This window comes from Flavobacterium sp. C4GT6 (genome assembly GCF_036347315.1).
In the GTDB taxonomy this organism is placed as follows: domain Bacteria; phylum Bacteroidota; class Bacteroidia; order Flavobacteriales; family Flavobacteriaceae; genus Flavobacterium.
Map to the genome: position 1 here is coordinate 57,672 of NZ_JAZGZU010000002.1, position 115,343 is coordinate 173,014.

A 115,343-nucleotide genomic window follows, 5' to 3' on the forward strand; every position below is an offset into this window, starting at 1 on the left:
AAATTACATACTATAGAAACATGCGGTCTTTCGTTAACGCCGTTTTTAATGTATTGTGATTTAAACGATGTCATCCATGCTCCGTTACGTTTCCCTTTTCTCGGGAAAAAGTCGGCGTAAAAAATAGCTACAAGGTTACCCTTTGTATCTTTTACCTCATAGGTCCTTACATCCTTATGGTATTTGTCTATATCCTGAACTTCGGTAAACGAAATGCCGTATAATTTCCCTGCAATGGTAAAGGCTCCGTTAAGCACTTTGTCCAATTCAAAATAGGGTTTCAGTTTTTCGTCATCGAGATTGAATAGTTTCTGTTTTAGTTTTTCAGCATAATAAGCACCATCCCATTTTTCAAGATGATCCAGTCCGTCCAGTTCTTTAGCGAAAGCAGTAAGCTCAGCAAATTCTTTTTGTGCTGCCGGCTTGGCTTTTACCAATAGGTCGTTTAGGAAGGTGCGAACTTTTTCCGGGCTTTCTGCCATGCGTTCTTCCAGTACAAAGTCGGCGTGCGATTTATAGCCTAAAAGATTAGCGCGCTCGTGGCGAAGCTTAACTATCTGCAATACGGTTTCCTGATTGTCGAACTCATTATTCTGAAAACCTTTTGCTCCAAATGCCAACGCCATTTTTTTACGCAGTTCCCTGTTATCGGCATAAGTCATAAACGGCATATAGCTTGGGAAGTCAAGTGTGAAAACCCATCCGTCTTTCTCAAGGCTTTTGGCTACTTCATGTGCAGCTTCTATAGCTCCTTCCGGAAGTCCCGAAAGATCTTTCTCATCTGTTATATGCAGTTGGAAAGCATTGGTTTCTGCCAACACATTCTCACCGAACTTAAGGCTTAGTTGAGAAAGCTCTTTATCAATTTCACGAAGTCTTGACTTTTTGTCTTCCGGCAGGTTGGCACCATTACGGGCAAAGCTTTTGTATTTCTTTTCCAGTAATGTGCTTTGTTCAGGGGTTAGTGTAAGGCTGTCTCTTTTGTCATATACTGCCTTAACCCTTTCAAACAAATCTTTGTTTAAGCGGATATCATTGCTGAATTCCGAAAGCAGAGGCGAAACTTCCATGGCAATTTTCTGGATATCGTCATTGGTTTCTGCCGAATGCAGGTTGAAAAAGATGCCCGATGTTCTATCCAGCATGTCGCCACTAAAGGAAAGGGCTTCGATAGTGTTTTCAAAAGTAGCCTCTTCCGGGTTAGAGATAATTTCGTCAATCTCTTTTTTTGCCGCTGCAATCCCTTCGGTAAAAGCAGGAAGGAAATCTTCTGTTTTTATGGAGTTAAAGGGAGCTGTATCGTGTTTTGTATTAAATTTTTGGGTAAGTGAATTCATAGTCCTGTTTAAGATTTTTTAATCATAACTGTGTTGAAACGGTCAACAACTATACCAAAGGTATACTTTTTACCCGATGCGTAAAAGCCATAAAAAAAGCTGCCCAATTGGCAGCTTTTAATTATTTCTGTAAACCTTCGGCAGCTTTAAGTACAGCCTCCTTCAGTTTTAATTTGTAAGCGATAATCTTATCTAAAACAGCTTTGTCGTGGCTGCCTACAATTTGTGCTGCAAGTATGCCCGCATTTTTAGCACCGTTAAGGGCTACTGTTGCAACCGGAACTCCGCCCGGCATTTGCAGGATAGAAAGTACGCTATCCCAACCGTCAATAGAGTTACTTGATTTTACAGGTACACCAATTACAGGAAGCGGAGACATAGAGGCTACCATTCCCGGTAAGTGTGCTGCGCCACCGGCACCTGCAATAATTACAGATATACCATTGTTGTGTGCGTTAGAACTGAAATCTACCAGTTTCTCAGGGGTACGGTGCGCCGAAACAATATCTACGTGTGTTTCTATACCAAACTCTTTTAAAATGTCTATGGCATCCTGCATTACCGGCATATCCGATATGCTGCCCATTACTACTGCTACTTTCATACTTTATATTGTTTAGTACTTACTGGCTTATTACTTTAATTGTGTTTTTTACTTCTTCGGCAATTTTTCTGGCAACGGCAATGTCTTCGTTTACTATGGTAACGTGTCCCATTTTCCTGAAAGGTCTTGTTTGCTTTTTACCGTAAATGTGTGGTGTTACACCATCTTTATCTAAAATGGTTTCAATGTTTTGGTATAAAACGTTACCCGAGTGTCCTTCGGCTCCTACCAGGTTAACCATAATCCCGGCAACTTTACTGTCGGTATTACCTAAAGGCAGGTTTAATATGGCACGCAGGTGTTGTTCAAACTGAGAAGTGTAACTTGCCTCAATAGAGTAATGACCGCTGTTGTGTGGTCTTGGTGCTACTTCGTTTACAAGAATCTGGTCATCTTCTGTTTGGAACATTTCCACGGCAAGAAGCCCAACATGGTTAAACGATTCAGACACCTTTAAGGCAACTGCTCTTGCTTTTTCTGCCACAGCATCATCAATACGTGCAGGGCAAATAACATATTCTACCTGATTGGCTTCCGGGTGGAATTCCATTTCAACCACAGGGTATGTTTTTATCTGTCCGTCAGGGTTACGGGAAACTATAACTGCAAGCTCGTTTTTAAACGGAATCATAGTCTCAGCAATACACTGTACATTGGCAACGCCTTCAAAGCTTTCCAAGGTACGGATAACCTTTACGCCGTTTCCGTCATAACCACCTTCGGTACTTTTCCATACAAACGGAAGTGTTATCTCGTTGTTTTCTACCGCCGTTTTAAGATCGGTAAGGCTTTCAAACCTTTTATAATCTGCAGTTGGTATCCCGTTAGCAGTATAAAAGTCTTTTTGAGTACCTTTATTCTGTATCTGTTTTAAAGTTTTTGGAGAAGGGTAAACCTTAATGCCTTCGCTTTCCAGTTTTTCCAGCGCGGCTACGTTTACATGCTCAATCTCAAAAGTAAGCACGTCTACCTGTTTTCCAAAGTTGTATACGGTGTCAAAATCCATAAGGTCGCCCTTAAAGAATTTGTTGCTTCCTATTTTGCACGGAGCTTCATCACTTGGGTCAAGTACATACGTTTGTATGTCAAACTTCCTTGTGTCGTTAAGCATCATTTTGCCCAGCTGGCCTCCGCCTAAAATCCCTAATTTAAAATCAGAAGAAAAATAATTCATTTATCGTGTTTCTTTTTTGCTGTGCAAAGATACTTAAAGCGTTAAAATTATTAGTTACCAAAAAACACTTTTATATAAGAGAGCTTTTGGGATAAGGTTTTTCTGGTGTTTTTTGGTTAATTTTAGCAAATGGTCCTCAGTATCATCAAAATAATATTCGTAATTTAGAATTTGCTTTCCCCGAAAAAATTTGATTTATGAGATTGAAAATTGACAGAAAACCTGAAAAAGTACTTCCGGATACAAGACGTGTAATAGCCCGCTTTTTTTTTAATGGCGAAGAGAGGGCGGTAGCACTTATTAAAAGAATACTGGCTTTAGAGAAGGATGAGGTATTTGCCATTATTTCGCCTTTACTTCAGGATTTTTCTAAAAGGCATAGAAGTATTACCCAAAAACTGATGCGTCACTGCGAACGAGTAAGGCACTATATTGAACTGGCAGGGGCTAATTTCAATGAGCTTGATGAATACTGTAAACTGCTTATAGGTTCTTATTTTACACATGAATATTCTATTGAGTCGGCGGCATTTTTTAATCCGTCTATCGTACCCGATCCCGATCAGACCAACCTTGAGGAAGGTCAGCTTCGTGTTATTATCAGTTTTAGGGCTGTGGGAGAGGGGCATGTTTCATCGGTAGTTTTCAGGAGGGCAATTATAGACAGGGATGGTTCTATCTCTGTAATACGAGCCGGGAAATATATTGATGAGGCCGAAAAGATACACAACCTTGTTTACCATAAAAGACAGTTTTTAAGGAAAGCGATAGAGGCTGATATAAGTGAGTTTTTTATACAGGTAGTAGCCGATAAACTGGAAGACCGTTTTGATTACAACCAGTTAAAGGGACTGGTGTATGAAGCCCGGGATAAAACCAGCGACCCAAAAGAGATTGCCCAGTATAAAATGATACTTGCACTGAGTGACAGTTACAGGCGCATAACCTTCTCTAAGGATACCGATATTAGTGATAGGGTTATTTTTCCTATTTCTGATTTTGAAAGTAAAGGGATTGAAGATGCCCGTTTTGTAAAGTTTACTGATGATAACGGACGTACCATTTATTATGCTACCTACACGGCTTATGACGGAGTGCATATTATGCCGAAACTTTTAAAAACTACCGATTTTTATGAGTTCAGGACGAGCCCGTTGCATGGTAGCGGGGCGCGCAATAAAAACCTTGCACTGTTCCCAAGGAAGATAAACGGGAAGTATGTTATGCTGTCGCGAATTGACGGCTGGAATAATTACCTGATGTATTCCGACAATATAAATGAATGGGAAGACCCGGTTAAAATACAGGGGCCGGAGTATTCTTGGGAATTTGTACAAATGGGGAATTGTGGTTCGCCTATTGAAACCGAATGCGGATGGCTGGTTATTACCCACGCGGTTGGGCCTATGCGTCGTTATACTATTGGAGCTTCATTGCTGGATATAGATGATCCGTCAAAAGAGATAGGAAGGCTAAAAGATCCCCTTATTATGCCTAACCCGGATGAGCGTGAAGGCTATGTGCCAAATGTGGTATATTCCTGCGGATCGATAATACATAACGGCGAACTTATTATCCCATATGGACATTCTGATCATAGTTCGGGGTTTGCATCGGTAAATCTTAAAACCTTGCTGGACAGGTTGAAAAGCGGAGGTTAAATAATTGTGTAATTGCTAATCGCATAATGTACTGTTGTATATTTGCATGAAATTACGCATCTCAACTTTTTATGGAAAATAACAGTACCGGTAACGAATCCGGTTTCTTTAAGAAGAATCCAGTACTTAAAATAAAAGAATTCCGTTCGTTTTTATGCATCCGTTTCGGGCTAATTTTTGCCCTGAACATGCAAATTACCATTATCTTTTATTGGATATATCATCTTACCTCAAACAAACTTGCCCTTGGAGGGGTAGGACTATCAGAAGTTATACCCGCAATCACATTTTCTTTTTTTGCAGGACATTTTGTAGATCTTAACGAAAAAAGGAAAATGGTGCTGTTATGTCTTTCAGCCTATATACTGTTAGGGTTAAGCCTGTTTATGCTAACCACTCCCTATGCTTTGGAGCGACTGGGTATTCAATATACCCTGTATAGTGTATATGCACTTGTTTTTTGTGGTGGGGCTATCCGTTCTTTTATGGGACCTTCGGTGTTTTCACTTTTCGGGCTGGTGGTCCCGCGTAAAAACTATGCCAATGCAACAAGTTGGAGTAGTATGGCATGGCAAACAGGTTCGGTACTAGGGCCTCTTGCCGCAGGTATACTTATTGCTTTTAACGGTATTACTATGGGTATGGCAGCAGTGGTGTTTATAGAGTTGTTACTGCTTATCCCAATGCTGAGTATTGGGGTTAAACCAATACTTAAAAAAGAACGTGAACCCATACTGCAAAGTCTTACACAGGGTATCCGTTTTGTAGTGAAAACCCCAGAGCTTTTAGGAGCACAACTGCTTGATATGTTTTCGGTTTTATTTGGTGGTGCGGTTGCACTATTACCGGTTTACCAAAAGGAAATACTTATGGTAGATGAGGTGGGTTATGGTATACTGCGTGCAGCTCCCGGTATTGGAGCATTAATCACACTGGGTATACTGGCGTTTTTACCGCTGCGTACTAATCCCGGTAAAAAACTGTTTGTTGCCGTTGGTGGATTTGCCATTTCGATAATCATTTTCGGTATCTCAAAAAACTTTTACCTGTCATTTTTCATGCTGATGTTCTCGGGTATGTTTGATGCAGTGAGTGTGGTAATACGCAGTACGATATTACAACTTGTAACCCCCGATCATATGCGGGGAAGGGTAGCATCTGTAAATACTATGTTTGTGAGCTCTTCTAACGAATTAGGGGATTTTGAAAGTGGTGTTATGGCACACTGGCTGGGTACGGTTAGGGCTGTAGTTGTAGGCGGATGTCTTACACTGGGTGTGGTAGCTGTTACTTTTTTCTCAGCACCACAACTACGGAGGTTCGGTTTCCATGAGGAAGAAAAAACAGAATAGCGAAGTCTATCTCTTTTTTGCCTTTTCAATCTGCTTTAAAATATCTTTTGCTGCGGCTTTATAGGCTGCTGTATGTAGTGGGAATCCCTGTGGGAGTATATACTCCAGTTCAGGGTATATCCAGTCTTCTTTCTTTCCTATAAGGAAAAGGGTACGCATGGCATAGGCTTTATTGGCTACTTTGCCTTCGGGGTTTATAAGCCAGTCAAAACACGATTCGGTTATCTGTCTAATGTGTTTTCCGTTTAGGAAACCCGACTTGCTTTTTTGATGTTCCTGTACGGCAAACAAACATATTTTTGATATGGAACGTATGGCACTATCACTGGTGAAGTTTGGCAGGGTGTTGCAAAATACATTCAGGTACTCTTTTAGCCATTCAATTTTTTCCTCAAAAACAAGTTCGCTTATCCAGCAGGCTTTATGATGATTTTTGTCTGATATGTTAAGGGCTGTTGCTATGAGTTCCGGTAACAGGCTCGTGTCATTAAGTACCATGCTGCTAAGTTCGTCCCTTATGGCACGATGTGCAGTGCTTTTTTCTATTTTAAGGTAATAATCAGTGTTCAATGTGTTGCCGACTTAGTGGCGGGAAATTACAAAAAATACCCCTGCATAAAAAACGAAAGGCAAAACATTACGTTTTGCCTTTAGCGCACAAAATCAGGAAATATGGCTTATTTCCTAATGAACATATGGGCTGTTTGGCTGTTTCCTCCTGTTAGTTTTAAAATGTAAGTTCCGTTAGAAAGTGAGCTAACATCAATGCTGTTGCTGTTAGGGAACACACCTTTTAAAAGTGTTTTTCCGGTAACATCTAAAATCCAGTAGTCAGTAACTGTATTGTTATTCGGAAGTGTTATGTTAAGAATGTTTGATGTAGGGTTTGGATAAAGTGTAACCTGATTGTTTGCTATAGGGTCGTTAATGCCAAGTGAGCAATCAGGGTTCATGGCAACCACCACAGGAGTTCCAGATGTGTTTGAAACGGCATTAGAACAATATTCAGGAGCTGCTTCAACATAGTAACTTCCCGGTTCGGTAATTACATAGGTAATATCGTTGGCACCTTCAATCGCTACGCCGTCTTTGTACCATTGTATACTACTGTCATATGGACTGTTTAACTCACATGTAATTGTCGATTCATCACAAATCATCCATGTGAAATTTTCGTCGTTTGGTACTACATCATCACTAAAGGTCATACTAAAAGAAATGCCTGCCCAGTTGTAACTGTCAATTTGTATAGTGTTTGATTCATAAGTTTCTCCGTCAAGAGTTACTACAACTTTCAATAATGCCTGATCGTAAGTTAGCCAGTCGTAAGTAAATGTAGCTTCTGTAGCCCCGTCGATAGCAACAAACTCATCGTCTGTAAACCAGTACTTGTAGTGCCACTGGTAAGTGTCATATTCCATGTCGTTAGTAATTGTAGCTGTACCGTTTGTGTCTGGGCAAAGCATAATATCTCCGGCTATAACAGGGGTTGGGTTGGCAGTAGTACATTCAGGATTGTTCATTACCACTATAGGTAATGAAGGACTTGTGCTGTTAGGGCAAAATTCAGGAGCTGCGACAACGTAGTAAGTTCCAGCTTCTGTAATTGTGTAGCTCATATCGGTAGCGCCTTCAATTGCTACATCATTTTTATACCACTGTACAACAGTATATGGAGATTGAGTTGAGCTTGTAATGGTGCTCTCATCACAAATATAGTAAGCCTGATTCTCTGGGTTAAAAGTTACATCGTCACTGGTTTGTGTCGAAACAATAAGCCCTACCCATGCATAGCTGTCAATTTGTATAGTGTCAGATTCATAAGTTTCTCCGTCAAGAGTAACTACAACTTTCAATAATGCCTGATCGTAAGTTAGCCAGTCGTAAGTGAAAGATGCCTGTGTAGCACCATCTATGGCAACAAAATCATCGTTAAGAAACCAGTATTTATAATACCACTGGTAAGTGTCATACTCGGTGTCGTTGGTAATTGTAGCTGTCCCGTTAGTGTCTGGGCAAAGCATAGTGTTGCCTTCAATAGAGGGTGCTTGTGCAACCGATAAAAGCGGTATAAAACACAGGAAAAATAGTAATAGCTTTTTCATAGATACATTAGTTTTTAGTTTGAATAGTAAAATTACCTTTCAGTACTTATGTAGCTAGTGTTAAAGCCCGGACAAAGTGTGACACTTTTATTTATTAGTGTGACGTGTAAAGTTTATTGTTTTGATAATCAGTTTTTTTTAGTTTTTAACTAAATTTAAGAGAACCAAAAAACAGTTAAAATTTAAATATGCTTAAATTACTAATGCTACTATGTGTTACAGGGGCTTTTGCTCAGGAAGTACACAAAAATCAGCAGTTTTATGTAGGAGGTTGTTATGGTTTCGGTAATGAATTTGCCAACAGCAATTATACCCTTAGTAATAGCTATGTACAAATTCAGTTTTATTACTCTTTTAACCCCTCAAAAAAGTGGGAGTATCTTGTGGCTTTTCAGCCCGAACTCAATTTTGCCAAGCATCAGCTGCTTAATCCTTATTTTGTAACACCCGATGAACCGGATTATGAACAGAAACGAAGAGAGTTTACACAGTTGAAAGACTTAAATCAGTATGCTTTTAATGTGGCTTTTTTTGCGAAGTATAATTTTTCTAAAAGCATATCGGCTTATGCAATGTTAAATGTAGGGCCAACAATTAGTACTAAAGAGACCGAAAGGCTTACCAGCGGGTTTGCGTTTAATGATGTGTTTGGATTAGGAGTAGCTTATAATACGGGTAGTATAATATTTGATATAAGGCCTAATGTAAGGCATGTCTCAAACGCAGGACTAAACGATGCTAATGCAGGGTTTAATACTTTAAATATATCATTTGGGTTTATTGTCCCAATGGGATAAGGCGGAATTGAATTCCGCCTTATTTTTTCAGTTTTCTTACTTTTTAATAAACAGTTTGGAAATGTAGTTTCCGTTACCTGCAATTTTTATGATGTAAGTTCCGGGAGTCAGCTCTGTTGTGCTGATATTATTATTTTGTGAGAGCGTACCGTTAAGTAACGTTTTTCCGGTAAGGTCGGTAATAGAGTATTCATCCAGTCCGGAATCTTCAGGTAAATTTACATTTAAGTAATTTGTACTTGGGTTTGGGTAAACTTTAATTTCATTAGTGTTAATGTTTGAAGCGGTATTTTTAAGTTCAATTCCCGGTTTTCGGTCGCATTTTGTTAAGGTTACATTTACTCCGATACCTAGCGTTTCTATATGGTCAGGACACGGTGTTGGAGCACCCTGAACAGTGTAGGTTCCTGATTGTGTAACAGCGTATGACGGACTGTTAGCACCAAGAATGGGTTGTCCGTTTCTAAACCACTGAATGTTCTCGGTAAAAGGTGGGCTGTTTATTTCTAATACAAAACTGCTGCCGGCACATAAATAATAAGTGTCTTTACTACCGTCATAATAAACGTCTTTTGTAGGTTCGTAAGTTAAATACATAGGAGTCCACATATAGCTCGCAATAAAAAGGGTGTTTGACTCATAATGTACCCCGTTTACTTTTGCTTCCAGTTTAATTTCAGATAAGTCGTAATAATACCAGTCGTAAGTAAAAGACGCTTGCGTGGCTCCGGGAATGGCTTCAAAAGTGTCACTGTAGTACCCTTTTTTATACCATTGATAAGCATCAAAAACAGTAGAATTTGCTACCTGTGCAGTACCATCGGTGTTGGGGCATAACATAGTGTCACCTTCAATAGTGAGTTCTTGTCCTGATGCTAACCCGCATATCAGAAACAGTGAAAAAAGTAATAGTTTTTTCATAATGAATAATTGGTATTTAATTGGTTTGATTTTTAAGATAACAAAGCTATATGGGGTATCAGGTCGTTTTAAGATTTTTTTCACTAAAAAACTACGGGTTAATTAAATCTTAAATTTTTGATATTCAGTATATAGATTAAAAAAGAGTTTTAGTTATTGATTCCTTGAACTGAATCAGGAAACATTTGTATAATTTATTACAAAATAATACGGTATATAAATGAGGCAAATTCCTAATTAGTATATTTGCAAATTATATCAAACCTGTTAGTAAGCGTGATACAGCTTCATGATAAACAATTTGTACCCTTTATATCTGCTGCCGAAATTGATAAAACAATAGCCGGAATGGCGCAGCAAATAGAGGCTGATACCAATAATGAGGTTCCTGTTTTTGTAGGGGTGCTTAATGGCGCCTTTATGTTTTTAAGTGACCTTATGAAGCATTATAAAAAAACTTGTGAGGTGAGTTTTGTAAAACTGGCATCTTATGAGGGTACCCAGTCTACAAATACGGTTAAGCAACTTGTTGGGTTGGATAAAAATGTGGAAGGGCGTACGGTTATAATAGTGGAAGATATAGTAGATACAGGTAATACAGTAGTAGAACTTGTAAAAATGTTTGAAGGCAGGGGAGTAAAGCAATTAAAAATTGCCAGCCTGTTTTTTAAGCCTGAAGCTTATAAAAAAGATATAAAGCTGGATTATACAGGCTTTTCAATCCCTAATAGGTTTATTGTAGGCTATGGTCTTGATTATGACGGACAGGGGAGAAATATACCGGAAATTTATCAACTTAAATAAATATACTAATAACATACAATGGTTAATATCGTACTATTTGGAAAACCGGGTGCAGGTAAAGGTACTCAGGCAGAATTTTTAAAAGAAAAATACAACCTAACTCATATCTCTACCGGAGACGTTTTCCGTTACAATCTTAAAAACGGAACTGAGCTTGGAAAACAGGCGCAGGTTTTTATTGATAAAGGGGAGCTTGTTCCGGATGCATTAACAATCAAAATGCTTCAGGATGAGGTAGAGAAAAACCCTGATACTAAAGGTTTTCTTTTTGACGGTTTCCCAAGAACAGTTGCACAGGCTGATGCCTTAGATGAGTTTCTTAAAACAAAAGGATGGGAAGTGACTGCTACAGTTGCACTTGAGGCAGATGATGAAATACTTGTACAACGTTTGCTGGAGCGTGGTAAAACCAGCGGAAGGGCAGATGATCAGGATGAGAATCTTATAAGAAACCGTTACCAGGAGTACAACGAAAAAACGGCTCCGCTTATTGAGTACTACAAAGGTCAGGGTAAATTCTTTGCCGTAAACGGTATAGGTGAAATCTCTGAGGTTACTCAAAGGCTAAGCCTTATAATAGACAAGCTGTAACTAAAAGCCTAGCGATTGGAAATAGCCATAATATTATTTTTAATACTGCTTAACGGTGTTTTTTCCATGTCGGAAATTGCACTGATATCAGCACGTAAAAACCGACTGGAAACAGCGGCAAAAAAAGGTAACTCCAGTGCGCAAACCGCATTGGATCTTGCCAATTCGCCTAATAAGTTCCTTTCAACGGTACAAATAGGTATTACCCTTATTGGTATTCTTACCGGTATATACAGTGGTGATAAAGTTACCGATGATGTAGAAGCGTTTATTGTTAAGTTTGAAGCCCTTGCTCCTTATGCCGATAGTATAGCTGTTGGGGTAGTGGTAGTGATACTAACGTTTTTTTCGCTTATACTTGGAGAACTTTTGCCTAAAAGGATAGGGCTTACCTACCCTGAAAGTATAGCAAGAATGGTAGCCCTGCCTATGAAGTTTATCTCCATAATTACGGCTCCGTTTATATGGTTACTTACCTCTTCGACCGACTTTCTTATGAAAGTATTTAACATTCGCCCTACGGCAGATGGTAAAGTAACTGAGGAAGAGATTAAGGCAATTATTAAAGAAGGAACCGAAGGTGGTGAGGTGCAGGAAATAGAACAGGATATCATGGAACGTGTGTTTCATATTGGAGACAGAAAAGTAAACTCTCTTATGACGCACAGAAAATCGGTAGCTTACCTGTCTACCCAGTCCGATAAGGAAAGTATAAAAGGTATAATGCTGGAAGAACTGCACTCGGTATATCCGGTATGTGAAGATAATCTGGACGATGTGGTTGGTGTAGTATTACTAAAAGATATTTTTGCCAATTACGAAAACCCGCAGTTTAACCTTCAGGAAATAACCAAAGAGCCAGTATATTTAATAGAGCATACATCAGCTTATAAGGCACTTGAGATATTCAAGAAAACAAAAGTACACTATGCTTTGGTGACCGATGAGTATGGAGTATTTCAGGGGATAATAACCCTGAATGATATTTTGGAAGCGCTAGTAGGTGATGCATCCGACTTTTACCATGACGAGTTCCAGTTGGTTGAAAATGACGATGGAACCTGGACGGTTGACGGACATTATCCGTTGCATGACTTCCTTACTTATTTTGATCTTGACGAGCTTACTACCGATTATGAGGTAACAACCGTAAGCGGGCTTATAATGACTGAACTTTCGTATATCCCTAAACAGGGTGAGAAACTCGCTTGGAATCACTTTGAGCTGGAAGTGCTTAAAATGGATGGTGTTAAGATTGATAAGGTAAAAGTAAGGTCTATTAGCAAAGAAGAATAGTCTGCGTAAATTTGCAGGCAAACAAACAATAATTGGTGACGGATTGGGTACAGCCCAGCGCCTGAAACCTGAAACATAAAGAAATGACAGAAGGGAATTTTGTAGATTACGTAAAAATATATGTTGCCTCAGGTAAAGGAGGTAAAGGGTCTACTCACCTACACAGGGAAAAGTTTATTGAAAAAGGCGGACCCGATGGTGGAGATGGTGGTCGTGGCGGTCACGTTTATCTTGTAGGTAATAAAGGGCTGTGGACACTTTTTCACTTAAAGTTTGCAAGGCATATTAAAGCCGGTCACGGAGGGGATGGCGGTAGCGCCAGAAGTACCGGAGCCGATGGTGATGATAAGTTTATTGAAGTGCCTCTGGGTACGGTTATTCGTGATAAGGAAACTAATGAGATTTTATTTGAAATAACCGAACACGGAGAGAAAAAAATAATAGCAAAAGGAGGTAAGGGAGGTTTAGGTAACTGGCACTTCCGTAGCTCTACAAACCAAACACCGCGTTATTCACAACCCGGGTTGCCGGGGGAGGAGCTTGATGTTATCCTTGAGCTTAAAGTACTTGCCGATGTTGGTTTGGTAGGTTTCCCTAATGCAGGTAAGTCTACATTATTATCGGTACTTACATCTGCAAAACCAAAAATTGCTGATTATCCTTTTACCACATTAAAACCTAATTTAGGTATTGTGGCTTACAGGGATTATCAGTCGTTTGTAATTGCCGATATACCGGGGATTATAGAAGGTGCTGCTGAAGGTAAAGGTCTTGGACATTACTTTTTAAGGCATATTGAGCGTAACTCTACATTACTTTTCTTAGTTCCGGCTGATGCCGAAGATATAAAGAAGGAGTATAATATACTTGTAGATGAGCTTAGAAGGTATAACCCTGAAATGCTGGATAAAGACAGGCTGGTAGCCATTTCAAAATGCGATATGCTGGATGATGAACTTAAAACCGAACTGAAAGAACAGCTTGACGAAGAGCTTAAAGATATACCGTATATATTTATCTCGTCGGTAGCCCAACAGGGACTGGTCGAATTGAAAGATAAACTATGGCAAATGCTTAATGCATAAAGAAAGTTTTAATCCTTAATGATACATGAAAGAATCCTGAGCATCATGCTCAGGATTTTTTGTTTTTAAGCAGTAAAGAATCATGCGGTTTTTACGCCGTGTTTATTTTACGAAATTCTCAAAAAAGAGGTATATTCGCAGCACTAAAGCAATAAAGTTGATAATAACCGTGTAACAAAATATGTAATACGGCTACTTATTGGCTAAACTTTTTAATCGTATAAAAATCAGATGAAAAAACTTATTTTGTTCCTTACCATGTCACTCATGGTAATGCCTGTAAGGGCAGACGAAGGTATGTGGTTTTTAATGTTCATTGAACGTTTAAATCACAGGGATATGCAAAAAATGGGCTTACAGTTAACGGCTGAAGAAATTTACAGCATTAACAATCATAGCCTTAAAGACGCTATTGTGCAGTTTGATGGCGGATGTACTGCAGAGGTTATCTCTAAAGAAGGTTTGGTTTTAACAAACCACCACTGTGGTTATGAGGCTATTGCCGAGCTTTCAACTCCTGAGGCAAACTACCTGAGAGATGGTTACTGGGCACCAACAAGAGGCGATGAGCTTAAGCCAAAAAGTCTTTATGTTCGTTTCTTTGTAAGAATGGATGATGTTTCTAAAAGAATCCTTTCTAAAGTTAACGACAGTATGACTGAAGAAGAGAGACAAAAAGCGATTCAGCAGGAAAGTGCTCTAATTGAAAAAGAAAATAGCGAAGGTGGGAAATATGTTGTTTCTGTTCGTTCTTTCTTTGAAGGTAATGAGTACTACTATTTCGTTTACCAGGATTACAACGACGTTCGTCTTGTAGGTACTCCACCGGAGAGCATCGGTAAATTTGGTGGTGATACAGATAACTGGGAGTGGCCACGTCACACAGGTGATTTCTCTATGTTCCGTATTTATGCAGATGCAAACGGTAACCCGGCAGAATATTCTCCAAACAATGTTCCTTTAACACCTAAGCATTATTTACCTGTAAGCCTTAATGGTGTTCAGGAAGATGATTTTGCTATGATATTAGGTTACCCTGGTCGTACTAACCGTTGGATGCCGGCTGCCGGTATTGAGCAAAATGTAAAATATGCTTATCCTGCATGGGTAGAGTCGTCTAAACTGGGTATGGACAGAATGAAGGTGTATATGGATCAAAGCGATGCAGTTCGTCTTGACTATGCTTCAAAATATGCTCAGGTAGCAAACTACTGGAAAAACCGTCAGGGTATGATTGATGCCCTTACAAAACATAAAACCGCCGAAACTAAAGCTAAAGGTGAGGCTAAGTTCAATAAATGGGCTAACAAAAAAGCAAATAAAGATAAGTATGGTGATGTTATCGCTAACATAAACGCATACTATGCTAAGACTAACGAAAAAGCGCGTCAGGACAATTATCTTATAGGGCTTTTAAGAACAAGTACTTTTGCTGTATTGCCATACAGAGTAGGTGGTGCACTTATGCAGTATGCATCGGCAGGGGAAGCTCAAAGAGCTCAGGTACTTCCAAGAATAGAAGAGTTTGTTGCAGAAGAGTATAAAACATTATACATGCCTCTTGAAAAAGATGTGCTTGCTGCTCAGCTCCATTTATATGCTACAAAATCTACAGGATATGATATTGCTCCGCTTGTGGCTCAGTTAGGTAAAGAAAACAACTTTGATTATACTGCTTATGTAAACAATGCATTTGAGAACAGTATATTCAAATCTAAAGAAAGCGTTGAGGAGTTCCTTAAAAATCCAAATGCTGAGGCACTACAAAATGATCCTTTATTCTTACTTTCTAACGATATCCTAACTCAGTACAGAGCTGTACCGGATGATATTACTGCTCTTCAGGACAGTTATTCTAAATCTTTCCGTTTAATGGTACAGGGTATGAGAGAAGCAAACCCGAAAGTAAAATACTATCCGGATGCTAACAGTACACTACGTTTAACTTATGGTAAAGTAAGAACTCTTCCTAAAGACAGCCGTAATGATGCTGCTAAAAATTACTACACTACAATGAAAGGTGAAGTGGCTAAATACAAGCCAAACGATCCTGAATTTGACCTGCCTAAAAAACTTATTGAAATGTATGAGGCTAAAGACTTTGGTCGTTATGCAGATAAAGCAGGTTATATGCCGGTAAACTTCCTTACTGATAACGATATTACAGGTGGTAACTCTGGTTCTCCTGTATTAAACGGTAAAGGTGAGCTTATTGGTCTTGCTTTTGATGGTAACATTGAGGCAATGGCTGGTGACGTAATATTTGATAAAGAACTTCAAAGAACTATTAACGTAGATATTCGTTATGTGCTTTGGGTAATCGACAAGTTCTCTGGCGCTAAGCATATTGTAGACGAAATGACTATTGCAGAATAATTTAATTATTATTTGTTCAAATAGAAAACGCCTCCTTTTAACAGGAGGCGTTTTTGTTTGCCCTTATTTGTATCAAGGTTAAGGTGTGGTTTTTATTGTTATACCTTTTGTATGTCCTGAAAACTCTGGGGCATACATACTTTGTATGGTTGATATACCATTAGAGAATGTTCCGGCATTATTTACCCTTACATCATATTCCAATACATAAGTTCCTTTGTCCAGCCTGTCAAAAAAGAAGTTAGTCGCGGCATCTCTGGTTGTCATATAGTACCTCGTGTTTGCTGTATATTTATTACCCGAAAAAATATCTATAGGTTCAAAACCCGAAGCTCTCATGTCTTTAAGATGAACATACTCCATATCTTCAGTTATGTTCAATACAATCCTTACAGTAACAAGGTCGCCAATTTTTAAAGGTGAGTTGGCTGTAATTTTATTTAAGGATGCTTCATTTTCGTTTTTTACTTTCAGGTAAAGTTCCTTAGTAATGTTCATTAATCCTTTTTGGGTATCCTGTATTTTATCCAGATCTTCAAAGTACTGCCAGAATAACCCTCCATATCCCGGTACTTTACTTTTGTTTTCTATACTGAATTCTGATAGCTCTTTAGAAACTTCAGAGCCATCCCATTCCAGTTTTATATATCCGGTTTCAGCTTCTTTTTCTGTTTCAGCCAGTTTGTTGTTTAATGAAATGTTGTCTCCACATTTTATGGTAGTATTTTCCTTAACCGATAACCAGTCGCTTCCCTGCATTAATAAGGCATAAACGGCTTCGGTAGTAGCTTTGGTGGTTGACCAGTGTTTGTTTTGCTTGTTTTTAATAAGCCATACCTTCATTCCATCTGCCGACTCTACGTCGTTATCAATTTCAATTATTGCCTCAATTAAAAGCGCCTGTGTTTCAATAGGTGATTTGTACCAGTACCACCCAGCCTTGTTTTCTATCCAGTACATCCCCCATTCGGTATTATTGGAAGAGGTTTCCCTTAGGCTTTCGGTTATTTTTTTTGCAGTGATGGTGTCACCAAACCTGTTGAGGGTTAGGGCGGCCATTCCCTTTTCATATAAAGGGTAGTCAAGCCAGTTGGTTTTAATGATGTTTAAATATTTGTCTATTCTTGCTTTAAGACTGTCTTTTACGGGGTATTGTTCTGTATAAAAGCTTCTTGTGTATAAATAATGGAGTGATGAGCAGGGGGTGGTTAAAACTAATTTTTTATTCTTTTTTGTTCTTTCGTTATCTGTTTTTATAAAATGGTCGTCAATGTGCTCAACTCCTCTTTTGGTGATATGTTCAATGGAAAGGTTTGTAGTGTCGGTTATTTTTAATTTTAACAAATGACCCAATCCGGCAAGTATATGTCTGGTAATGTACTCGTCAGTTCTACCTCCAGTAAACCATGGGAAAGCACCGTTTTCCTGTCGGTCTTCCAGTATTGCAAGGTTGGCTTTTATACCATTTTCCATTTTATCAAATTCAAAAAGTAGAGCCAGTCGGTTTTTCTTTTCCTGTTCGGTTTGAGCATCCAGTAACCACGGAGTTTCTGTCAGTATAATTGATTTCAGCTCTTCGTTCTGTTCAAGCTTAGATGGTTTACCTTCTTTTTTCCAAGTGTCAAAAACCTCTTTAATTTTTGGGTTACTGTTCAATATCGAAGCTGCAATAGCATTAGCATATACCCTTGAGAAAAGCTGTTCAGAGCATTCGTGCTCAAACTCCATAAGGTATGGTAATGACTGTAGTGCTATCCATGCCGGGTTTGAAGTGTATTCAAAAACCACTTTATGATTTTTAAGTGTGGACGACGTGTTATTCTTTAAATTCTCTAATGTATACTCTTTTGTTTCATTCGGTTTAACCCATATAGGTATACTTTCGGTTACCAGTGTTCTATTAGTTAGAACAGGAAGTAAACTTTCAACACCATCAGTATAATTACCGGCTTTAGCAACCACTTTATATTGTATGCCTTCTATACCTCGTGGTACGGTAATTGTCCAGTTTACAACAGTATTATTCTTGCCTGCAATAGTGAAAGGCTTAGTGTTGTTACTGTTTGAGGCTATACTGTCTATAGGTTGCATGTTTACTGCATTATAGAGTATAAGTATGGCGTTTCCTGTTTTAGGTGCGGTGGTCATATTTGTTACCTTGGCACTAATTACAATGGTATCGGCTTCCCTCAGGAAGCGGGGCATATTAGGGACTATCATCAGGTCCTTTTGTGTAATTGCCAAATGTTCCAAATAACCCGAATCCAATTGCTTACTATGGGCAAAAAGGCGAAATCTCCACTCGGTTAATGCTTCAGGCGAAGAGAAGCTAAAGGTAAGGTCACCATTTTTGTTTGTTGTTAAATGAGGATAAAAGAAAGCTGTTTCATTTAGGTTTTTTCGGGTTTCTACCTTCTTCAGTTCTTCTTTTTGCTTTTCAATACCGTCATAGGTTGAAATAACTATTACTCCGTTAGCACCACGGTTTCCGTAAATTGAAGTTGCAGCGGCATCTTTTAATACTTGCACATTAGCTATTTGGTTTTGATTAATGCTTCTAAAACTATCTTCATCAACAGGTACACCGTCTATTATAAATAGAGGCGCGATATTACCGTCTATAGTGCCTACACCTCTAAGTATTATGGTGCTTTCAGACCCGGGCTCGCCGGAGGCTGTAGTTATTGATACCCCGGCAATTTGTCCCTGTAAGGACTGTAGTACAGATGCATTAGCCCTGTCTTCAATTGCTTCACTGGATATGTATGCAACAGCCATTGCCGATTTTTGTTTGGTTGTACTTCTGTAAACGTCTTTTACTACAGGGCTAAGAAACATTCCTTCTTTTAGAAGAATATTATATATGTACTGACTTCCTACAACAACTTCCTGACTTTCGTGTCCTACAAAGCTAAATTGGAGAACAGATCCTAAACCGGCTTCAATTGTAAACTCTCCGTCTAAATTAGTTTGTGTACTTATTTGGGTTCCTTTTACAAGTACATTTGCTGCAGGTAAAGGACCTGTTTCGTCACTAACAATTCCTGTTATTTTTATTGTTTTTTCAGTTGAATTTTTGTTTCCGTTAGTTTTAGCAGCATCTTTATAAATAAACCTACTGTTATTAATGTTAAATCCGTAACTGTTTATTTTGTCGGGAGATGTTGAAAAAGGTACTTCGACGTATGTGTAAGCCTCAAAACCACGTGATCTGGACCTGCCTCCTGTAGTGGTTTCTAAATAAGGTGTACGGTAGTAATTATAATTGTCTTCTTTTAAATAAGGCCAATCTGTCCATGAATCATAGGTGAATTGATCAAGTGAAGTGTCATACATTGATGCCAGTACTTCAAATTTCTCTTTTTCTGTTCCTTTTATACTAAACGACCATGTTTCGTTATTTCCCGGTATGAGGTTGCTGCGAAGGGTAGAAGACGTTATTTTAAGATATGAATTACTTGTTTTCCTGAAGTTATATTCTTCTTTTTCAGTAAAAAAATCATTTTGCCACACGTAATATAACTTTATTTCAATATTTTCAGCTTCAGGAGATAATGGTACTTTAATATTGGTTTTGTTGTTTTGCAAGTGAGTTATTTTATCATAACTGCGATTTCCGTTTTCATATGCTTCTACAGCTACATAAAGATTTTCAAGTTTAGAGGCCAGTTCCAGTTCTACATATCCGTCGGTCATGTAATTTTTGTTAAGCTCTTTATATCTGAATATGTATTCATTAGGCTGTTTCTCTTTATTTTCAAAAGTGAAAGTTTTTTTCTTTTCAATAATGTGGTTTGTTGTATCGGTAGCCGAGATAACAATTTCATATTTTCCTGTATCCCATTCTTTAAGGTTTGGGTTAAGCCTGAAGGAACCATCTTTCAGTTGTATTTTTTGAGATAATATTACTCTTTCCCTCTCCGGAGACTGAGACTCTTCTCTGCTTTTATATGGGGTGTAAGGGAAATTTTTTTCAAATTCTTCCTTGCTTATGCTTTGTATTTCCGGCTCATACCATGGTCTTTCCTTTTTTATTGATTGTCTGTCAGAAGATAATTTGTAGATTGTTATTTCGGCAACAGCAGGTATAGGATGATCATTAAGGTTATTCGATTTAACTAAAATTCCGTCTTTATGTTCTTCGGTAAGATCATAAGGTATATAAGAGCTTAATTCCAAATCATGATAACCGGTTTTTATGTGGAGTTGTTTTTCCTGAGTTTCACCATTAATATCCGTCACGTCAATATTTATCTCATAACTAAATACGGGTAGTTTGTTTTCATCCGACCCTTCTATAGCTTCGGGGGTAAAGGGTATTGAAAATTTTCCGTTTTTATCTGTAGTGGTTTCTCCTTTTATAGGAGTAAAAGAACCAAGTATTCCTGATTGTGAGCAGTATCTAGACCTGTCTATTACATACTTTACTCTTGCTTCAGTTAAATTTACTCCGCTTAATGATTTTGCCTTTCCGGTTACAATTGCCGGTTTATTTATAATAATAGATTCTTTAATTGTGTCAAACTCAATTTCAAAGGTTGGTCTTTTATATTCTTCAACCACAACCCTTTTTGAGAAATAATCAAAATATACATTTTCATTATCCCAAAAAGGATGTTCATCTTTTCTTTTATTGTATGCCTCATCGAGCTCATAATCTTCATCTTCATCAACTTCGATTTCAAACTCTCCGGTCATTACATTTTTTGGAATTTGAAATTCTCCTGAAAACGATCCGAATTCATTTGTTTTAAGGCGTAGTGTTTTTAGTTCGTTATAATCAGCATCAGAAATGTATACGCTAACATAAATGTTTGGGACTGCGCTGTAAATAGAATTGACCTCTTGGGTTATTATACCTTTAAAATATATGGTTTGCCCAGGCCTGTATATTGCTCTATCGGTAAATATTTTGCCTGATACATTTATTTCCGGTTTCTCTTCCTTTTTGTTTTTGTTTTTCTCTGAATAGTAATAATGAACTGAATTGTTACTGTTTAGGGTGTCTTGCCTGTTATATATGAGAGGGTTTTCGTATTTTTTGCGACTTTTTTGATTAGGTTTATATTTTGGGTTTTTTACAATTGCCACTCCCTCTTTATTAGTAACGTAATTTTTTTCGGCATATATAATTTTTACATTTTTAACAGGCTCGCCACTTTCCCTGTTAAGGATTCTGTAGTAAGTGTGATCTTTTTCATTTTGTTCTACAGAGGTGAGCTCTGTCACTATAATTTTTGCTGATTCAGAATAGTTTTCATTGGTTTCTGTAGGAGAAACTTCCATTAAGTAATGGCCTGGCTGTAAGGGGGGGAGTATAATTTCTGTGTCATATTCAAAATATGGTGCTCTTTTAGGCATGTCATATTTTAGTATGGTAGGGGTAATTTCTTTTGTAGTGTCTGTTTTAAAACCAGCATTTACTTTGTACAGTTTTACGTATAGAGAGTCAAAATTTCTAAAGCTTACTTTAGCTAAAAAAGGCTTATTAGGGATAATATATTTTTCTGTCTCAATACTGCAACTTTTACCGCTAATAGAGTTTTTAAGCAATGCCGCATCATCTGCAACATGGTTTATTCTGTAATTGTTTATTATTTCGTCACAAATTTCAATGGCTTTTTCACGGTATTCAGGATGATTATCTTTTTTTGCTATATTATGATATAGCTGTGCTGTTTTAAGTTTTGCTTCAAATAAAAAAGGTGACTGTTTCCAGCTGCTACATATTTCTAAGAGAGTGTTTAAGTAGGTTTCCTGTAGGTTTTCCGGGGTGTTATATGAATAATTTTTATTGAAAAAAGTAAGTCTTCTTAAAACGGCCCGTTGCAGGTTTAAGGTGTCATTTTTATCGTGATAGAATTTTTCAATATCCTGAAACAAAGCAAAAGCTTTGCTGTTTTTTGGGTAATCAGAGAAATCTGCATTTCGAAAAGTTTCACTGTTTTTAAGTACTAAGCCTGTGTTGTTTGAGTATCTGTCAATTTCGAGCTGTTTGATATATTGCTCAAAAAGAAAATCGTATAACGAACGGTTGGTTTTTGTTAGTATGGGGTTAAGTTGTATAATGGCATCATAGTTACTTAAAGGTACTTTATATAACGCCTCTCTGTTTTCAATACTTTTTTTATAGGCTTTTTCTATTTCTTCATTATAGTTTATGCTACTCCATTCCATTATGTTTTCGGGAGTAGCGTTTTCAAGATAAGTAGGGCTGTTTATTTCATGTTTAAATCGATTGTAATAATCGTTCAATGCGCTGGCATATAGGTATTCTATTAAAGCCTTGCCCGGTACGCTCACTTTTTCTTTTTCCTGTTTTAAAAGTTTGAAAATCTTCATTTGAGCATTTTCTTCCAGTTTTTGTATATATCTGGCTTTAAAAAAGAAGGCTTTAATTATTTGAGGTTCGTTGTGTTCTTTTCTGGCAAGTTCAAGAATTTTGTCTGTCTCTGCGTCCGCCGATTTTATTTTTCCGTCAAGTTCGTAGTTAATTACTTTTTCCCATTTATAATTATAATGCTGTGCATTTATGGTAAAGCTTATCAATAATGTGAGTAGGAGTAAGGCTTTTTTCATGTTTGGGAGGTTTTATGAGCAATATGCCGCATTTTTGTTTAATGCGGTTAGCTGTTGTTGTGCTATGATTTTATTACTTTTGGTATTTAATAATATAGAGTATTATTTTCCCTGTAAGGTTGGGAAGCTTATATAAAAAATAATCAGAAATTAAATGCGTACACATTTTATAGCAATAGGGGGGAGCGCTATGCACAACCTTGCACTGGCACTTCACGAAAAAGGATATGTAGTTACCGGTAGCGATGATGCCATTTTTGAACCATCGCGTACAAGGCTTGAAAACAAAGGGCTCTTGCCTCAGCAAATGGGGTGGTTTCCTGAAAAACTTACTGCCGATATTGATGCTGTAATTTTAGGGATGCATGCCAAAGCCGATAACCCTGAGTTATTAAAAGCGAAGGAACTGGGTCTTAAAATATATTCGTACCCTGAGTTTTTATATGAGCAGTCAAAAAACAAAACCCGTGTTGTCATAGGTGGTTCTCATGGGAAAACCACCATAACCAGTATGATTCTTCATGTAATGAACTACCATGATATAGAGGTAGATTATATGGTAGGGGCTCAACTGGAAGGCTTTGATACAATGGTGCATTTAACCGAAGAAAACGATTTTATAGTACTGGAAGGCGATGAGTATCTTTCGTCACCTATAGACAGGAGACCTAAGTTTCACTTATATCAGCCTAATATAGCCCTGATAAGCGGTATTGCCTGGGATCATATTAATGTGTTTCCAACCTATGAGAACTATGTAGAGCAGTTTGAAATTTTTATTGAAAAAATTACCAACGGTGGTATACTGGTTTATAATGAAAACGACCCGGAAGTTAAGCGTGTAGCCGAAGCTGCTTCAAACCCAATTAGAAAACTGCCATACCATACTCCGGATTATTCGGTTGAAGATGGTGTAACATATCTTGAAACTCCCGAAGGTGCTATGCCTATTGAGGTGTTTGGAGAGCACAACCTAAACAATCTTGCCGGTGCCAAGTGGATATGCCAGAATATGGGAGTAGATGAAGCTGACTTTTATGAGGCTATAGCTACTTTTAAAGGGGCAAGCAAACGACTGGAGAAAATAGCTGATAACGGTAAAAATGTAGCGTATAAAGATTTTGCCCATTCTCCAAGTAAGGTGGCTGCCACTACAAAAGCGGTTAAAGATCAATACCCTGACAGGAAACTTATTGCCTGCCTTGAGCTGCATACTTACAGTAGCCTTAATGCCGAGTTTTTAAAAGAGTATGAAGGTGCTTTAGATAAGGCTGATGTGGCTGTGGTTTTCTACTCGCCCGAAGCGGTAAAAATAAAACAGCTTGAAGAAGTTACTTATCAACAGATAGCGAAAGCTTTTAATAGGGAAGACCTTATTATTTATACCAACCCTGAGGCTTTTAAAGAGTATTTATTCCATTTAAAATATGATACCGAAGGCGTAGCACTGCTACTTATGAGTAGCGGTAACTATGGCGGACTTAATTTTGATGATGTGAAAACATTACTATAAAAAAAGAGGGATTTAATGTCCCTCTTTTTTGTACCGGTAGTGCCCGCTTACAGAATAGTCAAAGAGGCAGTCTTCTAAAACTTGTCCGCTGCCTATATTGTGTACAATCATATAATTGCCTGATTTTCCTTTTTTGTTTACTACAATCCCTATATGTGGTAGGTTGCCGCCCAGCATCCAGGTAACAAGGTCTCCGGGTTTGTAATCACTTCCCTTTTGTGTTACGGTTAGTTTTTCTCCTTTGCGGGTAAAAAAGGTTTGAAGGTTAGGTACCCTACGGTGATCAATATTAGTATCTGTAGACTTTAATCCCCACGACTTGGGGTATTTTGAGAAGTTAGCCTTCATGTCCTCGTGTACCTCCTTTTGCAAATCAATGCCCAGTTTACGGTAAGCGCGTATTACTACATCAGTACATACACCGGTGTGTGCAGGGACATCGCCGTTAGGATATTTGATTTTTACATAAGAAGGGTCATACCTTACACGGTCTTCGGTAAGGGTAATTGCCGCATCGGAAAGGCGCTGGTAGAAGTCTTTTTCTACATCTGCCTTAAAAATGGAACCGATAAGGAATAATAGTAAAAGTTGCTTCATTAATAAGGTGTTTAGTAGGTTAACGTAATATTTTTATAAAATAGTATGCAGTTTTTAATTAAATTCGCAAACCTTACTTTAATAAAATGGAAGAAACCACAGGAAGCTTCTCAATAAAATATTGGGCAGAAGACGATAAACCACGTGAAAAATTAATACTTAAAGGCAAAACAGCTCTTAGTGATGCCGAACTTATTGCTATTCTTATAGGGTCGGGGAGCCGCAATGAAAGTGCTGTTGAACTCAGTAAACGTATCTTAAAAAGTGTCGATAATAATCTTAATGCTCTCGGCAAACTATCGGTTAAACAATTAATGACCTTTAAGGGGATTGGGGAAGCAAAAGCGGTTACTATAGCTGCCGCTGCCGAACTGGGACGAAGAAGAAGGGAGGAAGATACTGTCGACCTGAAAAAGGTAACTTCAAGTAAAGCGGTATACGAAATCATGCAACCGCTTATAGGCGAATTACCGCATGAGGAATTTTGGGTACTGTACCTTAATAATTCCAATAAAGTGATTTACAAATCCCAATTAAGTAAAGGCGGTATAACAGGTACTATAGTAGATGTACGCCTGGCATTTAAGCTGGCACTCGAGCATAACGCTACAGGAATGATATTGGTGCACAATCACCCTTCGGGGGCATTACAGGCCAGTGAGCCCGACAGGCAAATAACTAAACAAATGCAGCAGGCAGGGCAAAGTTTAAGTATAAATATTCTTGACCATGTTATAGTGACCGAGAAAGCCTATCTTAGTTTTGCTGATGAAGGTTTTTTATAAATAAATTTTTTATGAATGATTTAGAGTTTTATAAAAGCATTTATGATAGGGAGTTGAATAGAAGAACTAGTTTAGATGATTCTGTTTCAAATATATTGACTTCAATATCCATATTGATAGGAGTAATTTGGTATTTTTACTCTAATGTAGAGTATAAATCTTTCATTAGGGATAATAATCTTATTCTTGTCTTGTTAGGATTAGCTTTTCTTTTATTATTGTTTAGTATGATATTTTTAATAAAGTCATATAATAATTTTTTGAGAGGATTTAATTATCCTAATATAGCTTACCTGCAAGAGGTAAGGGCTTATCAAACCGAAGGTGTTGTGGATTATAATAAAAGAGTAAAGGCTAATGAACAAATTAGTTTCGAAGAGAAATTGATAGATAGACTTATACGTATTACAGATGAGAATACAAGAATTAATGATAGAAGGGCATACGACATGTATGTTTCAAAGACATTAATGATTATTTCTTTGTCAATGTTAGTCTTTCCTATTTTAATATTAATAACTAAAACTTTATAAATTTATGTTTGATGATGATGATAAACCAGAGGCTCCGAGAGAGATTCCAGCATTTCCAGATGACAGAAGAGAAAAATCTGAAGATGGGATGCTTGATGTAAATTAAATGACAGTTATTAAGGTTAATATTTTAATTATTAGCCTTAATATTTTTAACTTGCAGGGCGTCTAAATAAAGAATGATGATTACTACAAAAGATATTCGCTTTTCCTATGGTAAAGGCACCTCTTTTCAGTTTCCCAATATAGTAGCCTCAAAGGGAGACAGTTTGTTGATAACAGGAGGGTCGGGGAAAGGTAAAACTACATTACTGCATATTCTTGGAGGCTTACTAAAACCGGAATCAGGAGATGTGCTTATAGATGAAACAAACCTATCGTCTCTTTCAGACAGGAAACTGGATCATTTTCGCGGTAAAAATATAGGGTTGGTATTACAACAGGCCTACTTTGTGGCATCACTAAGTGTACTGGAAAATGTGGTGCTGGCATCATGGCTGGCAACAGGTCATCAGGCAACTGAAAAGGCAAAACAGCTTTTGGAACAGCTGGATATTAAAGATCACTTACATAAACTGCCATCACAGTTAAGTATCGGTCAGCAGCAAAGGGTGTCAATAGCCCGTGCGCTAATCAATGAGCCTAAATTACTCCTTGCAGATGAGCCTACTTCAAGTCTGGATGACGAAAATGCCTATAAGGTAGCCGATATGCTTTCGGGGCTGGCAAAACAATTTGGAACTGCTTTGGTAATAGTTACTCACGACCAGAGGTTAAAAGACCGTTTCCCTAATCAAATCACTTTATCATGATTACTAAAATTGCCTGGAAAAATATATGGTTTAAACCGCTTAATACTATACTAAGTATAATATTATTAACGGCGAGTGTGGCTATAATTACCCTGCTTATATTATTGCAGGATCAGTTTGAGAAAAAATTCAACGATAATATAGACGGTATTGATATGGTACTTGGTGCTCAGGGTAGCCCGTTGCAGCTTATACTGTCATCGGTTTATCAGGTAGATGCGCCTACCGGTAATATTGATTATGCCGAAGCTAAACAATGGATGAACCACCGCTTTGTGGAAACAGCTATACCATTGGCCTTTGGTGATAATTACCGTGGTTTTAGGATAGTGGGTACAACTCCCGAGTATCTCAACCATTATGGAGCTGAGTTAAGTGAAGGAAAAGTATTTGAACATAACTTTGATGTAGTTGTGGGTAGTGCTGTGGCACAAAAAATGAACATTAAGGTTGGTGATAAGTTTTTTGGTTCCCACGGAGATTCAGAAGAGGGAGAAGTACATGAAGATCACGCCTATGTAGTAACCGGTATTGCTTCACAAACAGGTAAGGTAGTAGATAATTTAATACTGTGTAATATACCTAGTGTTTGGGCAATGCACGATCATGAGCACGAACATAATCATGATGAAGAAGAAACTGCAGAGGCGCATAATCATGATGATCACGATCACCATGACCACAATGCAACTGAAGAGCTGCATGATCATGATGACCATGCTGTGGCAGAAGAGGCTCATCATCACGATGATGACCATGATCACGACCATCATGCTGAAGAAGCTCACAACCACGACCATGTAAATGTGCCGGTAAGCGAAGAAGGGAAAGAAATTACGGCTGTATTACTTAAGTTTAAAAGTAAAATGGCTATTGTTACCTGGCCAAGGCTAATACCTCAAAATACAAAAATGCAGGGAGCACTTCCGGCTATAGAGATAAACAGGCTGTTTACACTATTTGGTATCGGGTTGGATGCTTTGCAGTATTTGGCTTATGGTATAATGCTTATATCGGGTATCAGTATCTTTATTGCTTTGTTCAATACGCTTAAAGAGAGAAAGTATGAGTTTGCTTTATTACGTGTTAACGGGGCAAGCAGGCTTCAGTTATTAATGCTGGTGCTTATAGAAAGTCTTTTACTTTGTGTTACCGGATATATTTTTGGAACGATTGTTGGACGATTGGCACTAAGCCTTATTTCGGGTTCGTCTGAAAGCGAATTTAAAATTTCGTTCAACCCCTTAGAGTTTGTGTGGGAAAAAGAAGGATATTTATTCCTGCTCACTATCTTTGTAGGGGTTTTGGCAGCAGTTATACCTGCGGTTAAGGCTTATGGTTTAAATATTTCTAAAACACTGGCAAATGCGTAAAAATTATTTAGTAGTAGCAGTTATTATGTTTTCGGGGTTAATGTTGATGTCTATGCGTACACCATCTGTAAATGCCTCGGATTTTATAAAGCAAGCAACGGTTAAAGACAATATAGAGATTTTTGCAGATACACTATCGTGGAAACTTCTGGGTGAAATAAAATATGTAAAAAAGGCTAGCGACGACTATCCTGAAGGGGTAATGTTCCCTGTAGTAAATTCAACACTAAAAGCAAAAAACAAAAAGCCTATAGTGATGAGCGGTTTTATTATCCCGATAGATAACAAAACTTATGCGCTTAGTAAAAATGTTTTTGCTTCGTGTTTCTTTTGTGGTCAGGCAGGCCCCGAAACTATTATGGGAATCAAGTTCAAGGATCCAAACATGAGACTTAAAACCGACCAGTATGTAACATTACAGGGAACTTTTAGGTACAATGACAGTGATGTAGACGACTGGATTTACCATATTGAAAATGCCGTTATTGTAAAACAATAGTCAGTTTATGAAACTTCCCGAAAAGAAAGCTGTTTTTTTTGATCTTGACCACACCTTGTGGGACTTCGAGAAAAACTCAGCGCTTACTTTTGAAGCCATATTGCAAAAGCACGAGGTAGGAGTGAATATTCCCGAGTTTATAAAGTTGTATATTCCTATAAACCTTAAATACTGGAAAATGTTTCGTGATGGTCATATAGGTCAGCAGGAACTAAGGTATAAAAGACTAAAGGAAACTTTTGATGCTGTGGAGTACAGTATTGATGATGAACTTATCAATACCCTGTGGGAAGATTATATAGAACTACTGCCTACCTTTAATCATTTACACGATGGTGCGGTAGAAATACTGGAGTATTTAAGTCCTAAATATAGTCTTCATATAATAACCAACGGGGTACAGGAAGTAGGAAAACTTAAAAACTCTCAAATTCATCATTATTTTGAAACAGTAACAAATTCTGAACATGCAGGATATAAAAAACCCGATGCCAGGATTTTTGAATATGCTTTAAAAGTAGCTAATATAGAAAAGCCTCATGGTGTTATGGTGGGTGATTGTATTGAGGCCGATGTACAGGGCGCTTTAAGTTGCGGACTGGACGCTATTTATTTTAATGAAAACAAACTGGCGGTAAAAGAAGGGATATCCCAAATTAATCACCTGCTGGAGTTAAAAAACTTTCTCTAATTATGAAAAAACTTATCCTTCTTGCTTTATTAATTTTTGCCTCATCATCGGTTAAGGCACAAAGTACAGATGTTAGTGATTATAAATATGTTGTTATACCTCAAATCTTTGACTTTCTGGCAAAGAAAGATGAGTACAACCTTAACACCATCACTAAAATGATGTTTGAGAAAAAAGGGTTTGAAGTCTATTTTGAAGGTGAAGAACTTCCTTTTGAAGCAAAAATGGATCGCTGTAAAGTGCTTTATGCGGATTTGATTGCAAATTCTAAGTTTCTTTCTACCGGCATTACCATTGTAATAAAAAACTGTGTAGATCAAGAAGTATTTAAATCAGACGAAGGCTTAAGTAAAGAGAAAGAATTAAGAAAAGCATACTATGCCGCTTTAAGAGAAGCTTCTCAGTCATTCAACGCTATGTATTATCAATATAAGGGAGAAGAAGCAACACCACTTATAGCCAGTTCTAAAGAAGACGGTACTTCGGTTAGAAAAAGAGATAATCAATTGTATGCCAAACCTACTTCATACGGTTATGAGCTACTTGATAAAACCGAAAAAACCGTGCTGAAAATGTATAAAACGTCTCAGCCGGATTCTTATAGTGCTAAAATGGAGGATGTAACAGGGGTTGTATTCAAAAAAGACGAAAAATGGATTTTTGAATATTACTTAAATGACGAGCCTGTGAGCCAGGAGCTTAATGTTAAGTTTTAATATTAGTAATTATACTTATCTCTCCACCTGTTTTTAAGAAAATCACGGGTGGCATTTTCACGACTGTTATTTCCGGGTTCATAAAAAGCAGTACCTTTTATATCATCGGGTAAAAACTCCTGATCAACAAAGTTATTGTTGTAATCGTGTGCGTACTTATACTCTTCGCCATAGCCCAGTTCCTTCATTAGTTTAGTAGGAGCATTACGCAAATGTAACGGTACAGGTAAATCGCCTGTTTGTTTTACTGCCTGTTGTGCTTTGCCAATAGCCATGTATGAAGCATTACTTTTTGCTGAAGTAGCCAGGTAAACAGCACACTGACTTAATATAATTCTTGATTCAGGATAACCAATGGTTGAAACAGCCTGAAAGGTATTGTTAGCCATTATAAGGGCTGTAGGGTTGGCATTGCCAATATCTTCAGATGCTGATATAAGCATTCGTCTGGCAATGAATTTTAAATCCTCACCGCCTTCAATCATTCGGGCAAGCCAGTAAACAGCACCATTAGGGTCACTTCCTCTAATCGACTTAATGAAAGCCGAGACAATATCATAGTGCTGCTCTCCGGTTTTGTCATACATCACCGTGTTTTTTTGAGCAAGATGCATAACCCTATCGTTAGTTATTATAATATCATCTCCTTCAGATGCATTAATAACTAATTCAAATGTGTTTAGGAGTTTTCTGCCATCACCGCCTGAAAGGCGTAGTAAAGCTTCGGTTTCCCTAAGGTCTATTTTTTTCTGTTTCAGTATTTCGTCTGCTTGCATAGCTCTGTGCAATAAAGCCTCTAAATCATCTTTCGAAAAAGCGTTAAGCATATATACCTGACATCTTGACAATAATGCGGGTATTACCTCAAAACTAGGATTCTCGGTAGTTGCACCTATTAATGTTACCCATCCTTTTTCTACAGCAGCTAACAGTGAATCCTGCTGCGACTTACTGAAACGATGAATCTCATCAATAAAAAGAATAGGGTTTTTGGATGTGAAAAGTCCGCCGCTTTGTTTGGCTTTTTCAATAACATCACGTACTTCCTTTACGCCCGAATTAATAGCACTCAGTACATAAAAAGGCCTTTTAGATTCTTCGGCCATAATTTGTGCAAGCGTCGTTTTACCCGTTCCAGGAGGCCCCCATAATATTAATGACGGGATTACTCCGCGTGCAATTTGATGGGTTAACGATCCGTTTGGGCCAACTAAATGCTGCTGACTTATATACTCAGATAATTGTGTAGGGCGTATGCGTTCTGCTAAAGGTGCTTCCATGGTGTAAAATTACTGATTTATGACAAAATTGCACTAAGACAAAATTGGTTAAATTATTGTGTGTTTACAAAAAGCTTAACACACTATTTATGACCGATAACCAATTTAAATTTTCACCTTCTGTACTGGCATGGCCGCTTTACTTTGTATTGCTGCTGTGGGTAGTGTTTTGGGCTGACGGAAAGTTTCACCTTCATTTAACCGAATTCGGTATTTATCCACGCACATTAAAAGGCTTGAGAGGGATAGTGTTTAGTCCGTTTCTTCACGGTAGCCTTGAACACTTATATAATAATTCTATTCCGTTACTGGTACTTATTGCCGGGTTAAGGTACTTTTACCGTAAGCAGGCGCTACAGGTTCTTGTATATGGAGTGTTACTGTCTGGCTTTATTACTTGGTTAATAGGGAGGGAGTCTTATCATATAGGAGCAAGCGGACTCATATATGTACTGGTAAGCTTTATGTTTTTTAAAGGAATGCAGAGTGGTTATTACAGGCTGGTAGCTCTTTCGCTTTTAATTGTGATGTTTTACGGTGGTATGATTTGGTATGTGTTTCCTGATATAGAAGAGGGGATATCATGGGAAGGACATTTAGGCGGACTTATCACCGGTGTACTTTTCTCAAGAATTTATTCTACGCCACAATATAAAAAACAAATTACTTACGATTGGCAAAGACCGGATTTTGATCCAAGTCAGGATCCGTTCATGAAGCGATTTGATGAGAATGGTAATTTTGTAAATCCTCCTAACTCTGAACCTGAGGAAGAGCTTATTGATGAACATGGCGAGCAGGTTACACAAGGTAATGTTAATACGGCATCACATACACATAATGCACATGTGTTTCGTATAGTTTATAATTATGTTCCTAAGCCTGAAGAAGAGGAGAGGGAAGGAGATACGGAACAAGAAAAGGCAGACTAAAGTCGCTGCCTTACTGCTTCATATAAAAAGGCGCCACAGGCAACCGATACATTTAATGATGAAATAGTTCCAAACATTGGCAGTTTGGCTTTTTCGTCTACTATTTTTAAAACAGAAGGATTGATTCCCCTGTCTTCAGATCCCATTATAATTGCTACAGGCTCATTAAAGTTTACATCATAAATAGTGCTTTCGGTTTTCTCGGTTGCTGCTATAGTTTTAATGCCCGATCCCTGTAAATGGAAAATAGCATCTTTAATGTGCTCAACTTTACATATAGGTACATTAAAAACAGCTCCTGCCGATGTTTTAACTGTATCACCATTTACCGGTGCCGATCCCTGTTTCTGGATTATAATACCATCTACACCCGTACATTCGGCAGTACGGATAATGGCTCCAAAGTTACGGGCGTCAGATAATTGATCCAGTATAAGGAAAAGAGGAGTTTTATCACTTTCTAAAACAGTTTCAACAAGTTTTTCTAAATTATGGAAACTTACAGGTGCAATAGTGGCAACAGCTCCCTGATGGTTGTTGTGTGTAAGCCTGTTTAGTTTTTCTACCGGAACATAGCTAAAATTAACGCTGTTTTTCTTGATGGTTTTCATCAGTTCACGCATCAGGTCTCCCTGAGCGTCTTTCTGAATAAAAACCTTATCAACTTCCTTACCGGCATTTATGGTTTCCATAATGGCCCTTATCCCAAAAATCTGATGTTCTTTTTCCATGCTGCAAAGGTATAAAAAAACCACCCTGTTAAGGGTGGTTTTAAGAGACGAAGTTTCTCTTTTAATACTCATCTTCCAAAAAGCCGGTTCTTTTGTGTCCTGCGAAGATGATTATTGTACCCGGATCATAACTAAACTCCCCTTTAAAGTAAATACTGTCTGTTACCACTCCAGATTCTGAGTGTGCAGCATTTTTAAGTACTTTACCATCGGTTACATTAAAAGTACTTCCTGGGTCCACTAAATTATCCTCATCAGTGGTGGTAAAAGTAAGGCCGTTTAAATCTACAGCTACAGTGCCTTTTATCCAGTAACCATTTTGGTTATCGTCTATGTACATTCTACCGTCTCCGGCATTGGTGTCATATGTTTTATGAAGTATATGCTGAGCTAATACTGAACCTGATGCTTCATCTATAATGTCTATCCACCACTCGCCGTTCATGGCTACAGATGGTGTGGTTTCCATGCCATAGTCATCATACCCGTCTACATCACATGAAGTGATTGAGAAGGCAAAAATCCCTACAAGCAATAATAATCTTTTAATATTTTTCATGGATTACCTTTTTTAAAATTGAACTTGTGTAAGTGTACTTTCAAACGTATATGTTGTACCCGAAACATTCCAAACAGTTGTTAGTACAAGTGTTTTTGTGTCTGGATCAACAGTTAAAGCAGTTATTTCAGAGCTGCCTCCAAAATATCTGTTTGTTTGCGTACCCGGGAAACTAAAGTCGTTAGACGGGATATCGTTTGCAACAATAATTCCTCCCGGAGTTTCTGAAAAATCAATAGCTCTACCAAATAAGTACCAGCCTCCAAAAGAATCTGATATTTGGTAGCTACCGTCAGCATTTTTCCATATTAACATGTATTCAATATCAGTATAGTCGCCAGGATTAGTAGATGGCTGAGATCCGTTTCTGAAAACAGTAGAGGTGTATAGCCCTTCAATACTTGTTACAAGGTCTCCGGTATTAGCCACAATAACCTGCCTTGTTGCAGAGTCGCTAAAACCATCTACGTTTGTTGCAGAGTATTCCTGTGCATATATGTCAGAAATACTAGTGTCAAGCGTTGTAGATGTGTTGTTTCTGTATCGACCCACAAATCGGATGTCTACAGGGACTTCTACTCCGTCAATTGTTGCAACAGCACCCGGATCAGTATATGATTCGTCTACGTTTAAAAGAACTTCACCCCCATTAATCTCGATTATAGGGTAATAGGTTGTTTTAGATTCGACAGGGTCTTCAAATCCGCATGATGCTAACATAGCAAGGGATAAAAGTAAACCGGTCTTTAATGTTTTATATATAATTTTCATGACTTCAGTTTTTTAATTATTCAGTTTTCTGATCCCACCAAACATTATCTGTTAAGCTGTTATGCTGAGTTATGTTCGGGTTTCTGTTCACTTCATCATCCGGGTAGAATAATATACTTGGTATTTGTACATTAGGTAAAGTTGATATAGCCGATGGTATTCTGTTCCCCATGCTATAGTCTTCAGTTCCTTCAGGTACTACCTCAGGGAATTTAGTTCTTGTAGCTTCTATATACGACTCTATGTTGTTTACATATGGAAGAGAAGCCCATTTTTGAATCATTACCTGTCTTAAAAGTGTTTCTGTGTCGCCGGTTGCGTTATACTCATAAGCACCTCCTGCTCCTGTAAGTGCTGTAGCTGCAGCTGTAGCATCAGCAGCAGAGAATACCGGCTCAAGGTTTTCATCAGCATCTGTTAAATCATTATCCTTTTCAAAGTAGTTTGCATAAGTAAGGAATGATTGTAGTACACCATTGTCGTATTTTGCCTGAGCTCCGGCTCCTGCAGCATAGCGTATTAAAGCTTCTGCCTGAAGGAAGTTGCTTTCTGCCATTGACATTAGGAAAACAGGAGTTTTTGGCCAAATATTTGGTCTTCCGTAAGAAGCTGCTGTGTTGTTAAAATCGTTACCGGTTCCCTGAGAGATAGAAGGGAAGTTTAATGGGTTAGTTCCCGATGGTCTGTAAACAGCCTGAATTCTCATGTCACCATTAGTTTCATAAAAATCACGTAGTGTATTACTTGCTACATTGTTTACATCACCAAGTCTGTCAATCTGAACTTCATAGAAAGGGTTTCTCTGATTTTGAGAATCTCCAAAGTTTGTAAAGGCAGCATCAGCAGCGATGAAGTTATCTTCAGCAATTAACGCATTAACAGCAGTTGCATTAGCCATTGGTGTGTAAGCCATTCTAATATACATTTTTAATTTTAATGTATTTGCAAACTGTACCCATCTTGCTACATTACCTCCATATATCTGATCCTGAGATCCAACACCTCCGTTAACAGGGTTTGCTTCATATGCAGCTACTGCAGCATCTATTTCGGCCATTAAACCGGTATAAACGTCTTCACCCGAAGTTACAGCAGGTGTAATGTTGTCTATACCCTGAAGAGCCTCTGTATAAGGAACCCCATCAAACAAGTCTACAAGTAACTGAAATGTATATGCTTTTAAACAGGTAGCAATAACTACGGTTCCTGTATCACCATCTTGCTCAGCTTCGTTTATAACGAACTCAAGATCGTTAAGGCATCCTGCATACAATTCAGTCCAAAGCCTGTCGGCATATGATGTTGTTAAGTTATATTGATCAAAAACCTCATATTGGCTGGCACTAGGAGATTGTGTGTGGTACTGAGCCCAAAAACCTCCTAAGTTTGTTAATTCACCACCCAAAACAGTTACAAGGGAAGCCTCGGCAGAAGCAAGGGCTAGTCCTTTTGTTATTTGCGTAGGTGAGTTTGGATCAGTATTTATATCCAAATCATCTTCACAGGACGTAAAGACTACCGCAAATGATAGTAAGAATATTTTAAATATATTTTTCATGATAATTTTTTTTAAAAGTTTGCTTTAATGCTGAAACCGATACTTCTTGTTGAAGGGTTCGCGCTAAATTCACCAAACTGACTAGCTAAGTCTGTACCAAATGTTGAAGCTTCAGGGTCAATGTACTGATTGCTTCTAGGTGTCCATAAGAAAAGGTTACGACCAATGGCAGATACCTGTAATCTTTGAATAAATCCGTCACCTAATAATTCAGATGGTAAATCGTAGCTTAAAACAACCTCTCTTAATTTAATGAACGACTTGTCTATTACTGTTGCTCTTGCAAGTGCATCAGCTCTGTAGTAATCATCCATGTGTTCTACATCAACTGCAGTTGTGTTAGGAGAGTAAGAAACGCTACCGTCATCAGCTACATTTTTAACAACAGATCCAGGAACAATAAATGGCTGACGATCGTTGTATGTTGTTGTTATAGAGTTACCTGTAAATCGTGTTATATCTGCAGTACGAGAGTACATTAAACCTCCCTGGCGAATATCAAATGTGAAATCAAGTGTAACACCTTTCCATCTAAAGGTATTTCCAATACCCATAGTGTAGTCATATTGAGTGTCACCATAAACTTCTTTCACAGATGATGCAATTGGAACACCATTAGTATCTACTACAATATTTCCGTCAGGATCTGTTTCCGGAACACTACCCATAATAAGTGCGATAGGCTCTCCCGGTCTTGCTATAAGCGATGTTGTGCTTAAACCACCAAGGTCTACCTGTTGGATACGTGGGTCAAGCTCTTCAAGTATTGCATTGTTTGTCGCAAAGTTTACCGAAGTACTCCACTCAAAACCGTCTGTTTTACTTCTTATAAGGTTTAAAGTAAGTAAAGCCTCAAAACCTTTGTTAGATATAGTACCAATGTTTGCAGTTTGGTTTGTATAACCACTACTTGGTGCTAACGGAAGGTTCAATATCTGGTCTTCTACTTTTGCATCATAGTATGTTGCATCAATCGAGATTAAGTTGTCAAAGAATGAAGCTTCAATACCTACTTCAAACTCTTTTCTTCTTTCTGGTCTCAAGTCTGGATTTGCCAGTCTGTTACCTACTTCATAACCTGTTATTCCGTTTACAGGATAGTTGTAGTTTCTAAATCCTTGGTTGTCAACACTACCTAAAACATATACAGGTAGTACCTGGTATGGGTTTGTATCAACCCCTGTCTCACCATAACCAACTCTTAATTTACCGTAATTAATAACATTTTTAATTTCCGGGAAAGTGTTAGTAAATAACCAGCTCATGTTAGCACCTCCGTAAAATACAGATCTTTGATCTTTTGGAAGTGTAGAGTACCAGTCATTTCTTAAGTTAGCTGTAAAATATAACTGATCGTTAAATGAAACTGTTGTTGAGTTATATATACCATATAGTTTTCTTGAGTTTCTTGTAGATGCAATAGTTGGTACATCAGCACTGTTAGCAAACGAATAGAATCCTGGTATATCCTGACTAGGTACGCTTGCTGCAAGTGAACTACCTTCTCTTGTATTAGCATTGAAACCAAATGTAGAAGCTAAACCTACTTTTTCACTTAAATCAAAATTCAGGTTGTAAAGTATATCGTGGTTTAACTGCTTAATAGTATTGTGAGTTTCTGCATAAGTACCCGGCTGCTCTGTAGATGTACCATCGTTAGGGCTTCCTGGGTCTGCATCAACTTCAGCAGTCCATATTCTTAGTTTATCACTGTATTGGTCTAAACCAAAACGGTAAGATACACTAGACCATTTGTTTATTTCATATGAAAGTTCGATAGAACCATACACTCTTTCTTTGTTATAATCACTACCGTTTTCATTAAGAGTAAAATATGGGTTAGTTACACCATAAGGAGTGTAGTAATTAGATACATTGTGGAATGGGTTGTTATAATCTGCAAATTCTGTGATTGGAATATCAGTAGGAATCTGCATAAGGTTGTTGAATGTGTTAACCCCTTGTCCTGTAGATACAGCACTACCGCCTGTATTAACATAGTTTAAATTACCACTTAAAGTAAAGTTTTTGATTTTTGAACTACCCGATAAACCTATAGTGTTTCTTTCAAAAGAATCAGAATCTGTTGGGTATATACCATCCTGTTGCAGGTTAGAGTAAGAAAGTCTTACGCTGCTGTCTCCGCTACCACCTGAAACAGATGTTGTTGTAAATGTTGAAGTTCCAATATCAAAAAAGTTTTCCAGCTGGTCTTCCTGAAATACATAAGGTTTGATAAGTTGAGAATTGTTCACAACGTTCCCCCATGTACGTACTGTTCCGTCAAAGCGAGGACCCCATGAACCATTTTCACCTAAATAATGAACACCATCCCATCCCTGTCCGAAAGTAGACTGGTATTTAGGAGTTCTTAAAATTGAAGTGAAGAAAGTTGTTGTAGAGAAGTCTACAGCAAGTTTTCCGGCTTTACCTTTTTTAGTTGTAATCATGATAACACCATTTGCAGCACGCGAACCATAAAGTGCTGTTGCAGATGCACCTTTAAGTATTGTCATGCTTTCAATGTCATCAGGGTTAATGTCTGATGATCCACGACCGAAGTCATAACCTCCATTTAGGTCGTCGGAAAAGTTTGTGTTATCATTAATTGGAACACCATCCACTACATAAAGTGGCTGGTTACTACCACCAAGTGTACTAATACCCCTGATGATAACCCCAGATGAAGCACCTGGGTCTGTAGATGCATTGGAAATTACAACACCGGCAACTTTACCTTTAATAGCGTTAGCAATGTCTCCCTGTGCACCTTTTTCGATCTCTTCAGATCTAATGGTTGATGTGGCGGCACCAATCGATGCCTTTTCACGTTTAATACCTACCGCTGTAATTACTACGGCATCCAGTTCGGTGGTGTCGTCTGCTAAAGTTACATTTACTGTGGTTAATGAAGCAGGAATTTCCTGTGCTTTCATCCCAATGTAACTAAAAACCAGAACCTGATCCGGACTGACTTTAATTTCATACTTACCATCGATGTCCGTTTGAACTCCGTTTGTTGTTCCTTTAATTAAAACGTTAACACCCGGAAGCGGAAAACCTGTCTGGTCTACGACAGTACCCGAAACTGTCCTCTCCTGCGCAAATGAGATTTGCATTATCAACGCAAAGAAGAGCGTTAATAATCCCTTTAGTTTTGTCTTCATTGAAATAGATTTGAGTTAGTTAACCAAATTTCTTATGTTGAATCTATTATTCCAAATTTTTTGGGATATATTTTAAAAATTTAAGAGATTTTTAAGATTTTTTGTAAGAAAAAATGAACTAAATTGTAGTGATTGTGTGTTGATTTAAAGTTAATACTGTTAAAAGTGTTATAAAAAGTTAAATTTTTATATTTTTTTAACAAAATACTCTTCGCATTTCTTTAACTCTAATTTAAAGATGATGTAATTTAAAAACGATTGTAACAGTCTACTTTTGATGCGGACAAAAAAGTAATAGTAGATTAAGTAGTTTTAGTTTAGTTTAAAGGAGCTATCTGTGGAGACAGGTAGCTTTTTTGTTTTTATTGTTTTTCAGGTTCATGGAGTGAAGTTTTGTTAACTCATACTTAAACTTCTTGTAATCGCTATCATGATAAGTAAGAATAATTTTGCGCATCATTCATCATAAAACTTTAAATCATAAACAATGAACAGAATTTACTTAATGATTTTTTTCTGTGCTTTAAGTTTGGGAAGTTATGCGCAAACCTTAAATCCTTATTTGCAGGCACCAACCACAAACTCAATTTATGTTAACTGGAAAACAGATTCAAATCCAGAGTCGGTAGTTGAGTATGGAACAGCGGAAAATAATCTGACTAATACAGTTAACGGAACAAATCAGGTTTTTACTGATACGGGTTATCAGGATAACTATTATTATCATACTGTTAAGATTGAAGGGCTTTCTTCAAACACAAAATACTACTATAGGGTTAAAACCGGACAAGCAGTTTCTGAGGTTTACTCTTTTAAAACGCTTCCTATGCCGGGAGAGGCTGCTACGGCAGACGGACACCTTCGCTTCCTTGTATTGGGAGACAATCAAATGAGAAATGTTCCTCGCTTTGACTCATTAGTATCGGCGGCAAAAAGAAAGATAGCTGATAAATGGGGTATTGATGCAGATCCGGCAGATAATATCGCTCTTACTGTTATGGTAGGGGATCAGGTGGATGTTGGTACACTGGATCATTACGAAAATGTACACTTTAAAAAGAATAAAGCATTATCGGGTTATTTACCTATACAGACGCTTGTGGGTAATCATGAAACTTATGGTACACTGGGTATGCAGGCTTACTATGATCATTACATACTGGATGAGATGTCATATCAGGGAATCACGTCGGGTACCGAAAATTATTATGCTAACCAGGTAGGCAATACTCTTTTTATAGCTTTAGATACAGAACATACCGGTCTGCAACAGCTTAACTGGGTTACTCAGGTTCTTGAGGCGGCAAATAATGACGACACGGTAGACTGGATTATATCATTAGGTCACAGGCCATATCAGGCAGAGCAATATGTGGGTGATATATCTACCTGGGTTCGTAATACTGTTATGCCGGTTTTGGTAACATCGCCAAAACATATATTACATATAGGTGCACACCATCATCTGTATCACAGAGGGCAGTTGAAAAATACGCCAACCTATCAAATCATATCAGGTGGTGTGGCTTGGGATCAATATTGGGGTATGGCTGTTGAGGAGGATTTTGAAGATGTTCAGAAAACTATATCAAACTGGATTTATCAGATAATTGATATCGATGTGAACAATGGTACTTTTAGTGTGGAGGCTTACTCTATAGGTAGTGTGTATACATGGAAAGATAACGAACTTATGGATGAGTTTCACCGTTACTTAGGTTTAGAGTCTCCGGATACACCAGTAATTGAGAATGATTTTGACGGAGGAGATGTTGAACTTCCGCTTATAATTGAAAGTAGTGAGTATACTACAGCTTCAGACGAGCCTTTAAACTCTACGCAGTTTTTAATAGGTAAAACACCTGAGTTTGATATTGTGGAGAAAGATGTGTACAGAGATTTCGAAAATCTTTTCGGTCCTGTAGGTACGCAGGTAGATACAACTGCTAATATTAATGAAGGGGTAGATATTACTAAGCTTACTATAGCTGAAAACGAAATTCCAAACGGACAGTATTTTGTTAAACTACGTCACAGGGATAGTAATCTGAACTGGAGTGAATGGAGTGAGGTTAAATCATTTAATGTTGTAAATAGTGAGTTTGCTAATACACTTATCCAAACCGATACTATCGCTTATACGCCTAATACTCCGGTTACGGTTTCTTATTCAGATGCTCCGGGTAATAATACTGATTGGATTGGGGTGTATAAATTAGAGCAGGAGCCGGGTAGTGGTAGTCCGTCGGAAGACTGGGCTTACCTTAACGGGCAAAATAGCGGTAACATAGTTTTTGATGGCTTTGCTGACTATGGAAGATATTATGCTGCCATTTTTGAAAATGACAGTTATACTGAAGTGGCCGACAGACAGGTGTTTTATGTTGGGCCGTTTGTTGAATTGAGTACAGATGCAGAGGTGTACAATTCAGGTGATGCGGTAACTGTTTCTTTTGAAAATGCACCGCAGTTGCAAAACGACTGGATAGGTGTTTATAAAGTGGGGCATATACCGGGAGATGTAAACTCTACGCAATGGCAATATGTAACCTCGGCTGAAGGTAGTTTTACTTTTGAAGGACTGGCTGATGGGTATTATTATGCAGAGTATTATTTACAGGATGGTTATTACAGTATAGGTAATAAGGTGTTTTTCCAGGTGGGTGAGCAAATCACTCAGCTTATGATAAATAAAACGGTTTATAATCTAAATGAGAATATTATTGCTACATGGACCGATGCGCCGGGTATAATTAAAGACTGGTTAGGTATTTATCATGAGGGGGGTGATCCAAATGTTGATGAGCTTGTAAGTTATACTTATTTTGACGGACAGCCGGAAGGTACTAAGGTTATACCTGATGAGAATATGCCTGCCGAGCCGGGAGATTACTTTATAGTAATGTTTACTAATGATTCATATAACGAAGTGTCTAACAGAATCTCTTTTGAGGTTGAGGATGATAGTATGGGTGTTTCTGAATACAGTAGTGAAACAGTAGTGATGGTTTATCCTAATCCGGTTAAGAAAGGTGAGAAAACCTATGTCAAATCAAAATATCCAATTGATAAAATTGATATGTTTGATATGACAGGTAATCTGTTCTATTCGTCCAAAAATATAAACGATTATAATTATTCGTTAATCAATCAAAGCTTACCAAGCGGAGTGTATATTTTAAAAATACATTCTAATAAGGTGTATACTGTTAAGGTAATTGTAGACTAACTTACTATTATATGTGTAAAGAAAAGCTGCTTAATCAAGCGGCTTTTTTTGTTTTAAAAAGTAGTTCTAAAGCTTAGGTGTACAATAGAGTTAGATAATTTTATGGTTTGGTCTTTTGTACTTCCGTTGGCATATATTATATTAAAGAGTCCGGTTTTGGTTAAAAGTCCAAAACCAAATCCTAATCCAAGTAGGTTATCTTTTATGTTTGATGTTTCATCCTGAATATATCCATAATCAGTAATAGAGTGTATGTACATGTTTGGGGCGAGCACATAGCGGTATTCTGCCATAAGTGCAGTGTAGAGGTTTGCCTGTAGGCTGTTTTCATTAAATCCTCTAAAGGAATTAATACCTCCAAAACGATACAGTTCACTTACTATATAATTGTCGCTTTCTAAATAAAACGTTTGGTTTTTGAGGTTGATTATATTCCTGTCGTTTAGGTATAAGTTGTGTGATGCTTCCAGTTGAATAAAGTACTGGTCGCTGCTTCCTGCTTTTGAGTCCCGTTGTCCCAGTCCGCCTTTAACTTCAAGGCTGGTTTTTTCGGGGAATAAAAAGTCGTTGGTGTTGTAATTAGCATACTCATAAGTGGTGGTCCAAAAATGATTGGAGTAGTCGCTAAGGGTGGTGCTGTTTAAATTTTGAATATCTACCGATTCAGTTTGCTGGTAACCTAAAAACAGTTTTGAGTTGTAACTAAAGTAATAACCAAGGTTAAGATCGGTTACTGTGTTTTGGAAAGTGCTGTCCTGTTTAAAAATTTTAAGACTGGCTTTTATTCCAAGCGGACTCTTAAATATATAAGGTAGCTCCAGTGCTGCGTTAAAGGTGGTTTGTTTTTGTCCGTCGCTTTTCCAGTACAGGTTAAATTTCTCGCCTGAGTTTAATACGTTATTAAGCAGGATGTCTACATATCCGTTAAAAATAATGTTATCGCTATCGTCGTTGGTAAAGCCTATAAAGCCGTCAAAGGTGTTTGGTTTTCCTTTTTCAAGGTACACATATATATTAGTGCTGTCTTCTTTAAATAGGATTTCAGGGTAGCGGGGTTGGGTTACAAAACGCAATGAGTTGAAGTCTTTGTAAATGCGCTCTAGGTTGTTTTGGTTAAAAGTTTTTCCTTTATACTGTCGCAGTATATTTCGTCTTATCCCTTCGGGGAAGTTTTTGTATCCTTCTATAGTTAGTCCGTTTATGGTTCTCTTCTTTTCTGTTTTTAGCAGTAGGGAAGCATAGAGGGAATTGTTTGCTTTGTTGTAGTCTGATAATTGTACCGAGCTTATGGAGTAACCTTTCTGTTCCAGTAGTTTGGTGTTAGATGTCATAAAACTTTCGGCTTCTTCCACTGTTATTGTGATGGTGTCTTGAGTAATGTTGAGAAGCTCTTTTTCTTCTCCCGATATTTTTCCGGTGTATATATATAAGGTGTTGGTTTTGATTCCGGTACTAAAACTGTATACAAAAGTGGTATCGTTTGTTTTTATATAATCCTGAATGTGTGCTTCAAGGTATCCTTTTCTTTGTAAGGTGGCGGTTAGTTTTTTTGCCTCGTCACTAACTGATTTTGCATTGGGGTGTGATTTATTGTAACCAACCGAATCGATAATTTTCGTTTCGGTATCGGATTTACCTTCGGCTTTCAAATAGTAATTTTGAGCGTTTGCCCAAAAAGAAAAAAACAAAAGAGTGTATATGGATAAAAGGTATTTCAATTTTTGAGTCTTGATACGGTAAAAGTAACGCAAAAAAAGTGCAAAAAATATATTGGGGCAATTTTGAATACAATTCGTTTGAAAATTAATGGATTAAGATTTGTTTTGTAATTTTTAATTTATACATTTGCATCCCCGAAAAAAGCGGGTTTTTAAAACATAAGAAATTTTTAATATTAATTATGCCAACAATTCAGCAATTAGTAAGAACAGGGAGAGCCCAGATAACTAAGAAGAGTAAATCGGCTGCTTTAGATTCTTGTCCTCAAAGAAGAGGGGTTTGTACACGTGTTTACACTACTACACCTAAGAAACCGAATTCTGCAATGCGTAAAGTTGCAAGGGTTCGTTTAACAAACGGTAACGAGGTGAATGCTTACATCCCAGGTGAGGGGCACAATCTACAGGAGCACTCGATAGTATTAGTTAGGGGTGGAAGGGTTAAAGATTTACCAGGAGTTAGATACCATATTGTACGTGGTGCTTTGGATACTGCCGGTGTTAACGGTAGACTTCAAAGAAGGTCTAAGTATGGTGCAAAACGCCCTAAAGACAAAAAGTAATTTTAAAAAACTTTTAAAGTAAAGACATGAGAAAAAGACAGGCCAAAAAAAGACCTCTTTTACCAGATCCAAAGTTTAATGATCAGTTAGTAACACGTTTTGTAAACAACTTAATGTGGGACGGTAAAAAATCAACTGCTTTTAAAGTATTCTATGATGCTATCGAAATCGTAGATCAAAAGAAACAGGACGAAGAGAAATCAGCATTAGAAACTTGGAAAGATGCTATTAACAATGTAATGCCACACGTTGAGGTGAGAAGCCGAAGAGTGGGTGGTGCTACTTTCCAGATCCCAATGCAGATCAGACCAGATAGAAAAATCTCTATGGCTATGAAATGGCTGATCCTTTATGCAAGAAAAAGAAATGAGAAATCTATGGCTCAAAGGCTAGCTTCAGAAATCTTAGCTGCTGCTAAGGAAGAAGGTGCTGCTGTTAAAAAGAGAATGGATACTCATAAGATGGCAGAGGCTAATAAAGCATTCTCTCACTTCAGATTTTAATTCATAAAGAAACATTATAAAAAATGGCAAGAGATTTAAAATATACAAGAAATATAGGTATTGCTGCTCACATTGATGCCGGTAAAACGACAACAACTGAGCGTATCCTTTTTTACACGGGTAAATCACACAAAATTGGTGAGGTGCACGATGGAGCTGCTACCATGGACTGGATGGCGCAGGAGCAGGAGAGAGGTATTACTATTACTTCTGCTGCTACGACTTGTACATGGAACTTCCCTACAGAGCAGGGTAAGCCGCTTCCAGAGTCTAATCCATACCACTTTAATATTATCGATACTCCGGGTCACGTTGACTTTACAGTAGAGGTAAACCGTTCATTAAGGGTTCTTGATGGACTTGTGTTCCTTTTTAGTGCAGTAGATGGTGTTGAGCCACAGTCTGAAACTAACTGGAGACTTGCAGATAACTACAGAGTTCCTCGTATGGGATTCGTAAACAAAATGGACCGTCAGGGTTCTAACTTCCTTGCAGTTTGTCAGCAGGTTAAAGATATGCTTAAGTCTAACGCTGTGCCAATCGTTTTACCAATTGGTGATGAGGCAGACTTTAAAGGTGTTGTAGATCTTATCAAAAATCAGGCTATTGTATGGCATGATGATACACAAGGTGCAACATTTGATATCGTTCCTATTCCTGAAGATATGAAAGAAGAAGTTCATCAGTACAGATCTCAACTTATCGAAGAGGTTGCTGCTTATGATGAGAATCTTCTTGAGAAATACATGGAAGACGAAAACTCAATTACAGAAGAAGAAGTAAATGAGGCATTAAGAAAAGCTACTATTGATATGGCTATTATTCCAATGCTTTGTGGTTCTTCATTCAAAAATAAAGGAGTTCAGTTCATGCTGGATTCTGTTTGTAAATTCCTTCCTTCTCCTCTTGATAAAGAGGCGATTGACGGAACTAACCCTGATACAGAGGAGCCTATTTCTCGTAAGCCATCTGTAAGCGAGCCGTTCTCTGCGTTAGCATTTAAAATTGCTACTGATCCTTATGTTGGTCGTTTAGCATTCTTTAGAGCTTACTCAGGTCGTCTTGATGCAGGTTCTTACGTGTTTAACACTCGTTCAGGTAATAAAGAGCGTATTTCCCGTATCTACCAGATGCACGCTAACAAGCAAAATGCTATCGAATTTATCGAGGCTGGTGACATTGGTGCTGCTGTAGGTTTTAAAGATATCAAAACCGGAGATACCCTTTGTGATGAGAAACACCCAATCGTACTTGAGAGTATGAACTTCCCTGATCCGGTAATCGGTATCGCTATTGAGCCTAAAACTAAGGCTGACGTAGATAAAATGGGTATGGCTTTAGCAAAACTTGCCGAAGAAGATCCAACGTTTACAGTGAGAACTGATCACGCTTCAGGACAAACTATCATCTCTGGTATGGGTGAGCTTCACTTAGATATCCTTGTAGACCGTCTTAAGAGAGAGTTTAAAGTAGAGGTTAATCAAGGTGAGCCGCAAGTTGAGTACAAAGAGGCTATTACACGTTCTGCTAACCACAGAGAGGTTTATAAGAAACAGTCTGGTGGTCGCGGTAAGTTTGCTGATATCGTGTTCAAACTAGAGCCGGCAGACGAGAACGTAGTAGGTCTTCAGTTTGTTAACGAGGTGAAAGGTGGTAACGTTCCTAAAGAATTTATCCCTGCTGTTGAGAAAGGTTTCAAAGAAGCTATGAAACAAGGTCCTCTTGCAGGTTATGAAATGGATAGTATGAAAGTTACTCTTACTGATGGTTCATTCCACCCTGTGGATTCGGATGCATTATCATTTGAATTAGCAGCTAAAATGGGTTACAAAGAAGCTGCGAAAGCTGCTGGAGCTGTAATTCTTGAGCCAATCATGAAGCTTGAAGTACTTACTCCTGAAGAGAACATGGGTGATATCGTAGGTGACCTTAACCGTCGTCGTGGTCAAATTAACAACATGGACGACAGAGCAGGTTCTAAAGTAGTTAAAGCTAGCGTGCCTCTATCAGAAATGTTTGGTTATGTAACTACTCTAAGAACGCTTTCATCTGGTCGTGCAACTTCTACAATGGAGTTCTCTAACTATGCTGAAACACCTTCTAACATCGCAGAGGAAGTAATTAAAAAAGCTAAAGGAAACGCTTAATTAAAAAGAAAATGAGTCAGAAAATCAGAATAAAATTAAAATCATACGATCACAGCCTTGTAGATAAGTCTGCAGAGAAGATCGTTAAAACTGTAAAGAGTACAGGTGCAGTTGTTACTGGTCCTATTCCGTTACCAACTCACAAAAAAATATTCACTGTGCTACGTTCTCCACACGTAAACAAAAAATCAAGAGAGCAGTTTGAGCTAAGCTCTTACAAAAGACTTCTTGATATTTACAGTTCTTCTTCTAAAACTATCGATGCTCTTATGAAATTAGAGCTTCCTAGTGGTGTTGAAGTAGAGATCAAAGTGTGATAAAATAAACTAAGAAAGCAAGTGTCAGGCTTTTGGATTATCCTTTAGCCTGATACTTATTCTTATATAAGAGAAAAAATTTAAATACGTAATTATAATTAATTTTTAATATGTCTGGGTTAATTGGTAGAAAAATCGGCATGACCAGTATTTTCGATGAAAACGGAAAAAACATTCCGTGTACAGTAATCGAAGCTGGACCATGCGTTGTTACCCAAGTCAGAACCAATGAGGTTGACGGGTATAAAGCGTTACAACTTGGTTTCGATGACAAGTCAGAAAAGCACACAACAAAAGCGGCTCAAGGTCACTTTAAGAAAGCTGGAACTGATGCGAAGAAAAGAGTCGTTGAATTCAAGTATTTTGAAGAAGAGCATAACTTAGGTGATGTTCTAACTGTAGATTTGTTTAATGAAGGCGAGTTCGTAGATGTACAGGGTGTGTCTAAAGGTAAAGGCTTCCAGGGTGTTGTTAAACGTCACGGTTTTGGTGGTGTTGGACAAGCTACTCACGGTCAGCACAACCGTCTTAGAGCGCCAGGTTCTGTAGGTGCGTCATCTTACCCTTCAAGAGTATTCAAAGGAATGCGCATGGCAGGTAGAACAGGAGGAGAAAATGTAACAGTTCAAAACCTTAGAGTTTTAAAAGTAGTAGCTGATAAAAACCTACTAGTTGTTAAAGGATGTGTTCCTGGACACAAAAACTCTTACGTAATCATTCAAAAGTAATGGAAGTAAAAGTATTAGATATCAACGGAAAAGAAACAGGCAGAACGGTTACTCTTTCTGATTCTGTATTCGCAATTGAGCCTAATAATCACGCGGTATACCTTGATGTAAAGCAGTACCTTGCTAACCAAAGACAAGGAACTCACAAAGCTAAAGAAAGAGCTGAAGTTACAGGAAGTACCCGTAAGATTAAAAAGCAAAAAGGAACAGGTACTGCACGTGCTGGTAGTATTAAGAGTCCGGTGTTCAAAGGAGGAGGTACAATTTTCGGCCCAAGACCAAGAAGTTACTCTTTCAAACTGAACAAAAACCTTAAACGTTTAGCGAGAAAATCTGCTCTAACAATCAAAGCAAACGAGTCAAATTTAACAGTAGTTGAAGACTTCACATTCGAAACTCCAAATACTAAAAATTTCATTAACGTTTTGAAAGCTTTAGGGTTAGAGAATAAAAAATCTCTATTTGTGTTGGGTGATACAAATAAAAATGTATATTTGTCGTCACGCAATTTAAAGGCGTCTAATGTTGTAACTACCTCAGAATTAAACACTTACGCAATTTTAAATGCGAATAATTTAGTTCTTTTAGAAGGTTCGTTAGAAGGAATTCAGGAAAATTTAAGTAAATAATAGGGCAATGAGTATCATAATAAAACCTATCATTACCGAAAAAATAACCAAAGACGGTGAACTTTTCAACCGTTTTGGTTTTGTTGTTAATAAAAAAGCAAACAAAATCCAGATCAAAAATGCAGTTGAGGCTGCGTATGGAGTTACTGTTGTTAATGTTAACACAATGAATTACAGGGCTGATAGAACAGTTAAATACACTAAGAGTGGTTTAATTAGCGGAAAGACAGCGGCTTACAAAAAAGCGGTTGTTCAAGTACAGGAAGGTGAAACAATAGATTTTTATAATAATATCTAATAGAAAATGTCAGTTAGAAAATTAAAACCTATTACCCCGGGTCAGCGTTTTAGAGTTGTAAATAGCTTTGACACTATTACAACTGATAAGCCGGAGCGTTCATTACTCGCACCGAAAAAAAACTCAGGAGGTAGAAATAGTCAAGGAAAAATGACCATGCGTTACACAGGCGGTGGTCACAAACAAAAGTATCGTGTTATCGATTTTAAAAGAGCTAAAGCTGGGATTCCTGCTACAGTTAAAACAATCGAATACGATCCAAACCGTTCAGCTTTTATTTCACTATTAGCTTATGCTGATGGTGCTAAAACATACATCATAGCTCAAAATGGTTTACAAGTAGGTCAAACCGTGGTTTCAGGAGAGAATGCTGCTCCTGAAATCGGTAATGCTTTACCTTTAAGCAAAATTCCTCTTGGAACTGTTATATCTTGTATCGAGCTACGTCCTGGTCAGGGAGCAGTTATTGCTCGAAGTGCCGGTACTTTTGCTCAGTTAATGGCTAGAGATGGTAAATATGCTACAATCAAAATGCCTTCAGGTGAAACAAGGTTAATCCTTTTAACTTGTTCGGCTACAATTGGAGCTGTTTCTAACTCTGATCACCAATTAGTTGTATCTGGTAAAGCAGGTAGATCTAGATGGTTAGGTAGAAGACCGAGAACTAGACCAGTAGCGATGAACCCGGTTGATCACCCAATGGGTGGTGGTGAAGGACGTTCTTCAGGAGGTCACCCACGTTCAAGAAAAGGTTTACCGGCTAAAGGTTACAGAACTCGTTCTAAAGTTAACCCGAGTAATAAGTATATCGTAGAACGTAGAAAGAAATAATTAAGTAAGATATGGCACGTTCATTAAAGAAAGGACCTTTCGTTCACTATAAATTAGAAAAGAAAGTTCAGGAAAATATCGAAAAAGGTAACAAAGGAGTTGTTAAGACTTGGTCTAGAGCTTCTATGATTACTCCGGATTTTGTTGGGCAGACTATCGCAGTACACAACGGGCGTCAATTCGTTCCGGTTTATGTAACAGAGAATATGGTAGGTCATAAATTAGGAGAATTTTCACCAACAAGATCGTTTAGAGGTCACGCTGGTGCAAAAAATAAAGGTAAAAAATAATAAGAAGCTATGGGAGTTCGTAAAAGAGAAAGAGCAGAGCAGACAAAAGAAGCTAAGAAGCAAGTTGCATTTGCTAAGTTAAATAACTGCCCTACTTCACCTAGAAAAATGCGCATAGTGGCAGATCTAGTAAGAGGTCAGAAAGTAGAGCTTGCTCTTAATATATTAAAATTCAATAGTAAAGAAGCTTCTCGTAAACTTGAAAAATTATTGCTTTCTGCAATAAACAACTGGCAGCAAAAAAATGCTGACGCAAGTTTAGAGGATGCAGGACTATTTGTAAAAGAGATCAGAGTTGACGGTGGTATGATGCTTAAAAGGCTAAGACCGGCTCCTCAGGGTCGTGCTCACAGAATAAGAAAACGTTCTAACCACGTTACAATCGTGTTAGGAGCTAATAATAACACACAAAGCAATTAATAAGCAGTATGGGACAAAAGACAAATCCAATAGGAAATCGCCTTGGTATCATCAGGGGTTGGGATTCTAACTGGTATGGTGGAAATGACTACGGTGACAAACTTGCCGAAGATCACAAAATCAGAAAGTATATCCATGCCCGTTTAGCTAAAGCAAGTGTGTCTAAAGTAATCATCGAGAGAACTTTAAAGCTTGTAACCGTTACTATCACTACTGCCCGTCCAGGTATCATTATCGGTAAAGGTGGTCAGGAGGTAGACAGGCTAAAAGAAGAGCTTAAGAAAATTACTGACAAAGAGGTTCAAATCAACATCTTTGAAATTAAAAGACCTGAACTTGATGCTCACCTTGTAGGTTCTAGCATTGCGCGTCAGATTGAAGGCCGTATCTCTTACAGAAGGGCTATCAAAATGGCAATTGCGGCTGCTATGCGTATGAATGCAGAGGGTATCAAAGTTATGATCTCTGGTCGTCTAAACGGTGCTGAGATGGCACGTTCAGAAATGTTCAAAGAAGGAAGAATTCCTCTATCAACTTTCAGAGCTGACATTGATTATGCGCTAACTGAAGCTCATACTACTTATGGTAGAATGGGAATCAAAGTGTGGATCATGAAAGGCGAGGTTTACGGTAAGAGAGACCTTTCTCCGTTAGTAGGTATGGATAAAAAACAATCCAAATCTTCAGGGTCAGGAAAACCACAGGGTAAATCTGGTCAACGCAAAAGAAAGTAATTATTTAAACTAAAGAAAAATGTTACAGCCTAAAAGAACTAAATACCGTAAGGTACAAAAGGGTAAGATGAAAGGCGTGTCTCAAAGAGGTCACGAACTTTCTAACGGAATGTTTGGTATAAAATCTTTAGATTCATCTTTTATTACTTCTCGTCAAATAGAGGCTGCTCGTATCGCTGCAACCCGTTATATGAAAAGAGAAGGTCAGTTGTGGATTAAAATTTTCCCGGATAAGCCTATCACAAAGAAACCTCTAGAGGTACGTATGGGTAAAGGTAAAGGTGCAGTTGAATACTGGGCTGCTGTTGTTAAACCGGGAAGAATAATGTTTGAAGTTGGCGGTGTGCCTTTATCAGTAGCAAAAGAGGCTTTACGTCTTGCTGCTCAAAAGCTACCAGTAAAAACTAAGTTTATAGTTGCCAGAGATTTCGAAGTGTAATCTAAATTTATTATGAAACAATCTGAAATTAAAGATCTATCTGCAGCTGAGTTACAGGAAAAACTTGGTGAATTACAAAAAACATATACCGATCTAAAATCAGCTCACGCTGTTTCTCCAATTGAGAATCCGTTGCAAATAAGATCCGTAAGAAGGTCTATTGCACGTGTGGCAACTGAGCTAAGCAAAAGAGAGTTACAATAATTGTATTCTGCTGAAAGATGGAAAAAAGAAACTTAAGAAAAGAGAGAATAGGTGTTGTTACTAGTAACAAAATGGAAAAATCCATAGTAGTTGCTGAAACTAAAAAAGTAAAACACCCATTATATGGTAAGTTCGTGTTAAAAACTAAAAAATACGTTGCACACGACGAAACAAACGATTGTAACATTGGTGATACTGTAAGGATTATGGAAACACGTCCTTTAAGTAAATCTAAATGTTGGAGATTAGTTGAAATCATTGAAAGAGCGAAGTAATTATGGTACAACAGGAATCTAGACTAAAAGTAGCAGATAACACGGGAGCAAAAGAAGTTTTGACTATCCGTGTATTAGGGGGAACGAAAAGACGTTATGCCTCTGTTGGAGATAAAATTGTAGTTTCAGTAAAAGATGCTACTCCTAACGGTAACGTTAAAAAAGGAGCTGTGTCGACTGCAGTTGTTGTACGTACCAAAAAAGAAGTGAGAAGAGCCGACGGTTCATACATCAGATTTGATGATAACGCATGTGTATTATTAAATGCTGCTGGTGAAATGAGAGGAACTCGTGTTTTTGGTCCTGTAGCAAGAGAACTTCGTGAAAAACAATTCATGAAAATTGTATCATTGGCACCTGAAGTGCTTTAATTGTTTTTAAAGATGATAAAGCTAAAAATAAAATCAGGAGATGCTGTAAGAGTTATTGCCGGAGACCACAAAGGTTCTGAAGGTACAGTTCTTAAAGTACTTCGTGACAAAAACAAAGCGATCGTAGAAGGCGTGAACATGGTGTCTAAGCACACTAAGCCAAGCGCTCAAACCCCTCAGGGTGGTATCGTGAAGAAAGAAGCTCCTATCCACATTTCTAACCTTGCACTTGTTGATCCTAAAACTAAGGAAACTACAAGGGTTGGTGTAAGAACTGAAGGAGATAAGAAAGTGAGATTTTCAAAAAAATCTAATCAAGTATTATAGTGATGGCTTATATACCAAGATTAAAAGAAGAATATAAGAGTAGAGTTATTTCTGCTCTTACAGAAGAGTTCGGTTATAAAAACGTTATGATGGTTCCAAAACTTGAAAAAATCGTTTTAAGCCGTGGAGTTGGTGCAGCTGTGTCTGATAAGAAATTAATCGACTATGCTGTAGAAGAGTTAACAAAAATCACTGGTCAAAAAGCAGTGGCTACTATTTCTAAAAAGGACGTTGCGACTTTCAAATTAAGAAAAGGTATGCCAATTGGTGCTAAAGTTACTTTACGTGGTGAAAGAATGTATGAGTTTTTAGACAGACTTATCACAGCTTCTCTTCCGCGTGTTAGAGACTTTGGTGGTATCAAAGCTACAGGTTTTGACGGTAGAGGTAACTATAACCTGGGTGTAACTGAGCAAATCATTTTCCCTGAAATTGATATTGATAAAGTTAACAAAATCGCAGGTTTAGATATTACATTTGTAACTTCTGCACAAACTGATAAAGAAGCGAAGTCATTATTAACTGAATTAGGTTTACCTTTTAAAAAGAACTAAGTCATGGCTAAAGAATCAATGAAAGCCCGCGAGGTGAAAAGACAAGCGTTAGTGGACAAGTATGCTGAAAAGAGAAAAGCTTTATTAGAAGCCGGAGACTACGAAGCACTACAAAAACTTCCTAAAAATGCTTCTCCTGTACGTTTACACAACCGTTGTAAATTAACAGGTAGACCAAGAGGGTATATGCGTCAGTTTGGTATTTCACGTGTAACTTTCCGTGAAATGGCTAATCAGGGGTTAATACCAGGTGTTAAAAAAGCCAGCTGGTAATAAAAGAATTATAAATTGGTTTCAGGTTCGGCCTTTTTAAGGCCGAAAACCGTTACCGCAAATTAATATATATGTATACAGATCCTATCGCAGATTATCTAACAAGAGTTAGAAATGCAGTAAGAGCTAACCACAAAGTGGTTGAAATTCCTGCTTCTAACCTTAAAAAAGAGATCACTAAGATTTTATTCGATCAGGGATATATCTTAAGTTACAAATTTGATGATAACAAAGTACAAGGTACCATCAAAATCGCTCTTAAGTACGACAAAGAAACTAAAGAGCCTGTAATTAAGGATATCCAGAGAATTAGTAAACCAGGTTTACGTAAATATGCAGGTGCTACCGAATTACCTAGAATTCTAAACGGTTTAGGTATAGCTATCGTTTCTACATCAAAAGGATTGATGACTGGAAAACAAGCTAAACAACACAATGTTGGTGGTGAAGTAATCTGTTACGTATACTAATAATAAAGACTTATACAATGTCAAGAATAGGTAAAAATCCAATTGCAATACCGTCTGGAGTAACAGTTGATGTTAAAGATGGCGTTATTACAGTAAAAGGAAAAAAAGGAGAACTTACTCAGGATTTTATAGATGTTACTGTAAAAGTTGAGGAAGGACAGGTAATTGTTGAAAGATCTTCTGACAACAAGAACGACAGATCTAAGCATGGTTTATACAGAGCCCTGATTAATAATATGATTATTGGTGTATCTGAAGGCTTTACTAAGTCGCTAGAGTTGGTAGGTGTAGGTTACAGAGCTTCTAACCAGGGTAATAAACTTGATATCGCTCTAGGTTTTTCACACAACATCGTTTTAGATGTTGTTTCTGAAGTAACAGTAGAGACTGTATCTGAGAAAGGTAAAAACCCAATCATTAAGTTATCTTCTCATGACAAACAACTTTTAGGCCAGGTTGCTGCAAAGATCAGATCTTTCCGTAAGCCAGAACCTTACAAAGGAAAAGGAGTTAAGTTTGTAGGTGAAGAACTAAGAAGAAAAGCAGGTAAATCAGCTTAAAAATTAAGACTATGTCATTAACAAAATCTGAAAGAAGACAACGAATTAAGTTCAGAATCAGAAAGATTGTAAGCGGAACTGCTGCTCAACCAAGACTTTCTGTTTTTAGAAGCAATAAAGAAATCTATGCTCAAATCATAGATGATGTGAACGGTGTTACTCTAGTTTCTGCATCTTCAAGAGAGAATGAAATAACTAAAGGTACTAACATTGAGACTGCTGCATCTGTAGGTAAACTTGTTGCAGAGAGAGCTTTAAAAGCTGGTATTGAAACCATCACTTTTGATAGAGGTGGATATCTTTACCACGGACGTGTTAAATCATTAGCTGAAGGCGCTAGAGAGGCCGGACTAAAATTCTAAGAAAATTATGTATCATAATTATAAAAACGTAGAACTAGTAAAACCAGGCGGACTTGAATTAAAGGATCGTTTGGTAAGTGTTAATCGTGTTACTAAAGTTACAAAAGGTGGTAGAGCTTTCGGTTTTTCTGCTATTGTAGTTGTAGGAGACGAGAACGGAGTTGTAGGCCACGGTCTTGGAAAATCTAAAGACGTATCTGAAGCTATTGCTAAGGCAGTAGAAGATGCTAAAAAGAATCTTGTTAGAATTCCTCTATCAAGCCAAACTGTACCTCACGAACAAAAAGGTAAATTTGGTGGTGCACGTGTACTGCTAATGCCTGCTTCACACGGTACCGGAGTAATTGCCGGTGGTGCTGTACGTTCGGTTCTTGAATCTGTAGGTATTCACGATGTATTATCAAAATCTCAAGGTTCATCTAACCCTCACAACGTGGTAAAAGCAACTTTTGATGCTTTACTTCAAATGAGAAGCGCGGCTACTGTAGCTAAGCAAAGAGGTGTATCTTTAGAAAAAGTATTTAAAGGTTAATTCAAGGAAATCATGGCGAAAATATTAGTAAAACAAGTACGAAGCAAAATCAACTGTCCTCTTAATCAAAAGAGAACACTTGAGGCTTTAGGTCTTAGAAAAATGGGACAAGTTGTTGAACACGATGCAACTTCTGCTATCCTTGGAATGGTAAACAAAGTTAAACACTTAGTTTCTGTAGAAGAGACTAAATAACAATAACACACTGTTATGGATTTAAGTAACTTACAACCGGCTGAAGGTTCAGTTCACAATAAGAACAAAAGAGTAGGTAGAGGAGAAGGTTCAGGAAAAGGTGGTACTGCTGCACGTGGTCACAAAGGAGCTAAATCTCGTTCTGGTTATTCTAAGAAGATAGGTTTCGAAGGTGGTCAAATGCCATTACAGCGTCGTGTTCCTAAGTTTGGTTTTAAAAACATCAACCGTAAGGAATATGCTGGCGTAAACCTAGATACGCTTCAGGCTCTTGTAGATAACGGAATCGTTACAGATACTGTAGATTTTACAGTACTTGTAGAGAACCGCTTAGCTACAAAAAATGAACAGGTAAAGATTTTAGGAAGAGGAGAGCTTAAAGCAAAACTAAAAGTAACTGCTCACAAATTTACGGCTACCGCAAAAGCTGCTATCGAAGCTGCTGGAGGTGAAGCTGTAACTTTATAATCTTTTATAGTCACATGAAAAAATTTATAGAAGCGTTTGTCAATGTTTGGAAAATAGAAGAACTAAAAAACAGAATTTTAGTTACTCTAGGATTATTACTTGTTTACCGTTTTGGTGCTCACGTAACATTACCGGGTATTGATGCTACAAAATTAAATGGCTTAACTAATCAGGCTCAGGATGGTATTGGGTGGCTTATTGATGTATTTACAGGTGGTGCGTTCTCGCAGGCGTCTGTATTTGCTTTAGGTATCATGCCTTATATCTCTGCGTCTATCGTTGTTCAGTTAATGGGTATCGCAGTTCCTTATCTTCAAAAGTTACAAAAAGAAGGTGAGAGCGGCAGAAAGAGAATCAATCAGATTACCCGTTGGCTAACAATATTAATCACTTTAGTTCAAGGTCCTGGTTACATCTATAACCTGTACAGAACTTTGCCTAGAGAAGCTTTTTTGATAAGTTCAGACTCTGTTCCTTTCATTTTCTCTTCTGTGGTTATCTTAACTACAGGTACAATTTTTGCAATGTGGCTAGGTGAAAAAATTACCGACAAAGGTATTGGTAACGGTATTTCACTGTTAATTCTTGTAGGTATTATCGCAAGAATGCCTCAGGCTTTTGTTCAGGAGTTCACTTCTCGTGTATCTGAGAACAACGGAGGTCTAATGCTTTTGGTTTTTGAAGTAGTAGTATGGTTGTTAATCATTATAGCTTCTGTTCTGCTTATTATGGCAGTAAGAAAAATACCTGTGCAGTATGCTCGTCGTACTGCCACAGGAGATTTCGAACAGGATATTGCAGGTGGTAACAGGCAATGGATTCCTTTAAAGCTTAACGCTGCGGGAGTTATGCCAATTATCTTTGCTCAGGCTATTATGTTTATACCGGCGGCACTAGCAGGTCTTTCTGAGGCTGACGCTGCCAAAACAATTACTGCTCAATTCCAAAATGTGTTCGGTTTAGCGTATAATATAGTTTTTGCACTATTAATTATAATTTTTACGTACTTTTACACCGCGATTACAGTACCTACTAATAAAATGGCGGATGACCTTAAGAGGAGTGGAGGATTTATACCAGGTGTTAGACCAGGTGTTGAAACTTCAGATTACCTAGACAAAATCATGTCTTTAATCACATTCCCTGGTTCATTATTCCTTGCAATTATTGCCGTGTTCCCGGCAATTGTAGTGAGCTTAATGAATATCCAGTCACAGTGGGCTTTGTTCTATGGCGGAACATCGCTGTTAATCATGGTTGGGGTTGCAATAGATACTATCCAGCAAATCAACTCATATCTGTTAAACAGACATTATGACGGTTTGATGAAAAGTGGTAAGAATAGAAAAGCGGTAGCTTAATAATTTTTATGGCAAAACAAGCAGCAATAGAACAAGACGGATCAATTATAGAGGCATTGTCAAATGCCATGTTCCGTGTAGAATTAGAAAACGGGCATGTTGTAATTGCTCACATTTCCGGTAAAATGCGTATGCACTACATTAAGTTGTTACCTGGTGATAAGGTTAAACTGGAAATGAGCCCTTATGATTTGTCTAAAGCAAGAATTACTTATAGATACTAAAGCTATTAAAATGAAAGTAAGAGCATCAGTAAAGAAAAGAAGTGCCGAGTGCATCATTGTGCGTAGAAAAGGCAGATTATACGTGATTAATAAAAAGAATCCTAGATTTAAACAAAGACAAGGATAATTATGGCAAGAATTGCAGGGGTAGATATACCTAAAAACAAAAGAGGAGTTATTGCTTTAACTTATATCTTTGGTATTGGTAGAAGCAGAGCTAAAGAGATTCTGGAAAAAGCTCAGGTAAGCGAAGATAAAAAAGTACAGGATTGGAATGATGACGAGATCGGTAGCATTCGTGAGGCCGTTTCTTACTTCAAAATTGAAGGTGAGCTTCGTTCTGAAATCCAGCTTAACATTAAGCGTTTAATGGATATCGGATGCTATAGAGGTATCCGTCACAGAGTTGGTCTTCCATTAAGAGGTCAGCGTACCAAGAATAACTCTAGAACAAGAAAAGGTAAGAGAAAAACTGTTGCTAACAAGAAAAAAGCAACTAAATAATAAGTAGTAGTATGGCTAAAGCGAATACAAAAAAACGTAAAGTTGTTGTTGAGTCAACAGGCGAAGCTCATATTAGTGCAACTTTTAACAACATCATCATTTCTTTAACTAACAAGAAAGGTGAAGTTATTTCATGGTCATCTGCAGGTAAGATGGGCTTCAGAGGTTCTAAAAAGAACACTCCATATGCAGCTCAGATGGCAGCAGAAGATTGCTCAAAAGTTGCTCTTGAGGCAGGTCTTAAAAAAGTAAAAGTTTACGTTAAAGGTCCTGGAAACGGTAGAGAGTCTGCTATCAGATCACTACACAATGGTGGTATTGAGGTTACAGAAATTATCGACGTAACTCCACTACCTCACAATGGATGCCGTCCTCCTAAGAGAAGAAGAGTTTAATTTATTATAACTAGAGTATAACCAAACAGGGATACGGATTATCGGAGGAGGAGACCTGAATTCATAATCCCCTGTTTAATTATTTTTAAAATGGCAAGATATACTGGTCCTAAAACTAAAATCGCCCGTAAATTTGGTGAGGCGATCTTCGGAGATGACAAGTCTTTCGAAAAAAGAAATTACCCTCCAGGGCAACATGGTTTAGCTAAAAAGAGAGGTAAAAAATCTGAATATGCAATCCAGTTAATGGAGAAGCAAAAAGCTAAGTACACTTATGGTGTTCTTGAAAAGCAATTCAGAAACCTATATGAAAAGGCAGCTGCTACTAAAGGAGTAACAGGTGAAGTGCTTTTACAACTTTGTGAAGCTAGATTAGACAACGTAGTATTCAGAATGGGTATTGCACCTTCTAGAAGAGCTGCAAGACAAATCGTTTCACACAGACACGTTACTGTAAACGGTGAAGTTGTTAACATTCCTTCTTACCACCTTAAGCCAGGAGATAAAGTTGCTGTTCGTGAGAAATCAAAATCTCTAGAGGCTATCGATCGTTCTTTATCAAACTCTGCTCATGTTTACGAGTGGATCACTTGGAACAACGATACTAAAGAAGGTACTTTTGTTTCAGTACCTGCAAGGATACAAATTCCTGAAAACATCAAAGAGCAACTAATCGTTGAGTTGTATAACAAATAAAAATTGACATCAGTCGAAATATGGCAATATTTAATTTTCAAAAGCCCGATAAAGTTATCATGATCGATTCTACCGATTTCCAAGGTAAATTTGAATTCAGACCTTTGGAACCGGGATATGGATTGACTGTTGGTAACGCATTAAGAAGAGTTTTGCTTTCTTCTCTTGAAGGTTACGCAATTACTTCTGTTCGTATCGAAGGAGTTGACCATGAGTTCTCTACAATAGCTGGTGTTGTTGAAGATGTTACTGAGATAATCCTTAACTTAAAACAAGTTCGTTTTAAGCGTCAGATTGACGACATCGATAACGAATCTGTTACTGTATCAGTAACAGGTAAAGATCAGCTAACAGCTGGTGATTTCCAGAAATTTATTTCAGGATTCCAGGTGTTAAACCCTGAACTTGTTATCTGTAACATGGACAGCAAAATAAACATCAACCTTGAACTTACTATCGAGAAAGGTAGAGGTTATGTGCCTGCAGAAGAGAACAAGAAGCAAAACGCAGCTATAGGAACTATTTTTACAGACTCTATCTTTACTCCGGTAAAGAACGTTAAGTATACAATAGAGAACTTCCGTGTTGAGCAAAAAACCGACTACGAAAAACTGGTTTTTGAAATTATCACCGATGGTTCAATTCATCCTAAAGATGCTCTTACAGAAGCAGCTAAAACGTTAATACACCACTTTATGCTGTTCTCTGATGAAAGAATTACACTTGAGGCCGATGAAATAGCTCAAACAGAATCTTATGATGAAGAATCACTTCATATGAGACAACTGCTTAAAACTAAGCTGGTTGATATGGATCTTTCTGTAAGGGCATTAAATTGTTTGAAAGCGGCTGAAGTTGATACATTAGGAGACTTAGTATCGTTTAATAAAAATGACTTAATGAAGTTCCGTAACTTTGGTAAAAAATCTTTGACCGAGCTTGATGAGCTTGTTGCTTCTAAGAATTTACACTTCGGGATGGATTTAACGAAATATAAATTAGATAAAGAATAATCTGGGCCGTAAAGGTTTTAATTACAGACAGCAATGAGACACGGAAAAAAAGTAAATCATTTAAGCAGGCAAGCTGGCCATAGAAAGTCTATGCTAGCTAACATGGCTTGCTCCCTTATAGAGCACAAGCGTATCAATACGACTGTTGCTAAGGCGAAAGCCCTTAAGCAGTTTGTTGAGCCTCTTGTAACAAAGTCTAAAGAAGATACAACTCACAACAGACGTATCGTTTTCTCTTACCTGAGAAACAAATATGCAGTTACTGAGCTTTTCAGAGAAGTTTCTGCTAAAGTTGGTGATCGTCCGGGTGGATATACTCGTATCATTAAACTTGGTAACCGTCTTGGTGATAACGCTGATATGGCAATGATCGAGTTTGTAGACTTTAACGAACTGTACAACGCTGCTAAGAAAGAAGCTAAGAAAACTACTCGTAGAGGTAGAACTAAAAAAGCTGCTACTACTGCTGAAGCTCCTGCAGCTGAAGCTCCTGCTGTTGATACAGAAGAAAACAAAGAAACTACTGAATAATCATGGTAAAACTGATTTTTCAATAATATTAAAAAGGATAAACTTTATAGTTTGTCCTTTTTTTTTGACCTGATCAACCCGGTTTTTTAAAGCAATTGATTAGGAAATTTTAGAAAGATAATTTTTTGAAGTAACTTTGCACGCAATACAGCAACAAACATTTATAAATGAAATATTCAAATCGTAACAAAGCCATACTTTTATTAGCAGATGGTACTGTTTTTTATGGTAAATCTATTGGGATTGAAGGAACAGTTTTTGGTGAGGTATGTTTTAATACCGGTATGACCGGTTACCAGGAAATTTTTACAGACCCTTCTTATTTTGGTCAAATTATGGTGGCGTCTAACGCACACATTGGTAACTACGGTACTAATGAAGAGGATGTAGAGGCTGATCGTGTAATGATTTCAGGTCTGGTTTGTAAAAACTTTAGTTTTAATCATTCGAGAGTTAATTCTACAGAAGGACTGAAAGAGTATTTTGAAAAGAATAACCTTGTAACTATATCTGATGTAGATACAAGAGCACTTGTGAGTTATATACGTGATAACGGTGCTATGAATGCCGCTATCTCTACAGACGGAACTTCTTTAGAAGAGCTTAAAGAGCAACTTGCAGCTGTGCCAAATATGGACGGACTTGAGCTTTCTTCTAAAGTGTCTACTAAAGAGCCTTACTTTGTGGGTAACCCAGAGGCTAAATACAAAGTGTCTGCACTTGACCTTGGTATCAAGAAAAATATTCTTAGAAACCTTGTAAAGAGAGACTGCTATGTGAAAGTGTTTCCATACAACTCTACATACGAAGATTTAAAATCGTTTAATCCTGACGGATACTTCCTTTCAAATGGTCCTGGTGACCCGGCTCCGCTAACAGGTGCTCAGGAAGTAGCTAAAAAGATTCTTGAAGAGAACCAGCCGGTGTTTGGGATCTGTTTAGGGCATCAGGTTTTAGCTTTGGCAAACGGTATAGCTACTTATAAAATGTTTAACGGGCACAGGGGTATTAACCACCCGGTAAGAAACATTCTTACAGGTAAAGGTGAAATTACTTCTCAAAACCACGGTTTTGCCGTAGTAAGAGAAGATCTTGAAAAGAATCCTGAGTTCGAGCTTACACACGAGCACATTAACGATGGCACTGTGGCAGGTATGAGAATGAAAAACAAAAACTGTTTCTCTGTACAATACCACCCAGAGGCTAGCCCGGGTCCACACGATGCATCTTACCTGTTCGATCAGTTTATTGAGAATATAGAAAAAGCTAAAAACTAAATTTTAAACGCTTTTTTCTAACAAATAATGAATTTGGGCTAATATTTATTAGTCCAAATTCTGTTTATAGAGGTTTTGTAAATAAAATTTACGTTAAGATGCAGAAACTAAAACGATTGCGTTTATAAGTTTTTAAAAATAAGACCTTTTCATTTTTCAAAATGTTTAAATTTGTTTGGTTAACTAAGAAAATAACAAACTAAAAACTATATAATGAGTATTATTATTAAAGTACACGCTAGGCAAATACTGGATTCTCGTGGAAATCCTACAGTAGAAGTTGATGTAATTACAGAAAATGGTATTCTTGGTAGGGCAGCTGTTCCTTCAGGAGCTTCTACAGGAGAGCACGAGGCAGTAGAGTTGCGTGATGGCGGTAAGTCTTATATGGGTAAAGGCGTGCTTAAAGCAGTTGAAAATGTAAATACAAAACTTGCAGGTGAGATAGTGGGGATGTCTGTTTTTGAACAAAACTCTATAGACAAAGCCATGATTGACCTTGATGGTACTGCTAATAAATCTAACTTAGGTGCTAACGCTATTCTTGGTGTGTCTCTTGCAGTGGCAAAAGCTGCAGCAAACGAACTGGGTATGCCGTTATACAGATATGTAGGTGGTGTTTCTGCTAATACACTTCCTGTTCCAATGATGAATATCATTAACGGAGGTTCGCATTCAGATGCTCCTATTGCTTTCCAGGAGTTTATGATTATGCCTGTAAAAGCAAATAACTTTACTCATGCAATGCAAATAGGTACAGAGGTTTTTCATAACCTTAAAAAAGTACTTCATGACAGAGGTTTAAGCACTGCTGTAGGTGATGAGGGTGGTTTTGCTCCAAACCTTGCAGGTGGTACTGAGGATGCTCTTGATACAATTAAGAAAGCTGTAGAGAATGCAGGTTACAAGTTTGGTGACGAAGTAATGATTGCTCTTGACTGTGCAGCATCTGAATTCTATGTAAACGGTAAATATGACTATAGTAAGTTTGAAGGTGCTGAAGGTAAAGTGAGAACTTCTCAGGAGCAGGCAGATTACCTTGCAGAACTTGCCGGTAAATACCCTATCATTTCTATTGAAGATGGTATGTATGAGGATGACTGGGAAGGTTGGAAATACCTTACTGAGAAAATAGGTGATAAAGTTCAGCTTGTTGGAGACGATTTATATGTTACAAACGTAGAGCGTTTATCAAGAGGTATTGAGCAGGGTATTGCTAACTCGATCCTTATTAAAGTAAACCAAATTGGTACACTTACAGAAACTATCGCAGCTGTGAATATGGCTCACAATGCAGGGTATACATCTGTAATGTCTCACCGTTCGGGAGAAACTGAAGATAATACTATCGCTGATTTAGCTGTTGCGCTTAACTGCGGACAGATTAAAACAGGTTCTGCTTCACGTAGTGACCGTATGGCGAAGTATAACCAGCTTCTTAGAATTGAAGAAGAACTTGCTGAAGTGGCTTACTTCCCTAAAGAAAGAGCTTTTAAAGTAAAAAGATAATACAATAAGCTTACTTAAAGCTTTGCTTGTGCAAAAGCGCCTTCGTAATTACGGAGGCGCTTTTTTTATTCGGGTAATACAAATTCTAAATCAAAAGCTTCAAATACTCATCTGCTGTCAATAAATCAAATTGAAATCATAAATTTGTTAATGACAATTAATGTGTTGCATATGAAGTTTTTAAAAAACCTTGCCCTAATAGCCTTATTTCTGTTTAACTGTGCTGCTTTTTCCCAAAACAGGGCGCTGGATAGTCTGTTAAATCAGTTAGATAAAGCCTCTACAGATAAACAAAAGGCAGAACTGCTTAATGCAGTGTCGTCAGAATATGTAGAGAACAATCCGGAATTGATGATGCAGTATGCTCAAAAGGCATTAAAGCTTTCTGAACAGAAAAACTTCAGGAAAGATAAAGGGGAGGCCTGGTTTAACTTAGGTAATGCCAATATTATGCTGAGCAGGTATACCGAAGCTTTAAAGAGCTTTACTAATGCTCAGGATATTTTTGAACAACTCTTGCCTGAATCAACAGATAAAAAAGATGAAATAAAGGCAAATTTGGCTAAAACCTACGGAAGTATAGGTATAGTGTGTTCAGAACAAAATAATTATGCAGGTTCGCTGGAATATTATTTTAAAGCGCTAAAGCTTTATAAGGAAGCAAAGCAACAGGAAATAGTATTAAGGCTTTACAATAATATAGGTATTGTTTATAAAGCGCAAAAGGAATACGATAAGGCTTTAGAGTACTTTAATAAAGCACTTGCCATACAAAAAGAAATTGGCGATAGTAGCAGCGCAATAACCATTACTAACATTGGTAATATTTATCTTCTTGAAAACAAGCCCGAAGATGCATTGGCTTCTTTCCAGGAGGCTTTAACGATATTTAATGATCACGAAAACAAAAGAGGTCTGGGAGAGCTATACAATGCTATGGGGCAGTATTATGAGAAGACGGGTAAGTATGTAAGGGCTGAGGAAAATTATTATAAAGGACTGAATGTTTTTGAGGATGTGAGCGAGAAATATGGTGCATCTGCATCGCTGGCTTATCTGGGTGATCTTTACGCGAAACAGGGTAATGATACTAAGGCACTGGAGTATTTAGGGAAATCATCTGTGTATGCCGAAGAAATAGGGGTGCTGGAACAGGTAAAATCGTCTGAAAAAAGTATAAGTGAGCTGTATGAGAAAAAAGGTGACTATAAACAGGCTCTAATTCACTATAAGAAATTTGAAAAGGCTAAGGATAGTATTAATAATGCCGAGAATATTAAAAACATGGTTCGTGAAGAGATGAACTATGAAATGGAACGTAAGGCCGAAATGCAAAAGGCTGAAGCTGATAAAAAGCAGGCAATTTATAATGAGGAAGTAAAACGCCATAATCAGCAGATGTTCTTTGTGGTGCTATTTATCCTATTACTTTTCGGGATAGCTTTTTTAGTTTCTAACAGGCGTCAGCTTAAAAAAACACTTACGCTTCAAAAGGAATTGGCGGAGTATGAGCAAAAGGCACTCCATTTGCAAATGAATCCGCATTTTGTATTTAACTGCCTAGGGTCTATATCCAGTTTTATTGTGCAAAACGGTACAGATTCTGCTATTAAATACCTTTCCAAATTCTCTAAATTAATGCGTTTAACACTGGAGTATTCCAAAGAGTCACTTATCCCTATTGATAATGAGATTGAAGGGTTGCGTAATTACCTCGAGCTGGAACAGCTTAGGTTTAATAATCTTTTTGAGTTTACGATAACAAAAGATCCCGATATTGAAGATGATATGGCTATTCCGCCATTATTATTGCAGCCGTTTGTGGAAAATGCTATTTTGCACGGATTGGTTCCTAAAAAGGAAAAAGGAATCATAAAGGTTGATTTTGCCTTAGATGGAGAAAAGCTCATTTGTACGGTTACCGATAACGGTATAGGTTTTACTAAATCAAAAGAAATGAAAGTCAATTCGGTTACAGTACATAAATCAATGGCTTTAGAAATAACCCGCAAAAGGCTGGAAGTAATTCAGGCATTTACCTCAAAAACCTCAAAGGTTGAAATTCAAGATATGATGACGAGTGAAGGGCAATCTGGCGGGACAAGAATAGTTTTAAACTTACCAATACAGTACGCAACTAACTAATATGATAACAGCTTTACTAATAGACGACGACAGTAATTTAAGGAATGGTATGAAAGGGCTATTGTCTCTTTATGCACCAGATATAGAAATAGTAGGTGAGGCCGATAGTGTGAAAACAGGCATCAGTGCCATTGAGTATCATCAGCCCAATGTAGTATTCCTGGATATTTTACTGGGCGACGGAACCGGTTTTGATATACTGGAACAGGTAATGCAACGCAAAGGCAGGTTGTCCTGCCATGTGGTGTTTATTACGGCGCATGAACAGTATGCGGTAAAAGCATTCCGTTTTAGTGCTCTGGATTATTTGCTTAAACCTGTAGATCCCGAAGATTTGAATAACGTAGTCGATAAGATAAAAAAGACACTGTCGGCATCTGATAATTATGCGCATATTGATCTGTTGCTGGAGAATATAAGCAAGAAGGTGGATAAGTTTAAAAGGATAGCACTTTCTACTTCCGACGGAATTCATCTTTTTGAAGTAAAGGATATCATTCGTTGTGAATCGCAGGATAATTACACTAAGTTCTATATAAAAGATAGCAAACCTATACTGATAGCTAAAACGCTTAAGGAGTATGAGGATTTATTGTCTGAACACGGTTTTGAACGCATACATCAGTCGCATTTAATAAATCTAGCCTATTTAAAGTCATACATCAAAAAAGACGGAGGTTATGCTGTAATGGCAGATAATAGCCATTTGCCAATTAGCCAGCGTAAAAAAGAACGTCTGCAGGAGCTATTAAAGTCAATGTAGAGGCGAATTCTAATTGAGAGTTCGCAAATTCTAAACGACTGGTGTGCTGAGAAACAGAATAAAATATATTTGAAAAACCGATTAACCACACACATAAACTAACATGAAAAAGAAACTATTTTACTTATTACTCTTGTTTTCGGGTATTACCAGTGCCCAAATAGTGAATATACCTGATGCTAATTTTAAGAACTGGCTTTTGTCTGCAAACACATCTAATGATATTGCAAAGGATGAGAATGGTGTAGCAATTAAAATAGATCAGAATAATGATTATGAAATCCAGGAAAGTGAAGCGCTTTTAGTATGGAATTTAAATTTCCAAAACTCTGGAATGAGCGATGCTACAGGTTTGGAGTTCTTTACTAATTTAAGGATTCTTGATTTTGCAATTAATGCTAATGTTAACTCTTTGGATTTAAATAGTTTAGTTAATTTGGAACAGTTTCATTGCGACGGAGGTACGCCATTACAGTTTTTAAGTTTTGCCGGATTGCCAAATCTTCAGTATGTATACTTGTATGAAACTAACCTTGCTACAGTTGATTTTGCAGGTGTAACTTCTTTAGAATATTTAGGTATTCACCATGCTCCATTAACTGATTTGGATTTTTCTGAAATGATAAGCTTGCAGGAACTGTCAATTCTTGATACTGATTTGGTAAATGTTGATTTAAGTGAGTCACCATTATTATCTAAAATTGATTTTATAGATAATAGTTTACTTGAAACAATGAGTATTAAAAATGGAACAGTTATACCCAACCCTGCAGATATTCATATAGATAATAATAACCCACTGCTTAATTTTATTTGCATAGACGAAGGGGAGTTGTCTCAAATTGAATTGGTTAACGGTATAGAGAATATTGTTGTGAGTACGTACTGCACTTTTACGCCCGGAGGTAATTATAATACTATAACCGGTACAGCTGTTTTTGATGCTGATAGCGATGGTTGTGGTCCGGAAGATGTTCTCTACCCTTTTGTGAAATTGAGTATTAGTGATGGTGTTGATGGTGGTGATACTTTTACAGGTATAAACGGGGAGTATAGTTTTTATACTCAGGATGGTAATTTTACGGTGGTTCCTGAGTTTGAGGATAACTGGTTTACCGTAACTCCTGCTTATGTGAACTTTCCTGTTGTAGATAATTCGGTTTCAGTTCAAAACTTTTGTATAGAGCCAAATGGGATTCATAACGATGTAGAGGTGGTAATGTTTCCTATAACTCCGGCAAGACCGGGATTTGATGCTGTTTATAAAATAGTTTATAAAAATAAAGGAAATCAGGTTGTTTCGGGTACTGTGGGGTGCGAATGGGATTATGAAACACTTACACCTCTACTTTTGGAACCTATGGCCGATGATATAGCTCCCGGGGTATATGGATGGAATTATACAAACCTGCAGCCTTTTGAGAACAGGGAGATATTAATGACCTTGCATGTAAACAGCCCGACAGATACGCCTGCAATTAATATTGATGATGTATTGCCATTTACAGCAAATATTGATGGAGGTACAGATGAAAACCCCGATGATAATCAATATATATTTAATCAAACTGTTGTTGGTTCCTTTGATCCTAACAATATCATTTGTGTTGAAGGTGAAACATTGCCATCAAATGCAATAGGAGACTATTTGCATTATGTGGTTAATTTTGAGAATACAGGTACTGCACCGGCATCTTTTATAGTTGTGAAACATTTTATAAATGAAGCTGATTTTGATATCAATTCAATTCAGATTTTAAATAGTTCACATGAGGTAGAAGCCAGGATTCAAGGTAATGTTGTTGAGTTTATTTTTGATAATATAAACCTCAACGCTGCCGATCATGGTAATATACTGTTCAAGCTGAAATCTAAACAGGATTTACAGGAAGGTGATAATGTGATGAATGAAGCCAGTATTTATTTTGATTATAATCTTCCGGTAGCGACTAATCAGGCGGTAACTGAATTTGAGGATATAATGGGGCTGGATGACTTTACAAAAGATAATTCAATTAAGATATACCCTAATCCTGTAAAAGATGTATTGAGTGTTGAAGGAGATGTAAATCTGCGCTCTGTGAGCCTGTATGATATTCAGGGAAGGTTGTTACAAACATTGATGCCTAATGATGTTCAGGCTAGTATAGATATCTCAATGAGAACCAAAGGTATTTACTTCCTTAAAGTAACTTCTGATAAAGGAGTTAAGGTTGAAAAAGTGATAAAAGAATAAAAGATAAAAGTAAACTTCATGTTGAGAGGTCGGTGTTTTTTTAATGCCGGCCTTTTGTTTCTTGTTTTTGATAAAAGCGAACTTTCAGATAATTAATGGTTTAGTGTTGTTTGGATAATTAAAAAATAGATTTTTAACACTAAAAACGGTATTAATATTGCATATTTTTCAATATTGTTAGCTTCAAACTAATAACTTTTGTTTTTTATCTGCAGATTTAACGATTTTAATAAGTAATTTACTTCCTAAATAAATTGTAATTTATTAAATTCGCAGGAATATAATTTTACAAACAAAAATAAACTCAAATAACATCATGTCAAATATCGCTATATTGGAAATTGATGGCAAAAAATATGAGTTTCCGGTAATCGTGGGAACTGAAAATGAAGTAGCTATCGATATTAATAAACTTAGGGGCGAAACCGGCGCCATAACAATTGATCCGGGGTATAAAAACTCAGGTTCATGTACAAGTAATATTACCTTTTTAGATGGAGAGCAGGGTATATTACGTTACAGAGGTTACTCAATTGAGGATCTTGCCGAAAAGTCTAATTTTTTAGAAGTAGCTTACCTTTTAATTTTCGGAGAACTTCCTACTGCTGCTCAGATAGAGAAATTTGAGAAAGATATAAGAAAATATACGCTTGTTAATGAGGAAATGAAAAACATCATTGATGGTTTCCCAAGAACAGCTCACCCAATGGGAGTGTTAGCATCTTTAACAAGTGCGCTTACTGCATTTAACCCTAAATCAGTTAATGTAGACAACGAAAAAGAAATGTATGAGGCAGTGTGCAAAACTATGGCTAAGTTCCTGATTATTGCTACATGGACATACAGAAAAAATATGGGTTATCCTTTAAACTACTACGATAACACTAAAGGATATGTAGAGAACTTTATGCGTTTAATGTTTGAACTTCCTACGGGTCCTTACAAAATGAATCCTGTTGTGGTTAATGCGCTTGATAAACTATTTATCCTTCACGCAGATCACGAGCAAAACTGTTCTACCTCTACAGTAAGAATGGTAGGTTCGTCACACGCAGGTTTATTTGCTTCAATCTCTTCAGGTGTATCTGCATTATGGGGCCCACTTCACGGTGGTGCTAATCAGGCAGTACTTGAAATGCTTGAGGCTATCCAGAAAGACGGTGGAGATGTTGAGAAATTCCTTGCTAAGGCAAAAGATAAAAACGATCCTTTCCGTTTAATGGGCTTCGGCCACAGAGTTTATAAAAACTTTGACCCAAGAGCAAGAATCATCAAAAAAGCTGCAGACGAAGTTCTTGCAGATCTTGGTGTAGATGATCCGGTACTTGATATCGCTAAAAAATTAGAAAAAGCAGCTCTTGAAGACGAGTACTTCAAATCAAGAAACCTATATCCTAACGTAGATTTCTATTCAGGAATCATTTACAGGGCTATGGGTATACCTACAGAAATGTTTACAGTTCTTTTTGCAATCGGTCGTTTACCGGGTTGGATTGCTCAATGGAAAGAAATGAGAGTAAATAAAGAGCCTATCGGTCGTCCAAGACAGGTTTATACTGGAAGTCCGCTTAGAGATTTTACAGATATTAATAACAGGTAATCAATCCTGTATGATATATAAAAGTCCTGCAATGCAGGACTTTTTTGTTGGTATATTGTCAGTTTGTATTAAAATTAAGATCACTCTGTTGAAAAATTGATAATATTTAAACTAACATCGTGGTAAATGTTTATAATTAAGGGGCATTTTCTATATTTGCCAAAAAGCCAGAAACCATGTTGAATCTGAACATTAAAAACGAAACATCACGATTAAGGGCTGTGATATTAGGAACAGCTGTAAGTAACGGACCTACACCACAGATACATGAAGCTTACGATCCTAAATCACTGGAGCATATACTTGCCGATACTTATCCGGTAGAAGAGGATATGGTCAAAGAAATGGAAGCCTTTAATGAAGTGTTTAAGAAATATGACGTTAAGGTTTACAGACCTGAAATTATAGAGAACTACAACCAGATATTTAGTCGTGATATTGGGTTTGTTATTGAAGACGTATTCATAAAAGCCAATATACTACCTGATAGGGAAAGAGAGCTGGAAGCTATACAGTATGTGATAGACCAGATAGATCCAGCTAAAGTAGTTCGTCCTCCCGAGGAAGTTCATATCGAAGGGGGAGATGTTATGCCCTGGAATGATCATATATTTATAGGTACCTACAAGGGTAGCGATTATAAAGATTATATTACTGCCCGTACCAATATGCAGGGGGTAAATTATATAAAAGAACTTTTCCCGAATAAAATAGTTAAGGAGTTTGATTTGGTTAAGTCTAAAATAGAGCCAAGAGACAATGCACTTCACCTTGATTGTTGTTTCCAGCCTATAGGTACAGATAAAGGTATTATATACAAAAGTGGTTTCCGTGAAGAGGCAGATTATATGTATCTTGTTAACCTGTTTGGAAGAGAAAATCTTTTCCATATAGAAAGAGAGGAAATGTATAATATGAACTCTAACGTGTTTTCTATAGCTCCAGATGTGGTTGTGATAGAAAAGAACTTTACAAGGCTAAAAAAATGGCTTCTTGAAAGGGGCTTTACGGTGGAAGAAGTTCCTTATGCTGAAATAGCAAAACAGGAAGGTTTATTAAGATGTTCAACATTACCGCTTATAAGGGATTAATAATATCCGTAAATTTACATTATGAGACAGATTACTGATACTATATTGATGATACGTCCGATTGCTTTCAGGATGAATGAGCAAACCGCGGTAAACAACTATTACCAAAAGGTGATGGATAACCTTTTGCCAGATACGGTAAATGCCAAAGCGCAGCAGGAGTTTGATGCTTTTGTAGATAAGCTTAGAGCTGTTGGGGTAAATGTTGTTGTTGTAGATGATACTGTTAATCCTGATACTCCTGATTCTATATTTCCTAACAACTGGGTGTCTTTCCATGAGAATGGGGATGTAGCGCTTTATCCTATGTTTGCTGAAAACAGGCGTTTAGAAAGAAGAGAAGATATACTTGACCTTTTGGAAGAGAAAGGTTTTCTTATTGAGAATATAGTAGATTATACATCGGCCGAGGAAGATGATATTTTTCTTGAAGGTACAGGAAGCATAGTGCTTGACAGGCAAAATCAAAAGGCTTACTGTGCGCTGTCTCCAAGGGCTGATGAAGAGCTGTTTATTGAGTTTTGTGAAGACTTTGAATATACTCCGGTTATATTTGAAGCGTTCCAAACAGTAAATGGTGAGCGTAAACACATTTATCATACTAATGTTATGATGTGTGTAGCCGAAACTTTTGCAGTTATTTGTGCTGACTGTATTGATGACAAGAAAGAACGTAAAATGGTGCTGGATAACCTTAAGTCAGACGGGAAAGAAGTTATTCTTTTAACAGAGCAGCAGCTAAACCATTTTGCAGGAAATATGTTACAGGTTAGAGGCAATAATAATAAGAGTTATCTCGTTATGAGTGCTTCGGCTCATCAGGTTTTAACAAAAGACCAGATTGCTAAAATTGAAAAACATACAGAGATTTTAAGTTCAAGCTTAGATACTATTGAGGCCTGTGGTGGCGGAAGTGCCCGTTGCATGATGGCTGAGGTGTTTTTAACTAAAGAATAATATGCTGTCTAAAAAAACAAAATACGGATTAAAGGCTCTTATCTACATTGCGAAGCATTCGGGTACAGAGCCTGTCCTTATTTCCGAAATTTCGGATAACGAGCGTATACCTAAAAAATTCCTTGAGGCTATATTGCTTGATTTAAAAAAACACGGAATATTAGGTTCCAAAAAAGGAAAGGGTGGAGGATACTATCTTCTTAAAGACCCTAAAGAGATTACGGCTGCTACACTTATCAGGGTGTTAGACGGACCTCTTGCCATGTTGCCATGTGTAAGCCTTAATTACTACGAAAAGTGCGATGATTGCCCTGATGAAGCAAAATGTAACCTGAATAAATTTATGACCCAGGTAAGGGACAATACCCTAAGTTTACTGCAGCAAAAGTCCTTATATGACTTAGCGAAATTATAACAATAAAAAAAATTTTACCATTAGTCTATTATTTCTATAGACTAATGGTATATTTGTCTTGAAATTAAAGATATTATAATATGTTGTTTGATTTGATAAGGGCTAAAAAAATCTTTCCGCTAAAGGAGGGGCCAAGGGTTTCGGCTATAAAGGCTGTTACCTGGCGTATAGTAGGAACAATTGATACTATGATTATTTCCTATATACTGACTGGAGATATTACAATTGCATTTTCAATAGGAAGTGTAGAGGTAATGTCTAAAATGGTCCTTTATTTTTTGCATGAAAGAGCTTGGGTCAAATTAACCAGAAAGAATAGTGATAATGGAGAAGTTAATATATCTGAATAAAGAGTTACAGGGTAAAACTATACAGGATGCTCTGGCATTTGTTTTGGATAATTTTGAAGGTAAAAAAGTCTTCTCTACATCATTTGGTATAGAAGACCAGTTGCTAACGCATTATGTTGCCCCACATTTTGAGAAGCTTTCGGTATTTACATTAGATACCGGCAGGCAGTTTAATGAAACGTATGAAGTGTTTCATAAAACCCAGAAAAAATATCCAGAGCTGAATATTGAAACTTTCTTCCCTGAAGAGAAAGATATAATGGAATATGTAGCCGCTAACGGTATAAACGGGTTTTACGACAGTATAGATAAAAGAAAATCGTGTTGTTACATGCGTAAAGTAAAGCCGTTGCAAAGGGCTATTAAGGGAGCCGGCTTATGGATAACAGGATTACGTGCCGAACAGTCTCAAAACAGAGAGAGTATGGAGTTTTTAGAATGGGACGAGGCTAACCAGTTGGTAAAATACAATCCGTTATTGCATTATTCCCTTAAACAGGTAGAAGAGGAAATAAACGAATATAAAGTTCCTGTGAACAGTTTGTACAAAAAAGGTTTTTTGAGCATTGGTTGTGCACCATGTACCAGAGCTCTGGCTGAAGGCGAAGATTTCAGAGCCGGACGCTGGTGGTGGGAAAACGGAAAAAAAGAGTGCGGACTACATATTCATCAGGATAAAAATTATTAATCATGACACATATACAATCACATCTTAAGACATTAGAAGATGAAAGTATTTATATAATAAGGGAGGTGGTATCTCAGTTTCAAAAACCAGTACTGCTTTTCTCAGGAGGTAAAGACTCCATAACACTTGCCCGATTGGCTCAAAAAGCTTTTTATCCGGCAAAAATCCCATTTCCGTTTCTGCATATTGATACAGGGCATAACTTCCCCGAGACGATTGAGTTTAGGGATCAGTTAGTAGAGGAACTGGGAGTAGAGCTTATTGTACGCTATGTACAGGATAGTATTGACCAGAAAAAGGTTCAGGAGGAAACAGGTAAGTATGCCAGTCGTAATTCCCTGCAAACGGTAACATTACTGGATGCTATTGAGGAATTTGGTTTTGATGTATGTATGGGTGGTGCAAGACGTGATGAGGAGAAATCCCGAGCTAAAGAACGTATCTTCTCTGTAAGAGATGATTTCGGTCAGTGGAATTCAAAAAAACAACGTCCGGAATTGTTTAATATCCTTAACGGGAAAATTCATTTTGGAGAAAATGTAAGGGCTTTTCCTATAAGCAACTGGACAGAAGAAGATGTATGGAATTATATCGCTCAGGAAGGTGTTGGCCTGCCAACTATATATTTTGCCCATAACCGTAAACTGGTTAAAAGAGACGGGGCTTTCCTTGCATATTCTGACTATCTTAATCTGGTAGATACTGATGAAATTGTTGAAACAACAGTGCGTTTCAGAACTGTGGGTGATATGACCTGTACGGCAGCATTTGTATCTGAAGCCAATACGATACCGGATATTATGTTTGAAAATAAATCTTCCAAATCATCAGAACGTGGTGCAAGAATTGACGATAAACGATCTGAGGCAGCATTGGAACAAAGAAAGAAAGGAGGGTATTTTTAATATGGATTTACTTAGAATTAATACTGCCGGAAGTGTAGACGATGGCAAGAGTACGCTTATTGGACGTTTTTTGAATGACAGTAATGCATTAACTATAGAGCAGGAAGAATTAATAGAAAGAAAAACTAAGGAGAAAGGTCTTGACGATCTTGACTTTTCGGTAATTACAGATGGTCTTATTGCAGAAAGGGAGCAGGGTATTACTATTGATGTAGCCCATATATACTTCTCTACAGAGAAGCGTAAGTTTATCATTGCCGATAGCCCGGGGCATGTAGAGTATACCCGTAACATGGTTACCGGAGCATCAAACTCTGAGGTGTCAATCATACTTATTGACTCAAGAAAAGGATTGCTGGAACAAACCTACAGGCATTATTTTATCAGTAACCTGCTGCGTTTAAAAACAGTAGTGCTATGTATTAATAAAATGGATTTGGTAGATTATAGTGAAGATACTTATCTTACTATTGCTGCCGAGATTAATAAAATGACATCTAGGTTTGGCTACAAGCCGGATATTCATATACTGCCTATAAGTTCGCTTAAGGGAGATAATGTTGTGTTGCACTCTGATAATATGCCTTGGTATACTGGGCAAACCCTATCGGAAGTATTACATAGCATAAAGCCGGGTGAGACCGAAGTAGCCGATTTTAGGTTTGATGTACAACAGGTGCTTCATGTGCAGAACAAAGAGTTTACAGATTACAGAGCTTATGCAGGTAGGGTAGTGAGCGGAAGCGTATCTGTAGGTGATGAGGTTACTGTAATGCCTTCTGGTATAAAAAGTGAGGTAGTAGAGCTTCGTAGGTTCACCAATACCCAACAGGAAGCTAAAACAGGTGAATCAATTCAGTTAAGGCTTAAGGATGATGTGGATGTAAGCCGAGGAATGATATTGGTTAAAAATGAAGAAGAGAGTTTGCTGTCAAAAGAGATAAGTGCAAAACTCGTTTGGCTTGATGAAAAACAATCGGTGCCGGGAGGTAGGTATTTACTACAGTCAGGTACGCGAGTGGTACAATGTAAACTTCAGCAGATAGACGCGGTTATCCCGCCGGAAACCCCTGAAGAATTACATGAGGCTACAAACCTTAAACTTAATGATATTGCTAAAGTGGCTATAAAAACAGCTGCTCCGGCTTTTCTTGATACGTTTGAAAATAACAGGCTAAATGGTGCCTTTATTTTAATAGATCCGCAAACCAACAACACAGTAGGGGTTGGCTTTTCGGATTAAGAGTCTTTATAAATAAGTAGCCCCGCAATTGCGGGGCTTTTTTATTTTAGAGATATTGTACTGAGTATATTTACTACAGAGCTACTGATGTACTGTATACCTATGGCGATTACTATAAAGCCTATTATTCTTGAAATGGCTACAATACCCGATGCTCCCAGTATTCTGGAAAGGTAATGGGCGCTTCGCATCACTAAAAAAATTACTACGGCAACTGCAGCAATGGCTACACAGGTAATAATCTTTTGTGATATTTCAGGAGAATCCTGATATAATGCTATAAGTAGTGACATGGATCCCGGTCCGGCAAGCATAGGTATTGCTAACGGGGTAAGGGCAATGTCGTTTCTTTTTTGAGCATCGTTTGCTACTTTTTTATTTACACCTCTTGTTTTACTAAACTTTCCTGTCAACAATGCAAATCCCGAATTTACAATGATAAGTCCTCCTGCAATACGAAGGGCATCTATACTAATTCCAAAAAAGGCAAGGATGTACTGCCCAACAAAAAAGGAGATAATAAGGATTATAAAAACGTTAATGGCTGTCCAGAAGGAGATACGCGAACGTTCGGCCATTGAGTCATCCTGGGTTAGTCCAACAAAAATAGGTACTGCCCCAAGCGGGTTAATTACCGAAAAGAGTGCAGCAAAAATGTAAATGAATAATTCCATGAAAAGTTGTTTGTTTTATTTTTAGGGTAAATTTAATAAGAAAATGTGGGCTTTGCGAAATCATATATTTATTATAGCATTAATAATTTCGTTATTTTTATTCCCAAAACCACGCTATGAAAACAAAAATATTACCATTTATTATACTGCTTTTAATGCAGATTCCGGTTATGGCTCAAAGTGTTTCGGGCTATGTTTATGATGCAGCCGGAGATTTTCCGCTCGAAGGAGCTTTCGTTTATCTTGATGGGACTACCTATTCAGCCAGTACTAATTCTGAGGGGGCTTTTACTATAAATGTAGGTCAGCAATTATCAGCAGCTTTAGTTGTAAAATATATAGGATACCAAACAGCGATAATCCAGAATCCGTTTTCTTATCAAACAAAAATAAAGGTAGCTTTAAAAGAAGATACCATTAAAATGGATGAATTGGTAATTAGCGGTGAAACGGCTTTTAGCAGAAAGGAAATGCTTGCCGTTTTCAGGGAACAGTTTTTAGGGAAAACGAAGGCAGGGAATTCCTGTAAGATACTTAATGAGGATGATATAAGGCTGTATTATGAGGTTGCGACAAATACGCTAAAGGCAGAATCTGATAAGCCAATTCGTATTCAGAATAAAAGACTAAAGTATAATGTAGAGTTTGATTTGGTAGATTTTCAGGTACATTATACAAAAAAGACACTTTCTCCATTTTCAATGCAAACCAGTTATTATGCCGGGACAAGCTTTTTTAAGGATGTGTCTGAAAAGGAAAATATCAAGAAAAAGAGAGATGAGGTTTACAGAGGGTCATTATTGCATTTTATGCGTGCCATAGCCAGTAATAAGTGGAGTGAAGAAAATTATAGTTTGTTTGTGGAAAGCATGCCTGTTAATCCTGCTGATTATTTTAAGGTAACCGATACTCTTGATTACAAAAAAGTAACCTGTTTAAAAACTACAGTGAAAGTACTGGAGAGGCATGTAGGTGTAAGGATGGCCGGAATGAGTAGCCGTGAAGCAGAAAAAGCTTTACAAGCTCCTAAAGAAAGAAAAATACGTTTTGCCGTTTTACAGGATCAGGTTAATCAGTCGTTTTTTGAATTGAATGCCGATCATTTTTATATTGGTGAAAACGGACTGTTCTGGCCAATATCCAGTATTATTTTCGGAGGGTATTTCGGCGAACTGAAAGTAGGTGATATGCTGCCGGCAGATTATACCTATACTGCTGATTAATGCGGTATGTTATCGTTTGGCTAAAACCATATGAATAAAGATATTCTTTGTGTATTTTTGGTATAAACTATTGTTATGAAAACAGAAAAGAAAACACTTGTTATGGGAGCTTCCGTTAATCCCGATAGGTATGCATACAGAGCGGTAAAAATGCTGCAACAGCATGGTCATCCTGTAGTAGCTATAGGAAAAAAGGAAGATAACCTCGATGGGGTACATATAGAAAAGGAGCTTGTAGATTTTGACGGTGTAGATACGGTTACATTATATCTTAACCCAATGAATCAGCAGAAATACTATGACTACATTATAGGGTTAAGACCAAAAAGAGTTGTGTTTAACCCGGGTACCGAAAACCCCGAATTTTATGCCCTGCTTAAAGAGAATAATATTGAGTTTGAGGTTGCCTGTACCCTTGTTATGCTGTCGCTGGGAAATTATTAGGTTCAGCTTTTTTACTAATGCATAGTAATAGTATGAATGTAATTAGCCCGTTTATAATTATCAGTTCGTTGTCAAACACATAGTTGCCAAACAGCAATTTTGAATTCATACTAAGCAGTAAGGTAATAAATGGTGATGCAATACATACCAGTGGGGTAAGTTTATCTCTTAGAGTAAGCTTCTTCATTATTAAACCAAAGGCATAAAGGCCAAGTAACGGACCATAAGTATAAGAAGCAATCCTGAATATCATACTTACTACAGAGGCATCGTTAATAGTATTAAAAACTATAATTACTAAAAACATAAGGAAGGAAAAGGAGATGTGTACCCAATGCCTTGTTCTTACAACATTAGGTTTGTTGGCATTCTCTGTTTTATCCATCCCCAGGAAATCTACACAAAAAGAGGTGGTAAGTGCTGTAAGTGCCGAATCGGTAGTGGCAAAGGTTGCCGCCGTAAGCCCAAGCAGGAAAATTACCGAGGGTACCAGTGACAGGTGATGGAAAGCAATTTCAGGGAAAAGTAAATCGGTTCTTGGTGTGCCGTTAACTGTAGGTACACTTAATCCGTTTTGATTGGCATAAATATAAAGTAGTGCTCCAACCCCAAGAAAGAAAAGGTTAATTACAACAAAAATACCCGTAAAGGTAAACATGTTTTTTTGTGCTTCGCCAATGTTTTTACAGCTAAGGTTTTTCTGCATAAGATCCTGATCAAGTCCAACCATGGCTATGGTAACAAATATTCCGCCTAAAATCTGTTTAATAAAATGGTAACGGCTGGTAATGAAATCTTCAAAAAAGAATATCTTGGAATAATTACTTTGCTTAACGGTTTCAAAAGCCTGCGGTAGGCTAAGTTCTAAACTCTCACATATAAAGTATATAGTAAAGAATACTGATGAAACTATAAAAAAGGTTTGAAGTGTATCGGTAATAATAATGGTTTTAAGTCCGCCTTTATAGGTGTATGCAAAAATTAGGAGGAGGGATATTAATACTGTTGTCCAAAACGGAATCCCAAAGGCATCAAACACATAACGCTGCAATACAATAACTACTAAGTATAACCTAAATGCCGAGCCAATCGTTCGGCTAATCAGGAAAATCATTGCTGCTGTTTTATAGCTGTACTGCCCAAGGCGTTTTTCTATGTAGCCGTATATGGATGTAAGGTTTAGCCTGTAGTAGAGGGGGAGTAATACTTTTGCAATAAGTATAAAACCTATGGCATTACCCAATACAAACTGAAAATATTTAAACTGTTCACCGTTTGGTGAACCTACCTCACCTGGAACCGATATAAAGGTAACTCCCGAAAGGGCTGTTCCTATCATTCCAAATGCAACCAGATACCATTTTGAGTTTTTGTTGGCTTTAAAAAAGGCATCGTTACCGCTGTCTTTATTGCTTACCAGCCTTGATATGGCTATTAATACTCCAAAGTATACTATTATTATGGATAGGATGGTTATTGGCTGCATAGAATTAGTTTATATACAAAACAAATAAAAAATATTACAATATACTCACAATTTACAGGTTTTGTACATTTGCATTTATGGAAATGTCTTCAAAATTACTGGAAAGGGCAGTGGCTGAAATTTCTCAGTTACCGGGTATAGGGAAACGTACAGCCTTAAGGCTGGCATTACATTTATTAAAGCAACCAAAGGAACAGACAGAGCACTTAACAGATGCCATATTAAAAATGCGTGATGATATTCGGTTTTGCAGGGAGTGCCATAATATATCTGATGTTGATGTATGCGAAATTTGCAGTAATCTTTCCAGAGACAAATCAATTGTTTGTGTTGTAGAGGATATTAGGGATGTAATGGCTATTGAGAATACCGGGCTCTTTAAGGGAATATACCATGTTTTAGGAGGTAAAATTTCTCCTATTGACGGTATAGGTCCAAGTCAGCTTAATATACCTACACTGGTAGAGAAGGTGAAAAACGGTACAGCAAAAGAACTTATTTTTGCTCTAAGCTCCACTATGGAAGGTGATACTACCAACTTTTATATTTACAAACAGATAAAAGATTGTGATGTGGTGCTTTCGGCTATAGCCAGAGGTATATCTGTAGGAGATGAACTGGAGTTTGCCGATGAGGTTACTTTAGGACGTAGTATTATACATCGGGTGCCTTTTGAAAACAGCCTAAAGAATCACTAAACCTATTTTTTCTTTTTCTTATTACCGGATGACTGGCTAGGGAAACCGCGTGATGAGAATTTACGGGTTTCTACACGTTTCTCTTTAATGTTAAGGTTGAATTTAACCTCTGTAATAGTATCAGGTATGGCCTGGATGTTCCTGTTGTTGTGTTCTATGTCAACATATTCAGACACATCTGATTTTTCAAGGGTAATGGTGTAATATCCTCTAGGAACATATAGTACAAAGCTACCTAAGTCGTCGGTTCTTGATTGAAATATATTTCCGGTATCATCTACAGCTATAATAGATAATCCGCCAAGTTTTTTGGTTATCTCATAACTTCTTTCCGTATGGGTATAAGATATAGAACCTTTAATTGTTGAGGTTTTTGTAAGCCCGATAGATATTTGGGTGTCCTGAATAATATTTACAGTACGGCTATAGGCATGCCATTCGTTTGAGTTTACAGGACGTATCTCATAATCTCCAGGTGGCAGTGATCGGTATTTTATTATACCCTGATTGTTGGTTCTGAATGCCTTTCCGCCAATTATGATGAGCTGATTGGCAGCAGGAATGTTTTCTGCTCCTTTGCTTTCATTTTCATAATACACATATACCTCAAGGTCGCTTTTAGAGCTGTCTATCCTGATAGGCCTGAACTGTTTGGTTAGCCCAACCTGAAAAGAATTTAATGAATACGGATTGTTTGATATGTCACTGTAATATCCGTTAACAAACAGGCTGAAATCGGGAGATATTTTATAATCGGCTCTTCCGTTAAGCTGAGTAATACGCTCGTTAATGGTATTTGATGCAAATGTAGCTCCGGTATATAAAATCAGTTTGTTATCAAAAAACTTTAATACAGCACTCGGGTTAATCATTATGTTGTAAAAAGTCTTATCGGGATTTGTTTGGTGATTGGCAATTGCCTCACCAAGGTTAAAACTGTTATACTGATAAGTAGTAAGCAGGTTTAAAAATTTCCACGAATATATAAGGTTTGCCTTTATATGGAATTGCGAGGGCTGATTTTCGATGTTGGTTTTAAAGCTACCTCCATCAATAATAAGATTAACGGTTGAAATGTGATTACTGTAATTAACACCAATATTCATGCGGTAAGCATCCATGCTTCGGGTTTGTGAACCGCCTACATAAAGGGGTTCGTCACGCTTTTCAGAATATACATTTGGTGATACAGATAATGTAATATTAGAGAATCGTCTGGATGCACCTACATTGTAACGTGCTGTTCTGAATAATGTTGAGTATAAAACCTGTTCGGTTAGTGATTTTGGTTTAACCGACATATAATTGTAAACGGCCCACATGTTATATTTTTCAGTAGTCCAGTTTACCCGTTCGTTAAAGTTTAAAACCCCTCTTTTAACTCCTGCATAATAACCATTGCTTACAAAGTTTGTACTGCTATAATACAGGTTACCCTGTTTACCTACAGCAACTATTTCTCCGGAAGCTCCTGCTTTATTCGTATTTGCAGCTTCATAATTGGCATTGCTTAAGCCACCGCCAGCCCTAAGGGAGAAGTTTTGTTTTTTTAAAATACTAAACCTTGATGTTGCTAAAATGCTGTTTATACCGGTAAACTTATCATGATCGTATATAAGGTTACTTTCAAACCCCTTATCTAACCATCCGCCATTGTGAAAATAAGATGCCCAGGCAGAAGTTCCTCCGGAAGGATTGGAATAGTCGGCCAGATTGTACGACTTATCTATTCCTCCCACTTCAATTTTACTATCCTTAGATGTAGTGTAGTACGCCTGGGCACCCCGCCCCACTAAGTTAATATCTGCAAATTTAGATACGTTACCTGCCTGTATACCAAAATCACTATTCTTATATCCCAGCCATGTATTCCTTAAAAACAGCTGGTTAGAATTAGTCCATAAATTGGCATCTATGTTAGTGTATATTTTACTGTCGTTTAGCTGAGCTTCTGCATTAGCATACAAGTAATAAGCACTTGCATTACTGCTGTTTTCCAAATGACTTACAGTTATCTGGTTCGTTTGGTTAAACGTTTGTGCATAGTCAGGGTTAAACTGTGTAGTATAGCGCCTGTCCTGTTTAATGGAACTGGCGCGTATATTTGCTATACCTATAATATCTCCACTTTTATATAATGAGGTGATAGTTATATTAAAATCTTCCTGAGCCAGTATGTTTTTGGTTACCTGTTTTTTAAGGTAGACCAAAGTGTCTGTAAAGGCACTTATTTTTAAATTGGTCGTTTCCATCATATCCTTTGCTATAAAGTTAGGATACCGGGTAAGTATATCTATTTTTTGAGGGGTATTACCTTCATTTGAAATGCGGATAGGGATTGTTAATGTATCGCCTACATTTTCATAAATTAAGTTAGTTTCCAGCAGAAACATTTTTACCAGTTTCCTTTCGGTTATTGTGACAGGAAGGATTACTGATTTTGTTTTGTTGTTATTTGTTGTAAAAACAGCTTCGATAGAGGGTTGATTTCCTGCCTTTGCTGTTCTTGATATAATAGCCTTTACAGGAATAAAAACCGAATCGTTTGCGGTTAAGTTTACTGTTTTCGGTTTACGCTGTACCAGGTACAGGTCTTGGTGGTTACTGTGAACTTCAAATTCACCGGTAAGATTATTATTTGTGTTATTTTTAATTTTTACAATAGCATCTATTACACCTGTGTTTTTGGAATTAGAGCTTTGTTGGGCAAATTCAATAGAAAATTCACCTTCCTGAGCAAGGGATAAGTTCCCAATTGTCAAAAAAGCAATAACTATAATATATTTAAAAACGCCCTGCATTATAAACCTTAGTTTGGTACGATTACAAAGTACACGTATGTGGTATAGGTTCCCGGTGTAGCCGAAAGATCAAGTGCATTAGGTGGTATAAAGAATCTAAGGTTAAACTCGATACTCTGTACATATTGTGATCGTATAGCGATTACCTGATCACTTGCCGAAAGACTTATGGGTGAGTATATTGTTAATCCGGGTATGTTTTCGTTAGTACTCAGTTCTACGTTTAGTATAGATACCGGTATGGTTGATGAGGTTGTTGCCGATGTCATCTCATTAGCAGATGCTTTTACATTAAGCTGATAATTAGTGGGAGAGGTTACTTTTAAGCCTTTGATGACCTGTTGTGAGACTCCGTTAGTATAACTCTCGGCGGTATTATATTGTAAATTGAAAATGTTGGCGCCGTTTTGTAAACTAACATTCTGCTGACCATTATTTCCCAGATAGTTTAGTTGTAAACGTGCACTACTGTTTGTTGATTCTGTTCTTGTGGCAATAAGCTCTTCGGTTCCGTTGTTTTTTATTTTGTATAGTTTGTATTCGTATGCAGAATAGTAAGTTCCGTTAGGGTTTACAAGTAGATGATTTCCTCCTTGTATAACAAGGTTAAATCTAAACACTCTGTTTACTGTTCCGGTTAACGGGACATCGCTGTGTATTAGTGTTATTTCGTTAAAGGTACTTAACTGAAAAGCTTGTGAAGAAACATTTATTAATGAGTTGTTTGACGAATTGTTGTTTTGCTGTTCGTTAAACTGTAGGGAACTGTATTGTGCTCCAACAGTGTAAGAATCGTGAGTGTAATCCTGAATTAATCTTACAGTTAGTTTCCATTCGCTTACATTGTTTGGACCACTATATTTCTGGATATTTACGGTAGATTGGTTTATCTGCGTTTTTCCATTTACCATTTCATCATAGGTAGTCATTTGCGGTTGTCCGCCTCCCCAGGAATTAAGCGTTATTTGTGCTTTACCTTGGAGGAAAGTTAACAATAATAATATAAGGGCTGTTTTTGCAGTTTTCATTACAGGCTAAATTCGAGTTCTGCTATTTTTATGACATCTTTTTCTCCATAAGTCAATATTGCCGATACGGTATAGTCGCCTTTTGGCAAGTCTGTAGGCAATATTTGCTTTAATGATCGTATGTTACCCGGCAGTGTATAGAATTCAGATTCTTTTAATACTGTTTTTTTACCGGTACTGTTGTTGAAAAGTTCCCATTTAACCGTTCCGTCGGCCCATATTTTACTTTGGTTTTCAACTTTAAGCTCAAGAATTTTATTTTCCTGATCATCAGCATAACTTAAAAAATCTACAAAGTCTATAAGTGCTTCACTATCTTTATTAAATGAATGGTATATTTTCACGCCCATCCTAACGGTAACCTGTATTGAAGCTCCGTTTTTGTCGGTTGTTTTACCCGGGTTAAGTTGGGTAAAAAATATCATTGAGTTGTGTACAGGTGTATTCTCATCGGCATCCTGTGGCACTTTTAATATAATTTCAATTTCTTTAGTTTCTCCCGGTTTGATAATAAAATAGGATGAAGGTAATATTTGAATCCAGTTAGAGCATGAAGTTGAAATAGTGTTAGCATCCAGTATTTGGTTTTTACCATCTTCTTCATAACTCCAGTCGCTAAAAGAAGCTCCTATTTCCAGTTCTTTATTAGTAGGGTTGGTGATTTTTACAAATTGTGAGCCCGAAGCACCTTTTCCAAACTTATAATATAACCTGCCGGGTGTTAGTGATATTCCGGCTTGAGCAAAAACTGTATTTGCAGCAAAGAATAACGTAATAGCTAAAAAGAATTTTTTCATGATTCAAGTTATTTATAACAGTAAAGTTATTGAAATTACTGAGGTACCACAGTATAAATTACATTAGTGGTGTATGTGCCCGGTTCTTTGTTTAAATAGTTACTGGTTTGTGATGCAGGAATCGAATAAGTAACATGAAAACCTCGTGCGCTCTCACCTTCTCCAGATGACACTATGTTAGTGTTGGAGGTGGATAATGGCACAGGGCTATTTATTTGTAAACTAGCTGGTGCTGTGCTGCCTGATCCTGTTAGATCGTTACCCAGGGAAGTTGCTATCATTATAGTGTTAACTGGCAATGTAGTCATGTTTCCGTTTAACGAAAAGTACTCGGTGGTAGCCCTCACATTTATTTCATAACCATTGTTTGAGGTTACTTTAATATGATTGGTTTGCTGACCCGATGAACTTCCGTTAATGTAATGGGTAGACAGGCCCATGTCTATGTTTACAGAGGGCTGTGTTACTTCTATACTAATTACCTGGCCGATTAAGACATTAACCTGCGTTTCGGCTGAGCCGATTTGGGAGAAAGCAAAAAAGGGGCAAGATAGGAACAGAAGCAAATATAAAATTTGCGGTATTTGTTTCAAAGGGGGATTTTTTCTTTGCCTTTATTGCATGCAAAATAAGTATACTGCATGTACAGAAAAGCACCAACTGTAATGATATACAGTTGGGGCTGATTCCTAAAAACTTTCAGTATTTATTATAGCGCGTATAGCGAATAAGTCACTGTAGTAGTATATGTTCCACCAGCATGGTTAAGGTACTCTGAAGCACTTTCTGAAGGAATTGAATACTCAATGTTGTAACCTCTTAATGATTCACCTGTGTTGCAAGAAATAATAGTGTTCTCTGTTGAAGTACTTAAAGACTGAGCAGTAAGTGTTGGAGAAACAGAACCTTCTGAACCTGCACCAAGGTAAGAACCTAGTGTTGGAGTAACAGTAATAGTGTTGACAGGGATAGTTTCTGAGCCTGAAGTAAGGTCTGAAGAAGCAATCACTTTCACTTCATACTCTCCTGTAGCACTAATTTGAACGTGATCAGCTTTTTGACCTGAAGTGTTACCAGACTGGAAGTGTTCAGGAGTGTTCATGTCGATGTCAACCGATGCATCAGCAACAGTGATTTCAAATGAACTTGCTAAGTTTACGTTAAGTGTTGTTTCAGCTGTGTCTTCTTGTGCGAATAGTGAGTTTGCAGATAATGCGATGATTGCAACAGATGCAACCTTGAAAAAATTAGTCATCAGTTTGTATTAATTTTAGTGGGACAATACCTAGTACCTAGGGGGCTAAGTAATAAGGTTTACTTTTTTAATTTTAACAGTGCAAATGTATGGGGTATAACAAAGATAATGATAGTCAAAAAAGTACTTTTTGCTATCATTTTAAGTTAAATATAACATTGTAATATTTAAATGTTAAATATGTATTGTTATGGCATTAATATAGTATAGGTGATTAATGTAGAATACGTTCCCGTGGGCTTGTTTAAGTATTCTTCTCCTCCTGATACGTGGTATTCAATGTTGAATGACCTTTTAATGTCTCCGCTATTAGACTGTACAAGTGTATTGTCTGTAAGCGATAAAGTGGTAGGTGACAGGCTTATGTTGCCTTGTGAATCACCTCCTATATTTCCTTGTGTTGGTGTAACTGTGACAGTCCCAATATCAATAGTTACTCCTTCACTGGTAAGGTTTGAAGCGGCAGAAACTCTTATTTCATAATTACTGCTACTCATTATTTCAATATGGTCAGATTCGTTGGTAGATTTACCGTTGATATAATCTGACGAGTTATTCAATGATAGGGATACATTACTTTGGTTCTCATTTACTTTTATGCTTTGAATATCGTTTAAGTGAATATTCAGGTTTGCACTCGAGTTGCTTTGAGAGTATACTGTGTATGTTACACAGTTAAAAACAACAATTAAAAGTAAAATAAACTTATTCATATATCCGCCCCTCTAAAATCAATACACTCCAAATATAGTAGATTAATGGATTAGGTGTGTTATGAGTGTATAAAGAAACGTTGAAATGAAAATAAATTCGATGAAATACACAAATGTTACGGTAGCAGATTGCTTTTTTGGGTTGAGTATTCCCTATACTCCCTTGGTGACATGTTTACGGCTTTAGAGAAAAATCGTATAAAATTACTTGGTTCTTCAAAGTTTAATTCAAAAGCAATTTCTTTAATGTTCATTGTGCTGTGGATTAGTAATCTTTTAGCTTCCAGTATGGTCTGTTCGGTTATCAGTTTTTTTGGGGATTGTCCGTAAATATTTTTGCAGGCATCTGTTAGTTTTTTTACAGATGTGTTTAGTTCTTCGGTGTAAAACTTTAATTGTTTTTGTTTTTTAAAGTTTTCTTTTATCAGTTGCCTGTAGTTATGTACCAGTTCGTTCTCCGGATTTGTGATTTGGTTAAAACTTTCGGGAGTATTGGAATGTGCTTTTTCGTGGCAATACAATAGTAATCTTTCAATGCTGTTGTGTGCAATCATGTATTCAATTTCGTTGTACGGTTGCGTGCATTGTTCTGCCAAATTTTTATAGTCTTGTTCAATGCTTATTTGAGTGGCATTGTCGAGTTTAAATTTGTATAGTTTTTTTGAGTTGTCAAAAAAGTAACAGTTGTTAATAAAGTTAATGTCAGTTTCGTGTCGGCAATAAAAGCTTTCCTCAAAGCGAAGTACCAATACTTCGAAAGTAGAAGGGTTTTCTATTTTAAAGACCTGATTGATACCTATAAAGGCGCATTCTCCTTTTTTTATTTTTATTTTATTTATGTCTATTTGTAAAACAACTTCTCCTGATCTCACATAAAACATGGTGTAGAAATCTCCGCGACACGAATGGTTTATTACTTCGGATTGTTGTGGGGTAACATAAAAGGCATAATAACCAAACGGATGAATGTTTTTGTCTATGTGTAGTTGTTTAATCATTTTTTGAATATGTCGTGTTTTTTCAAAAATATAAAAAACATATTCTTGAACAAATATGTGTTTGCTTTTTCGCTGTAAGGATGTTTTTATTCTGTATTCTGTTATTATATTGTTAAACAGTTAAACAATTTATTTGGATGGTAAAAAATGATATACTTTGCGCTAGTTATTTTATAGATAAATAATGATGCTAGAATAATAGTGTAAAGGGGAAAAATCCCTGTAGTTTAATATAAATGTGGTTTAAGAATATAATCTAACTATATTTGCATGGTAAAAAGAACAGCCAGCCAAGTCAAATGTTATGGAAATAAAGTGAAAATTTCTATTAGCTATAAAATAGCTGTTATGGTAAACTAGGTTTACTATGCACTGTTTTATACCTGCTATATATTGAGATACTTTCTTCCTTAATGTTTTTTAATGAGAGCTAATTTTAGTATTGCTTTATATTAAAGAGTAACATTCTTTTGCCTTGTGAAAAATAAAATTGTCAATTAGGTATGCAGATAGTAAGTATTTGTCATATCATTTAACTGTTGGGTGTTGTGTAATAAAGATGCTAATTAATGGTGGTTAAAAATATATGTTGTATTGGGGCAGGTTATGTAGGAGGTCCTACAATGGCTGTTATTGCTTATAAATGTCCTGGTATTAAGGTTACTGTCGTAGATGTTAATGAGGCTAGAGTCAAGTCATGGAATGATAAAGATGTTTCTAATATACCTATTTATGAGCCTGGACTTGAAGATATAATTGCTGAAGTAAGAGGTAGAAACCTATTCTTTTCTACTGATGTTGAAAAAGCTATTGACGAGGCAGAGATGATTTTTATTTCGGTTAATACACCTACTAAAACATATGGATTAGGGAAAGGTAAAGCAGCTGATTTAAAGTATATTGAGCTTTGTGCTAGGCAGATAGCTTCTGTGGCTAAAACGGATAAAATTGTTGTTGAAAAGTCTACACTACCTGTTAGGACAGCTGAAGCTATTAAGAGTATTTTGGATAATACCGGAAACGGAGTTAAATTCCAGATTTTGTCAAATCCAGAATTTCTGGCAGAAGGTACAGCTGTTCAGGATTTACTTAACCCTGACAGAGTGCTGATTGGAGGAGGGAACGATGAAGGTGGTACAATTGCAATAAATGCATTAGCCGATGTGTATGCTAGCTGGGTTGACAGACATAAAATATTGACTACAAACGTGTGGTCATCTGAATTGTCTAAGCTTACGGCAAATGCTTTTTTAGCTCAAAGGGTTTCTTCAATTAATGCTATGTCAGAATTATGTGAAAAAACCGGTGCAGATGTTAATGAAGTGGCCATGGCTATTGGGATGGATAGCCGTATTGGATCTAAGTTTTTAAAGGCTTCCGTTGGTTTTGGTGGCTCCTGTTTCCAAAAGGATATACTAAATCTCGTTTATATAGCAAAATCATATGGGCTTAATGAAGTTGCAGATTACTGGGAACAGGTGGTTATAATGAATGATCATCAAAAAAGACGTTTTGCTTCTAATATAATTAAGACTTTATATAACACTGTATCAGGAAAAAAAATAGTGTTTTTGGGTTGGGCATTTAAAAAAGATACAAATGATACAAGAGAGTCTGCAGCAATATATGTGGCAGATGATTTGTTAAATGAACAGGCAAATATAGCTGTTTATGATCCTAAAGTGAGTGAACCCAAAATTTTAAATGATTTGGATTATTTAGGGACTAGAAGTGAAACGGAAAATAGGAAAGGTGTTGAGGTGTATAGTGACCCTTATGAAGCCTGTAAAGATGCTTATGCCATAGCTGTTTTGACAGAGTGGGATGAGTTTAAAAGCTATGATTGGGGAAAAATTTATAAAAATATGAGAAAGCCTGCTTTTGTTTTTGACGGAAGAAATATTCTTGACGGCGAAATGTTAAAGAGTATTGGTTTTGTATTTCAAAGTATAGGTAAATAATTATGAAAAAAACAATTATTATTACTGGAGGAGCAGGCTTTATAGGTTCTCATGTTGTAAGGGAATTTGTTTTGAATTACCCTGATTATAAGATCATTAATTTGGATGTCTTGACTTATGCCGGAAATTTGGAAAATCTAAGAGATATTGAGAATAAGCCAAATTATCAATTTATTAAGGCAAATATAACTGATGCTGATAAAGTCCAGGAGATATTTACAGAATATCAGCCTCATGGTATTATTCATTTAGCGGCAGAATCTCACGTAGATAGATCTATAAGTCATCCTTTGGAATTTGTAATGACAAATGTTATAGGAACCGTTAATTTATTAAATGCCGCTAAACATATTTGGCAGGACAATTATGAAGATAAACGTTTTCATCACGTTTCGACAGATGAGGTTTTTGGAACATTAGGAGATGATGGTTTTTTTACCGAAGATACATCTTACGACCCTCATTCACCTTATTCGGCATCTAAAGCTTCTTCTGATCATTTTGTGCGGGCATATGCTGATACCTATGGTATGCCGGTTGTTTTAACAAACTGTTCAAATAATTATGGTCCTAATCATTTCCCAGAAAAGTTAATACCTCTTTGTATTTATAACATTATAAATAATAAACCCCTTCCTATTTATGGGAATGGTAAATATACGCGTGATTGGTTATATGTTATTGATCATGCTAAAGCAATAAATTTGGTTTTTCATAAAGCCGAAAATAATAGCTCATATAATGTAGGAGGTTTTAATGAATGGAAAAATATTGATTTGGTTATGGAATTGTGTAGGCAGATGGATGAGAAACTTGGACGTGAAAGAGGGACAAGTGAACAGTTAATAACTTTTGTTCAAGATCGTCCGGGGCATGATTTGCGTTATGCTATCGATGCTACAAAAATCAAAGAAGAACTCGGTTGGACACCTTCTGTTACTTTTGAACAGGGCTTATCTAAAACTATTGATTGGTTTATGGATAATCAGGAGTGGTTAAATAATGTAACTTCAGGTGATTATAAAAAATATTATGAGAAACAATACAGCTGATTAAAATTAGTAAAAGTAACTCGACCAAAATAATAATATGAAAGGAATAATATTAGCCGGAGGCTCCGGAACTCGATTGCATCCATTGACATTAGCGGTAAGTAAGCAATTGATGCCAGTTTATGATAAGCCGATGATTTATTATCCGCTGTCAACGTTAATGCTGGCTGGAGTTAATGAAATATTGATTATTTCAACACCTCATGATTTGCCGCATTTTCAAAAGCTATTAGGAGATGGATCACAAATTGGTTGTCGATTTGAATATGCTGAACAACCGGAACCAAATGGATTAGCACAGGCTTTTGTAATTGGAGAAGACTTTATAGGTGATGATAAAGTAGCCTTGGTTTTAGGAGATAATATTTTTTATGGAAGTGGTATGAGTAAACTGCTTCAAAGTTGCACGCAAGAAGAGGGAGGTGTAGTCTTTGCTTATCAGGTACAGGATCCTGAACGTTATGGAGTAGTAGAGTTTGATGCTGATAATAAAGTACTTTCAATAGAAGAAAAGCCCGAGAGTCCAAAATCAAATTATGCTGTGCCAGGTTTGTATTTTTATGATAATAATGTAGTAGAGATTGCAAAAAACATCAAGCCTTCTGCCAGAGGTGAATATGAGATAACAGACGTGAATAAAGAATATCTGAAACGTAATAAACTACGTGTAGGAGTTTTTGACAGAGGAACAGCCTGGTTGGATACTGGTACTTTTGCATCATTAATGCAGGCTGGGCAGTTTGTTCAGGTTATTGAAGAGCGTCAGGGGTTAAAAATAGGGGCAATTGAAGAAGTAGCTTATCGTATGGGTTATATTGATAAGGAACAGTTAATAAAGGTTGCAGGTCCATTAAAAAAGAGTGGTTATGGAGAGTATCTTTTAAAACTGAACTTTAATAGGTAAGTTCTGATTTATATATTAATTAGAAATATTTTATCATTAAAAATATTAGATTCAAAATTTATTACCGGTAAAGGTTTTGATTGACAAAGAAAGAGATTTATATGGTGAACCTAAGCTGATAAATACATGTAAATTAATAAAGTAAAGTAATTTTTCAGGCAAAGTATAAAAATATTTATGAAACAAATAGCAGTAATTGGACAGGGTTATGTAGGTTTACCTTTGGCCATTGAATTTTCTCAGCATTTTCCTGTATTAGGATTTGATATAAACAAAGATAGGGTCGACGAGTTGAATTCAGGTAAAGACAGAACTTTAGAGGCTGACTTAGAAAAATTAAATGAAGGAATTGAAATTGGTAAAAAGACAGGGTTTGCTAGAGGTTATAAAGCTTCTTGTGATTTGGACGAACTGGCAAAGGCCCAAATTTATATAGTTACAGTTCCTACACCCATTGACCGTTACAATGCACCTGATTTAACTCCGCTGATAAAAGCTTCCCAAATGCTTGGAAAGATTATAAAGAAAGGAGATATTATTATTTATGAATCTACTGTTTATCCCGGTTGTACAGAGGAAGATTGTGTTCCGGTATTAGAGAAGTTTTCCGGTTTAACTTTTAATAAAGACTTTTATGTAGGCTATTCTCCAGAGCGTATCGTGCCAGGAGATAAGGTAAATACTTTAACAACAATAAAAAAGGTTACATCTGGTTCTACTCCTGAGATTGCTGAGGAAGTAGATCAGTTATATAAAACCATTATAAAAGCAGGGACACATAAAGCTTCTAATATTAAAGTTGCTGAAGCTTCGAAAGCAATTGAGAATGCTCAGCGTGATGTTAATATTTCATTTGTTAATGAATTAGCATTGATTTTTGACCGTGTAGGTATTGATACTAATGATGTATTAGAGGCTGCCGGGACAAAATTTAATTTTTTGAAATATAAACCAGGTCTGGTTGGGGGACACTGTATATCTGTGGATCCATATTATTTGGCTCACAGGGCAGTGCAACTGGGTTATCACCCTAACGTAATTCTTTCCGGTAGACGTGTAAATGATTCTATTTCAGAATTTATTGCCTCAAAAGTAGTGAAGCTTATGATAAAGAAAGGTATTACTATCAAGGAAGCTAATGCTTTGATTTTAGGTGTTACTTTTAAAGAGAACTGTCCTGATGTACGTAATACTAAAGTTGTAGATGTTTATAGAGAGCTGAATGAATACGGGCTAAATGTCGATTTATATGATCCATGGGCTGATAAAGAAGAAGTAAAACATGAATATAATGTTGATGTTTTAACCAGTTTGAAAGAAAATCAAAAGTATGATGCAATAATAGTAGCTGTATCACACAATGAGTTTTTAACAATGGATTTAAACGCTTTGAGAAATGAAGCGTCAGTAGTTTATGATATAAAGGCTTGTTTGGATAGAAACTTAGTTGACGGGAGATTATAATGAAATATGATGTAATCATTATTGGTGCCGGATTAGTTGGGTTGGCTACAGCCTATGAGTCTTTAAAACAAAATCCGGCCTTAAAAGTTTTAATCTTAGAAAAAGAAGGTGATGTTGCTAAGCATCAATCAGGGCATAATAGTGGAGTAATTCACAGTGGTATATATTATAAACCAGGAAGCTTAAAAGCTAAAAATTGCATTGAAGGATATGATTCACTTATAAATTTTTCCAAAGAATATGGTATTAAATATGATATATGTGGTAAAATTATAGTAGCTACTTCACAGGATGAGGTTTCTTTGCTTGAAAATATATATGATAGAGGTGTTCAAAATGGATTACAAAATTTAGAATACCTTTCTAGGGACGAATTTAAGGAAATAGAGCCACATTGCGAAGGAGTAAGGGCAATTAAGGTTCCGCAGACGGGCATAATTGATTATCCTGGATTAGCAAATAAAATAAAAGAACTTTTTATAGAGTTAGGGGGAGAGATTGTTTTTTCTCAGGAGGTTAGAGGGATTACCGATAGAAATGACGGGATAACAGTGGAAACATTTAAAAATGAGTATTTAACTGAGAAACTCATATCGTGTGCAGGTTTGTATTCTGACAAGATTACGAAAATGACAAATGATAAAAATGATGTAATTATCATTCCTTTTCGTGGAGAATATTATGAGCTAAAAGATGAAAAAAGATATTTGGTAAATAATTTGATTTATCCGGTTCCCGACCCTAATTTTCCTTTTCTTGGAGTACATTTTACCAGAATGATTAACGGGGCAGTAGAAGCAGGGCCAAATGCTGTATTAGCCTTTAGAAAAGAAGGTTATAATTTTAGTGATTTCAATTTTTCAGAATTAATGAATACTCTTACTTGGCCAGGGTTTAGAAAAATTGTTGCAAAATACGGTAAAACCGGTTTAGGTGAGGTGCATCGTTCATTATCTAAAACTGCATTTACTAACGCTTTACAAAAATTATTACCTGAAATTCAGGAAACTGATTTAGTTCCTGGGGGATCCGGTGTACGTGCTCAGGCCTGCCGCAGGGACGGGACTCTTTTAGATGATTTTGATATTGTAAGAAACGGAAATGTTATCCATGTGAGAAATGCTCCTTCACCTGCAGCGACTTCTTGTTTGTCTATAGGTAAAACGATAAGTGAATTAGTTTAATCCATAAAAAGTAGGAAAGTGAAAATTCAAATGGTAGACCTTAAAGGTCAATATGATAAAATTAAAAATGAGGTAAATATTGAAATTCAAAATTGCCTTGAAAATACTGCATATATCAATGGGCCCGCTGTTAAAGAGTTTCAACATGATTTTGAAAAGTATCTCAATGTAAAGCATGTTATTCCCTGCGCTAATGGTACTGATGCTTTGCAGATTGCCATGATGGCTTTAAATTTACAGCCCGGTGATGAAGTTATTTGCCCTGCTTTTACATATGTCGCAACTGCAGAAGTGATAGGGCTCTTAGGCTTAAAACCGGTAATGGTTGATGTTGACCCCGAGACTTTTAACATCAATATGGAAGGGCTTGATAAATATATTACGGATAATACTAAAGCTATTGTTCCTGTTCATCTTTATGGTCAAACTGCAGAAATGGAAAAAATAATGCAATTTGCTAAGAAATATAATTTATTTGTTATTGAAGATAATGCACAGGCTATAGGTTCTGATTTTACATTTGAAAATGGAACAGTAAAAAAATCAGGAACAATTGGAGATATTGGATGTACATCATTTTTTCCATCTAAGAATTTAGGCTGCTATGGTGATGGAGGTGCATTGATGACAAATGATGATGAGTTAGCTTTGAGAATAAGAATGATAGCAAACCATGGTCAGGAAAAAAAATATTATCATAAAGTTTTAGGGTGTAATTCCCGTTTGGACACTTTACAAGCTGCAATTTTAAAAATAAAATTACAACATCTTGATGAGTATTCGGCTTCAAGAAATACAATGGCTTCGTATTATGATGAGAACTTAAAGGATGTTGAAAATATTAGTATTCCACAAAGATCTACTAACTCAACACATGTATTTCATCAATATACTTTAAGGATTACAGATGGTAGTCGAAATGACTTACAAAGATACCTCACTGAAAAAGGGGTTCCAAGTATGGTTTATTATCCATTACCATTATATAAGCAAGAGGCTTTTCAGCAGTATGTTGATGAAGGGGTTTCTCTGCCTGTGACAGAGAGATTATGTGAGGAAGTTATATCTTTACCTATCCATACTGAATTCAATCAAGAAGTCTCGGATTATATAATTTCAGAAATTAAAAACTTTTTTAAATCGTAAATGCTATGTCGGATTTTTTTGCACATGAAACAGCTGTAGTTGATGAAGGTTGTGAAATAGGAAAAGGAACTAAAATTTGGCATTTTTCTCATATCATGCCAGGGTGTATTTTAGGTGAAAATTGTAATATTGGTCAAAATGTAGTAGTTTCTCCTAAAGTTATTTTAGGGAAAAATGTGAAAGTTCAGAACAATGTTTCTATATATGAAGGTGTTACTTGTGATGATGATGTTTTTTTAGGGCCTTCAATGGTTTTTACTAATGTAATCAATCCTCGAAGTGCTGTAAACCGTAAAAATGAATATCTAAAAACTCACGTAGGGCAAGGTGCTTCTATAGGTGCTAATGCTACTATTGTCTGCGGGCATAATATTGGCAAATATGCTTTTATCGGTGCAGGAGCAGTAGTTACTAAGGAAGTCCCTGATTATGCTTTGGTTGTAGGTAATCCTGCCAGGCAATTAGGATGGATGAGTGAATTTGGAGAGAGGCTGCATTTTAATGAAGCAGGTGTTGCAAATTGCTTGGAGAGTGGTGCAACTTATAAATTAGAAAACGATAAAGTAATAAAACTCTAAAAAAGAATTATAAAAATGAATAACAAAGTGAAATTTGCCGTAGTAGGGTGTGGTCACATTGGGAAAAGACACGCCGAAATGGTTAATAGGAATGAAGAAGCAGAATTAGTTGCGCTAATAGATACTAAAGAGAAATCTGTTTTAGGTATAAGTGATTATAAAGTTCCTTTTTTTAATTCTTTAGAAGCTTTTTTAGAGTCAGGTATTGAGGCTGATGTTATAAATATAGCCTCTCCTAATGGTTTTCATGCAAAACAGGGAATGAATGTTTTAGATGCAGGAAAGCATTTAGTGATTGAAAAGCCTATGTCATTAACAAAGAGGGATTCTGAAGCTTTGATATTTAAAGGTTTACAAAAGCATAAACAGGTTTTTTGTGTAATGCAAAACCGCTATTCTCCACCATCTGTTTGGTTGAAAGAACTTTTAGAGTCAGAAAAATTAGGTAAAATTTTTATGGTTCAGATTAATTGTTACTGGAATCGTGATGATAGATATTACAAGCCTGAGTCTTGGCATGGTAAAAAGGATTTAGACGGAGGTACTTTATTTACTCAATTTTCTCACTTTATTGATTTAATGTACTGGTATTTTGGAGATATAACAAATATTCAGGCCAAGTTTGCTGATTTTAATCATGATAAATTAACTGATTTTGAAGATTCAGGTTTTGTTTCTTTTGATTTTGTAAATGGAGGTATGGGGGCATTAAATTATTCTACTTCTGTTTGGGACAAGAACCTAGAAAGTAGTATAACTATTATTGCTGAAAACGGATCATTGAAAGTAGGTGGTCAGTATATGAATGAGGTTGAATATTGCCATATTAAAGATTATGAGATGCCTGAGCTAGCTCCTACTAATCCAGGTAATGATTATGGTGCTTATAAAGGTTCTGCCGCAAATCATCATTATATCATTGAGAATGTAATAGATGTTATTAAAGGAAGAAATACAATTACAACAAATGCTCTTGAGGGGATGAAAGTTGTAGATATGATAGAGAGAATTTATTCGTTAAAACTGAATTTTGATAAATAATAGATTACGAATTTTTTTTTCAAAGTTAAAGTCCGGAAATTTAAAAAGTATAGCGACCATGTTTACAGGGACGCTAATTTCCAGGGTTATTCCTTTTCTATTAGCTCCTGTTCTTACAAGAATTTATACACAGGAAGAATTTGGAAGGGTGGCTTTGTATTTGTCTGTCACACAGGTTTTTTCTGTTATTGCTTGCGGAAGATATGAGATGTCTATAGTTTTGCCTGAAAATAAAAAAGAAGCACTAAGCTCAATGCTTCTTTCGGTTATTATAGCATTTTTTACATCTTTTGTTTTGTTTGTTATAGTAATATTGTTTTCAACTTCTCTTAGTGTTTATTTAGAAGACCCTAAAATTGAGAAATGGTTGTATTTTTTACCTCTAAGCATTTTTTTACAGGCGACTTTTATGGCGTTAAGCTTTTATATGGTAAGGGAAAAAAAGTTCAAAGATATTGCTGTTTCGAATATTGCTAAGACGTTTGGAGCAGGACTATTACAAATACTCTTAGGAGCTGTGAAAAAAGTATATGACGGACTACTTATAGGTGAGGTTTTTTCATATTTATTCGGGAACTTTCGTTACTTAAAGCAAATAAATAAGGAAAAAGAAGTTATTAAAAGTATTACTAAGAGAGATTTAAAATCAACAGCTAAGCGATATAAAAATTTTGCATTGTTTTCTACACCTTCAATACTTTTGAATTCCCTTTCGGTAAATGTAATTAATTTTTTTATCCCCAAGTTGTATTCTTTAAGTGTTTTAGGTAATTATTCATTGTCATATAAATATATTATGTTTCCTATAACATTAATAGGTGGTTCTGTACGCGATGTTTTTTTTCAGGAACTTAATCAGGTAAAACATGAGCAGGTAAAGGCTAAGAAAGTTTTTATTAAATATTCTTTATTTTTATTTATCTCATCTTTTATTATTTGTAGCGTACTTTATTTTATAATTGAAGATTTATTTATGTTGGTTTTTGGTAAAGAATGGCAATTAGCCGGAGAAATTTCAAAAATTTTACTTCCTTTGGTAATGGTAAGGTTTTGTGTAAATCCTGTTTCAGTAGTTCTTATGGTTTATGAAAAACAAAAAATGGAATTTGTTGTCAATTCATTACTTTTTTTAGCTGGTTTAGGTGCTATTGCAATATCTGGTTTTTGTAAACATGATATAAGTATGTTTGTTACAATATTTATGGTTTTAAATGTAATTATATATATTATAGTTTATTTTTTGTTTTATAAAGTTATTAGAGATGTCTAGAAAAAAAATAAAAAAAATAATTTCAAAGTTTTCTTTTATCCCTTTAATTAAAAAATCTTTATTAAGAGGCTATTTTGACCTAGGATTTGAAACTTATATAGTAAATTCTTTTTTTCAAAAGATTCTCAGGTTTAATACTAATTTTCTATTGCATTTTACTTCTCGTGCAATTATTTCAAAAAAAATAATTATTGAAGAGCATTCTGAAAGTATTACAGTATATAGGAGTTTTGCAACTTCTGGTTCATGTTATTATCAGGCTATGAATGGTATTGAAATTGGTAAAGGAACTATATGGGCTTATGGATGTAAAATATTAAGTGCTAATCATAGTTTAGAAAAAGGTAAACTTGAAGAGCACGATATTCACAATATTCCAATAAAAATAGGGCAATACGTTTGGTTAGGTGCTGGTGTTATAGTTTTGTCAAAAGTCAAAATAGGTAACTATGCAGTAATTGGTGCTGGGTCTGTTGTAACTAAAGATATACCAGATTATGCTATAGCCGTTGGAAATCCTGCTAAAATTGTAGGATACAGATGTGAAAGATGTTTGCTTAGAAATGATTCAAGTCATAGCTGTTTAAATTAATATCAAATGAAAGTAGTATATCTTACATGGGGAGAAACTCCAAGGTCATACGGGGTTTATAATTCTCAAGTCATAGGGCAGTTTATTGAAACGAAAAAAAATATGAGGGATGCAGATTTTTTTTTCATTGCGGGCTTGCCTATTATCCATAGTGGACTAATTAGAGAGAAATGGAGGTATAAAGAAGAGTTGCTTAAAATAAAAATTCGATTAGGAAAAATACCGTTTTATAGGATTCCAATTTTTGCTCCGCAAAATTTTGTTAACTCTTCTAAAGTTACTTTTTTATTAATGCATTTTTTATCTAATATCATTCTTAAAAAAAAGCTTAAAGATATACAACCAGATGTGGTTCATTGCCGTTCTTATCATGCAGCTTTTGCAGCTTTAAAAGTAAGAGAAAAGTATAGATTAAATTACAAAATAGTTTTTGACGGAAGAGGGCTTTATCCAGAAGAGGTGGCTTTGAAAAAAAGTTATTCTGATTCAAACTCTAATTATCTTTTTTTAAAACGGATTGAGAATGAACTACTATCTAAATGTGATGTAAGTGTTGCGGTTTCAGATACAATGCAAGAGCATTATCTTCGTTTAAAGGCTAAAAAAGCTATATGTGTTTATTTAAGCTCATCTACAAGTAGATTAAGGCCAGGTCATGAAAGAATAATTAGAGAAGGAGATACAATTAACTATGGTTATGTAGGTGCTCTGTCTGATGATACATGGCATAATCCTCATGAGTTATTGAGTTTGTATAATAAAATAAGAGTTTTTGGTAAATCTAAATTAACAATAGTTACTACCTCTAACCATGAAGCTATAAGAAAATGTTTTGCAGATATTCCTGATGATGAAATTAATATAACTTCAACTAAAACAGAAGAGGAATTAAAACAGGTTTTAAAAACATTTAATTTTGGATTAATGTCATATTTTAAACCTCAAAGCAAACGTGAGGTTTTATTGGGTAATATGGTTTTAGCGGTTAAAATAGTAGAATATTTAGCAGCAGGCTTGCCTATTATTGTTAATAGATATTGTGGTGGTGCTGGAACTATCATAAAGAAATATAATTTAGGGATAGTATATGATCCTGAAACTTTTCAAGAGATTAATTCAAAAAGTATAACAGGTTTTGTTAATGATGATAAATTTGAAGAAAGAAGCAATTTAGCTAAAGAGTTGTTTGATTATGAGGTTAATGCTAGGAATTATAAAAGGATTTATAAAAGTTTGATATAATGTATATTTCAAAGTTTGGTTTAAAGTGTATTGTTTTTTTTCTTTTTTTTTCCTTTTTAGGTAGAATATTTTTTCCTTTTGGAGATGAACCGGATTTTTCTGTACGAGCTCCGCAATTAATATTTGGAGAGTATAATTTTTTAGTTCCTTATAATTATTTACAAGGTATATTACAAGAATTAAATTATAATACATATTGTGTACCCGTTGCTGGAGTTAATTCATTATGGGCCGTAATACCTGAAAATTATTGTATTGAAAGTTTTGAGCAAATTTTATTACGCTTTATAATAATAATTGTTGTGAGTTTCCCCTTATTAGTTATTATTGTATTTAGATCGAATAAACAAAATAGATTTTTTTTGATACGTAAAAATATTGAAATTGAAGTTCGAGATAAAAGATTGGATTCTATAGCTTTATCTCTTATTTTTACAGGTACTATTTATTATATAGGTTTATTGTCTGTTGAACAATTTATAATTTGCTTGGGTTTTTTTGTTTTTTTATTTAAGAATAACATTTTTGCTCTAATAGTCATATTGTTATTGTCTATATCTTTAGATTTGGGGAACTCTTCAATTATAGTCTTTTTTATAGGCTTAGAGTGGTTTTTTAAAAAAATATATAAACAAAATAATTTAAGAAAACTTTTATTTATAATTTTGTTACTTTTATCAGTAGCACTAATACTTGGAAGTACATCTCTTTTATATATTCAAAATTTACCCTTTCTTCAGGATAAAGCTAATGCAATGTATGAGATTGAGTTAGATAGAAACTTCAGAGAAAAATATCCGATTTTATTAAGACCATTTATAACATGTATAACTGCGTTTTTTATGACACCTAGTGGTGTTAAAGTTTTAGTTGTTCAATTGCTTTATTTTATTGGGTTTAGTATAGTTCTATTGAAAGTAAAAAAAGTATTGATTAAAGATTCTTTTCCCTCTTTTTTGGCATCATTAACAACAATTCTTTTTTTTGTTTTTTTGTTTCCTAATTATGCCAATGTAAAATATTATATATTTTTAATTCCGACGATTTTACTTTTTGTGTCTGAAGTATTTGATAAAAACAAGCTAGCTAATTTTTTTATAGGGATGAATTTAATCTTATTTTTTCACTTATTATTATATCGTCTATGATAATTAAAAAAGAAATAACTTATTTATTAATTTTTTTGATTAAAAGAATATCTAAATGACAGGATGTATTGTATTATATAATAATGAGAAGAAAATCTTATTAGATTGTATTAGCAGTTTTATTAATAGTGAAATAATTAGTAAATTATATTTAATTGACAACTCGCCTACTTATAAATTAAGAAACATTAGTAACGACCCTCGAATTGAGTATATCCATAATCCGTCAAACCCAGGTTTTGGAGCTGCTCATAACATGGCAATCAATAAGTCTATTAATGAGGGTGTTGATTTTCATTTTGTTATTAATCCAGATGTTTCTTTTGATAGTAATGTTATTCAAGAAATGGTTAATTATATGAAGTTGAACGAAGATGTAGGGATGATGATGCCTCAAATACTAAACTTTGATGGGACTGTTCAGAATTTACCCAAGCTCTTGCCTACACCATTCAGTATTTTGATGAGAAAGCTGAAGAGACCAAAATTTATTTATGACTCTTTTATAAATAGATATGAATTAAGAAATGTGCCGGAAGATTTGATTTATGAGGCTCCAATACTCTCAGGATGTTTTACTTTGTTTAATCTCAAAGCTCTTAAGAAAGTTGGGGGGTATGATGATAAGTTTTTTATGTATTTTGAGGATTGGGATTTGTCAAGAAGAATGAATAAAAGCTTTAAAACTGTCTATTTTCCAAAGGTATTTGTTTATCATGGTTATGAATCAGGGGCAAATAAGCATAGGCTTTTATTTAAAATATTTATTAAATCAGCTATTTATTACTTCAATAAATGGGGCTGGTTTTTTGATAAAGAGAGGGAGCTGGTTAATAAAAAAACTTTAAATCAATTTAAATGAAAGTTATAATTACTGGTATATCTGGATTTGTAGGTCAAAATCTTTTATTTTATTTGAATCAAAAAGAAATTGAGGTTCTGGAGTTGTGTTTGAGATTTCAATCTTGGTCAAATAAAATTGATATGAGTGCTGATGCAATTATTCATTTAGCAGGTAAGGCTCACGATACTAAGAATGTGAATTCCATTGATGAATATTTTAAAGTAAATAGAGACTTAACTATAAAGTTATTTAATAAATTTTTAAACTCAAATATAAAAGACTTTTTCTTTTTCAGTTCTGTAAAAGCAGCTGCTGACTCTACAGAAAGTGTTTTATTAGAAAGTATTAATGCTAATCCACAAACACCTTATGGGGTGTCAAAACTTGAAGCAGAGCAATATCTGCTTAGTCAAAAGCTTCCAAAAGGGAAAAGATTGTTCATTCTCAGACCGGTAATGATACATGGAGCACAAAATAAAGGTAACTTAAACTTATTGTATAAGGTTGTTGAAAAAGATGTGCCTTGGTTTTTGACTAAGTTTAAAAATGAACGCTCATTTTTAAGTATTGATAATCTCAATTTTATAGTATATGAGATGTTAAAAAATAAGAGTTTAGAGTCAGGTATATATAATCTTGCAGATGATCAGACAGTCTCTACTAATAAACTAATTAAAATTATTTCTCATACATTAGAGAAAAAAGCTAAATTTTGGAATATGCCTTTTTGGTTAATTAAAAGTATTGTGTGGCTAGGAAATATATTTCCTTTTTTTCCTTTGAATTCCGAACATTTGAAAAAGTTAACAGAGAGTTATGTGGTTTCTAATAAAAAAATTAAACAGGCATTAGGAATAAAAAAGTTACCTTTAACGGCTGAAGAAGGTTTGATAAAGACAATTCAAAGTTTTAAAAATAATAAATGATACGATTTTTCGATTTTCTGTTTTCATTATTTGGGCTATTAGTTTTGATGCCTGTTGGTTTGATACTATTTATAATTGGTTTGTTTGATACAGGTAAGCCTATTTTTGTACAGGAACGTGTAGGAAAAAATAAAAAACCATTTAACCTGTATAAGTTTAGGACTATGCATATAAGTACCAAATCAGTGGCTTCACATTTAGCCAGTAGAGCTTCAATTACTAAGTTTGGTGGTTTTTTAAGAAAATCAAAATTAGATGAACTGCCACAGTTGATAAATGTTTTGTTAGGCGATATGAGTCTTGTTGGACCTCGTCCTAATTTGTTTAATCAGACCGAGTTAATCGAAGAAAGGGAGAAGAGAAAAGTATATGATTATTTACCTGGTATAACAGGCTTGGCTCAGATAAACGAGATTGATATGTCAACACCTGAAAAATTAGCGATTAAAGATGCAGAGATGTTGCAAAACTTATCCCTATCAAGTTATTTTAAATATGTACTTGCGACAGTTGGGGGTAAAGGACATGGAGACCGTGTAGCGTAGTACTTGTTTGGTATAGGCAGCTTTACATTAAAGAAAAATAAAAATAAATGGAAAACACGTTATTTCATGTTTTCTGTTTAAATTAGTTATAGTTTATAAAATACTTTCAGAGTGAGTGAGAATAAAAATTATGGTTGGGCTGATTATAGGTTCTGGACATCATTACATAATTTAGGGTATTTACCGCGTTGGATTATATTACTGCTTGACTTAGTAGTAGTGTCTTTTACTGGGGTTATTTCTTATTTGCTGATAAATAGGACGGGTGTGTCTATAAAGTCAGATTTATATTTATTAAGTATACTGATTTATCTATCCATAACACTACTGTCCTTTCGTGCTTTTCGTACTTATGCAGGGATTATAAGGCACTCTTCATATATAGATGCAGTTAAGATATTTTTTGCCCAGTTTACTACGGCTTTTTTACTTTTAGCTTTTAATAGTTTGTATGAAACTATTACTGGAGATCTTATTTATCTTAATGTAGCTATATTAATTAATGCAGTGTTTTCATTCAGTTGTTTATTTTTATATAGGGTATTAGTAAAACAGGTTTTTGAAAATTACTTTAACAGTAGTAATGGTAAAAAACTGGTAAGGGCTATTATATATGGTTCTGATGCTAATGCTATTGCTGTTGCTAATGCATTGAAATCTGAAATACCTGGGCGATTCAAATTAGTTGGTTTTATAGATAAATCAAGTCATAATAAATCTAAGATGATTTTAGGCTTGCCTATCCTGCAGCATAAAAAGAAAATATCTGTCGTGATGAGAGTTTTCAATGCTGAAGCACTTGTAATCGCAGATAAGAGCCTTCTGAAAGAGGAAAAACTTGCTATTGTAGACGAATGTTTGGAATTTAATTATAAAGTTTATACGGTTCCTTTGATATCTGACTGGGAAGATCAAAAAGAAATTTCCAGAAAAATTAAAAATTTCCAAATACAGGATTTACTTGAAAGAAAACCAATAGTTCTGGATAATTATTCAATTTCTTCTCAAATTAAAAATAAAACAATACTTGTAACTGGTGCAGCAGGTTCTATAGGTAGTGAGATTGTAAGGCAGGTTTTACAGTTTAATCCTAAAAATGTTGTAATGGTTGATCAGGCAGAGACTCCATTGCATCAACTGGGACTAGAGGTGAGTAGAATGGATTCTAACACTAATATTGTTTCTATTATTAGTGATATAAGAAATAGAGGAGCTATGGAAGAGGTTTTTAGAAAATATAAGCCTCAGGTTGTTTATCATGCAGCAGCATACAAACACGTTCCTTTGATGGAGGAAAATCCTTCTCAGGCAATTTTTGTAAATGTTTTAGGGACCAAAAATATAGCTGATTTAGCTTATGAGTATAAGGTAGATAATTTTGTAATGGTTTCCACTGATAAGGCTGTTAATCCAAGCAATGTTATGGGAGCCAGTAAACGTATTGCTGAAAAATATGTTCAGGCATTACATAACAAAATGATGGTGGAGAATGGGGGCTGTTCAACGAAATTTATTACTACTCGTTTTGGGAATGTTTTAGGGTCTAACGGTTCAGTAGTGCCCTTGTTTACTAAGCAAATTGAAGCAGGAGGTCCAATTACCTTAACGCATCCTGATATTATACGATACTTTATGACCATACCTGAGGCCTGTCAATTAGTATTAGAGGCGGGAGCTATGGGTAAAGGAGGTGAGATTTATATATTTGACATGGGTAAGCCGGTTAAGATTATAGATCTTGCGAAAAAAATGATTCGTTTAGCAGGTTTTATTCCAGATAAGGATATTGAAATCAAGATAATTGGATTAAGGCCAGGAGAGAAGTTGTATGAAGAACTATTGAATGACACTTCAAAAACATTACCTACGCATCATGAAAAAATTATGGTAGCTCAGGAAGTTTTTGATGATTTTATTTGTTTAGGGCATCAGGTAGATGATTTGATAGTAACAGCTTCAGGCTATTTAGTTGAAGAAGTAGTTTTTAAAATGAAACAAATTGTTCCTGAGTTTATTAGCATGAATTCTGAATTTGCTACTCTTGATAAAAAGGGCTAAAATCCCCTTTTAACTAATTATTCATTTTTTTGCATGCAAAAAAAATTATCTTTGCGCTAAATTAACCAATGTTTTCTTCTTAGAAAAAAATATCATACCATAAAAATGATAAGAAAGATATTACTTTTTTTTATTGCAGCACTTTTATTTACTTCATGTGTCCCTAGGGAAAAACTAGTGTACTATCAAAATTTACCATCGTTTGAAGATGCTCAACAAAATTTTGAAACACGAATAAAAGCAGACGACTTATTGATGATAGTTGTTTCAGCTCCTGATGGTGCTGCAAAGGATTTTAATTTACCAATAACTGGGGTTACCGGTACGACTACTTTTAGTGGTAGTATAGATATTGCATCTTCTCAACAAAGAGTTCAGGCGTATACAGTAAATAAAAACGGTGAAGTTCAGCTGCCGGTTTTAGGTACTTTGAAAATAAGTGGGCTTACAAAGGAAGAGGCTCTTGAGATGTTAAAAGAAAAATTATCTGTTTACCTTAAGGAATTTACAGTTAATTTGAGGATTGTTAACTTTAAAGTTACCGTTGCAGGAGAGGTTGTTAGACCTGGTTTGGTTTCTATTCAAACAGAGAGACTTACTTTGCCTGAGGCAATAGCTGCTGTAGGTGATATGACTATTTATGGTAAAAGGGATAATGTTTTAGTTATTCGTGAAATTGATGGTGTTAAGACCTACAATTATATAGATATGACTAAAGCTGATTTTATTAATTCACCTTTTTATTATCTTAGTCAAAATGATTATGTGTATGTAGAGCCAAATAAAACCAGAATAAACTCATCAGGTGTTGGTCCTAATGTAAGTGTACTTATATCAGCAACTTCAATATTGATTTCTCTCATAGCTATATTAACTAGATAAAGATGCAAAATAATAATATTCCTGTTTTGACAGAAAATGAAAATGAGACTGGTTTTGATATAAGAGCGCAGTTGGATAAGTATTTGGTGCATTGGAAATGGTTTACTGTTAGTGTTGTAGTTTGTCTTTTTTTAGCTTTTATATATTTAAGATATTCAACTCCCGAATACAGTATTTCGGCTACTATTCTTATTAAGGATGAAAAAAAAGGCGGTGCAACAAATGAATTGTCAGCACTTAGTGAACTTGGTTTAATGTCAAGTAATAGTAATGTTGATAATGAAATAGAGGTTTTAAAAGCACGTACTCTTGTTGAAAATGCAGTTAAAAATCTAAATTTTAATATTACATACTATAACAAGGGTAATATTAAAACATCTGAGGCGTATAAAAATTCATATGTAAAAGTCAACTTTTTTAATACAGCCCAGAACTTTTTTCAAACCGATACTTCTTTTGTCGTTAAAACTATTTCTGATCTTAAATATGAATTGTTAGATTCTGAAGGAGAGAAAGTTGGCGTTTATTCTTATGGGAAATCATTACCAACAAAATTTGGTAATATGGTTGTAACCGTAAATACAGATAGTATTTTTGGTGACAGAAACAAGAAGAAAGAGATAATTGTTAAGTTAACTCCAATAAGAAAGGTTGCTGATGCATACAGGAGCAAACTTCAGGTGAATACAGTTAATAAAATGACAAGTGTTGTTTCTTTGTCAATAACTGATAGAGTGCCTCAAAAAGGAGAAGACTTTCTTGATACTCTTATTAGTATTTACAATAACGATGCAGTAAAAGATAAAAACCTTGTAGCCACTAATACCGAAAAGTTTATTAATAAGAGGCTGGAATCCTTAACAAAAGAGCTTGATACTGTTGAGAGAGATGCAGAAGGTTATAAAAGAGGAGAGAGGCTTACAGATATCTTTTCTGATGTAAAACTGTCTTTAACTTCGGCTGATGCTTACAGTAAAAGTGTGAACGCTAAGGCGGGTGAGATTGATGTTGTAAACTATATGATTGAGATTTTAGATAGTGCTGATAATAATAGTACTATGCCAACCAATCTTATGCCTGAAGGAGATGCAGCCTCAATGATTAATGAGTATAATGAACTGGTTCTTCTAAAAACAAGACAGTCTGAAAGTATGACTGTTGAACACCCCCAAATGATTGCTATCGATGCTCAACTTGAAGGATTTAGAGAGAGTATTAAAAAGAGTTTAACTAATTTGTTGTCTTCTCTTAAAATAGCTAAAAAGAATCTGGAAATACAAGAAGATGCGATGGAGGGAAGAGTGGGGCAGGCTCCTCGTCAAGAAAGGCAGTACAGGGTTATTGAAAGGCAAAAAGAAGTAAAAGAAGAATTGTATTTATTTTTACTAACAAAAAGAGAAGAGAACGCTATTACTTTGGCAGTGACTTCTCCTAATGCTAAAATAATAGACCCTGCTTTTGCTAAAGATAAACCTGTTTCGCCAAAAAGCAATGTTATCTTGATGGCAGCTTTGGTTTTAGGTTTGATAATTCCATTTTTGATAATCTATTTAAAGGAACTTTTGGATACTAAGATTCATAGTAATGCCGATCTTGATCATTTAACGGTTCCTTTTCTGGGAGATGTGCCGAGGTCAGAAACGAGTAGTGAGCTGGTTAACCTTCATGGTCGATCAGGTACAGCTGAGGCATTAAGGATTATTAGAACAAATATGGAGTTTATGCTTAATAATGTGCCTGAAGGTATTGCTAAAACCATTTTTGTTACATCTACTATACCAAAAGAAGGTAAAACGTTCGTGTCGGTTAATTTGGCTACAACTATAGCTATGACAGGTAAAAAAGTACTTCTTATAGGTATGGATATACGTAATCCTAAGTTAGATGAGTATGTGAATATACCTTCTAAAGGACTTACAAATTATTTATCTTCGCCTAACGGAGCAAATCTTAATGATTACATTGTTAAGTATGGAGATTTTGAAAATTTCTATATACTTCCTCCTGGTATAATACCTCCAAACCCTGCTGAATTACTTATGGGGAAACGTGTGGTTGAAATGTTTGAAAAACTTCAAAAGGAGTACGATTACATTATAGTTGATACGGCTCCTGTTAGTTTGGTTACCGATACTATAATTATTGCTCATTTGGCGCATTCATTCATTTATGTATCAAGAGCGAATTATCTTGATAAGAGGATGCTTGTTATTCCGGAAAATATGTACAAAGAAGGTAAGCTTCCAAACATGGCTCTTGTTCTTAATGATACCGATAGGAAAACAGGTTACGGTTATGGTTATGGTTACGGTTATGGTTACGGCTATGGCTATGGTGCCGATATGGATGTGTCTAAATCAAGCTGGAGAGATAAAATCTTTGGAAAGAAAAAGCTTTAAGCTTTATTATATAAAAGTATAAAAACAATGCCTTCTTTAAAATTTAAAGAAGGCATTGTTTTTTAAGGCATCTTTCAAAGCATCGTGCTTTTTAAAAGGTATTTTGCTTTTAAAAGCTGTGGCGTGTTTCATGTGGTGTGTGTCTGATCCCGTAAAATCAATTAGCTTTTCGCTTAAAAGCCTTTCAGCTGTTTTTAAAACACCTTCTCCATAATACCCGGTAACTGAAAGCAGATTTAACTGAAATAGGCATCCAGCTTTTTTAAGTCTGTAGTATTCTTCAAACTTTGAATGGTAAAACAGGTAACGTTCAGGGTGGGCTAGTACAGGTTTATAGCCTGCTACCTGTAGTTCAAATAGAATGTCGTAAAGGTTAATTGGCGGGTTAATGTATGACATTTCAACCAGTACATAGTTATCCTTGAGTGTTAGGAGTGATTCTGATTTAAATAATTCAACAAAGGTATCATCCATTAAATGCTCAGCTGCGGCTTTAAAAGGTAATGTTATATTTTCTTCTCTTAAAAAAGAAAGGGTGCTTTCTTCTTTTTGTAATATTCCTTCTTTAGTGTTGTTCCATACTCCCGGTAGTATATGCGGTGTAGCAGTGAACTGCGAGAACCCGTATTCTTTTAAAGTATTGATGAGTAAAATAGTGTCATTTTCGTCTTTAGCGCCATCGTCTATTCCGGGTAATAAATGCGAGTGTATGTCTACATAGCCGTCAGGGATTAAATCTGCCAGGGCTACCTTTGGTTTATTGAAAAATAGCAAGGTATTAGGTTTAAAATTAATGTTGTAAAATTAATATAAAACACTAATTCTAAATGATACAGTTTGTTAAAATGTGCTAATTGGTAGTAAGGGCTGATTTCAATTTTCGTGTCAGTGTTACTAAGTTTACTAATAACAGAGGCAGCATAAGCCAAATATGTACTTTAGTTATTGTTAGTGCCAGATAAACTACGAAAAGGATAAATGATATGTATATTAGCCTTTTTAAGAGAGTTTTTCTCTTTTTTGGACTGGTAATGGCTATAATTATAAAAAGTGGATTAAACAGTAGTATATTGTAGTTTAATAACAGTTCGTTATGACTGGAATATAAACTCACAAAGCAAAATAGTAATCCCATAAGGCCTGCAAATACCAAATAAGTATTATAGCCTGCTTTTTTAATAGTAAGGATTAGCAGTACAAGTGCTAAAAGGATATAGCTGTAAAAACTGTTTAGAAAAGAAAAGCCTGTGGTTAGTTCTGTTTTGTCAACTATAGTTATTGTTGCCTTTGCTAAAGGCTTTCCGTTTTTTGTTTTGGTATTACTAATTCCTTCCATAAGTTCTTTAGGTAGAAATAGCTTTTCAGATGTGTTATCTGTTTTATATCCAAACAAAAGGTTTATTCCCAGGTTTTCGTAAAAATGATTATCCTGAAGATAAGAGTAAATAATCTCCCTGTATGTTTTTCCGCTGTCTGAATTTTCTAATGAAATAGGCACCTGTTTATTGACTATGTCTGCCACCATAGTGGTGCAGTTACGGTTTATGAATTTATAGGTGTAATATTTTTTATCTGAAAAAAGTATACCGTTAAGTTCGTCGGCAATTTGTTGTTTTTGATGTTGAGTAAGGTTTAATGTCTGTTCATACACGTCGCGACCGTAATACTGGTATTCATAAATAAAATCACGATAGGATGCCACTGATACAAAATATTGTAAGTCTCCTTTTACGAATTTGAGATAAAAGTTAGGTGTGTCAAAATCGAAAGTTCCGAAATTATATATTGTATTAATGTTTTTTACAGGGTCAAAAACCCTGATGGCTGTATGTCCAAATACTGAATATAGTTCGTTGCCCGGTCCACAGGTTAATACACTGATTTCGGCTTTATCTGATAAGGGGATTTGTGCAAAGGTTTTGAATGTTGATAAGCTAAAAAAAAGTAGGATTAATAAAGCTCTAAAACTTTGCATGGTGTGATTTGTTTATCTGAATATCCCCAAATCTACTTTGAGGGAAAAAATGTTTGAATATAATGCTGCACTCTGATCGCCAATGTCGGTCAATGCATAATCAACTTCTATGCCTTTGTATTTAAAACCAAGCCCAATATTAGGTTGGAAGCTTAATTTACCGTTGCCGTCAATTTCCCTTATGTTTTGGAAATTACCAACTCCGCCTCTAAGGTAAACGATGTCAATATAACCAAATTCAAAACCAAAAGCCGGATCAAAACTGATTGACTCAGTAGATACCAAGTCATTAGTTTGGGTAAACTGCATATTTAAATTAGCCGATGCTAATATACTATAATCGTACCGTATTATGAATTTTTTTGAGAAACCAAGTTGAGCTTTCGGTAGTGTAATCTCGTTGGTTTCCGGTAATTCCTGATTTTCACCCGGTATGGCATCACTAATAGTTTGGAATTCCTCTTCATCAATATTCCAAACGTTATATGTAGTGGTTATATCCCTAAGCATTAAGCCGAATTTCCAGTTGTCTTTAGTTTGGTATTGTATACCTATATCAAAACCAAATCCCCATGAGTTGGCAAAATCACCTATTATCCTTCTAATGACTTTTGCATTAATACCATACTGAAAGCCGTCTAGCGGTAATGAGCGTGCATACGATATGGTAACGCCGTAATCGGCAGCCGAGAATAGGCTTATCCTGTTGTAGTCTATATTACCTTCACTGTCTATTAGCTGAGTGGTATTCATAATATCATCCACACCAAATCTAATTACCGATATTCCAAAGGCACTCCTTTCGTCAATAGGCATGGCAAAAGCGGCATAGTCATATTGTGCTATATTGGCAAAATAACTGGCGTGCATAAGTGCCAGTTGTTTGTCCTTAACCTGAAGTAATCCGGCAGGATTCCAGTAGCCTGAATTAACGTCTCCGGTATGGGCTGTAACAGCGTTACTCATTCCCAGTGCAGCGGCGTCTACCCCAATGTTCATAAATTCATTAGAGTACTTCCTGACTGACTGTGCATGAGCTAAAAAGGAAAAAAGCAGTATGGGAAATATAAATTTCTTTTTCAACGCTGTTAAATTTGTGCAAATATGAAATAAAAATCTCAATTACTAAACTCTATTTCTATTAACTTATTGTGTTAACTTTGCAGTAAAATTAAATGCTATGTCTGTTAAGAAACACATTCCGAACTTTATTACGTTACTAAACCTTGCTTCTGGTTTAATAGCTCTTGTGTATGCATTCAATACCAATTTGCAAATGGCTTTCTTTTGGGTTTGCATGGGTATCTTTTTTGATTTTTGGGATGGTTTCTTTGCAAGGATACTAAAAGTTCAGGGTAAGCTTGGGCTTCAGTTAGATTCTCTGGCCGATATGGTTACCAGTGGTGTAGTGCCCGGAGTAGCGATGTATCAGCTATTGGCAAATATTGCCGATTTAACAGATGACTATAACCTATCTATCGATAATGGTTATTTAGGCTTATTACCTTATGTTGGTTTTATTATAACCCTGGCTTCCTGCTACAGGCTGGCAAAATTTAATATTGATGAGCGTCAAACCGATTCGTTTATTGGGTTACCTACACCTGCAAACGCACTGTTTATAATGAGTTTACCTGTAATATTAAACCACACAGGAGGTGAGGGTATGGTATTTGAGTTTTTAAGTAATCCGTTTATTCTGGTAGGGATAAGTTTACTGAGTGCTTACCTGTTAAATGCAGAGATTCCTTTGTTTTCGCTTAAAGTGAAATACTTTAACTGGAAAAATAATAAAATACAATTCATATTCCTTATTGTGTCGGTATTGTTGTTGTCTTTCTTCCAGTACTTTGCTATTCCGGTAATTATATTGTTTTATGTAATACTTTCTGTAATAAACAATATGACTGCTAAACAGGCTAATGGATAACAGGCAGTACAAAAAAAACTATAATAAGGCTTCCAAAAAAGCAAAGGCTATTTACCGGCAAGATAACCGAAAGGTTACACCTGGTAAAATACTTAAGTATTCTTTTTTGGTTTTACTGTTGTCTTTCGTTGTGGCGATAGGCTATCAGTACAGACATGGTTTTTTGTACTATTTAGGGTTTAAGACTAATAAGCGCATTGAGAAGCTTACTAAAGAGGAACGCAAAATTGCCGACCTGAGAATTTATGAAATAGTATCGCGCCACAAGGATAAAGTTTTTGGTTTTGATGTGTCTGAATATCAGGGTGATATTGACTGGAGTAAGGTGAAAGAAGGGAATGAGAGTTTTGCCATGAAATTCGTATTCGTTAGGGCTACTGCCGGAAAGAATAAAACGGATAAGCAATTTAAAGATAACTGGAGACAATCTGGTAAAAAAGGATTTATTCGCGGGGCATATCACTATTACAGGCCAAATGAAAACTCTATTAAACAGGCCGATAATTTTATAAAAACAGTTTCCCTTAAAAAAGGGGACTTGCCACCTGTACTTGATATTGAAAAGATACCAAGTAAACAAAGTATGGATAGCCTTAAAGCCGGGCTTAAACGCTGGTTGGATAGGATTGAGACTCACTATGGTGTTAAGCCGATTATTTACAGTGGGGAAAGCTTTTATACCGATTTTCTGAAAAAAGAATTTAAAGGCTATACTTTATGGATTGCCAACTATAGTTTTTTTGAAGAAGAAATAAGAAAGGAATGGCATTTTTGGCAATTTACAGATAAAGCCACTATTGAAGGAATAGACGGCAATGTTGATGTGAATATTTACAACGGAGATGTTGCAGCATTACATACCCTGAAACTACAGTAATTGTTTTTTGGTATATTGATTAAGAGTTTTCTATATATTTGGTTTTACCAACAAACCACAAAAAATGAAAACTACACTTATTTGCCTGCTAACACTCTTGGTTAGCTTAAAAGGTATATCTCAGGATTCCAAATTAACAGTAGCGATTTTAGGCGATCAAACGATTGCCGAAGTAAATATTGATACCGATGAGTTCATGACAGGTATTAAAGCATTAATGGATAAGGTTGAAGAGGAAGGAAACACCTTGCCGGAATCTTACAGGCTTGCTGTTGTTGTTACATTGCATAAAGATGCTGATGCAGATTTTGAGGTGTATTCTAAGCCTATGCTTGATCCTGATAAAGTTAGTGCTATGCTTAAAAAGTTAAGGGCGGTAAAAATGGGAAGGACTAAATTTATTGATTTTCCTGTAGCGATAGGTTTTAATGTGGGCAAGAATTTTGAAGAAATAGAAATTGTATCACCTTATGATAAAATAGTAAAGGAGTATGAGGAAGCTGATTTGGCTCAAAAAGTTTTACTTAATAAACAATGGGCTGCTGAACATTTACCGGTTTTAATTGCTTTTGAAAGTACAGTTGAAGATAAGTTTACGGGAGTGAAAGATTTTGGGGTTGAGTTATCAAAACTGGATTTCTCTAAAAAACAAAACATAAAAAGCCTTAC

At 36.2% G+C, this 115,343-nt stretch carries 114 protein-coding genes (2 of these 114 cut by a window edge); 87 read left to right on the forward strand and 27 right to left on the reverse strand.

Going from position 1 to position 115,343, the window contains the following annotated elements; translation table 11 throughout:
* The 3 genes from V3Z67_RS02480 to V3Z67_RS02490 form a co-directional block, all read right to left on the reverse strand.
* Positions 1-1,337, reverse strand: partial view of a M3 family metallopeptidase gene (locus V3Z67_RS02480; protein WP_330441833.1) — the 5' portion only. Its footprint begins 694 nt before the window's first position; 1,337 of the gene's 2,031 nt are visible here — the first part of the coding sequence; its start codon is at positions 1,335-1,337; its stop codon lies off the left edge, out of view.
* A 121-nt stretch (positions 1,338-1,458) separates the two neighbouring features.
* The gene (gene purE / locus V3Z67_RS02485) at positions 1,459-1,941 is read right to left on the reverse strand and encodes a 5-(carboxyamino)imidazole ribonucleotide mutase (protein ID WP_157482867.1); all 483 of its coding nucleotides are present in this window, start codon (positions 1,939-1,941) and stop codon (positions 1,459-1,461) included.
* A gap of 19 nt (positions 1,942-1,960) precedes the next feature.
* Positions 1,961-3,115: a 5-(carboxyamino)imidazole ribonucleotide synthase gene (locus V3Z67_RS02490; RefSeq protein WP_330441834.1), complete on the reverse strand. Its 1,155-nt coding sequence runs from the start codon at positions 3,113-3,115 to the stop codon at positions 1,961-1,963.
* 197 nt (positions 3,116-3,312) lie between these two features.
* Here V3Z67_RS02490 and V3Z67_RS02495 point away from each other — a divergent pair, with 197 nt between their 5' ends.
* Positions 3,313-4,776: a glycoside hydrolase family 130 protein gene (locus V3Z67_RS02495; protein WP_330441835.1), complete on the forward strand. Its 1,464-nt coding sequence runs from the start codon at positions 3,313-3,315 to the stop codon at positions 4,774-4,776.
* A 71-nt stretch (positions 4,777-4,847) separates the two neighbouring features.
* Positions 4,848-6,128 carry an MFS transporter gene (locus tag V3Z67_RS02500; protein ID WP_330441836.1) on the forward strand — a complete coding sequence of 427 codons (1,281 nt, stop codon included), beginning with the start codon at positions 4,848-4,850 and terminating at the stop codon, positions 6,126-6,128.
* A 6-nt stretch (positions 6,129-6,134) separates the two neighbouring features.
* On the opposite strand, the gene V3Z67_RS02505 is transcribed toward V3Z67_RS02500, so the two are convergent.
* Together V3Z67_RS02505 and V3Z67_RS02510 are read right to left on the reverse strand one after the other, a co-directional pair.
* On the reverse strand, positions 6,135-6,698 hold the full coding sequence (locus V3Z67_RS02505) for a hypothetical protein (protein ID WP_330441837.1): 564 nt from the start codon (positions 6,696-6,698) through the stop codon (positions 6,135-6,137).
* 107 nt (positions 6,699-6,805) lie between these two features.
* Complete coding sequence (locus tag V3Z67_RS02510; RefSeq protein WP_330441838.1) at positions 6,806-8,233, reverse strand: T9SS type A sorting domain-containing protein; 1,428 nt, start codon at positions 8,231-8,233, stop codon at positions 6,806-6,808.
* 188 nt (positions 8,234-8,421) lie between these two features.
* Here V3Z67_RS02510 and V3Z67_RS02515 point away from each other — a divergent pair, with 188 nt between their 5' ends.
* Positions 8,422-9,030 (forward strand): acyloxyacyl hydrolase, encoded by a 609-nt coding sequence (locus V3Z67_RS02515; RefSeq protein WP_330441839.1) that lies wholly within the window; start codon positions 8,422-8,424, stop codon positions 9,028-9,030.
* A 36-nt stretch (positions 9,031-9,066) separates the two neighbouring features.
* Here the strand turns inward: V3Z67_RS02515 and V3Z67_RS02520 are convergent, their stop codons facing one another.
* The gene (locus V3Z67_RS02520; RefSeq protein WP_330441840.1) at positions 9,067-9,951 is read right to left on the reverse strand and encodes a T9SS type A sorting domain-containing protein; all 885 of its coding nucleotides are present in this window, start codon (positions 9,949-9,951) and stop codon (positions 9,067-9,069) included.
* Positions 9,952-10,227: 276 nt separating this feature from the next.
* Between V3Z67_RS02520 and hpt the strand changes: the two genes are divergently transcribed.
* From hpt to V3Z67_RS02545, 5 genes are all read left to right on the forward strand, one after another.
* Positions 10,228-10,755, forward strand: coding sequence for a hypoxanthine phosphoribosyltransferase (gene hpt, locus V3Z67_RS02525; protein ID WP_330442156.1), 528 nt, complete (start codon positions 10,228-10,230; stop codon positions 10,753-10,755).
* 18 nt (positions 10,756-10,773) lie between these two features.
* On the forward strand, positions 10,774-11,346 hold the full coding sequence (locus V3Z67_RS02530) for an adenylate kinase (RefSeq protein WP_035129706.1): 573 nt from the start codon (positions 10,774-10,776) through the stop codon (positions 11,344-11,346).
* 15 nt (positions 11,347-11,361) lie between these two features.
* A complete protein-coding gene (locus V3Z67_RS02535) occupies positions 11,362-12,642 on the forward strand; it encodes a hemolysin family protein (protein ID WP_330441841.1) in 1,281 nt (426 codons plus the stop codon).
* Positions 12,643-12,725: 83 nt separating this feature from the next.
* Positions 12,726-13,727: a GTPase ObgE gene (obgE, locus tag V3Z67_RS02540; RefSeq protein WP_330441842.1), complete on the forward strand. Its 1,002-nt coding sequence runs from the start codon at positions 12,726-12,728 to the stop codon at positions 13,725-13,727.
* A 231-nt stretch (positions 13,728-13,958) separates the two neighbouring features.
* Positions 13,959-16,103: a S46 family peptidase gene (locus V3Z67_RS02545; RefSeq protein ID WP_330441843.1), complete on the forward strand. Its 2,145-nt coding sequence runs from the start codon at positions 13,959-13,961 to the stop codon at positions 16,101-16,103.
* Between the two features lie 78 nt (positions 16,104-16,181).
* Here the strand turns inward: V3Z67_RS02545 and V3Z67_RS02550 are convergent, their stop codons facing one another.
* Positions 16,182-22,682, reverse strand: a complete 6,501-nt coding sequence (locus tag V3Z67_RS02550; RefSeq protein WP_330441844.1) for an MG2 domain-containing protein — start codon at positions 22,680-22,682, stop codon at positions 16,182-16,184.
* 154 nt (positions 22,683-22,836) lie between these two features.
* On the opposite strand from V3Z67_RS02550, the gene V3Z67_RS02555 reads away from it, so the two are divergent.
* Positions 22,837-24,195, forward strand: a complete 1,359-nt coding sequence (locus V3Z67_RS02555; RefSeq protein ID WP_330441845.1) for a UDP-N-acetylmuramate--L-alanine ligase — start codon at positions 22,837-22,839, stop codon at positions 24,193-24,195.
* Between the two features lie 12 nt (positions 24,196-24,207).
* On the opposite strand, the gene V3Z67_RS02560 is transcribed toward V3Z67_RS02555, so the two are convergent.
* Positions 24,208-24,792 (reverse strand): DUF1287 domain-containing protein, encoded by a 585-nt coding sequence (locus tag V3Z67_RS02560; protein WP_330441846.1) that lies wholly within the window; start codon positions 24,790-24,792, stop codon positions 24,208-24,210.
* Positions 24,793-24,878: 86 nt separating this feature from the next.
* On the opposite strand from V3Z67_RS02560, the gene radC reads away from it, so the two are divergent.
* The 7 genes from radC to V3Z67_RS02595 all read left to right on the forward strand — a co-directional run bounded on the left by radC (position 24,879) and on the right by V3Z67_RS02595 (position 30,201).
* Positions 24,879-25,577 (forward strand): RadC family protein, encoded by a 699-nt coding sequence (radC, locus tag V3Z67_RS02565; protein ID WP_330441847.1) that lies wholly within the window; start codon positions 24,879-24,881, stop codon positions 25,575-25,577.
* Positions 25,578-25,588: 11 nt separating this feature from the next.
* A complete protein-coding gene (locus tag V3Z67_RS02570) occupies positions 25,589-26,110 on the forward strand; it encodes a hypothetical protein (RefSeq protein ID WP_330441848.1) in 522 nt (173 codons plus the stop codon).
* A 179-nt stretch (positions 26,111-26,289) separates the two neighbouring features.
* Positions 26,290-26,922, forward strand: coding sequence for an ABC transporter ATP-binding protein (locus V3Z67_RS02575; protein WP_330441849.1), 633 nt, complete (start codon positions 26,290-26,292; stop codon positions 26,920-26,922).
* The gene (locus V3Z67_RS02580) at positions 26,919-28,295 is read left to right on the forward strand and encodes an ABC transporter permease (protein ID WP_330441850.1); all 1,377 of its coding nucleotides are present in this window, start codon (positions 26,919-26,921) and stop codon (positions 28,293-28,295) included. The genes V3Z67_RS02575 and V3Z67_RS02580 overlap by 4 nt, the downstream gene beginning before the upstream one ends.
* Positions 28,288-28,794 (forward strand): hypothetical protein, encoded by a 507-nt coding sequence (locus V3Z67_RS02585; protein WP_330441851.1) that lies wholly within the window; start codon positions 28,288-28,290, stop codon positions 28,792-28,794. Before V3Z67_RS02580 ends, V3Z67_RS02585 begins: the two co-directional genes overlap by 8 nt.
* Before the next feature lie 7 nt (positions 28,795-28,801).
* The gene (locus V3Z67_RS02590; protein WP_330441852.1) at positions 28,802-29,485 is read left to right on the forward strand and encodes a YjjG family noncanonical pyrimidine nucleotidase; all 684 of its coding nucleotides are present in this window, start codon (positions 28,802-28,804) and stop codon (positions 29,483-29,485) included.
* A gap of 2 nt (positions 29,486-29,487) precedes the next feature.
* Complete coding sequence (locus V3Z67_RS02595; RefSeq protein WP_330441853.1) at positions 29,488-30,201, forward strand: hypothetical protein; 714 nt, start codon at positions 29,488-29,490, stop codon at positions 30,199-30,201.
* Positions 30,202-30,203: 2 nt separating this feature from the next.
* Here V3Z67_RS02595 and V3Z67_RS02600 read toward each other — a convergent pair whose 3' ends face one another.
* Positions 30,204-31,481 (reverse strand): replication-associated recombination protein A, encoded by a 1,278-nt coding sequence (locus tag V3Z67_RS02600; RefSeq protein WP_330441854.1) that lies wholly within the window; start codon positions 31,479-31,481, stop codon positions 30,204-30,206.
* 89 nt (positions 31,482-31,570) lie between these two features.
* Here V3Z67_RS02600 and V3Z67_RS02605 point away from each other — a divergent pair, with 89 nt between their 5' ends.
* Positions 31,571-32,413, forward strand: coding sequence for a rhomboid family intramembrane serine protease (locus V3Z67_RS02605; protein WP_330441855.1), 843 nt, complete (start codon positions 31,571-31,573; stop codon positions 32,411-32,413).
* Here V3Z67_RS02605 and rlmB read toward each other — a convergent pair.
* From rlmB to V3Z67_RS02630, 5 genes are all read right to left on the reverse strand, one after another.
* Positions 32,410-33,144: a 23S rRNA (guanosine(2251)-2'-O)-methyltransferase RlmB gene (rlmB, locus tag V3Z67_RS02610; protein ID WP_330442157.1), complete on the reverse strand. Its 735-nt coding sequence runs from the start codon at positions 33,142-33,144 to the stop codon at positions 32,410-32,412. The genes V3Z67_RS02605 and rlmB overlap by 4 nt on opposite strands.
* Positions 33,145-33,205: 61 nt before the next feature.
* On the reverse strand, positions 33,206-33,703 hold the full coding sequence (locus V3Z67_RS02615; protein ID WP_330441856.1) for a lipid-binding protein: 498 nt from the start codon (positions 33,701-33,703) through the stop codon (positions 33,206-33,208).
* Between the two features lie 12 nt (positions 33,704-33,715).
* On the reverse strand, positions 33,716-34,474 hold the full coding sequence (locus tag V3Z67_RS02620) for an immunoglobulin-like domain-containing protein (RefSeq protein WP_330441857.1): 759 nt from the start codon (positions 34,472-34,474) through the stop codon (positions 33,716-33,718).
* Positions 34,475-34,490: 16 nt separating this feature from the next.
* On the reverse strand, positions 34,491-36,032 hold the full coding sequence (locus V3Z67_RS02625) for a SusD/RagB family nutrient-binding outer membrane lipoprotein (RefSeq protein WP_330441858.1): 1,542 nt from the start codon (positions 36,030-36,032) through the stop codon (positions 34,491-34,493).
* A gap of 11 nt (positions 36,033-36,043) precedes the next feature.
* Entirely contained in the window at positions 36,044-39,199 is a 3,156-nt protein-coding gene (locus tag V3Z67_RS02630; protein ID WP_330441859.1) for a SusC/RagA family TonB-linked outer membrane protein, read from the reverse strand.
* Positions 39,200-39,686: 487 nt separating this feature from the next.
* Here V3Z67_RS02630 and V3Z67_RS02635 point away from each other — a divergent pair, with 487 nt between their 5' ends.
* Positions 39,687-42,428: a fibronectin type III domain-containing protein gene (locus tag V3Z67_RS02635; protein ID WP_330441860.1), complete on the forward strand. Its 2,742-nt coding sequence runs from the start codon at positions 39,687-39,689 to the stop codon at positions 42,426-42,428.
* A 53-nt stretch (positions 42,429-42,481) separates the two neighbouring features.
* Here the strand turns inward: V3Z67_RS02635 and V3Z67_RS02640 are convergent, their stop codons facing one another.
* Positions 42,482-44,146, reverse strand: a complete 1,665-nt coding sequence (locus tag V3Z67_RS02640; protein ID WP_330441861.1) for a hypothetical protein — start codon at positions 44,144-44,146, stop codon at positions 42,482-42,484.
* A 182-nt stretch (positions 44,147-44,328) separates the two neighbouring features.
* Between V3Z67_RS02640 and rpsL the strand changes: the two genes are divergently transcribed.
* The 45 genes from rpsL to V3Z67_RS02865 all read left to right on the forward strand — a co-directional run bounded on the left by rpsL (position 44,329) and on the right by V3Z67_RS02865 (position 76,539).
* A complete protein-coding gene (gene rpsL / locus V3Z67_RS02645) occupies positions 44,329-44,709 on the forward strand; it encodes a 30S ribosomal protein S12 (protein WP_035129761.1) in 381 nt (126 codons plus the stop codon).
* A gap of 26 nt (positions 44,710-44,735) precedes the next feature.
* Positions 44,736-45,212 carry a 30S ribosomal protein S7 gene (rpsG, locus tag V3Z67_RS02650; RefSeq protein ID WP_035129762.1) on the forward strand — a complete coding sequence of 159 codons (477 nt, stop codon included), beginning with the start codon at positions 44,736-44,738 and terminating at the stop codon, positions 45,210-45,212.
* Between the two features lie 23 nt (positions 45,213-45,235).
* Positions 45,236-47,359 (forward strand): elongation factor G, encoded by a 2,124-nt coding sequence (gene fusA, locus V3Z67_RS02655; RefSeq protein ID WP_157482817.1) that lies wholly within the window; start codon positions 45,236-45,238, stop codon positions 47,357-47,359.
* 11 nt (positions 47,360-47,370) lie between these two features.
* Positions 47,371-47,676, forward strand: coding sequence for a 30S ribosomal protein S10 (gene rpsJ, locus V3Z67_RS02660; RefSeq protein WP_035129767.1), 306 nt, complete (start codon positions 47,371-47,373; stop codon positions 47,674-47,676).
* Positions 47,677-47,786: 110 nt separating this feature from the next.
* Positions 47,787-48,404 (forward strand): 50S ribosomal protein L3, encoded by a 618-nt coding sequence (gene rplC / locus V3Z67_RS02665; protein ID WP_035129769.1) that lies wholly within the window; start codon positions 47,787-47,789, stop codon positions 48,402-48,404.
* Entirely contained in the window at positions 48,404-49,033 is a 630-nt protein-coding gene (gene rplD, locus V3Z67_RS02670) for a 50S ribosomal protein L4 (RefSeq protein ID WP_330441862.1), read from the forward strand. The genes rplC and rplD overlap by 1 nt, the downstream gene beginning before the upstream one ends.
* Before the next feature lie 7 nt (positions 49,034-49,040).
* Complete coding sequence (gene rplW, locus V3Z67_RS02675) at positions 49,041-49,331, forward strand: 50S ribosomal protein L23 (RefSeq protein WP_035129776.1); 291 nt, start codon at positions 49,041-49,043, stop codon at positions 49,329-49,331.
* A 6-nt stretch (positions 49,332-49,337) separates the two neighbouring features.
* Positions 49,338-50,162, forward strand: a complete 825-nt coding sequence (gene rplB, locus V3Z67_RS02680) for a 50S ribosomal protein L2 (protein ID WP_035129779.1) — start codon at positions 49,338-49,340, stop codon at positions 50,160-50,162.
* An 11-nt stretch (positions 50,163-50,173) separates the two neighbouring features.
* The gene (gene rpsS / locus V3Z67_RS02685) at positions 50,174-50,452 is read left to right on the forward strand and encodes a 30S ribosomal protein S19 (protein ID WP_020213638.1); all 279 of its coding nucleotides are present in this window, start codon (positions 50,174-50,176) and stop codon (positions 50,450-50,452) included.
* 9 nt (positions 50,453-50,461) lie between these two features.
* Positions 50,462-50,872: a 50S ribosomal protein L22 gene (gene rplV / locus V3Z67_RS02690; protein WP_035129784.1), complete on the forward strand. Its 411-nt coding sequence runs from the start codon at positions 50,462-50,464 to the stop codon at positions 50,870-50,872.
* An 8-nt stretch (positions 50,873-50,880) separates the two neighbouring features.
* Positions 50,881-51,606 carry a 30S ribosomal protein S3 gene (gene rpsC, locus V3Z67_RS02695; protein ID WP_035129787.1) on the forward strand — a complete coding sequence of 242 codons (726 nt, stop codon included), beginning with the start codon at positions 50,881-50,883 and terminating at the stop codon, positions 51,604-51,606.
* Positions 51,607-51,625: 19 nt separating this feature from the next.
* Positions 51,626-52,045 carry a 50S ribosomal protein L16 gene (gene rplP / locus V3Z67_RS02700; protein ID WP_035129789.1) on the forward strand — a complete coding sequence of 140 codons (420 nt, stop codon included), beginning with the start codon at positions 51,626-51,628 and terminating at the stop codon, positions 52,043-52,045.
* A gap of 12 nt (positions 52,046-52,057) precedes the next feature.
* Positions 52,058-52,249, forward strand: a complete 192-nt coding sequence (rpmC, locus tag V3Z67_RS02705; protein ID WP_330441863.1) for a 50S ribosomal protein L29 — start codon at positions 52,058-52,060, stop codon at positions 52,247-52,249.
* A 17-nt stretch (positions 52,250-52,266) separates the two neighbouring features.
* Entirely contained in the window at positions 52,267-52,524 is a 258-nt protein-coding gene (gene rpsQ, locus V3Z67_RS02710; protein ID WP_035129794.1) for a 30S ribosomal protein S17, read from the forward strand.
* Between the two features lie 2 nt (positions 52,525-52,526).
* Entirely contained in the window at positions 52,527-52,895 is a 369-nt protein-coding gene (gene rplN, locus V3Z67_RS02715) for a 50S ribosomal protein L14 (RefSeq protein WP_035129796.1), read from the forward strand.
* Positions 52,896-52,907: 12 nt separating this feature from the next.
* Positions 52,908-53,222, forward strand: a complete 315-nt coding sequence (rplX, locus tag V3Z67_RS02720; protein ID WP_330441864.1) for a 50S ribosomal protein L24 — start codon at positions 52,908-52,910, stop codon at positions 53,220-53,222.
* Positions 53,223-53,224: 2 nt separating this feature from the next.
* The gene (rplE, locus tag V3Z67_RS02725) at positions 53,225-53,776 is read left to right on the forward strand and encodes a 50S ribosomal protein L5 (RefSeq protein WP_035129798.1); all 552 of its coding nucleotides are present in this window, start codon (positions 53,225-53,227) and stop codon (positions 53,774-53,776) included.
* A gap of 3 nt (positions 53,777-53,779) precedes the next feature.
* The gene (gene rpsN, locus V3Z67_RS02730) at positions 53,780-54,049 is read left to right on the forward strand and encodes a 30S ribosomal protein S14 (RefSeq protein ID WP_035129799.1); all 270 of its coding nucleotides are present in this window, start codon (positions 53,780-53,782) and stop codon (positions 54,047-54,049) included.
* Positions 54,050-54,120: 71 nt separating this feature from the next.
* Positions 54,121-54,519: a 30S ribosomal protein S8 gene (gene rpsH, locus V3Z67_RS02735; protein WP_035129801.1), complete on the forward strand. Its 399-nt coding sequence runs from the start codon at positions 54,121-54,123 to the stop codon at positions 54,517-54,519.
* A gap of 17 nt (positions 54,520-54,536) precedes the next feature.
* Positions 54,537-55,079, forward strand: a complete 543-nt coding sequence (gene rplF, locus V3Z67_RS02740) for a 50S ribosomal protein L6 (protein ID WP_330441865.1) — start codon at positions 54,537-54,539, stop codon at positions 55,077-55,079.
* 11 nt (positions 55,080-55,090) lie between these two features.
* Positions 55,091-55,441, forward strand: a complete 351-nt coding sequence (gene rplR / locus V3Z67_RS02745; RefSeq protein ID WP_330441866.1) for a 50S ribosomal protein L18 — start codon at positions 55,091-55,093, stop codon at positions 55,439-55,441.
* Positions 55,442-55,448: 7 nt separating this feature from the next.
* On the forward strand, positions 55,449-55,973 hold the full coding sequence (rpsE, locus tag V3Z67_RS02750) for a 30S ribosomal protein S5 (RefSeq protein WP_035129808.1): 525 nt from the start codon (positions 55,449-55,451) through the stop codon (positions 55,971-55,973).
* Between the two features lie 12 nt (positions 55,974-55,985).
* Positions 55,986-56,168: a 50S ribosomal protein L30 gene (gene rpmD / locus V3Z67_RS02755; protein WP_035129810.1), complete on the forward strand. Its 183-nt coding sequence runs from the start codon at positions 55,986-55,988 to the stop codon at positions 56,166-56,168.
* A 15-nt stretch (positions 56,169-56,183) separates the two neighbouring features.
* Positions 56,184-56,636 (forward strand): 50S ribosomal protein L15, encoded by a 453-nt coding sequence (gene rplO / locus V3Z67_RS02760; protein WP_157482812.1) that lies wholly within the window; start codon positions 56,184-56,186, stop codon positions 56,634-56,636.
* A gap of 14 nt (positions 56,637-56,650) precedes the next feature.
* Positions 56,651-57,997: a preprotein translocase subunit SecY gene (secY, locus tag V3Z67_RS02765; protein ID WP_330441867.1), complete on the forward strand. Its 1,347-nt coding sequence runs from the start codon at positions 56,651-56,653 to the stop codon at positions 57,995-57,997.
* An 8-nt stretch (positions 57,998-58,005) separates the two neighbouring features.
* The gene (gene infA / locus V3Z67_RS02770) at positions 58,006-58,221 is read left to right on the forward strand and encodes a translation initiation factor IF-1 (protein WP_035129818.1); all 216 of its coding nucleotides are present in this window, start codon (positions 58,006-58,008) and stop codon (positions 58,219-58,221) included.
* 10 nt (positions 58,222-58,231) lie between these two features.
* The gene (gene ykgO, locus V3Z67_RS02775; RefSeq protein WP_002987490.1) at positions 58,232-58,348 is read left to right on the forward strand and encodes a type B 50S ribosomal protein L36; all 117 of its coding nucleotides are present in this window, start codon (positions 58,232-58,234) and stop codon (positions 58,346-58,348) included.
* A gap of 2 nt (positions 58,349-58,350) precedes the next feature.
* Positions 58,351-58,725: a 30S ribosomal protein S13 gene (gene rpsM, locus V3Z67_RS02780; protein ID WP_035129820.1), complete on the forward strand. Its 375-nt coding sequence runs from the start codon at positions 58,351-58,353 to the stop codon at positions 58,723-58,725.
* 11 nt (positions 58,726-58,736) lie between these two features.
* Complete coding sequence (gene rpsK / locus V3Z67_RS02785) at positions 58,737-59,120, forward strand: 30S ribosomal protein S11 (RefSeq protein ID WP_035129822.1); 384 nt, start codon at positions 58,737-58,739, stop codon at positions 59,118-59,120.
* A gap of 90 nt (positions 59,121-59,210) precedes the next feature.
* A complete protein-coding gene (gene rpsD / locus V3Z67_RS02790) occupies positions 59,211-59,816 on the forward strand; it encodes a 30S ribosomal protein S4 (RefSeq protein WP_035129825.1) in 606 nt (201 codons plus the stop codon).
* Between the two features lie 20 nt (positions 59,817-59,836).
* The gene (locus V3Z67_RS02795; RefSeq protein WP_035129828.1) at positions 59,837-60,829 is read left to right on the forward strand and encodes a DNA-directed RNA polymerase subunit alpha; all 993 of its coding nucleotides are present in this window, start codon (positions 59,837-59,839) and stop codon (positions 60,827-60,829) included.
* 33 nt (positions 60,830-60,862) lie between these two features.
* Entirely contained in the window at positions 60,863-61,360 is a 498-nt protein-coding gene (gene rplQ / locus V3Z67_RS02800) for a 50S ribosomal protein L17 (protein ID WP_330441868.1), read from the forward strand.
* 167 nt (positions 61,361-61,527) lie between these two features.
* Positions 61,528-62,637 (forward strand): glutamine-hydrolyzing carbamoyl-phosphate synthase small subunit, encoded by a 1,110-nt coding sequence (gene carA, locus V3Z67_RS02805; RefSeq protein ID WP_330121266.1) that lies wholly within the window; start codon positions 61,528-61,530, stop codon positions 62,635-62,637.
* 213 nt (positions 62,638-62,850) lie between these two features.
* Positions 62,851-64,146, forward strand: a complete 1,296-nt coding sequence (eno, locus tag V3Z67_RS02810) for a phosphopyruvate hydratase (RefSeq protein ID WP_330441869.1) — start codon at positions 62,851-62,853, stop codon at positions 64,144-64,146.
* A 171-nt stretch (positions 64,147-64,317) separates the two neighbouring features.
* Positions 64,318-66,291 (forward strand): tetratricopeptide repeat-containing sensor histidine kinase, encoded by a 1,974-nt coding sequence (locus V3Z67_RS02815; RefSeq protein ID WP_330441870.1) that lies wholly within the window; start codon positions 64,318-64,320, stop codon positions 66,289-66,291.
* A gap of 1 nt (position 66,292) precedes the next feature.
* Positions 66,293-67,054, forward strand: a complete 762-nt coding sequence (locus tag V3Z67_RS02820) for a LytR/AlgR family response regulator transcription factor (protein WP_035129841.1) — start codon at positions 66,293-66,295, stop codon at positions 67,052-67,054.
* A gap of 103 nt (positions 67,055-67,157) precedes the next feature.
* On the forward strand, positions 67,158-69,290 hold the full coding sequence (locus V3Z67_RS02825; RefSeq protein ID WP_330441871.1) for a DUF7619 domain-containing protein: 2,133 nt from the start codon (positions 67,158-67,160) through the stop codon (positions 69,288-69,290).
* Between the two features lie 316 nt (positions 69,291-69,606).
* The gene (locus V3Z67_RS02830; protein WP_330441872.1) at positions 69,607-70,890 is read left to right on the forward strand and encodes a citrate synthase; all 1,284 of its coding nucleotides are present in this window, start codon (positions 69,607-69,609) and stop codon (positions 70,888-70,890) included.
* Positions 70,891-71,066: 176 nt separating this feature from the next.
* The gene (locus V3Z67_RS02835; RefSeq protein ID WP_330441873.1) at positions 71,067-71,981 is read left to right on the forward strand and encodes a dimethylarginine dimethylaminohydrolase family protein; all 915 of its coding nucleotides are present in this window, start codon (positions 71,067-71,069) and stop codon (positions 71,979-71,981) included.
* Between the two features lie 21 nt (positions 71,982-72,002).
* Positions 72,003-72,938 (forward strand): citrulline utilization hydrolase CtlX, encoded by a 936-nt coding sequence (gene ctlX, locus V3Z67_RS02840; RefSeq protein ID WP_330441874.1) that lies wholly within the window; start codon positions 72,003-72,005, stop codon positions 72,936-72,938.
* A gap of 1 nt (position 72,939) precedes the next feature.
* Positions 72,940-73,353 carry an RrF2 family transcriptional regulator gene (locus V3Z67_RS02845; protein WP_330441875.1) on the forward strand — a complete coding sequence of 138 codons (414 nt, stop codon included), beginning with the start codon at positions 72,940-72,942 and terminating at the stop codon, positions 73,351-73,353.
* Positions 73,354-73,433: 80 nt separating this feature from the next.
* Complete coding sequence (locus tag V3Z67_RS02850; RefSeq protein WP_330441876.1) at positions 73,434-73,703, forward strand: DUF2061 domain-containing protein; 270 nt, start codon at positions 73,434-73,436, stop codon at positions 73,701-73,703.
* Complete coding sequence (locus V3Z67_RS02855) at positions 73,675-74,391, forward strand: phosphoadenylyl-sulfate reductase (protein ID WP_442902257.1); 717 nt, start codon at positions 73,675-73,677, stop codon at positions 74,389-74,391. The genes V3Z67_RS02850 and V3Z67_RS02855 overlap by 29 nt, the downstream gene beginning before the upstream one ends.
* 11 nt (positions 74,392-74,402) lie before the next feature.
* Entirely contained in the window at positions 74,403-75,296 is an 894-nt protein-coding gene (cysD, locus tag V3Z67_RS02860; protein ID WP_330442158.1) for a sulfate adenylyltransferase subunit CysD, read from the forward strand.
* Position 75,297: 1 nt separating this feature from the next.
* Positions 75,298-76,539, forward strand: a complete 1,242-nt coding sequence (locus V3Z67_RS02865; protein WP_330441878.1) for a sulfate adenylyltransferase subunit 1 — start codon at positions 75,298-75,300, stop codon at positions 76,537-76,539.
* A gap of 41 nt (positions 76,540-76,580) precedes the next feature.
* On the opposite strand, the gene V3Z67_RS02870 is transcribed toward V3Z67_RS02865, so the two are convergent.
* Positions 76,581-77,213, reverse strand: coding sequence for a MarC family NAAT transporter (locus tag V3Z67_RS02870; RefSeq protein ID WP_330121272.1), 633 nt, complete (start codon positions 77,211-77,213; stop codon positions 76,581-76,583).
* 116 nt (positions 77,214-77,329) lie between these two features.
* Here V3Z67_RS02870 and V3Z67_RS02875 point away from each other — a divergent pair, with 116 nt between their 5' ends.
* A complete protein-coding gene (locus V3Z67_RS02875; RefSeq protein ID WP_330441879.1) occupies positions 77,330-78,436 on the forward strand; it encodes a carboxypeptidase-like regulatory domain-containing protein in 1,107 nt (368 codons plus the stop codon).
* Positions 78,437-78,511: 75 nt separating this feature from the next.
* On the forward strand, positions 78,512-78,880 hold the full coding sequence (locus V3Z67_RS02880; RefSeq protein ID WP_330441880.1) for a CoA-binding protein: 369 nt from the start codon (positions 78,512-78,514) through the stop codon (positions 78,878-78,880).
* Here V3Z67_RS02880 and V3Z67_RS02885 read toward each other — a convergent pair.
* A complete protein-coding gene (locus tag V3Z67_RS02885) occupies positions 78,855-80,366 on the reverse strand; it encodes a sodium:solute symporter (RefSeq protein ID WP_330441881.1) in 1,512 nt (503 codons plus the stop codon). The two genes, V3Z67_RS02880 and V3Z67_RS02885, sit on opposite strands and share 26 nt — an antisense overlap.
* Positions 80,367-80,443: 77 nt before the next feature.
* Between V3Z67_RS02885 and recR the strand changes: the two genes are divergently transcribed.
* On the forward strand, positions 80,444-81,064 hold the full coding sequence (gene recR / locus V3Z67_RS02890) for a recombination mediator RecR (protein WP_330441882.1): 621 nt from the start codon (positions 80,444-80,446) through the stop codon (positions 81,062-81,064).
* A 2-nt stretch (positions 81,065-81,066) separates the two neighbouring features.
* On the opposite strand, the gene V3Z67_RS02895 is transcribed toward recR, so the two are convergent.
* The 7 genes from V3Z67_RS02895 to V3Z67_RS02925 all read right to left on the reverse strand — a co-directional run bounded on the left by V3Z67_RS02895 (position 81,067) and on the right by V3Z67_RS02925 (position 88,656).
* Positions 81,067-83,865 carry a COG1470 family protein gene (locus V3Z67_RS02895; RefSeq protein WP_330441883.1) on the reverse strand — a complete coding sequence of 933 codons (2,799 nt, stop codon included), beginning with the start codon at positions 83,863-83,865 and terminating at the stop codon, positions 81,067-81,069.
* An 8-nt stretch (positions 83,866-83,873) separates the two neighbouring features.
* Positions 83,874-84,893, reverse strand: coding sequence for a hypothetical protein (locus V3Z67_RS02900; protein WP_330441884.1), 1,020 nt, complete (start codon positions 84,891-84,893; stop codon positions 83,874-83,876).
* Positions 84,893-85,690, reverse strand: coding sequence for a hypothetical protein (locus V3Z67_RS02905; RefSeq protein ID WP_330441885.1), 798 nt, complete (start codon positions 85,688-85,690; stop codon positions 84,893-84,895). The genes V3Z67_RS02900 and V3Z67_RS02905 overlap by 1 nt, the downstream gene beginning before the upstream one ends.
* Before the next feature lie 35 nt (positions 85,691-85,725).
* Entirely contained in the window at positions 85,726-86,130 is a 405-nt protein-coding gene (locus V3Z67_RS02910; protein ID WP_330441886.1) for a hypothetical protein, read from the reverse strand.
* Between the two features lie 269 nt (positions 86,131-86,399).
* Entirely contained in the window at positions 86,400-86,945 is a 546-nt protein-coding gene (locus tag V3Z67_RS02915; RefSeq protein ID WP_330441887.1) for a hypothetical protein, read from the reverse strand.
* 188 nt (positions 86,946-87,133) lie between these two features.
* Positions 87,134-87,658, reverse strand: coding sequence for a hypothetical protein (locus tag V3Z67_RS02920; protein ID WP_330441888.1), 525 nt, complete (start codon positions 87,656-87,658; stop codon positions 87,134-87,136).
* 116 nt (positions 87,659-87,774) lie between these two features.
* Positions 87,775-88,656, reverse strand: coding sequence for an AraC family transcriptional regulator (locus V3Z67_RS02925; protein ID WP_330441889.1), 882 nt, complete (start codon positions 88,654-88,656; stop codon positions 87,775-87,777).
* A gap of 569 nt (positions 88,657-89,225) precedes the next feature.
* Between V3Z67_RS02925 and V3Z67_RS02930 the strand changes: the two genes are divergently transcribed.
* The 18 genes from V3Z67_RS02930 to V3Z67_RS03015 all read left to right on the forward strand — a co-directional run bounded on the left by V3Z67_RS02930 (position 89,226) and on the right by V3Z67_RS03015 (position 109,892).
* Positions 89,226-90,617, forward strand: coding sequence for a UDP-glucose 6-dehydrogenase (locus tag V3Z67_RS02930; RefSeq protein ID WP_330441890.1), 1,392 nt, complete (start codon positions 89,226-89,228; stop codon positions 90,615-90,617).
* Between the two features lie 2 nt (positions 90,618-90,619).
* The gene (gene rfbB / locus V3Z67_RS02935; RefSeq protein ID WP_330441891.1) at positions 90,620-91,669 is read left to right on the forward strand and encodes a dTDP-glucose 4,6-dehydratase; all 1,050 of its coding nucleotides are present in this window, start codon (positions 90,620-90,622) and stop codon (positions 91,667-91,669) included.
* A 37-nt stretch (positions 91,670-91,706) separates the two neighbouring features.
* Positions 91,707-92,573 (forward strand): glucose-1-phosphate thymidylyltransferase RfbA, encoded by an 867-nt coding sequence (gene rfbA / locus V3Z67_RS02940; RefSeq protein WP_330441892.1) that lies wholly within the window; start codon positions 91,707-91,709, stop codon positions 92,571-92,573.
* Between the two features lie 177 nt (positions 92,574-92,750).
* Positions 92,751-94,037, forward strand: coding sequence for a nucleotide sugar dehydrogenase (locus V3Z67_RS02945; protein ID WP_330441893.1), 1,287 nt, complete (start codon positions 92,751-92,753; stop codon positions 94,035-94,037).
* Positions 94,037-95,221 (forward strand): L-2-hydroxyglutarate oxidase, encoded by a 1,185-nt coding sequence (gene lhgO / locus V3Z67_RS02950; RefSeq protein WP_330441894.1) that lies wholly within the window; start codon positions 94,037-94,039, stop codon positions 95,219-95,221. Before V3Z67_RS02945 ends, lhgO begins: the two co-directional genes overlap by 1 nt.
* A 30-nt stretch (positions 95,222-95,251) precedes the next feature.
* A complete protein-coding gene (locus V3Z67_RS02955) occupies positions 95,252-96,367 on the forward strand; it encodes a DegT/DnrJ/EryC1/StrS family aminotransferase (protein WP_330442159.1) in 1,116 nt (371 codons plus the stop codon).
* A gap of 5 nt (positions 96,368-96,372) precedes the next feature.
* Positions 96,373-96,945 carry an acyltransferase gene (locus tag V3Z67_RS02960; protein WP_330441895.1) on the forward strand — a complete coding sequence of 191 codons (573 nt, stop codon included), beginning with the start codon at positions 96,373-96,375 and terminating at the stop codon, positions 96,943-96,945.
* Between the two features lie 15 nt (positions 96,946-96,960).
* Positions 96,961-97,986: a Gfo/Idh/MocA family protein gene (locus V3Z67_RS02965; protein ID WP_330441896.1), complete on the forward strand. Its 1,026-nt coding sequence runs from the start codon at positions 96,961-96,963 to the stop codon at positions 97,984-97,986.
* Positions 97,976-99,256 carry a lipopolysaccharide biosynthesis protein gene (locus tag V3Z67_RS02970; RefSeq protein WP_330441897.1) on the forward strand — a complete coding sequence of 427 codons (1,281 nt, stop codon included), beginning with the start codon at positions 97,976-97,978 and terminating at the stop codon, positions 99,254-99,256. The genes V3Z67_RS02965 and V3Z67_RS02970 overlap by 11 nt, the downstream gene beginning before the upstream one ends.
* Positions 99,249-99,848, forward strand: coding sequence for an acyltransferase (locus tag V3Z67_RS02975; protein WP_330441898.1), 600 nt, complete (start codon positions 99,249-99,251; stop codon positions 99,846-99,848). The genes V3Z67_RS02970 and V3Z67_RS02975 overlap by 8 nt, the downstream gene beginning before the upstream one ends.
* 6 nt (positions 99,849-99,854) lie before the next feature.
* A complete protein-coding gene (locus V3Z67_RS02980; RefSeq protein WP_330441899.1) occupies positions 99,855-101,090 on the forward strand; it encodes a glycosyltransferase in 1,236 nt (411 codons plus the stop codon).
* Positions 101,090-102,238: a hypothetical protein gene (locus V3Z67_RS02985; protein ID WP_330441900.1), complete on the forward strand. Its 1,149-nt coding sequence runs from the start codon at positions 101,090-101,092 to the stop codon at positions 102,236-102,238. Before V3Z67_RS02980 ends, V3Z67_RS02985 begins: the two co-directional genes overlap by 1 nt.
* 55 nt (positions 102,239-102,293) lie before the next feature.
* On the forward strand, positions 102,294-103,100 hold the full coding sequence (locus V3Z67_RS02990) for a glycosyltransferase family 2 protein (protein ID WP_330441901.1): 807 nt from the start codon (positions 102,294-102,296) through the stop codon (positions 103,098-103,100).
* The gene (locus V3Z67_RS02995; protein ID WP_330441902.1) at positions 103,097-104,008 is read left to right on the forward strand and encodes an NAD-dependent epimerase/dehydratase family protein; all 912 of its coding nucleotides are present in this window, start codon (positions 103,097-103,099) and stop codon (positions 104,006-104,008) included. Before V3Z67_RS02990 ends, V3Z67_RS02995 begins: the two co-directional genes overlap by 4 nt.
* Entirely contained in the window at positions 104,005-104,553 is a 549-nt protein-coding gene (locus tag V3Z67_RS03000) for a sugar transferase (RefSeq protein ID WP_330441903.1), read from the forward strand. The genes V3Z67_RS02995 and V3Z67_RS03000 overlap by 4 nt, the downstream gene beginning before the upstream one ends.
* A gap of 111 nt (positions 104,554-104,664) precedes the next feature.
* Positions 104,665-106,611, forward strand: coding sequence for a polysaccharide biosynthesis protein (locus V3Z67_RS03005; RefSeq protein ID WP_330441904.1), 1,947 nt, complete (start codon positions 104,665-104,667; stop codon positions 106,609-106,611).
* A 105-nt stretch (positions 106,612-106,716) separates the two neighbouring features.
* The gene (locus tag V3Z67_RS03010; RefSeq protein WP_330441905.1) at positions 106,717-107,493 is read left to right on the forward strand and encodes a polysaccharide biosynthesis/export family protein; all 777 of its coding nucleotides are present in this window, start codon (positions 106,717-106,719) and stop codon (positions 107,491-107,493) included.
* Between the two features lie 2 nt (positions 107,494-107,495).
* On the forward strand, positions 107,496-109,892 hold the full coding sequence (locus V3Z67_RS03015) for a GumC family protein (protein ID WP_330441906.1): 2,397 nt from the start codon (positions 107,496-107,498) through the stop codon (positions 109,890-109,892).
* A gap of 36 nt (positions 109,893-109,928) precedes the next feature.
* Here V3Z67_RS03015 and V3Z67_RS03020 read toward each other — a convergent pair whose 3' ends face one another.
* The 3 genes from V3Z67_RS03020 to V3Z67_RS03030 all read right to left on the reverse strand — a co-directional run bounded on the left by V3Z67_RS03020 (position 109,929) and on the right by V3Z67_RS03030 (position 112,866).
* Entirely contained in the window at positions 109,929-110,666 is a 738-nt protein-coding gene (locus V3Z67_RS03020; RefSeq protein ID WP_330441907.1) for a tyrosine-protein phosphatase, read from the reverse strand.
* Between the two features lie 76 nt (positions 110,667-110,742).
* Positions 110,743-111,867: an Lnb N-terminal periplasmic domain-containing protein gene (locus V3Z67_RS03025; RefSeq protein ID WP_330441908.1), complete on the reverse strand. Its 1,125-nt coding sequence runs from the start codon at positions 111,865-111,867 to the stop codon at positions 110,743-110,745.
* Between the two features lie 12 nt (positions 111,868-111,879).
* The gene (locus tag V3Z67_RS03030) at positions 111,880-112,866 is read right to left on the reverse strand and encodes a PorV/PorQ family protein (protein WP_330442160.1); all 987 of its coding nucleotides are present in this window, start codon (positions 112,864-112,866) and stop codon (positions 111,880-111,882) included.
* A 181-nt stretch (positions 112,867-113,047) separates the two neighbouring features.
* Between V3Z67_RS03030 and V3Z67_RS03035 the strand changes: the two genes are divergently transcribed.
* The 3 genes from V3Z67_RS03035 to V3Z67_RS03045 all read left to right on the forward strand — a co-directional run.
* Positions 113,048-113,797, forward strand: coding sequence for a CDP-alcohol phosphatidyltransferase family protein (locus V3Z67_RS03035; protein WP_330441909.1), 750 nt, complete (start codon positions 113,048-113,050; stop codon positions 113,795-113,797).
* Positions 113,790-114,674, forward strand: coding sequence for a glycoside hydrolase family 25 protein (locus V3Z67_RS03040; protein ID WP_330441910.1), 885 nt, complete (start codon positions 113,790-113,792; stop codon positions 114,672-114,674). Before V3Z67_RS03035 ends, V3Z67_RS03040 begins: the two co-directional genes overlap by 8 nt.
* A gap of 64 nt (positions 114,675-114,738) precedes the next feature.
* Positions 114,739-115,343 carry the beginning of a hypothetical protein gene (locus V3Z67_RS03045; protein ID WP_330441911.1) on the forward strand. It continues 805 nt past the right edge of the window, so only the first 605 of its 1,410 coding nucleotides appear in the window; its start codon is at positions 114,739-114,741; the stop codon falls past the right edge of the window.

Bases quoted from the DNA above. Each gene is read 5' to 3' on its own strand.
- purE (WP_157482867.1), bottom strand. From the start codon at position 1,941: ATGAAAGTAGCAGTAGTAATGGGCAGCATATCGGATATGCCGGTAATG.
- V3Z67_RS02490 (WP_330441834.1), bottom strand. From the start codon at position 3,115: ATGAATTATTTTTCTTCTGATTTTAAATTAGGGATTTTAGGCGGAGGC.
- V3Z67_RS02495 (WP_330441835.1), top strand. From the start codon at position 3,313: ATGAGATTGAAAATTGACAGAAAACCTGAAAAAGTACTTCCGGATACA.
- V3Z67_RS02500 (WP_330441836.1), top strand. From the start codon at position 4,848: ATGGAAAATAACAGTACCGGTAACGAATCCGGTTTCTTTAAGAAGAAT.
- V3Z67_RS02510 (WP_330441838.1), bottom strand. From the start codon at position 8,233: ATGAAAAAGCTATTACTATTTTTCCTGTGTTTTATACCGCTTTTATCG.
- V3Z67_RS02515 (WP_330441839.1), top strand. From the start codon at position 8,422: ATGCTTAAATTACTAATGCTACTATGTGTTACAGGGGCTTTTGCTCAG.
- V3Z67_RS02520 (WP_330441840.1), bottom strand. From the start codon at position 9,951: ATGAAAAAACTATTACTTTTTTCACTGTTTCTGATATGCGGGTTAGCA.
- V3Z67_RS02530 (WP_035129706.1), top strand. From the start codon at position 10,774: ATGGTTAATATCGTACTATTTGGAAAACCGGGTGCAGGTAAAGGTACT.
- obgE (WP_330441842.1), top strand. From the start codon at position 12,726: ATGACAGAAGGGAATTTTGTAGATTACGTAAAAATATATGTTGCCTCA.
- V3Z67_RS02545 (WP_330441843.1), top strand. From the start codon at position 13,959: ATGAAAAAACTTATTTTGTTCCTTACCATGTCACTCATGGTAATGCCT.
- V3Z67_RS02550 (WP_330441844.1), bottom strand. From the start codon at position 22,682: ATGAAAAAAGCCTTACTCCTACTCACATTATTGATAAGCTTTACCATA.
- V3Z67_RS02555 (WP_330441845.1), top strand. From the start codon at position 22,837: ATGCGTACACATTTTATAGCAATAGGGGGGAGCGCTATGCACAACCTT.
- V3Z67_RS02560 (WP_330441846.1), bottom strand. From the start codon at position 24,792: ATGAAGCAACTTTTACTATTATTCCTTATCGGTTCCATTTTTAAGGCA.
- radC (WP_330441847.1), top strand. From the start codon at position 24,879: ATGGAAGAAACCACAGGAAGCTTCTCAATAAAATATTGGGCAGAAGAC.
- V3Z67_RS02570 (WP_330441848.1), top strand. From the start codon at position 25,589: ATGAATGATTTAGAGTTTTATAAAAGCATTTATGATAGGGAGTTGAAT.
- V3Z67_RS02575 (WP_330441849.1), top strand. From the start codon at position 26,290: ATGATGATTACTACAAAAGATATTCGCTTTTCCTATGGTAAAGGCACC.
- V3Z67_RS02580 (WP_330441850.1), top strand. From the start codon at position 26,919: ATGATTACTAAAATTGCCTGGAAAAATATATGGTTTAAACCGCTTAAT.
- V3Z67_RS02585 (WP_330441851.1), top strand. From the start codon at position 28,288: ATGCGTAAAAATTATTTAGTAGTAGCAGTTATTATGTTTTCGGGGTTA.
- V3Z67_RS02590 (WP_330441852.1), top strand. From the start codon at position 28,802: ATGAAACTTCCCGAAAAGAAAGCTGTTTTTTTTGATCTTGACCACACC.
- V3Z67_RS02595 (WP_330441853.1), top strand. From the start codon at position 29,488: ATGAAAAAACTTATCCTTCTTGCTTTATTAATTTTTGCCTCATCATCG.
- V3Z67_RS02600 (WP_330441854.1), bottom strand. From the start codon at position 31,481: ATGGAAGCACCTTTAGCAGAACGCATACGCCCTACACAATTATCTGAG.
- V3Z67_RS02605 (WP_330441855.1), top strand. From the start codon at position 31,571: ATGACCGATAACCAATTTAAATTTTCACCTTCTGTACTGGCATGGCCG.
- rlmB (WP_330442157.1), bottom strand. From the start codon at position 33,144: ATGGAAAAAGAACATCAGATTTTTGGGATAAGGGCCATTATGGAAACC.
- V3Z67_RS02615 (WP_330441856.1), bottom strand. From the start codon at position 33,703: ATGAAAAATATTAAAAGATTATTATTGCTTGTAGGGATTTTTGCCTTC.
- V3Z67_RS02620 (WP_330441857.1), bottom strand. From the start codon at position 34,474: ATGAAAATTATATATAAAACATTAAAGACCGGTTTACTTTTATCCCTT.
- V3Z67_RS02625 (WP_330441858.1), bottom strand. From the start codon at position 36,032: ATGAAAAATATATTTAAAATATTCTTACTATCATTTGCGGTAGTCTTT.
- V3Z67_RS02630 (WP_330441859.1), bottom strand. From the start codon at position 39,199: ATGAAGACAAAACTAAAGGGATTATTAACGCTCTTCTTTGCGTTGATA.
- V3Z67_RS02635 (WP_330441860.1), top strand. From the start codon at position 39,687: ATGAACAGAATTTACTTAATGATTTTTTTCTGTGCTTTAAGTTTGGGA.
- rpsL (WP_035129761.1), top strand. From the start codon at position 44,329: ATGCCAACAATTCAGCAATTAGTAAGAACAGGGAGAGCCCAGATAACT.
- rpsG (WP_035129762.1), top strand. From the start codon at position 44,736: ATGAGAAAAAGACAGGCCAAAAAAAGACCTCTTTTACCAGATCCAAAG.
- fusA (WP_157482817.1), top strand. From the start codon at position 45,236: ATGGCAAGAGATTTAAAATATACAAGAAATATAGGTATTGCTGCTCAC.
- rpsJ (WP_035129767.1), top strand. From the start codon at position 47,371: ATGAGTCAGAAAATCAGAATAAAATTAAAATCATACGATCACAGCCTT.
- rplC (WP_035129769.1), top strand. From the start codon at position 47,787: ATGTCTGGGTTAATTGGTAGAAAAATCGGCATGACCAGTATTTTCGAT.
- rplD (WP_330441862.1), top strand. From the start codon at position 48,404: ATGGAAGTAAAAGTATTAGATATCAACGGAAAAGAAACAGGCAGAACG.
- rplW (WP_035129776.1), top strand. From the start codon at position 49,041: ATGAGTATCATAATAAAACCTATCATTACCGAAAAAATAACCAAAGAC.
- rplB (WP_035129779.1), top strand. From the start codon at position 49,338: ATGTCAGTTAGAAAATTAAAACCTATTACCCCGGGTCAGCGTTTTAGA.
- rpsS (WP_020213638.1), top strand. From the start codon at position 50,174: ATGGCACGTTCATTAAAGAAAGGACCTTTCGTTCACTATAAATTAGAA.
- rplV (WP_035129784.1), top strand. From the start codon at position 50,462: ATGGGAGTTCGTAAAAGAGAAAGAGCAGAGCAGACAAAAGAAGCTAAG.
- rpsC (WP_035129787.1), top strand. From the start codon at position 50,881: ATGGGACAAAAGACAAATCCAATAGGAAATCGCCTTGGTATCATCAGG.
- rplP (WP_035129789.1), top strand. From the start codon at position 51,626: ATGTTACAGCCTAAAAGAACTAAATACCGTAAGGTACAAAAGGGTAAG.
- rpmC (WP_330441863.1), top strand. From the start codon at position 52,058: ATGAAACAATCTGAAATTAAAGATCTATCTGCAGCTGAGTTACAGGAA.
- rpsQ (WP_035129794.1), top strand. From the start codon at position 52,267: ATGGAAAAAAGAAACTTAAGAAAAGAGAGAATAGGTGTTGTTACTAGT.
- rplN (WP_035129796.1), top strand. From the start codon at position 52,527: ATGGTACAACAGGAATCTAGACTAAAAGTAGCAGATAACACGGGAGCA.
- rplX (WP_330441864.1), top strand. From the start codon at position 52,908: ATGATAAAGCTAAAAATAAAATCAGGAGATGCTGTAAGAGTTATTGCC.
- rplE (WP_035129798.1), top strand. From the start codon at position 53,225: ATGGCTTATATACCAAGATTAAAAGAAGAATATAAGAGTAGAGTTATT.
- rpsN (WP_035129799.1), top strand. From the start codon at position 53,780: ATGGCTAAAGAATCAATGAAAGCCCGCGAGGTGAAAAGACAAGCGTTA.
- rpsH (WP_035129801.1), top strand. From the start codon at position 54,121: ATGTATACAGATCCTATCGCAGATTATCTAACAAGAGTTAGAAATGCA.
- rplF (WP_330441865.1), top strand. From the start codon at position 54,537: ATGTCAAGAATAGGTAAAAATCCAATTGCAATACCGTCTGGAGTAACA.
- rplR (WP_330441866.1), top strand. From the start codon at position 55,091: ATGTCATTAACAAAATCTGAAAGAAGACAACGAATTAAGTTCAGAATC.
- rpsE (WP_035129808.1), top strand. From the start codon at position 55,449: ATGTATCATAATTATAAAAACGTAGAACTAGTAAAACCAGGCGGACTT.
- rpmD (WP_035129810.1), top strand. From the start codon at position 55,986: ATGGCGAAAATATTAGTAAAACAAGTACGAAGCAAAATCAACTGTCCT.
- rplO (WP_157482812.1), top strand. From the start codon at position 56,184: ATGGATTTAAGTAACTTACAACCGGCTGAAGGTTCAGTTCACAATAAG.
- secY (WP_330441867.1), top strand. From the start codon at position 56,651: ATGAAAAAATTTATAGAAGCGTTTGTCAATGTTTGGAAAATAGAAGAA.
- infA (WP_035129818.1), top strand. From the start codon at position 58,006: ATGGCAAAACAAGCAGCAATAGAACAAGACGGATCAATTATAGAGGCA.
- ykgO (WP_002987490.1), top strand. From the start codon at position 58,232: ATGAAAGTAAGAGCATCAGTAAAGAAAAGAAGTGCCGAGTGCATCATT.
- rpsM (WP_035129820.1), top strand. From the start codon at position 58,351: ATGGCAAGAATTGCAGGGGTAGATATACCTAAAAACAAAAGAGGAGTT.
- rpsK (WP_035129822.1), top strand. From the start codon at position 58,737: ATGGCTAAAGCGAATACAAAAAAACGTAAAGTTGTTGTTGAGTCAACA.
- rpsD (WP_035129825.1), top strand. From the start codon at position 59,211: ATGGCAAGATATACTGGTCCTAAAACTAAAATCGCCCGTAAATTTGGT.
- V3Z67_RS02795 (WP_035129828.1), top strand. From the start codon at position 59,837: ATGGCAATATTTAATTTTCAAAAGCCCGATAAAGTTATCATGATCGAT.
- rplQ (WP_330441868.1), top strand. From the start codon at position 60,863: ATGAGACACGGAAAAAAAGTAAATCATTTAAGCAGGCAAGCTGGCCAT.
- carA (WP_330121266.1), top strand. From the start codon at position 61,528: ATGAAATATTCAAATCGTAACAAAGCCATACTTTTATTAGCAGATGGT.
- eno (WP_330441869.1), top strand. From the start codon at position 62,851: ATGAGTATTATTATTAAAGTACACGCTAGGCAAATACTGGATTCTCGT.
- V3Z67_RS02815 (WP_330441870.1), top strand. From the start codon at position 64,318: ATGAAGTTTTTAAAAAACCTTGCCCTAATAGCCTTATTTCTGTTTAAC.
- V3Z67_RS02820 (WP_035129841.1), top strand. From the start codon at position 66,293: ATGATAACAGCTTTACTAATAGACGACGACAGTAATTTAAGGAATGGT.
- V3Z67_RS02825 (WP_330441871.1), top strand. From the start codon at position 67,158: ATGAAAAAGAAACTATTTTACTTATTACTCTTGTTTTCGGGTATTACC.
- V3Z67_RS02830 (WP_330441872.1), top strand. From the start codon at position 69,607: ATGTCAAATATCGCTATATTGGAAATTGATGGCAAAAAATATGAGTTT.
- V3Z67_RS02835 (WP_330441873.1), top strand. From the start codon at position 71,067: ATGTTGAATCTGAACATTAAAAACGAAACATCACGATTAAGGGCTGTG.
- ctlX (WP_330441874.1), top strand. From the start codon at position 72,003: ATGAGACAGATTACTGATACTATATTGATGATACGTCCGATTGCTTTC.
- V3Z67_RS02845 (WP_330441875.1), top strand. From the start codon at position 72,940: ATGCTGTCTAAAAAAACAAAATACGGATTAAAGGCTCTTATCTACATT.
- V3Z67_RS02850 (WP_330441876.1), top strand. From the start codon at position 73,434: ATGTTGTTTGATTTGATAAGGGCTAAAAAAATCTTTCCGCTAAAGGAG.
- V3Z67_RS02865 (WP_330441878.1), top strand. From the start codon at position 75,298: ATGGATTTACTTAGAATTAATACTGCCGGAAGTGTAGACGATGGCAAG.
- V3Z67_RS02870 (WP_330121272.1), bottom strand. From the start codon at position 77,213: ATGGAATTATTCATTTACATTTTTGCTGCACTCTTTTCGGTAATTAAC.
- V3Z67_RS02875 (WP_330441879.1), top strand. From the start codon at position 77,330: ATGAAAACAAAAATATTACCATTTATTATACTGCTTTTAATGCAGATT.
- V3Z67_RS02880 (WP_330441880.1), top strand. From the start codon at position 78,512: ATGAAAACAGAAAAGAAAACACTTGTTATGGGAGCTTCCGTTAATCCC.
- V3Z67_RS02885 (WP_330441881.1), bottom strand. From the start codon at position 80,366: ATGCAGCCAATAACCATCCTATCCATAATAATAGTATACTTTGGAGTA.
- recR (WP_330441882.1), top strand. From the start codon at position 80,444: ATGGAAATGTCTTCAAAATTACTGGAAAGGGCAGTGGCTGAAATTTCT.
- V3Z67_RS02895 (WP_330441883.1), bottom strand. From the start codon at position 83,865: ATGCAGGGCGTTTTTAAATATATTATAGTTATTGCTTTTTTGACAATT.
- V3Z67_RS02900 (WP_330441884.1), bottom strand. From the start codon at position 84,893: ATGAAAACTGCAAAAACAGCCCTTATATTATTATTGTTAACTTTCCTC.
- V3Z67_RS02905 (WP_330441885.1), bottom strand. From the start codon at position 85,690: ATGAAAAAATTCTTTTTAGCTATTACGTTATTCTTTGCTGCAAATACA.
- V3Z67_RS02910 (WP_330441886.1), bottom strand. From the start codon at position 86,130: ATGGGCCTGTCTACCCATTACATTAACGGAAGTTCATCGGGTCAGCAA.
- V3Z67_RS02915 (WP_330441887.1), bottom strand. From the start codon at position 86,945: ATGACTAATTTTTTCAAGGTTGCATCTGTTGCAATCATCGCATTATCT.
- V3Z67_RS02920 (WP_330441888.1), bottom strand. From the start codon at position 87,658: ATGAATAAGTTTATTTTACTTTTAATTGTTGTTTTTAACTGTGTAACA.
- V3Z67_RS02925 (WP_330441889.1), bottom strand. From the start codon at position 88,656: ATGATTAAACAACTACACATAGACAAAAACATTCATCCGTTTGGTTAT.
- V3Z67_RS02930 (WP_330441890.1), top strand. From the start codon at position 89,226: ATGGTGGTTAAAAATATATGTTGTATTGGGGCAGGTTATGTAGGAGGT.
- rfbB (WP_330441891.1), top strand. From the start codon at position 90,620: ATGAAAAAAACAATTATTATTACTGGAGGAGCAGGCTTTATAGGTTCT.
- rfbA (WP_330441892.1), top strand. From the start codon at position 91,707: ATGAAAGGAATAATATTAGCCGGAGGCTCCGGAACTCGATTGCATCCA.
- V3Z67_RS02945 (WP_330441893.1), top strand. From the start codon at position 92,751: ATGAAACAAATAGCAGTAATTGGACAGGGTTATGTAGGTTTACCTTTG.
- lhgO (WP_330441894.1), top strand. From the start codon at position 94,037: ATGAAATATGATGTAATCATTATTGGTGCCGGATTAGTTGGGTTGGCT.
- V3Z67_RS02955 (WP_330442159.1), top strand. From the start codon at position 95,252: ATGGTAGACCTTAAAGGTCAATATGATAAAATTAAAAATGAGGTAAAT.
- V3Z67_RS02960 (WP_330441895.1), top strand. From the start codon at position 96,373: ATGTCGGATTTTTTTGCACATGAAACAGCTGTAGTTGATGAAGGTTGT.
- V3Z67_RS02965 (WP_330441896.1), top strand. From the start codon at position 96,961: ATGAATAACAAAGTGAAATTTGCCGTAGTAGGGTGTGGTCACATTGGG.
- V3Z67_RS02975 (WP_330441898.1), top strand. From the start codon at position 99,249: ATGTCTAGAAAAAAAATAAAAAAAATAATTTCAAAGTTTTCTTTTATC.
- V3Z67_RS02980 (WP_330441899.1), top strand. From the start codon at position 99,855: ATGAAAGTAGTATATCTTACATGGGGAGAAACTCCAAGGTCATACGGG.
- V3Z67_RS02985 (WP_330441900.1), top strand. From the start codon at position 101,090: ATGTATATTTCAAAGTTTGGTTTAAAGTGTATTGTTTTTTTTCTTTTT.
- V3Z67_RS02990 (WP_330441901.1), top strand. From the start codon at position 102,294: ATGACAGGATGTATTGTATTATATAATAATGAGAAGAAAATCTTATTA.
- V3Z67_RS02995 (WP_330441902.1), top strand. From the start codon at position 103,097: ATGAAAGTTATAATTACTGGTATATCTGGATTTGTAGGTCAAAATCTT.
- V3Z67_RS03000 (WP_330441903.1), top strand. From the start codon at position 104,005: ATGATACGATTTTTCGATTTTCTGTTTTCATTATTTGGGCTATTAGTT.
- V3Z67_RS03010 (WP_330441905.1), top strand. From the start codon at position 106,717: ATGATAAGAAAGATATTACTTTTTTTTATTGCAGCACTTTTATTTACT.
- V3Z67_RS03015 (WP_330441906.1), top strand. From the start codon at position 107,496: ATGCAAAATAATAATATTCCTGTTTTGACAGAAAATGAAAATGAGACT.
- V3Z67_RS03025 (WP_330441908.1), bottom strand. From the start codon at position 111,867: ATGCAAAGTTTTAGAGCTTTATTAATCCTACTTTTTTTTAGCTTATCA.
- V3Z67_RS03030 (WP_330442160.1), bottom strand. From the start codon at position 112,866: ATGAACATTGGGGTAGACGCCGCTGCACTGGGAATGAGTAACGCTGTT.
- V3Z67_RS03035 (WP_330441909.1), top strand. From the start codon at position 113,048: ATGTCTGTTAAGAAACACATTCCGAACTTTATTACGTTACTAAACCTT.
- V3Z67_RS03040 (WP_330441910.1), top strand. From the start codon at position 113,790: ATGGATAACAGGCAGTACAAAAAAAACTATAATAAGGCTTCCAAAAAA.